This is a genomic window from Sinomonas mesophila (genome assembly GCF_001999765.1).
In the GTDB taxonomy this organism is placed as follows: domain Bacteria; phylum Actinomycetota; class Actinomycetes; order Actinomycetales; family Micrococcaceae; genus Sinomonas; species Sinomonas mesophila.
On the sequence record NZ_MTIC01000003.1, the window covers coordinates 171,662 to 286,379 of the forward strand.

Consider the following 114,718-nt stretch of genomic DNA (forward strand, 5'->3'; position numbering starts at 1 on the left):
GGCCCCGAGGCGCACCCGGTCGGCGTCGGCGATGCGCACGCCCCCGGGGACGACGTAGTCGACCATGCGGGGGAACTTGTCGACGCCGTACACCGTGACGGCGCCGCGGCGGCGGAGCCGGGCCCGGGTCATCTCGAAGCCCGCGGGCAGGCACGGGCCGAAGTTCGTCCAGACGACGTTGGCGAGCTTGCCGAAGATGCCGTCGAGGTTGATCGAGTTGGGCGTGACGAGCCGGTGCGAGAGGAGGTGCAGGCGCAGGTAGGCGTCGGCCGTGTCGGCCGGGGGCTGGTCGAGGTCGATCTGGACGAAGACGACCTTCGTCTGCGTGCCGCGCTCGGCGTCGTCGCCGTTCTCCGCGGCGGCGACGAGCTCGGCCGGGGCGGCGTCGACGACGGCGTCGTCCGAGAGGTGCTCGGCGGCGGTGCCGAGCGCCGGGGCCGGGAACCACACGTCGAGGACGGTCGCCTCGCCGGAGGAGCCGTCCGTGGCCGGGGCCACGTGGATCGTGGCGAGGCCGAAGCCGTGGGCAGAGCGGGGTGCGGCAGGGGTCTCAGTCATGGTTCCCAGTCTATCGGCGGGGCTCGGGCCCACCGAACTAAGCTGGTGGACGTGACTGCCCCCACCACGCCCGCACCGATCCTGCTGGACCTCACTCAGGACGTCGCCCTGCTCACCGCCGCGATCCTCGACATTCCGAGCGTCTCGGGTGGCGAGAGGGCGCTCGCCGACGCCGTCGAGCACGCGCTGCGCACGCAGACCACCCTCGCGGTCACCCGCGACGGCGACGCCGTCGTCGCCCGCTCCACGCTCGGCCGCGCCGAGCGCGTCATCCTCGCCGGGCACCTCGACACCGTGCCCCTCCCGACCACCGTGGGCGCGCGCGGCACCGTCCCGTCGTCGTGGGACGGCGTGCCGGGGGAGGGCGTCCTGTGGGGCCGCGGGGCGACGGACATGAAGAGCGGCGTCGCCGTCCAGCTCGCGCTCGCCGCGCGGCTCTTCCCCACCCGGCCTGTGGCCCTCGCGGCCGCGGCGGTGGGCGCGGTGACGGACGACGGCGGCGCCCCGCCGTCGGCGACCGCGGCCGCGGCGGCGACCGCGGCCGCGGCGGCGCCCGCCCCCTCGCCGGCGTGGGACGTTACCTTCGTCTTCTACGACCACGAGGAGGTCGAGGCCGCCAAGAGCGGGCTCGGGCGGCTCGCGCGCAACCATCCCGGCCTGCTCGCTGGCGACTTCGCGATCCTGCTCGAGCCCACGGACGGCACGGTCGAGGGCGGGTGCAACGGCACGCTGCGGGTCGAGGCGCGGACCCTGGGGGAGGCGGCCCACTCGGCGCGGGCGTGGATGGGGTCCAACGCGATCCACGCCGCGGCGCCCATCCTCGCTCGCCTGGCCGCGTACGAGCCCGCGACCGTGACCGTCGACGGGCTCGACTACCGCGAGGGCCTCAACGCCGTGAAGATCTTCGGCGGGACCGCGGGCAACGTCATCCCCGACCGGTGCGTCGTCGAGATCAACTACCGCTTCGCCCCCGACAAGACGATCGACCAGGCCGAGCAGCACGTGCGCGACGTGCTCGAGGGCTTCGACGTCGTGCGCACCGACGGGGCGTCCGGGGCCCGGCCGGGCCTCACCCACCCCGCGGCCGCGGCCTTCGTCGCCGCCGTCGGGCAGGAGCCCAAGCCCAAGTACGGCTGGACGGACGTCGCGCGGTTCTCGGAGCTCGGCGTCCCGGCCGTCAACTTCGGCCCGGGCGATGCGCTCCTGGCCCACAAGGACGACGAGCGCGTCTCCGCCGCAGCGGTCCACGCCTGCCTCGCGGCGCTCGAGGCGTGGCTCGTCCCGTAGCGACGATGCCCCCTCGACGCCGAAGGTCACCTCCCGGGGGAGGTGACCTTCGGCGTCGAGGGGGCCGGTGCCAGGGCTTCGGCTAAGCGCCCTTCTCCTCGCCAGTCTCGGCCGGGACACCCGCGGCGGGGACGTGCACCACGCCGCCTGCGGCCTTCTTGGACCCGCGTCGCTCGATCCAGATCGCGAGGCGCGAGACGCTGACGTTGATCGCGATGTAGATCGCCGCGGCCACGAAGAACACCGGGAAGAGGAAGTCAGGGCCGAGGAAGTCGGCCATGATCTGCACCTTCCGCAGCAGCTCCTCGTAGGCCACGATGTAGCCGAGCGAGGTGTCCTTGAGCAGCACCACGAGCTGGGCCACGAGCGAGGGCAGCATGCGCCGGATCGCCTGCGGCAGCTCGATGGCCATGCGCGACTGGAAGCTCGTCAGGCCGATCGCGAGGCCCGCCTCCCGCTGGCCCTTGGGCAGCGACTGGATGCCGGCGCGGATGATCTCGGCGAAGATCGCCGAGTTGTAGAGCACGAGGCCGACGACGACGGCGGTGAAGGTGTTCGTGGCGAAGACGAGCAGCACGAACAGCATCATCAGGACCACGGGCATGCCGCGCAGGAACTCGAGCACCACCTGGGTGGGGATCCGGATCGCCGGGACCGCGGAGATGCGCAGGAGCGACAAGGCGAGGCCGAGGGGGAACGCGATGGCGGCCGCGACGGCGGCGGCGCTCAGCGTGGCCCCCAGACCCTGGGCGAGGAGGCTCCAGACGTCGGGGATCGCGAAGACCTCCCACCGCTCGCCCTCGAAGATGCCTTGCTGGGCGAGGGTCCACACGGCCCACCCGAGCACCGCGGCGATGAGGACGATCCCGATGGCGGACCCGGTGAGCGAGACGCGGCGGGCCTTCGGGCCGGGGACGTCGTAGAGGACGCTGGTCATCGGGCGATCGCCACCTTCTTCTCGACGCGGTGGGCCAGGATGCCCAGGGGGACAGTCATGAGCAGGTAGAACACGGCCGTTCCTGCGAGGACCTGCATGACGGCGTCGCCGTGGTCGTTGGCGAGCTGCCGCGCGTGGCCGAAGAGCTCGAGCACGAAGAACGCACCGGCGACCGAGGAGTTCTTCACGAGCGCGATGAGGATGTTGATCAGCGGCGGGACGACGGTGCGCAGCGCCTGGGGCAGGACGACGAGGTTCAGGACCTGCCCGAAGGTCAGGCCGATGCTCCGGGCGGCCTCGGCCTGGCCCACGGGGACGCTGTTCACGCCCGAGCGCACGGCCTCGGCGACGAACGCCGACGTGTAGCCGGAGAGCGCGATGATCGCCGCGACCTCGAACTGGTCGAAGCGGACGCCGAGGCGGGGCAGCACGATCGCGCAGAAGAAGAAGACGATGGTCAGCGGCGTGTTCCTGGCGATCTCGACGAACGCCATGCTGAAGCCGCGCAGAGCCTTGACGGGGGAGACGCGCATCGCGGCCAGGATGGTGCCGGTCACGAGGGCGATGATGCCCGAGACGGCGGCGAGGAAGAGGGTGCGGAGGAAGCCGTCCCAGTAGATCGGGAGGCTCTCGATGATCACGTCCATGGGCTTCCTTGGTCGGGTCGTAGAACCGCAACGCCCGCCGCTGCCGGTCGGGACCGGCGCGCAGCGGGCGTCGGGTTCAGGCGGATGGACGCTGAATCAGTAGCGGTCGATCTTGGGGAGCTCCGGGACGGTCTTGATGACCTTGCCCGCGGTGCCCTCCCACGCCTTCTTGTACGTGCCGTCCAGCTCGAAGGCCTCGAGCTGGTCGTTGATCCAGTTGCGGAAGGTCGTGTCGCCCTTCTTGAGGCCGATGCCGTACGGCTCCTTCGTGAAGGTCTCCTCGCTCGCGAGCTTGAAGGCGTCCGGCTCCTTGTCCACGAAGCCGGCGAGGATGACGTTGTCCGTCGTGATGGCCTCGACCTGCTTGTTGCGGAGCGGCTCGAGGCATGCGGAGTAGGTCGCCGCCGGGACGAGCTCGGCGCCGTACTGCTCCACGATGGTCTTCGCCGGGGTCGAGCCCGTGACGGAGCAGACCTTCTTGCCCGTGACGTCCTCGGGCTTGGTGATCGTCGTGTTGTCCTTGTTCACCATGAGGGCCTGGCCGGCCTCGTAGTACGGGCCCGCGAAGTCGACCTTCTGCTTGCGCGCGTCGTTGATCGTGTAGGTTGCGACGACGATGTCGACCCGGCTCTGCTCGATGAACGCCTCGCGGTTCGCCGAAACGGTCTCGACCCACTCGATCTTGTCGGCGGAGATGCCGAGCTTGGCGGCGATGGCCTTGCCGATCTCGACGTCGAAGCCGACGGGCTTGCCGTCGAGGCCCTTCTGGCCGAACAGCGGCTGGTCGAACTTCGTGCCGATCTTGATGGTGCCCGCCTTGGCCAGCGTGTCCATGGTGCTGCCGGCCGCGAAGGTCGGACTCGCCACGGGGGAGGCGGTCCCGCCGCCTCCCCCGCCGCAGGCGGACAGGGCGAGGGCGAGCGCCGCGGTGGCGGCGGCCAGCACAGCCTTCTTGGTGCCGAAGAGTGCCATTTCCAGCATTCCTTTCTTCTCGGGCCGGTCGGCCCAGGTGCGAGCGAGGTGATGCAGTCCGAGGGTCAGTGGGTGAGCAGCTTGGACAGGAAGTCCTTCGCGCGGTGGCTCTGGGGGTTCGTGAAGAACTGCTCCGGCGTGGCCTGCTCGACGATCTGCCCGTCGGCCATGAAGACGACGCGGTCCGCGGCCTTGCGCGCGAAGCCCATCTCGTGGGTCACGACGATCATCGTCATGCCCTCCTTGGCGAGCTGGACCATGACGTCGAGGACCTCGTTGATCATCTCGGGGTCGAGCGCCGAGGTCGGCTCGTCGAAGAGCATGACCTTGGGCTTCATCGCGAGCGCGCGGGCGATCGCGACGCGCTGCTGCTGTCCGCCCGAGAGCTGGGCGGGGAGCTTGGGCGCCTGCTGGGCGACGCCGACGCGTTCGAGCAGCGCCATGGCCTCCTTCTCGGCGGTGGCCTTGGAAACGCCCTTGACCTTGATCGGTCCGAGCGTGATGTTCTCGAGGATCGTCTTGTGGGCGAACAGGTTGAACGACTGGAACACCATGCCGACGTCGGCGCGGAGGTGCGCGAGCTCCTTGCCCTCCTCAGGAAGCTTCTTGCCGTCGATGTAGATTGCCCCGCCCTCGATGGTCTCGAGGCGGTTGATCGCGCGGCAGAGGGTGGACTTCCCGGACCCGGAGGGACCGATGACCACCACCACCTCGCCCTTGGAGACCTCCATATTGATGTCCTTGAGGACGTGGAGCTGGCCGTAGTGTTTGTTCACGTCCTTGACAGAGACGAGCGCGGCGGAGTTGGCGGCGGTAGTCATAGGGCAAATGTAACGGACATAGTCCCGGGCGGCCCCGAACGGGACACACCGAACAGCAATCGTGATTGAAGCGAGACTAGCCTTGGGTTTTATGAGCACCGATTCCGCGCCAGACAACGCACCGGACCCCCAGCGGGCGCATGTGCCCTCGCGCCGCAAGGGCCCGCTCGAGCTGCGCCGCCGCCAGACCCAGCAGGGCACCGCAGACCAGCACCTCCTGGACACCCATGGCGCGGGGCGGTTCGTCCACACCGATCCGTGGCGGGTCATGCGCATCCAGAGCGAGTTCGTCGAGGGCTTCGGGGCGCTCGCCGAGCTCGGGCCCGCCGTGAGCGTCTTCGGCTCGGCGCGGACGGCGCCTGGGAGCGGCTACTACGAGACGGCCGTGGAGATCGGCAGGCTCCTCGCGCAGTCCGGCGTCGCCGTCATCACGGGCGGCGGTCCCGGCTCGATGGAGGCCGCCAACCGCGGCGCCGTTGAGGGCTCCGGAACGTCGGTCGGCCTGGGCATCGAGCTCCCGTTCGAGACGGGACTGAATCCGTGGGTCGACCTCGGCATCAACTTCCGCTACTTCTTCGCGCGCAAGACCATGTTCGTCAAGTACGCGCACGGCTTCGTCGTCCTGCCCGGCGGCCTCGGGACCCTCGACGAGCTCTTCGAGGCCATGGTGCTCGTCCAGACCGGCAAGGTGACGTCCTTCCCGATCGTCCTCGTGGGCAGCGAGTTCTGGGGCCCGCTGCTGGACTGGCTGCGCGGCACCCTCGTGGCCAACGGCATGATCTCACCCTCGGACATGGACCTCATCCAGGTCGCGGACACCCCCGACGAGGCCGTCCGTCTCGTCCTGGCCGGGTTCGGCGACGACGAGCGCCGTGGCGGCATGTTCGGCAGCGCCGAGGAGGAAGAGTGGGTCGAGGCCGCGCCGGATCCCGAGGAAGCGGAGGAGGCGTGAGCTTCTTCCTCGTCTTCCTCGCCATGGTGCTCGCCGCAGGGCTCGTGTGGTTCGCGGCCGGCGTCGTGCGCGGGCGCCGCGCGCTCGACGGTGAGCCCGCCGACGGCTTCGACGAGCCGCCGGCGCAGCTGCCGCCCGTGCTGCTGCCCGAGCATCCGACGCCGGACGACGTGGACCGCGTGCGCTTCTCCCTCGCCTTCCGCGGCTACCGCATGGACCAGGTGGACCAGGTCCTCGAGACGCTGCGCGACAGGATCGGCGTCCAGGCCGCGCTCATCGAGGCGCTCACCGCGCAGATGCGGGAGCGCCGGGCCGAGGACGCCGCCGACAGCCCGACGGACGCGTGAGCGCGGGCAGGGCTCCCGCGCCGTATGCCGTCCATGCGGCCCTCGGGGCGTCCGCGCGCCGGATCGGCGAGTGGGTCGCCGCACGGCCGTGGTGGCTCCAGGCCGCGCTCGTGTACGCGGCGTCCCGCGCCGTGGGCCTCGCGGTCTTCGCCGCGGCCGCCTACCACCAGGGGGTCAACCCCTGGTACAGCCCCCAGCCTGACTACGCCCGCTTCGTGCAGATCTGGGACGCCGAATGGTACGGCCGGATCATCCGGGACGGCTATCCCGCCCAGCTCCCGCGCTCCGCGGACGGCACCGTCCAGGAGAACGCGTGGGCGTTCTACCCGGTCTTCCCGCTGCTCGTGAAGGGGCTCGCGGCGGCGAGCGGCCTGCCGTGGCAGGCCGTCGCCCAGGCGGTGGCGCTGCTCGCCGGCCTCGGCGCGTGCCTCGTCGCCTATCGGCTGTTCCGGACGGCGGCCGGGCATGAGACGGCTCTGTGGGGCGTCGCCTTCGTTGCGTTCTTCCCCGTCTCCGCCATCCTGCAGGTCCCGTACGCCGAGTCGCTCGGGCTGCTCCTGCTCGCGTGGGCCCTGCTCTGGACCGTCGAGCGCCGGTACGTCGCGGCGATGCCCGTCGTCGTCGTCATGAGCCTCACCCGGCCCATCGGCATCCCCATGGCGCTGGCGCTCGCGGCCCTCCTCGCGGTGCGCTGGTGGCGCCGCCGGGAGGCGGGCACGACGGCGGGCGAACTCGTGCGCCTGGCCGCGCTCGCCGTCGTGAGCGGCGCCTCCGCCCTCGCGTGGCCGGCCATCGCGTGGGCCGGGACCGGGGAGATGACCGCGTACACCCAGACCGAGACGGTCTGGCGCGGGGGCCCGCTCGAGCTGTTCGTCCCGTGGATCGACATGGGGAGGTTCCTCTTCGGCCCCGTGGCCGGCGGCCTCGCGCCGGTCGCCCTCGTGACCGTCGCGGCGCTCGCCCTCACGAGCACGGCCGTGCGCCGGACTGGCCTCGAGCTGCAGCTCTGGTGCGCGGCGTACGTCTTCTACCTGCTCGCCGTCCTGCACCCCCAGACGAGCACGTTCCGGATGATGCTCCCGCTCTTCCCGCTCGCGCTCGCCGCCGCGGGGGTCTCGCGCTCGCGCGCGTTCCGGTGGTCGGCGCTCGGCTTCTTCGTCCTGCTTGAGATCGTGTGGGTCCACTGGCTGTGGGTGTGGACGCCGCTCCCCGGGGGCGGCGACTGGCCCCCGTGACCGGCACGCGCGTACCGGTCCTTGCCTACCGCAAGGTATGCCGGCTGGTAATGTTGTCAGCAGCACACAGTGCCTGCGACCGACTGGAGGGGAAGAGCACATGGCAGCCATGAAACCGCGAACCGGTGATGGGCCGATGGAGGTCACCAAGGAGGGCCGCAGCCTGATCATGCGCGTGCCGCTCGAGGGAGGCGGCCGCCTGGTCGTCGAGCTCAACGCCGAGGAGGCCGCCGAGCTCAAGGAATGCCTCGTCGGGGTCACCGAGTAGCCGCCGCAGGCCTCGCCAGAGAGGGCCGATCCCGGAAGGGACCGGCCCTCTCTTGCGTCTGGCAGGGGCGAGCTGGGCCTGCGCTCAGCGGCGCACGGCCAGCAGCAGCCCGTCGCCCGTGGGCAGGATCGAGACGGAGACCCGCTCGTCGGCGCGCAGGGACCGGTGGAGGTTCCGCAGGCCCGCCGTCGTCGGCTCGCGGTAGGCCGGATTCGAGACCCGGTCACGGTCGAGGGCGTCGTTGAGCACGAGCAGCCCGCCCGGGCGCAGGAGGCGCACGGCCTGCTCGGCGTAGGCGGCGGCGTTGGCCTTGTCCGCGTCCACGAGCACGAGATCGTAGGCCCGGTCGGTCAGTCGCGGGAGCACCTCGGCGGCGCGGCCCGTGATGGCCCGGATCCGGCTCGAGGGCACGCCCGCCTCGGCGAAGGCCGTCCGCGCGGCCTTGAGGTGCTCGACGTCCCGGTCGATCGTCGTCAGGACCGCGTTCGGCGCGAGGCCGCGCAGGAGGCACACCCCCGAGACGCCGGTGCCGGTGCCGATCTCGACGGCCGTGTGAGCCTTCGCGGCGGCGGCCAGGACCGTCAGCGCCGCCCCCACGCCGGGGCTCACGGGCGTCACCCCGAGCTCGAAGGAACGCTCGCGCGCACGGGCCAGCACGTCGTCCTCCGCGGCGAATCCCTCGGCGTAGGACCAGCTGCTGGACTTCTCGGAGGTCATGGGTGCGCTTTCGTCGTGGGGTGGGCTGATCAAGCCTATCGCCTCGCGCCCCGCGGCCTGGGGTACGCCTTCGGCGGAACAGACAGGCAAATCCCAGACAAGACTGGCAGACTGGGGCTTCTAGTGGCCCGCTGTCACCGGCGGGCCCCACCGAGCGAGCGAAGGCAGGTGTGTGGACGTGATGGCTGGATCTGCTGCGGCCACCGAGGCACCCTACGAGACCACCGAGGCGTGGGTTCCGCCGACGTGGGAAGAAGTCGTGGCACAGCACTCCGCGAAGGTCTACCGCCTCGCCTACCGCCTCACGGGCAACCAGCACGACGCCGAGGACCTCACCCAGGAGGTGTTCGTGCGCGTCTTCCGCTCCCTCGAGAACTTCAAGCCCGGCACGCTCGACGGCTGGCTGCACCGCATCACGACAAACCTCTTCCTCGATCAGGCCCGCCGCCGGAGCCGCATCCGCTTCGACGCGCTCGCCGACGACGCCGAGGCCCGCCTCGCCGGCCGGGAGCCGGGCCCCGAGCGCAGCTACGAGATGAACAACCTGGACCTCGACGTCCAGGCCGCCCTCGAGGAGCTCCCGCCGGACTTCCGCGCCGCCGTCGTCCTGTGCGACCTCGAGGGGCTCTCCTACGACGAGGTCGCCGACGCCCTCGGCGTCAAGCTCGGGACAGTGCGCAGCCGCATCCACCGCGGCCGCACGCTCCTGCGGGAGAAGCTGGCCCACCGGGACCCCCGCCGCGGGTCCGCGAAGAAGCGCCTCGCGCTTCCGCGCGTCGCCCGCGGGCTACGCTAGGAGGGGCCTTGGGTGCGTCCCGCTGGCCCGGCCTACGCCGGGAGAGCCACCCCGCCACGCCCGAGCACGTGCACTCCTGCCCCGAATGCCGGGGCAGGCTGGAGGCGCGCCGCCGCTATCTCGCCGCCCTGCGCGAGGCCGACATCCCGCGGGCGAGCAGCTGCCTTCAGGAACGTCTCCTGCGCCAGACCCAGCACTTGGCCGCCCAGGCCGAGCTCGCCGAGGCCTCGGTGCAGCGCCGGAGCACGGGCGCCCTGCGCGCGGGCCTGTCGGTGCTCGCCGGGACCGCGGCCGCCGTCGCGGCCCTGGCCGTGACCGCCTACGGCGTCGCGGGGGACCCGCCCGCGCGGGGGTCGCTGAAGGGTACCGAGGCGTCCTTCGTCGTGGCCTCGTCCTCGCTCGCGCGCGTCGGCGTCGCCGACGGCGGGGCGGGCGCCCAGGCCGCGGGGGGACCGGCCGCCTCCGCCGGGGCCGGAGCGCCGCTCCTCGAGGACCCGGTCGAGCGCATCGGGCGGGGCCTGCGGATCGTCTTCGGGGCCTCGTGCCGCCCGTGATGACGGCGGTCCCGGGGGAATCGCCCGCGCGCGCGGGCAGGCGGTAGTGTTGCACGCGTGTTCGGAATCAACGGCCCCGAGTTCATCCTCTTGCTGGTCATCGGCATCCTCGTGATCGGCCCCCAGCGGCTGCCCGAATACACCCAGAAGCTCACCAACATCGTCAAGGAGCTGCGCCGCATGGCGACCGGGGCGAGGGAGCAGCTCAAGGAGGAGACCGGCGTCGACCTCAACGAGGTGGACTGGCGCAAGTACGACCCCCGGCAGTACGACCCGCGGAAGATCATCCGCGAGGCGCTCCTCGAGGAGTCGCCCGCGCCGGCCACGGTCGCGGCGGGCGCCGCAGCCACGTCCTCCGCGGCGGCAGCCCAGACTCCGCCGCCGGCCCCCGAACGCCGGATCGAGCGGCTCGAGGCGGGGGAGCGCGCCCCCTTCGACACCGAGGCGACCTGAGCGTCCCCTTCCCGGGACGCGGGGCTACGCGACCGGGGTGACCCCCAGGCTCCGGCCGGCGAGGCCGCGCGGCTGTGCCGCGAGCCGGTCCGCGATGGCACGGAGCGCGGCGGCCGACGGAGAGTCCGGGCGCGAGAGCACGATCGGGACCCCGGCATCGCCGCCCTCGCGGAGAGCGACGTCGAGCGGCACCTGGCCGAGGAGCTCGACAGGCGCACCGAGCGAGGCCGAGAGCCGCTCCGCGACCCTTGCCCCGCCGCCCGAGCCGAACACCTCCATGACCGTTCCGTCCGGCAGGATCAGGCCGGACATGTTCTCGATGACTCCCGCCACCCGCTGGCCGGTCTGCGCTGAGACCGAGCCGGCGCGCTCCGCGACGTCGGCCGCGGCGGCCTGCGGGGTCGTGACGACGAGCAGCTGCGCGTTCGGCAGGAGCTGCGAGACGGAGATTGCGACGTCGCCCGTGCCCGGCGGGAGGTCGAGGAAGAGGACGTCCAGGTCCCCGAAGTACACGTCACCGAGGAACTGCTCGAGCGCCCGGTGCAGCATGGGGCCGCGCCACGCGACCGGCTGGTTCCCCTGCACGAACATGCCGATCGAGATGACCTTCACGTCGTGGGCCACGGGCGGCAGGATCATGTCGTCCACGCGCGTGGGCGAGCCCGTGACGCCGAGGAGCGCCGGGACGGAGAAGCCGTGCACGTCCGCGTCGACGATGCCGACGCGCAGCCCGCGCGAGGCGAGCTCGGACGCAAGGTTGACCGTGACCGAGGACTTGCCCACGCCGCCCTTGCCGCTCGCCACGGCGTAGACCTTCGTGAGCGAGTCTGGCCGGCTGAACGGGATGCCGCGCTCGGGCCGCAGGCGGTCCTTGAGCTCCTGTCGCTGCTCGGGGGTCATGACGTCGAGCACGACGGCGGTCTCCTCCACCCCGGGCACGCGTCCCAGGGCTGCGCGCACGTCCGCGTCGATGGTCCCGCGCAGGGGGCAGCCGGCGATGGTGAGCAAGACGCGGACGGTGACCGTGCCGCCGTCGGCCGTGACGTCCTCGAGCATGCCGAGCTCGTCGATCGGGCGGCGCAGCTCCGGGTCGTTGACGGTGTGCAGGGCGGCGCGGACGGCCGCGAGGTCGACCGGGCTCACGCCTCGCCCTCCGTGGCCGGGGCGGCAGGCTCGGGGGCGTCCGCCGCCTTGACCTTGGGGATCTGCTGCGTGCGCGGGGGCCGGCTCTTCTTGTCCTTGCGCCGCTTGGGCGGGGCCTCGCCCACGGTCTCCTCCTGCTCGGTGAGCTCCTCGAGCATCGAGCGCAGCTCGGCGCGGACGAAGTCGCGGGTCGCGACCTCGCGCAGGGACAGGCGCAGGGACGCGAGCTCGCGCGTGAGGTATTCGGTGTCGGCAAGGCTGCGCTCGTTGCGCGTACGGTCCTGCTCGATCGTGACGCGGTCGCGGTCGTCCTGCCGGTTCTGGGCGAGCAGGATGAGCGGGGCTGCGTAGGAGGCCTGGAGCGAGAGCAGCAGGGTCAGGAGCGTGTAGTTCAGCGCCCTCGGGTCGAACTGGAGGTTCTCGGGGCCCCACGTGTTCCAGGCGAGCCACGCGATGCAGAAGAGCGTCATGTAGAAGAGGAACTGCGGGGTGCCCATGTAGCGGGCGAAGCGCTCTGCGAAGCGGCCGAAGGCGTCCGGGTCCGGGTTGAACCGCGGCATGAACCTCCCGCGCTGCTCGAGAGGGGTGTCCAGACCGGGCAGCTTGCGGGGTTCAGCCAAAGCGTCCTCCGAACTTCTTCAGCGGTTCGCCGTCCTCGTGCACACGCCAGTCGTCCGGCAGGAGGTGGTCGAGGAGGTCGTCAACAGTCACCGCCCCCACGAGGCGGCCATCGGGGTTGACGACGGCGACGGCGTTCAGGTTGTACTGGGCCATGGTCCGGGCGACCTCGCTGATCGAGTCGAGGTCCCGCATCGGCTCGAGGGCCTTGTCCACGATCGTACCGAGCTGCTCTGGGGGCGCGGCGCGCAGGAGCTGCTGGATGTGGACGGTCCCGAGGTAGCGGCCGGTCGGCGTCTCGAGCGGGGGGCGGCAGATGAAGATGGCCGAGGCGAGGGCGGGGCTCAGCTCCTCGCGGCGGACGTGGGCGAGGGCCTCGGCGACGGTCGCCTCCGGCGGGAGGATCACGGGCACAGGCGTCATGACCGAGCCAGCGGTGCCCTCGTCGTACTGCAGGAGGCGGCGCACGTCCTCCGCCTCTTCGGGCTCCATGAGCTGGAGGAGCTCCTCGGCCTTCTCGGCGGGGAGGTCGGCGAGGAGGTCGGCGGCGTCGTCCGGGTCCATCTCCTCGAGGACGTCGGCGGCCCGCTCGAGGTCGAGGGAGGAGAGGATCTCGACCTGGTCGTCCTCGGGGAGCTCCTGGAGGACATCGGCGAGCCGCTCGTCCTGGAGCTCGGAGACCACCTCGAGGCGCCGCGCGTCGCTCATCTCCTGCATCGCGTCGGCGAAGTCGGCGGGCTTGAGGTCGTCGTGGGTCGCGAGGAACTGGGCCGCGCCGCGCACCTGGCCGATCCCGTAGCGCGTGTCCTCCCAGTCGACGAGCTGCGCGGGGCCGCGGCGCAGGCCGCGGAAGCTGCGCCCCTCAGGCGCCCGCCGCACGAAGAGCTTGCTCACGAGCCAGTCGCCGTTGCGCTGCTGGTCCATCGCGAGGTCCTCGATGATGGCCTCGCCGCCATCCCCGGCGCCGTCCGCTGTGCCGTCCTCTACGAGGGTGACCCGCCGGTCGAAGATGTCCCCGAGCACGAGCTGCTCGGCGCCGCGCTGCTCGAAGCGGCGGAGGTTGATGAGGCCCGTCGTAATGATCTGGGACTGGTCCATGCTCGTCACGCGGGTCATCGGGACGAAGACTCGGCGCTTGCCGGGGACCTCGACGACGATGCCGACGGCCTGGGGCGGCCGCTGGCCGCGGGAGATGACGACGACGTCGCGAAGCCGCCCCACACGGTCGCCCACCGGGTCGAACACGTCGAGGCCGAGCAGCCTGGCGACGAAGACGCGCGCGGGGTTCGAACTCACGCTGTCTAGGCTACTCCAGCGCCGGAGTTCTGCTCACTCTGAGCTGAAACCGGCGCCGCACACAGGCTCGCGGGTAAGAATAGTGGCATGTCCAACATGTTCGGTTCTTCGAAGCCTCTCGATGAGGCCCGGTCCCTCCCGCAAGGGGAGACGGTCGGGTCCTACATCTCATACCTCGATGCGCAGAAGGCCGTGGACTACCTGGCTGACCAGCAATTCCCGGTCGAGCTCGTCGCGATCGTCGGGAACGACCTCAAGCTCGTCGAGCGGGTCACGGGACGGCTGAGCTATCCGCGCGTGGCCCTCAACGGTGCTCTGAGCGGCATGTGGTTCGGCCTGTTCGTGGGCGTGCTGCTCTCCTTCTTCACGCCGAACGGCAGCTACTTCTCGATCATCACCTCCGTGCTCATGGGCGCGGCGTTCTTCATGCTCTTCGGCATCGTCACGTACGCCATGCAGCGAGGCAAGCGCGACTTCACCTCGACGAGCCAGGTCGTGGCCAGCAGCTACGACGTCGTCGTGGGCCACGAGGTCGCGCACGACGCGCGGCGCCTCCTGTCCCAGCTGCCGATCGGCCAGGGCAGCGCGGGGCAGGGCTGGGGCCACAGCCCGTCGGGATATGGCCAGTCCGGCTACGGCCAGTCCGGCTACGGCCAGGGCTGGGGCCAGTCGGGCTACGGCCAGCCCGGGCAGGGCACCGCAGACCAGGGGCATGGCCAGGCCGAGCCGTGGCATCCGCAGGAGCCCGAGCCCAAGCGCCCCGCGGGGTGGTCCGACCCGTACGGGGTCACCGCGGGCGAGGAGCACGTGCCCGGACAGCCTGAGGGCGCGCCGCCGGCGCCGCCCGCACACGCTTCGGGCAGCCGCTACCCGGACCTGCCCGACGGACGCCCGCAGTACGGGGTGCGCGTCGAGCCCGCCCAGCAGGCTCGCGCCCGCGAGCAGGAGCACGCGCCGCACGAGGAGGCGACACACGCGCCCGAGCAGGGCCCGGGGCAGGCGGCGGAGCACAAGCACGACGACGACACGCACCGGGGCGCCTGACCCCGCCGACCACACCAAACGCCGCATCGCAACACGCTGGAATCCGGAGATCTTTTCGGCATGTTGCGATGCGGCGTTTGAGGATGGGGCCGGGGCCGTTAGCGCAGGGACGCCATCCAGGCCTCGACGTCCTCAGGCGTGCGGGGCAGGGCAGCGCTGAGGTTGACCGGGCCGTCCTCCGTCATGAGGACGTCGTCCTCGATGCGCACGCCGATGCCCCGATACTCCTCGGGGATCGCGAGATCCTCGGCCTTGAAGTACAGCCCGGGCTCGATCGTGAACACCATGCCGGGGGCGAGCTCGCCGTCGAGGTAGAGCTCGCGGCGGGCCTGCGCACAGTCGTGCACGTCGAGGCCGAGGTGGTGGCTCGTGCCATGGGGCATCCACCGGCGATGCTGCTGGCCCTCTTCCGAGAGCGCCTCGGACGCGGGGACCGGGAGCAGACCCCACTCCTCGAGCCGCGCCGCGAGGACCTCCATCGCGGCAGCGTGGACCTGTCGGAACTTAGCTCCCGGGCGCGCGGCGGCGAAGGCCGCGTCGGCGGCGTCGAGCACGGCCCGGTAGATCCGCCGCTGGACCTCCGAGAAGGTCCCGCTCACCGGGAGCGTGCGCGTGACGTCCGCGGTGTAGAGGGACTCGGCCTCGACGCCCGCGTCGACGAGGAGGAGCTCCCCCTCGTGGACCGCGCCGCTGTTGCGGATCCAGTGCAGCACCGTGGCGTTGTTCCCGGACGCGGCGATCGTGTCGTACCCGAGGTCGTTGCCCTCCTCGCGGGCCTTGGCGAAGAACGCCGCCTCGACCACGCGCTCGCCCCGGCGGTGTGCGACGGCGCGGGGGAGGGCACGGACGATCTCCTCGAAGCCCTTGGCCGTCGCCGCGACGGCGGTGCGCAGCTGCTCGACCTCCCACTCGTCCTTGACGAGGCGCAGCTCGGACAGGGCCTCGGCGAGTTGGTCGTCGAGCGCGTCGTAGACGCTCAGGTCGAGTGACTCCGGATCCTGCGCCGTGTTGTACCGGGCCGTGTCCACGAGCGCGTCGAGGTTCTCGTCGACCTTGCGCACGAGCCGGACCGAGATCCCGCCGATCTCGGTCGCGCCCACGCCCTTCGTCACGGCGACCTCGAGCCCGTCGATGTGCGCCGTCGGCAGGCCGAGGCGGGCCTCGAGCTCGGCTAGCGTCGGGCGGGCGCCGACCCAGAACTCGCCCGAGCGGGGATCGGCGTAGAACTGCGCGGAGTCGCGGCCGGCGAGCGGGCGGAAGTAGAGCGTCGCGGTGTGCTGCCCGCCGTCGTCGCCCGTGCCGGCGTCGGCAGGCTCGAGGACGAGCACGGCGTCGGGCTCATGGTCGAGGCCAAGGCCCGTGAGGTGCGCGAAGGCCGAGTGTGGGCGGAAGCGGTAGTCCGTGTCGTTCGAGCGGACCTTGAGCGGACCGGCGGGGACGATGAGCCGCTCGCCGGGGAAGCGCTCGGAGATGGCACGGCGGCGCCGGGCGGCGTGGTCCGCGACGGCGTCGCGCGGCGGGAGCGTCGTGTCCGCGGGCGCCCAGTGCGAGGCCATGAACGCCTTGAACGCATCCGACGACGGCCGCTGCGACCGGTTCGTGGCGCGCTCCTCGAGCGGCTGGGACCCAGGGGTGGCTTCCGTGAACTCCTCGGCGGGATCTGAAACAGTCACCGTGCCATTGTTCCACCGGCTCCGACGATGTCCAGCCCGGCGCTATCGTGGGGGCGTGAGGATCGATCTGCATGCCCATACGCGCGTCTCCGACGGGACGGAGACGCCCGCGGAGCTTCTGGCCGCCGCGGCCGAGGCGGGCCTGGACGTCCTCGCGATCACGGACCACGACTCGACTGCGGGCTGGGACGAGGCGTCCGAGTCGGCGCGCAGGCACGGAATCACGCTCGTGCCGGGCATGGAGGTCTCGTGCCGCACGCCCGAGGGGATCAGCGTCCACGTCCTCAGCTACCTCCACGACCCCCGGCACCCCGGGCTGCTCGAGGAGATCACGAAGGCCAAGGACGCCCGTCTGTCCCGCGCCGAGCACATGGTCTCGCTCCTCTCCGAGGACTACCCGCTCTCGTGGGACGACGTCACGCAGCACGTCGCGCCCGGAGCCACGGTGGGGCGGCCGCACATCGCCGACGCCCTCGTCGCCGCGGGCCTCGTCGGAGACCGTACCGAGGCCTTCGCGACGATCCTGTCCTCGCGCTCGCGCTACTTCGTGCAGCACTATGCCCCCGAGCCGGCCCTCGCCGTCGCGCTCATCCGCGAGGCCGGCGGCGTCCCCGTCTTCGCCCACCCCGTCGCCTCCTCCCGGGGCCGGACGGTCGGCGAGGACGTGTACCTCGAGATGATCGACGCCGGGCTCGCGGGCCTCGAGGTCTACCACCGGGACAACCCCGCGGACCGCCGCCCCTTCCTGCTCGGCCTCGCGCGCGAGCACGGGCTCCTCGTGACGGGTTCCTCGGACTACCACGGGGCGGGCAAGCCCAACCGGCTCGGCGAGAACCTCACGACGCCCGACGTCTTCGGCGAGATCGAGCGCCAGGGGCGCGGCGCCGCCGTCGTGCGCGGCTGAGCCGCGAGAGAACGGCTCCGCGCCGCCGGTACGGCATTCTTTGCACGGATGCTTGACCCGCCCCGAGAACCGCCGCGTACTCTGGCGGTACTGGGGACGGCGCCCCGCGCCACAGCAGAATCGGTCTCAACGCCATACAGAGACGGAGCCCCCAATGTTCAGGAAGACTTTGGCGACCCTCGGCGTCGTCGCGGCCCTGACGCTCATCCCGACGACCGCGCACGCGCTCGACTGTACTAACGCGAGCCGCCCGGACTATACGGGCACCGAGTGGGTGTTCATCCCGGACATCCAGTCCAATGTCCACTTCGACGGCAACTGGGGCTTCGTCGAGCAGTGGGGGATCTGGGTCTTCCTGCCGCCCGGCACCGTGCCCGGCCTGCCGGGCAGCGGGGGCAACTTCAGCAACAACGCGGCGGAAGATCCGCTCGGCCCCGACTATGCGTACGCGCTCCACGTCCAGGGTTTCTGCCAGTCCTCGGGCACGGACGCCCGCCAGACCACCAAGGGGATCCAGCTCGGCCACGGCTGTCCGTGATCAGCCCCTGACCACGCGCGCGGACGGGAGCCTGCCGGCCATGACCTCGACAGCCTGCGGGTTCTCGTCCACGCACACGAACCGGCGCCCGAGCCGCTGGGCCACCGCGCCCAGCGTGCCGGAGCCGGCGAAGAAGTCCAGCACCCAGTCGCCCGGGCGGCTCGACGCGGCCACCATGCGCCGCACGAGCCCCTCGGGCTTCTGCGTGGGATAGCCCGTCTTCTCCCGCCCGGTGGGCGAGACGATCGTGTGCCACCAGACGTCGGTGGGCAGCTTGCCGCGCTCGCGCTTCTCGGCCGTGACGAGGCCGGGGGCCATGTAGGGCTCGCGGTCCACCTCGTCGCTGTCGAAGTGGTACCGCTCGGGGTCCTTGACGTAGACGAGGATGTTGTCGTGCTTGGTGGGCCAGCGGCGGCGCGCCCTGGCCCCGTAGTCATACGCCCAGACGATCTCGTTGAGGAAGCAGTCGCGGCCGAAGATCGCATCGAGCATGACCTTGGCGTAGTGCACCTCGCGGTAGTCGAGGTGCAGGTACAGCGTCCCGTCCTCGGCGAGGAGACGCCACGCCTCGATGAGCCGCGGCTCGAGGAACGCCCAGTAGTCGCTGAACGCGTCGTCGTAGCGGTGCAGGGCACCCTTGATCGTCTCGTAGCGCTGGCCCGAGAACCCGATCCTGTCGCCCTCGGCGCTGCGCACGGTCGTGATCTCCTGCCGACGCTGGGCGCGGCCGGTGTTGAACGGCGGATCGATGTAGACCATCGTGAACGCGCGGTCAGGGAGGGTCGGCAGGAATTCGGCGTTGTCCGCGTGCACCACGAGGTCCGGCCCCGCCGGGGACCACAGCCCAGGGGCCCGGCCGGCGCTCGGTGCGCTCGTCCGGGCCCCCTCGAGAGGCTGGCTGGCCACGCCCGGAGCTACTCGGCCTCGACGCGGCTGACCACCTCGCCGTTGACACGGCGGGTCCGTGAACGACGACGGCGCGCGGCGGCGACGCCGCGGTCCACCGGAGTGCCGTCCCCCACGGCCGAGAGCTGCACGGCCGCGGCGGGGGAGGTCCGGCGGGCCGGGCCGGCCTGCGACCCGGAGGCCGACGCGCCGTCCTCAGCGGCCCGGCCGCCCGAGGCCCGGCTGCCGGTGCCCTCGCCGCCCTGCTCGGTGCCCCCGGCGGAGGACCCGCCGCGGCGGCGACGGCGGCGGCCCTCGCCGCTCGTCTCGCTGTGGGCCTGGCGGTCGGCGCGGCCGTGGCCGTGGCCGGACTTGCCCGCGCCCTCGGCGGGCTCGGCCGCGGGGCTGGCGGCAGCAGCGGCGTCGGACGTGCTCTCGGCCCGCCCGCCGCGGCGGCGGCGGCCCTCACGGCCCTCGCCGGCCTTCTCCTCGCGCGGCTTCTCGCCGCGGCCCTCGCCTCGCCTGGAGCGGCCGCCCTTCTTGCGGCCCGGCTCGCCGAGATCCTCGAGCACCTCGGCGTCAACGCCCTCGAGGACCCTCTTGTCGCGGGGGAGGCGGCCCTTCGTGCCGGCGGGGATGCTGAGGTCGGTGTAGAGGTGCGGGGACGAGGAGTACGTCTCGACCGGCTCGGAGACGTCGAGGCCGAGGGCCTTGTTGATGAGGCCCCAGCGGGGGACGTCCTCCCAGTCGACGAACGTCACGGCCGTGCCCTTGTTGCCCGCGCGGCCCGTGCGGCCTACGCGGTGCAGGTAGGCCTTCTCGTCCTCGGGGCACTGGAAGTTGATGACGTGGGTGACGTCCTCGACGTCGATGCCGCGGGCGGCGACGTCCGTCGCGACGAGCACGTCGACCTTGTTGTTGCGGAACGCGCGCAGCGCCTGCTCGCGCGCGCCCTGGCCGAGGTCCCCGTGGAGGGCCGCGGCGGCGAAGCCGCGGTCGACGAGCTCCTCGGAGAGCTTCGCGGCCGTGCGCTTGGTCTTCGTGAAGATGATCGTGCGGCCCCGGCCCTCGGACTGGAGGATGCGGGCCACGACCTCGTCCTTGTCGAGCTGGTGCGCACGGTAGATGACCTGGCGGATGTCCTTCTTGGTCACCGCGTCGTCGTTCGGGTCCGCGGCGCGGATGTGCGTCGGCTGCGACATGTACCGGCGGGCCATCGCGACGACGGGGCCCGGCATGGTCGCGGAGAACAGGAGCGTCTGGCGCACCGCCGGGATCGCCCCCATGAGCGTCTCGACGTCCGGGAGGAAGCCGAGGTCGAGCATCTCGTCGGCCTCGTCGAGGACGATGATGCGCACGTTCTTCAGGTTCAGGTGGCGCTGTCGGTGGAGGTCGATGAGGCGCCCCGGCGTGCCCACGACGACGTCGACGCCGGTCTTCAGGGCCTCGATCTGCGGCTCGTAGGCGCGGCCGCCGTAGATGACCTCGACGCGCAGGCTCGTGCGGCGGCTCGCCGTCCCGAGGTCCTTGCTCACCTGGATCGCGAGTTCGCGCGTCGGGACGACGACGAGCGCCTGGGGGGCGCCCGGGACGGGCAGCTTCGCGTAGTCCGGGTGGTCCGCGGGGATCGTGCGCTGGAGCGCGGGGATGCCGAAGCCGAGGGTCTTGCCGGTGCCGGTCTTGGCCTGGCCGATGATGTCGTGCCCGCCGAGCGCGACGCCGAGCGTCATCGACTGGATCGGGAAGGGGTGGAGGATCCCCGCGTCCGCGAGGGACTGGGCGATCTCGGGGACGACGCCGTAGTCGGAGAACGTCTTCTGGCTCTCCTGGCGCACGGGCGCGTCATTGGTGATGGTCTCTTCGGTCTCGAGGGTCTCCGTCCCGGTGTCGTCGGTCAGGAGCTCGTGGGTGTGCACTTCGTTCAAGGAGTAGGGTCCTTCTCCATCTGGGCCCGAGCGGGTTCATGCGTCGACGGACGCCGCCGGCCTCTGGGGCCGGTCAGGGCGTCCGGAGCAGGTGCGCGCGCCGGCCGTCCAGTGGAAGCCGATCGCGGGCTTGTCGAGCGCCGGCCGTCAGGGCCGGCAGGGAGAAAGCAGATCGCGGCAGTACGACCGGGCATCCAGTAACCCTTCAAGGATACCGCGAGGGCCGCACAACGCTGGAATCGTGGCGCACGACACGATCCCACTGCGGCCTGGGCGCAGGGTCAGGCCCGCTCGAAGAGGATCCTTCGCGCCATGACGTCCGCCTCGACGAGCCGGACCCTGACCGTGGTCCCAGACACCATGTCGCCGTCGCAGCGCGCGGTGACCGGCGGCTCGGCCAGCTGGATCGTCCCGAACGGGCGCGGGCGTGCCCCGGAGGGCTTCTCGGCTGTCCCTTCTGAGCCCGCCCCGTTCTGCGAGCTCGCGATCCGGTCGAGGGGCGACTCCTGCTGCGGCCGCCGGGCGCCGCGCGTGCCGGTCACCGGTTCGCCGTCCGGCGCGCCGTCGCGCCCGCCGCCGTCCTCCTCCTCGTCGGCAGGTATCGAGCCGGAGACAACGACGGCGTCGAACTCCTGGCCCACGCGGTTGACCAGCAGCGCCGCCTCGACGAGGTCCAGCGATGCGCGCTCGACCCGTCCCGCGAGCTGGTCCGAGGCCGCCATGATGGCCGGCAGCTCCGGCAGGGCCGCGCGAGCCCAGCCCGGAACCTCGTGCCCGTTCGCGTGCGCGTGGCAGATGACGAGGACGAACCGGTCCACGAGGCGGCGCAGGGGAGCGGTCGTGTGCGCATAGGGGGCGCCGATCGCGGCCTGGGCGGTCGCGGCGGGCGGCAAGCCGTCGAACGGCGTGTAGCCGGCGCCCCGGAAGAGCGCCCCCGCCGCGTGCAGGATGGCGAGCTGGCGGGGGTCCGAGGCGTCGAGCGTGCGCAGGTATTGGCCGTAGGGCACGTCGTCGTCCCACGGCTTCCCGAGGGCGCTCGTCTGGCGGCGGAAGTGCCGCAGGGAGCGCTCGTCGGGCTCCGGCATCGTGCGCAGGATCCCGGTGCCGCCCGCGAGCATGAGTTGGGCCGCCGCCATGCCGGTCATGAGCGAGATCTGCGCGTTCCAGTCCTCGACGGGCCGGGACGGGGACGCCTCGATCCCGTAGCCGCCATCCGCAGTGATGATCTCCTGGTCGGGCAGGTTCAGGCTCGCCCCGCCGCGGGCCGCCTCGAGCCGGATGCGCAGGAGGCCGACCTCCCTCAGGAGCACGAGGGTCTCGACGGCGGTGCCCGCGTCGATCTGCTCCTGCGCCCGCGCGTAGGAGAGCTTCGCCCGGCTCCGCACCCGGGCGCGCTCGAGGCCGACGCCGGCCACCTCGCCGTCGGGGGCAAGGCGGAAGTCCCACACAAACGCGCTGCGCACCTGGTCGGCGAGGAGGCTCCCCGCGGAGTCGCTGATCTGGGCCGGATGCAGCGGGACCTTGCCGTCCGCGGCGTAGATGGTCTGGCCGCGGCGGCGGGTCTCGGCGTCGAGTGCCGTGCCGGGCTCGACGAACGCGGGGACGTCGGCGATGGCGTACCGCACGCGGTAGCCCCCGCCGTCGCGCTCGATGTGCAGGGCCTGGTCGAGGTCCGTCGACGTCGGCGGGTCGATGGTGACGAACCCGATGCCGGTCAGGTCGGCCTTCGGGAGCTCGAGAGCGGCGATGGCCCGCTCTGCGTCGGCGACGGCGGCCTCCGGATAGCCGTCCTCGAGCCCGAACTCGGCACGCATCGCCGCGAAGGCCGCCTCGAGGAGGGCCCGGGGACCCTCAGGGGCGGCCTCGGACACCTTCGGCGTCACGTGATGGTGCGGCACGGCGCCAGCCTAGCCCCGTCGGCTCAGCCCTGCACCCCGAAGCGGCGGGGATGCGCCGGGAAGACGCCGAGGATGCGGACCTCCGTCGAGAAGAACGCGAGCTCCTCGAGGGCGCGGGCGAGCGGCGGCTCGTCCGGGTGGCCCTCGACGTCGACCATGAACATCGTGGCCGCGAACTTCCCCTCGACCATGTAGCTCTCGAGCCGGGTCATGTTGACCCCGTTCGTGGCGAAGCCGCCGAGGGCCTTGTACAGCGCCGCCGGGAGGTTCCGCACCCGGAACACGAAGCTCGTCACGAAGGACTCGGTGCCCGCCTGCGGGTACTCGCGCGGTGGGGCGAGGACCACGAACCGGGTCGTGTTGTGCTTCTGGTCCTCGATGTCCGAGGCCAGGACTGTGAGCCCGTACCGCTCGGCGGCGAGCGGCGGGGCGATCGAGAGCCGCGTCGGGTCGCCCCACTCGGCCACCTCGCGGGCCGAGCCGGCCGTGTCCCCCGCGACGACGGGCGTGAGCCCGTGGGCGCGGATGAACCCGCGGCACTGGGCCAGCGCGTGGACGTGGCTGTGCACCTCGCGCGCGCCCTCGAGGGTCGCGCCGGGGACGCCCATGACGCTGAAGCGGATCCGCAGGAAGTGCTCGCCGATGATCTGCAGGCTCGTGTCCGGCAGGAGGAGGTGGATGTCCGCGACGCGGCCCGCGACCGTGTTGTCGATCGGGATCATGGCCAGCTGCGCCTGACCCGAGGTGACGGCCGCGAAGGCGTCCTCGAAGGTCGCGCACGCGAGCGTCTCGGCGCCCGGGAACGCCTCGAGCGCGGCCATGTGGGAGTTCGCGCCGGGCTCGCCCTGGTAGGCGACGACGGTCATGCGCGCGCGGGGAGCACAGGAGGCACGGGGAGACCAGGCAGCTGCGCGCGCAGGCGGGCGGCGGCGTCGGCCGGATCGTCGGCATCGGTGATGGCCCGCACGACGACGACTCGGCTCGCCCCGGCGTCGACCACCTCGGCGACGTTGCCGTGGTCGATGCCGCCGATAGCGAACCACGGCAGGGGCGCCTGCCCAGCGTCGAGCGCCTCGCGCGTGCGCCGGGCCGCGTGCTCGACGAGGCCGAGACCCACAGCGGCGCGGCCGGGCTTGGTCGGCGTGGCCCACAGCGGGCCGGTGCAGAAATAGTCGAGGGAGCCGTTGTCGGCGGCGGCGCCCGCTGTGCCCCTCGTGCTTCCTGCGTCGATCGCGGCGTCGACCTGGTCCGCGGTGTGCGTCGAGAGCCCCACCGCCACAGGGCCGACCACGATGCGCCGCACGGCAGGGAGCGGGAGGTCCTTCTGGCCGATGTGGAACACGGGGGCACCCGAGAGCGCCGCGACGTCGGCGCGGTCGTTCACCGCCCACAGCTTCCCGTGCCGCTCGGCCACGGCGCGGAGCACCTCGAGGAGCTCGAGCTCCCGTGCCGCCTCGAGGCCCTTGTCGCGCAGCTGGATGATGTCCACGCCGCCCGAGAAGGCGGCGTCGAGGAAGTCCTCGAAGTCGCCGCGGTCGGTCCGGGCGTCGGTGCACACGTAAAGCTGGGCGTCGGTCAGGAGCATGGGACCTAGACTAGTGCCCAGTACTGCGGGAGCCCGCGAGTGTGACCAGAGGTCACCGTGCGGCGGGCTGAGAGGGCAAGCGCCGACCGCCACACCTGATCCGGGTCATGCCGGCGGAGGGAAGGAACTATGGACAGCACCGACGTCCTCGTCGTCGGCGCGGGCGTGATCGGCCTCGGCATCGCGTGGGAGGCCGCCCGGACGGGGCGGCGCGTCGCCGTCGTCGATCCCGCGCCCGGCAGCGGGGCGAGCTTTGCCGCGGCCGGCATGCTCGCTGCCGTGAGCGAGTACCACTATCAGGAGGAGGAGCTCCTCGGGCTCATGCTCGCCTCGGCGTCCGCGTGGCCCGAGTTCGCCGCGGGCGTCGGCGGCGACTGTGGCTACCTGCGGACCCCCACCCTGTGTGTCGCGGGCGACGCCGCCGACCGGCAGGCCTTCGCGGACCTGCGGGCCGTCCAGGGGGAGCACGGGCTCGCCGTCGAGCCGCTCTCGGTGCGGGAGGCCCGTCGGCGCGAGCCACTCCTGGCCCCGGCGCTCGCGGGCGCCTTCGAGATCGCGGCGGACCACCAGGTCGACCCGCGCCGGCTCGTCGCAGCCCTGTGCGGCCGCCTCGGCGAGGGCGCGTTCGTGCGCTCCCGTGCCGCGTCGCTCGTGTGGGACGGCCCCGCCGTCGTCGGTGTGCGGCTCGAGGACGGGCGCGAGCTGCGTGCGGCGGAGACCGTCGTCGCCAACGGCCTCGGCGCGCGGGAGCTCCGCGGCCTCCCTGTCGAGCTGCCGCTGCGTCCCGTGTACGGCGACATCCTCCGGCTGCGCGTGCCCGGACCCCTGCGCCCCCTCGTGAGCGCGACCGTCCGCGGCCTCGTCCGCGGGCGCCCCGTGTACATCGTTCCCCGCGCCGACGGGACGGTCGTGATCGGTGCGACGCAGCGGGAGGACGGCTCGGAAGGCGTCTCGGCCGGCGGCGTCTACGAGCTGCTGCGCGACGCCCAGGCGCTCGTGCCCGCCGTCGCCGAGCTTGAGCTGTGCGAGACGACGGCGCGCGCCCGCCCCGGGACGCCGGACAATGCGCCGCTCCTGGGGCGGGTCCGCGCCGCGGGGGACAGGGAGCACGACGGCGAAGCGCACGTGCCGGGCCTCATCATCGCCACGGGCTTCTTCCGGCACGGCGTGCTGCTCACCCCCGGCGCGGCGCACGTGTGCGCGGGGCTGCTCGAGGGGCGCACCGACCCGCGCTGGGACGTGTTCAGTCCGAGCCGGTTCGGGCACAGAGGCATCCCCGCGCTCGCGGGGGCCACGGCCGAGAGGCCACCGGCCGCCGAGGCGGCGGCCGCGAACGTAAGGCAAGCGACATGACGAGAGCGATCACAGTGAACGGCCAGCCACGGGAACTCCCGCAGCCGGCGACCGTCCTCGCCCTCGTGGCGGAGACCACGGGACGGGCCATCGGCAGCGACGGCAGGCCCGCCGACGGCGGGCGGCTTGGCGTCGCCGTCGCCCTCAACGCCGACGTCGTGCCCCGCGGCAGCTGGGCGGCGACGCCGCTCGCGGCGGGCGACGCCATCGAACTTGTCACAGCGATGCAGGGAGGCTGACATGACCCAGGACACGACCCACGCGCCCGCCCTCGGGCTCGCCGAAGCCGGCGAGGACCCGTTCACCGTCGACGGCGTCACGCTCGGCTCGCGGCTCATCATGGGCACGGGCGGGGCGCCGAGCCTCGACGGGCTCGGGCTGGCCCTCGAGGCGTCCGGGACCGAGCTCACGACCGTCGCGATGCGCCGCTATTCGCCGGCAGAGCAGGGCTCGCTCTTCCAGCTCCTCGTGGACCGGGGCATCCGCGTCCTTCCGAACACGGCCGGGTGCTTCACCGCGCGCGATGCCGTGCTCACGGCCGAGCTCGCGCGCGAGGCCCTCGAGACGGACTGGGTCAAGCTCGAGGTCATCGCCGACGAGACGACGCTCCTGCCGGACCCGATCGAGCTCGCCGACGCGACCGAGCAGCTCGTGGGCCGTGGGTTCAAGGTCTTCGCCTACACGAACGACGACCCCGTCCTGGCCCGCCGGCTCGAGCAGCTCGGCGCCGTCGCCGTCATGCCGCTCGGCGCGCCCATCGGGACGGGCCTCGGGATCCTCAACCCGCACAACATCGAGCTCATCGTCGCCCGGGCGGGCGTCCCCGTCGTGCTCGACGCCGGCATCGGCACCGCCTCGGACGCGGCCCTCGCGATGGAGCTCGGCTGCGACGCCGTGCTCCTGGCCACCGCGGTCACGCGCGCGCAGGACCCGGTGCGCATGGCCTCGGCCTTCCGGTACGCGGTCCAGGCGGGGCGCCTCGCGTCCCGCGCCGGGCGGATCCCGCGGCGCGACCACGCGCTCGCCTCGAGTCCCATGGAGGGCCGGGCGGAGTTCCTCTGACGCAGACCCACGCTGAGTTCCGCGCGGCCCCGTGACGCCGCGGCGCCCGCGGCCTACCCTCGTCAGCATGGAAGTGCTCAGCGACGAGCAGGTCGAGAGGGAACTCGGGCAGCTGCCCGGTTGGCTCCACGCTGGCGGCGGCATCGCCACGGTCTACAGGCTGCCGAGCTCGGCGGCCGCCCTGACGTTCATCGCCGCGGTCGGGGAGGTCGCCGAGGAGCTCGGCCACCACCCCGACCTGGACTGGCGGTACAACCGGGTGATCCTGCGCTTCAGCACGCACGACGCGGGCGGGCGGATCACGGCGAAGGATATCGAGGCCGCCCACCGCTGCATGCTCCGCGCCGCCGCGCTCGACGCCGTCGCCCAGCCGGAGAAGCTGCCCGAGGTCTAGGCCTACCGCTTGAGGATCTCCGTGAGCCGGTCCGTGTCGGCCTTCGTGCGGCGACGGACGAGGACGGCTGCCACGGCGACAGGCGCGGCGATCGACACCAGCATGGGCAGGACCCACGGCATCCACGTCAGGCCTGTCGTGTAGCCGGTCCCGAGACCCACAAGCACGATCCAGACAACACACGCCGCTGTGACGGCGACCGCGACCGGGAGCATGATTCCGTACTTGCCGTGGCGGCGGTCCGAGGCCCAGACCGCGAAGCCGGCGGCCGCCGCGACGATCACGTCGATGACGAGGGACCAGACGGTCTCCACAGTCCGCCTCGCCTCAGAGAGCGCCGAAGCCCACGCGCCGCGGCTCTTGGGCGCCGAGCTCGACGTAGGCGAGGACACTGGCCGGGACGATCACCTGACGGCCCTTCTCGTCGTCGAGGCGGAGCTCCTTGCCGCTGCCGATCGCCTCCGCGACCAGCTTGGCGACCTCGTCCGCGTCGCGGGCGGACTCGAGGACGATCTCGCGGCCGACGTTCTGGATGCCGATCTTGATTTCCACAGGCAGACTCCTTGCTTCGATGACGCGCGGGCCCTCACGCGGGCCGACTCCCTTTGTACCTTATGCCTCTTTGGGGAAGCGCGAGATGCCGCGCCACGCGAGCCGCGAGACGAGGTCCGCGGCAACGTCGATGTCCAGCGAGGTCGACGTCTCGAGCCAGTGGCGCGCGCTCACCTGCGCCATGCCCGCGAGGCCACGGCCGAGGAGCTGGGCCTCGACCATGGGCAGCTTCGTGTCGGAGGCGATGACCTCGGCGATCGCCTCCGAGAAGCCGCGGTTGAAGGTCTCGAGGCGCGAGGCGACGTCGGTGTCGTTGAGGAGGTCCGACTGGAAGACGAGCCGGTGGGCCTGGTCGTCGGCGGCGATGAACTCGTAGTAGGCCCGGATCACGGCCCGCACGCGCTCGCGGTTGTCCGTCGTGGAGCCGAGGGCCTTCTTCATGAGGTCCGACAGCGACGCGAGATGGCTGTCGAGGAGGGCGAGGTACAGGTCCCGCTTGGACGGGAAGTGCTGGTACAGCACGGGCTTGCTCACGTGCGCCGCCTCGGCGATCTCGTCCATGGCCGCACCGTGGTAGCCGTTGGAGGCGAAGACCTCGAGCGCTGCGGAGAGCAGCTGGGCCCTCCGCTCGTCCCGGGGGAGCCGTGGGGAGCGTGCGGTAGCCGCTTGGGGTTCGGTGCTCACTGCTGATACCTCTCTGGCGGTTCGGGCATGTGGAACCTTGCTCGAACGGTAGTCCTACTCTACCCGGCGGTCACGTGGCGGCAGCCCGTGTCGCGGCCTCCTCCCCGGGAGGCCTAGATTGGATCTATGGCCATTCAGGTTCGCTCTGCCCTGCCGCCGCTCGTCGAGCCCGCGGACTCCCTCACGCCCGAGGAGCTCCAGCGCTACTCGCGGCACGTGATCATCCCCGAGATCGGCAACGAGGGGCAGCGACGGCTCAAGAACGCCAAGGTCCTCGTCGTCGGCGCGGGCGGCCTCGGCTCGCCCGCCCTCCTCTACCTCGCCGCCGCGGGCGTGGGCACCATCGGGATCGTCGAGGACGACGCCGTCGAGCTCAGCAACCTCCAGCGGCAGGTGATCCACGGCGTCGCCGACGTCGGCCGACCCAAGGCCGAGTCCGCCCGCGACGCGATCCTCGGGCTCAACCCGCTCGTCGAGGTCAGGCTCCACGAGGTCTACCTCGACTCCGGCAACGCCCTGCAGATCTTCGCCGACTACGACCTGATCCTCGACGGAACGGACAACTTCGCCACCCGCTACCTGGTCAACGACGCCGCGGCCATCCTCGGCAAGCCCTACGTCTGGGGCTCCATTTTCCGCTTCGACGGCCAGGTGAGCGTCTTCTGGGCCGAGCACGGACCTACCTACCGCGACCTGTACCCCGAGGCGCCGCCGGCGGGATCCGTGCCCTCGTGCGGCGAGGGCGGGGTGTACGGCATGCTGTGCGCTGCGATCGGCGCCTCCATGGTCACCGAGGCGGTCAAGCTCATCACGGGCGTGGGCCGGACCCTGCTCGGCCGCGTCCAGCTCTACGACGCCCTCACCGCGACGTGGCGCGAGCTGACGGTCGCGAAGGACCCGGACGCCGAGCCGATCACCGAACTCGTGGACTATGAGGCGTTCTGCGGCATCGCCCCGGCCGGGACCCCCGGGACCGACCGGACCGTGAGCGCGGCCCAGCTGGCCACGATGCTCGCCGCGCGCGAGGCGGGCCTGCGGGACTTCGAGCTCATCGACGTGCGCGAGCCGGGCGAGGCCTCGATCGTCGGGATCCCGGGCGCGCGGCTCATCCCGCAGGGCCGGCTGCTCTCCGGGGATGCGTGGTCCGAGGTGCCGCGGGACCGCGAGGTCGTGTTCCACTGCAAGAGCGGCGCCCGCTCGGCCGCGGTCCTCCGTGCGGCCCTCGAGGCCGGCTACACCGATGTGCGGCATCTCGACGGCGGGGTCCTCGCCTGGGTGCGGGACGTCGAGCCGGCCAAGCCGGTGTACTGAGCGAAGCCCGAGGGCAGAGACGTGCTCCGGGCGGGGAAAACGGCTCGGCGCGGCGGGGGCGACGGCGGGCACGCGCCGTCGAACGTCAGCCCGCGTCGAACGTCAGCCCGCGCGCGTGTGCGTGACGGGGCAGTCTGCGTCCGTGGGGGACGGCGGGGGAGCGCCGGGGCCGGGCGTCGGCGGGAGCATGCGGGGCACCTCGACCGAGATGCCGTAGAGCGCGTCGAGCGCGGCGAGGTACTCGTCCTCGCGGCCCTCGGACGCGAGCTGGCGAGCGCGCACCGTGGGCGTGTGGAGGAGCTGCTTGACCATGCGGCGCATGGCGAACTCCACCTCCTCGGCTGCCGCGGTGCAGCCGTGGCGGGCGCGGACCTTCTCGATCTCGGCGTCGAGAACCGCCATCGTGTGCTTCCGCAGGGCGACGATCGCGGCGTCGGCCTGGCGCGCCTGGCGCTGCGACTCGAAGTCCTCGGCTGCCGCGGTCACGATCGCGCTGGCCTGGGCGAGGGCCTCGGCCTGCTCCTGGGGCGCCGCGAGACGCACCGACTCGAGGGTGATGAGCTCGACGCCGTCGAGCGTGCCGACCGCCGGGTCGAAGTCGTGGGTGAGTGCGAGGTCGATCACGATGAGCTGCTGGGCGGAGTCCTCCCGGATCGCTGCGAGCTCGACGGCTTCCATCGCCGCGTCGGAGCCGCTGCAGCCGATCAGGACGTCCGCCTCGGCAATCGCTCCCGGCAGCTCCTCGTCCGCGATGGCCCGCGCGCCGCGCGCCGCGGCGAACTCCTCCGCACGGCCCGAGGACGAGAACACGCCGACGTCATGGCAGCCGCGTTCGCGGAGGAGGGCCATCGTGGCCCCCGCGTAGGCGCCGGTGCCGAACAGGACGGCCTTCTTGTCCGCCCAGGCGCGCACCTCGGCGAGGTCCTCCGCGAGGTCGAGGGCGACGGAGACGATCGAGAGGCCGCGGCTGCCCAGGGCGGTCTGCGCGCCGACGTCCTTGGCGGTCTTCGAGGCGGTCTGGAACAGCCGCACGAGGGAGGGGCTCGCGGTGCCCTCCTGCTGGGCCGAGATGAGGGCGCGGCGCACCTGGCCGGCGATCTCGCGCTCGCCCACGACGGCGGAATCGAGCCCCGAGCTCACCGCGAACAGGTGGCGCGCGACGTCGCGGCCCCCGTTGACGGCGAAGGCGCCGGAGACGGTCTGCTCGGGCAGCCCGCTGCGTGCGCTGATCTCGCCCACGATGGCGGAGCGCGCGGCGTCGACGTCCTCGGCGCTGGGCACCTCGGCGTAGATCTCGTATCGGTTGCACGTGGCGAGGACGACCGCGCCGCTCAAGGCGGGGGAGGACGTGGCTGCGCCGGCCACGCCCGAAGCACCGTTGCTCAGCGTCGCAACGGTCTCGAGATCGATGTCGGCGTGTGTCGCCACCAGAGAGAAAACAACCACAGCGCCACCATCATAGCTTTTCGCCCGGGTGTAGAAAACGAGCCACGAGACAGCCTGTCGCCATGAGGGTCGGTGCCCTCTGAGACAATCGCCCTATGAACCTGAGCGCAGACCACCCCCTGAAGGACGGACGGACGGCGCAGTCGCCGCTCATTACGGCATATCGCGGCGGGAGGCCCAGCAGGAAGCCGGTGTGGTTCATGCGCCAGGCTGGCCGCTCGCTCCCGGAGTACCGCAAGGCCCGCGAGGGCGTCGGCATGCTCGACTCGTGCCTCCGACCCGAGCTCGCCGCAGAGATCACGCTCCAGCCCGTGCGCCGCCACGACGTCGACGCAGGCATCTTCTTCTCCGACATCGTCATCCCGCTCAAGCTCGCCGGCGTCGGCGTCGAGATCGTCCCCGGCGTCGGCCCCGTCCTCGAGCGGCCGATTCGCTCGGCCGAGGACGTCGCTGCCCTCCCGCGCTTCGAGGACTCCGCCCTCGAGCCCATCCGCGAGGCCGTGCGCCTCACCGTCTCCGAGCTCGGCACGACGCCGCTCATCGGCTTCGCGGGGGCGCCGTTCACCGTCGCGGCGTACATGGTCGAGGGCAAGCCCTCCCGCGACCACCTCGGCCCGCGCACGATGATGCACGGCGACCCGGGCACGTGGGCCGCGCTCATGGAATGGACCGCCGAGGCCTCGGGCCGCTTCCTCCGCGCCCAGATCGAGGCCGGCGCATCCGCGGGCCAGCTCTTCGACTCGTGGGCCGGCTCCCTCGGCCTCGAGGACTACCGCCGCTTCGCCGCCCCCTTCTCCTCGAAGGCCCTCGACTACGTCCGCGACCTCGGGGCGCCGCTCGTGCACTTCGGCACGGGAACGTCCGAGCTGCTCGGCCAGATGTACGAGGTCGGCGTCGACGTGGTCGGCGTCGACTACCGCCTCCCGCTGCACGAGGCCAACCGCCGCCTCGGCGGGCGTGTGGTCCTCCAGGGCAACATCGACCCGGCCTTCCTCGCCGCCCCGTGGAACGTGCTCGAGGCGCACGTGCGCGAGGTCGTGCGGGCGGGCGCGTCCGCCCCTGGCCACGTCATCAACCTCGGCCACGGGGTCCCCCCGGAGACTGATCCGGAGATCCTGACCCGCGTGGTGGAGCTCGTCCACTCGATCACCCACTGATGTCCCCCCAGGCTGCACCCATCGCCGGAGATCCGGCCGCCATGCCGGCGGCGGTGCCGGACGGCGGAGGTGCGGCGCGCGCCGTCGTCGTCGGGGGAGGCGTCTCCGGCCTCGTCGCGGCCCTCGAGCTGCGGCGCGCCGGCCTCGCCGTGACCGTCCTCGAGGCGGGCCTGCGCTGGGGCGGGTGCATCGGCGAGCACGAGGTCGGGGGCCTCACCCTCGACAGCGGCGCTGAGTCCTTCGCGACCCGCACCGACGCCGTCGGCGCGCTCCTGGCCGAGCTGGGCCTCGCCGACCAGATCGTCGCGCCGCACCCGTCGGGCGCCTGGGTCCTGCTGCCCACGGGGCCGGAGGAACTGCCCAAGACAGGCGTCCTCGGCATTCCCGCCAACCCGTGGAACCGCGAGGTGCGCTCCGCCCTCGGCTTCTGGGGCTCGCTGCGCGCCTCGGCCGACGCGCTGCTCCCCGTCGGGCAGCCCCGGGGGCAGCGGAGCGTCGCCCAGCTCGTGCGTGTGCGGATGGGCCGGCGCGTCCTCGAGCGGCTCGTCGCGCCCGTGGTCGGAGGTGTGCATTCTGCGGACCCGGAACTGCTCGACGTCGACATGGTCGCCCCCGGCCTGCGCCGGCTCATGGCGGAGCGGGGCTCCCTCGCCGCGGCGGTCGCTGCCCAGCGCCGCGCCGGCGCCGGTGCGAAGGCCGGCTCCGCCGTTGCGGGCCTGCGCGGCGGCATGAACCGGATGGTCTCGGCCCTGCTGGCGCGGCTCGAGGACGACGGCGCGCGGCTGCTCGCGGGGCACCGCGCCGAGCGCCTCGACCGGCTCACGGCGGAGGACGGCACCGTCAGGTGGCACGTGGGCGCGGCCCTCGAGCCCGCACCGGGCGAGCCGGAGGGTGCCCCACCACGGACAGCCGACTACGAGGCCGAACTCGTCGTCGTGGCCCTCGGCGGTCCGGCCGCCGTCGAGCTCCTCTCGGACGCCGTGCCCGCGCTCGCGGGCCACGAGCCCGTTCCGGGGCCGGAGGTCAAGCTCGTGACTCTCGTCCTCGACTGCCCCGCGCTCGACGCCCGCCCGCGCGGAACGGGCATCCTCGTCGCCCCCCAGGTCGCGGGCGTGAAGGCCAAGGCGCTCACGCACGCGACCTCGAAGTGGCAGTGGCTCGCGGACGAGGCGGGGCCCGGGACCCACGTCGTGCGGCTCTCCTACGGACGCGCGGGCGTCGCCGGGCTGCCCGCTGGCGAGCCCGAGTCCGACGACGAGCTCTTCGCCGCGGGCCTGCGGGACGCATCAGTCCTCCTCGGCGTCCCCCTCCTGCCCGAGCAGGTCCTCGGCTGGGACGTCGTGCGCTGGGAGGGCGCCCTGCCGTTCGCCGCCGTGGGGCACCGGGAGCGGGTTGCGGCCGTCCGCCGGCTCGTCGCCGAGCAGCCGGGACTCGCCGTCGTGGGCGGGTGGGCCTCGGGGAACGGGCTCGCCGCCGTCGTCCCGGACGCCCGCGCCCAGGCCCTTGCCCTCGCGGGCTCCCTGTCCGGGGAACCGCCCGCGTGACCTTGATCACTTCTACGTCATGTAGAACTCTGTGGATTCGATTTGCCGATGCGTTAGGAGCACACTGGAAACCATGAGCCACACTTCCGTCGAATCTGTCACCAAAGCCACGGGCGAGGAGGCTGCAGAGACGCAGCAGTTCTTCACCCTCTGGACTGTGTTTAAGCGGGTCCCTGGCGCCCCCGCGCCGACTGACGGCGCGGTGACGGAGTTCGAGGCCCTCGTCGCGCGGCTCGCCGAGGGCGGCGTGACCCTGCGCGGCGCCTACGACGTCTCGGCGATGCGCGCCGATGCGGACGTCATGGTCTGGCTCCACGGCGCCGAGCCCGAGGCCCTGCAGCAGGCCGTGCGCGACATCCGCCGCAGCGACCTCTTCGCCGGCGCCGAGATCGCGTGGTCTGCGATGGGCGTGCACCGCGAGGCCGAGTTCGCCAAGAACCACACGCCCGCCTTCTCGCGCGGGGTCGAGCCCAGCACGTGGCTCACGGTCTACCCGTTCGTGCGCTCCTACGAGTGGTACCTGCTCCCCACCGACGAGCGCTCGCGCATGCTCCGCGAGCACGGCATGCTGGGCCGGGACTTCCCGCAGGTCATCTCGAACACCGTCTCCTCGTTCGCGCTCGGCGACTGGGAGTGGCTCCTCGCGCTCGAGGCCCCCGAGCTGACCGACCTCGTGGACATGATGCGCCACCTCCGCTACTCCGACGCGCGCAACCACGTGCGCGAGGAGGTCCCCTTCTACACGGGCCGCCGCATCTCCGTCTCCGAGGTCGCCGAGGTGCTCGCGTGAGCATCGCCGGCATCGAGGTGCCCGGGGCGGTCGCGCCCCTGGCCGTGAGCACGTCCCCGAATCCCGTCACCGAGGCGGGCCGGCTCGCCCCCGTCGAGTACGACGCCGTGCTGCTCGCCTCCTTCGGGGGCCCCGAGGGCCAGGACGACGTGATCCCGTTCCTGCGCAACGTCACGCGCGGCCGCGGCATCCCGGACGAGCGCCTCGAGGAGGTCAGCCACCACTACCGTGCCTTCGGCGGCGTGAGCCCCATCAACGCCCAGAACCGCGCCCTCAAGGCGGCGCTCGAGGCCGAGCTCGCCGCCCGCGGGATCGGGCTGCCCGTCTACTGGGGCAACCGCAACTGGGCGCCCTACATGCCGGCGGTGCTCGAGGAGATGTACGGCGCCGGCCACCGCCGCGTCCTCATGCTCTCCACGAGTGCCTACACGTGCTACTCGAGCTGCCGCCAGTACCGCGAGGACATCGGCCTCGGCCTGTCCGAGACCGGGCTCGACGGGAAGCTGCAGGTGGACAAGGTCCGCCAGTACTTCGACCACCCGGGCTTCGTGGAGCCCTTCGTCGAGGGCACCGCGGCCGGCCTCGCCCGCGTCCGCGAGGCGCTGGGCGCCGCCGACGGCTCCCGCGACGCCGAGATCCTGGTGCTGTTCGCGACGCACTCCATCCCGACCCGCGACGCCGAGGCCGCAGGCCGTGCCGACGGCGAGCCGCGCGAGTTCGAGGACGGGTCCGCCTACGTGGCCCAGCACCTCGCCGTCGCCCGCGCCGTCATGGCGGCCGTCGCCGGCGACTCCGACCGCATCGCCTGGGACCTCGTCTACCAGTCCCGCTCCGGCGCCCCGCATGTGCCCTGGCTCGAGCCCGACATCAACGACCACCTCGAGGCGGCCGCCGGCGAGGGCGTCAAGGGTGCGGTGATCGTGCCCCTCGGCTTCGTCAGCGACCACATGGAGGTGGCCTGGGACCTCGACACCGAGGCCCTCGAGACCTGCCGGGGGCTTGGCATCGAGGCCGTCCGTGTGCCGACACCGGGCACCCATCCTGCCTTCGTCGCAGGCCTCGTGGACCTGCTCTGCGAGCGGCTCCCGGACGGCTGGCGCGGCGCCCAGCACATCGCCGGGCGTCCGCACGTGACCGCCCTCGGCCCATGGTACGACGTCGTCCCCGCCGGGGACTGCGAGAACTTCCGCGGCGCCAAGCCCGTCATCGCGGAGGCGGGCTCCGCCGTCGGCACCGCCCACTCCCCCTACCCGGAGGTCTGACCATGGCCGTGCGCATCGGCACTCGCGGCAGCGCCCTCGCGCTGACGCAGACGCAGCAGACGGCGGACGCGCTCGCCGCCGTCGGCGGCTTCGCGACGGAACTCGTGCGGATCAAGACCGAGGGCGACGTCAGGACCGGATCCCTCGCGTCGCTCGGCGGGACCGGTGTGTTCGTGACGGCCCTGCGGGAGGCACTCCTTGCCGACCGCTGCGACGTGGCGGTGCACTCGCTCAAGGACCTCCCGACGGCGGGCGAGCCCGGCCTCACGATCGGGGCCATCCCGCCGCGCGCCGACGCCCGGGACGTGCTGTGCGCGCGCGACGGGCTCAAACTCGCCGACCTGCCGTCGGGTGCCCGCGTCGGCACGGGGTCGCCGCGCCGCGCCGCCCAGCTGCGCGCGGCGCGCCCGGACCTCGAGGTCCTCGACATCCGCGGGAACGTCGACACGCGCCTCGGCCGCGTCCCCGGCCTGCCCGGGAACGCGCCGGACGCGCCCGGCGACCTCGACGCCGTCGTCCTCGCCGCCGCGGGCCTGACCCGGCTCGGCCGCACGGACGTCGTGACCGAGTACTTCGAGCCCGACGTCATGCTCCCCGCACCCGGGCAGGGAGCCCTCGCCGTCGAGTGCCGGACCGAGGACGCGCCGGTGCGCGAGCCCGGCGCCACCGCCCCCGCCTCGGGCGAGGGCGTCCTCGCCCAGGCGCTCGCCGCGATCGACGACGCCGACACGCGCCTGGCCGTGACGGCAGAGCGCGCGCTCCTCGCGCGGCTCGAGGCCGGCTGCGCCGCGCCCGTCGGGGCGCTCGCGCGGCGCAAGGGCTCGATGCTGCACCTCGACGCGGTCGTGTGCTCCGTCGACGGCACCCGCTCGCTGCGGCTGACAAAGGCCACGGACGGGCTCACGGAGGTGGGGGCGACCCTGCTCGGGATCGAGCTCGCGGAGGACCTCCTCGCCGAGGGCGCCGCGGACCTCGCGGACCTGGGCGCCTGATGCCCGCTGCAGCCGCGCCCGGCGGCGGGTACCTCTCCGGTCGTCGGGTGCTGCTCACGCGCAGCCCCGACCGGGCCGGGGCCATGGCCGTCGCCCTCGCTGAGGCGGGGGCCGAGCCTCTGCTCCTGCCGCTCATCGACTTCGAGCGGACACCCGACCAGGCGTCGCTTGCCCAAGCCCTCTCCCGCCTCGCCGGCGGCGGCTACGACTGGCTCGTCGTCTCGAGCATCACGACCGTCCGCGCGCTCAAGGAGCTCGCGGCCGCCCAGGGCATGCACCTGGCCTCGCTCGTGCCCGAGGGCGTCCGCGTCGCGACGATCGGGCCCAGCTCGCGCCGCGTCCTCGAGGCCGAGGGGATCCGCGTGGACCTCGCCCCCGGGGGGAAGCAGTCCGCCGAGGGCCTCGTCGAGCTCTGGGGGGCCGGCCCGGCGGACGACGCCGTCGGGACCGGGAGCGGGGGAGCGGCACCGCGCGTGCTCCTGCCGCAGAGCGACCTCGCCGCTCCCACCCTGGCCGATGGCCTGCGCGCCCACGGCTGCGCCGTCGAGACCGTCGTCGCGTACCGCACCGTCGACTATCCGGCCGCCGAGGCCCTGCGCCTGACGGCGGAGCTCGCCGCGGGCGAGCCTGCCGGGCAGGCCGCGCCCGCCGTCGTGCTCGGCCCGGACGAGGCGAACGGCGAGCTCGCCGCGGGACGGCTCGACGCCGTCGTCGCCGCCTCGCCGAGCGCGGCCCAGCGCATCCACGCCGTCCTGCGCCCCCTCGGCGCGACCGCGCTCATCGCGATCGGCGAGCCGACCGCCGCCGAGCTGCGCGCGCTCGGGCTCACCGCCGCAGCCACCGCCTCGACGCCGACCCCGCGGGGCATCGTCGACGCCGTGGCACGCGCCCTCGATTCGACTCGTTCCGACTCGCCCGCACCCTGAGGACACCCCCTATGAGCTTCCCCCGCCACCGTCCCCGCCGGCTCCGCCAGACCCCCGTGATGCGGCGGCTCGTCGCCGAGACCCGGCTTCACCCGGCCGAACTCATCCTGCCCGCGTTCATCCGGGAGGGCCTCGCCGACCCCGCGCCGCTGCAGTCCATGCCCGGCGTCGTGCAGCACACGACCGACACGCTCAAGCGGGCCGCGGCCGAGGCGGCGGAGCTCGGCCTCGGCGGCATCATGCTCTTCGGCGTGCCCGAGGAGCGCGACGCCGAGGGCTCGGCCTCGCTCGACCCGGACGGCGTGCTCAACGCCGCGATCCGGGCCGTGCGCGACGAGGTCGGGGACTCGCTCGTCGTCATGAGCGACGTGTGCCTCGACGAGTTCACCGACCACGGGCACTGCGGCGTGCTCGACGCCCAGGGCCGGGTGGACAACGACGCGACGCTCGAGGTCTACGGCCAGATGGCCGTCGCGCAGGCCGAGGCAGGCGCGCACGTGCTCGGGCCAAGCGGCATGATGGACGGCCAGGTCGCCGTCATCCGCGACGCGCTGGATGCCGCGGGGCACCAAGACGTCGCCGTGCTGGCGTATGCCGCGAAGTACGCCTCCGCGTTCTACGGGCCCTTCCGCGAGGCCGTCGACTCGCAGCTGACCGGCGACCGCCGGACCTACCAGATGGACCCCGCCAACCGGCGCGAGGCGATCCTCGAGGTCGAGCTGGACCTCGAGGAGGGTGCGGACATGGTCATGGTCAAGCCGGCCATGAGCTACCTCGACATCCTCGCTGACGTCGCCGCGATGAGCCCCGTGCCCGTGGCCGCCTACCAGATTTCGGGGGAGTACGCGATGATCGAGGCCGCCGCAGCCAATGGCTGGATCGACCGGAAGGCCTCGATCCTCGAGTCCGTGCTCGGCATCCGCCGCGCCGGGGCCAACTCGGTGCTGACCTATTGGGCGCCCGAGATCGCCCGCTGGCTCCACGAGGCCTGAACCCTTCGCAACGCCGCATCACAACACGCTGTCATGGTGCAGTCATCACGGCGTGTTTCGATGCGGCGTTGGGGAGGGAATGATCCGGGCCGGCCGCGGGTTTGAATGCATATGCATCGAGAAGCCGGCGCCGCGTCCGCGCCCCCCGTCCTGCTCGGCCTCAACACCTTCGGCGACGTCGGCCTCGACGCCCGCGGCGAGCCCAAACCGCATGCCCAGGTGATCCGCGACCTCGTGGACGAGGCGGTCCTCGCCGACCAGGTCGGCCTGCACGCGTTCGGCGTGGGCGAGCACCATCGCAAGGACTTCGCCGTCTCGGCCCCCGAGGTCGTCCTCGCCGCGATCGCGTCGCGGACCGAGGGCATCAGGCTTGCCTCCGCCGTCACCGTCCTCTCCTCGGACGACCCCGTCCGCGTCTTCCAGCGCTTCTCGACCCTCGACGCCGTCTCCGCCGGCCGTGCCGAGGTCATCCTGGGCCGTGGCTCGTTCATCGAGTCCTTCCCGCTCTTCGGCCTCGACCTTGACGACTACGAGCTCCTCTTCGAGGACAAGCTCGAGCTCTTCGACCGCGTCCGCTCGCAGAAGCCCGTGCACTGGGAGGGCCGCACGCGCGGCCCGATCCACGGGCTCACGGCCTACCCGCATCTTGAGGACGGGCTCCTCGACACGTGGATCGGCGTGGGCGGCACGCCGCAGTCGGTCGTCCGGGCCGCGAACTACGGCTATCCGGTCGCCTTCGCGATCATCGGCGGCGAGCCGGCGCGCTTCGCGCCGTTCGTCGAGCTCTACAAGCGCTCCCTCGAGAAGTCCGGCAAGCCCTACACGATGCTCGCGACCCACTCGCCCGGCCACATCGCCGAGACCGATGAGCAGGCCCGCGAGGAGCTCTTCCCGCACTGGCTCGCGATGCGCAACCGCATCGGCGCCGAGCGCGGCTGGGGACCCGGCAGCCGCACGGAGTTCAACGCCCAGGCCTCGCGCACGGGCGCGCTGTACGTCGGCTCGCCCGAGACGGTCGCGCGCAAGATCGCGGACACGCACCGCGCCCTCGGCACCGAGCGCTTCGACCTCAAGTACTCCAGCGGCACGCTCCCGCACGACGCCATGATGAAGAGCATCGAGCTCTTCGGCACGAGGGTCGCCCCGCTCGTGGCGGACATGCTCGCCTGAGGCGAGTGCCCGCCGTCGTCCGTGTTCCCGTGCCGGGCGCACCTCGCGCCGGATGGAAGAATGGGGGCATGACCACCTCCGAGGACCTCTTCGCCCGTGCCCGCTCGCTCATGCCGGGAGGGGTGAACTCGCCCGTGCGCGCCTTCGGCTCGGTGGGCGGCACGCCCCGCTTCCTCGTCTCCGCCAAGGGCGCGTACGTCACGGACGCCGACGGCCGCGATTACGTGGACCTCGTGTGCTCGTGGGGCCCGGCGCTCCTGGGGCACGCCGTCCCCGAGGTCCTCGACGCCGTCCACGCCGCGGTGGACCGGGGCCTGTCCTTCGGCGCGTCGACCCCGGACGAGGCGGCCCTGGCCGAGCTCGTGATCGGGCGCGTCCCCGCCGTCGAGCGCCTTCGCATGGTGTCCACGGGCACCGAGGCGACGATGACGGCGATCCGCCTCGCTCGCGGGTTCACCGGCCGCGACCTCGTCGTGAAGTTCGCGGGCTGCTACCACGGGCACGTCGACGGGCTCCTCGCCTCCGCCGGCTCGGGCGTCGCGACCCTCGCCCTGCCCGGCTCCGCGGGCGTCACCGCCGCGACGGCCGCCGAGACGCTCGTCCTGCCCTACAACGACCTCGGCGCCGTCGAGAAGGCGTTCGCCGAGCACGGGTCCCGCATCGCGGCCGTCATCACCGAGGCGGCGCCAGCCAACATGGGCGTCGTGACCCCGGGCGAGGGCTTCAACGAGGGGCTCCGCCGCATTACCGCGGAGCACGGCGCGCTGTTCATCATGGACGAGGTCCTCACGGGCTTCCGCACGGGCCCTGCCGGCTACTGGGGCCTCACGGGCCAGCGCGAGGGCTGGGCGCCGGACCTGTTCACGTTCGGGAAGGTCATCGGCGGCGGGATGCCCGTCGCGGCGCTCGGCGGCCGCGCCGAGGTAATGGACCACCTCGCCCCGCTCGGCCCCGTGTACCAGGCCGGGACGCTCTCGGGGAACCCCGTGGCCATGGCCGCGGGCGTCGCGACGCTCACGCTCGCGACCGACGACGTGTACGCGCACATCGACGCGCGCTCGCTCGAGCTCTCCGGCGCCCTCGCCGCCGCTCTCGACGCCGAGGGCGTCGACCACACCATCCAGCGCGCGGGGAACCTGTTCTCAGTCGCCTTCGGCACCTCGGCGCGCGGCGTGAACGACTACGCCGACGCCCAGGCCCAGGAGGCGTTCCGCTACGGGCCGTTCTTCCACTCGATGCTCGAGAGCGGCGTGTACCTGCCGCCGAGCGTCTTCGAGGCCTGGTTCCTCTCCGCCGCGCACGACGACGCCGCGATCGGCCGCATCGTCGACGCCCTGCCGGCGGCGGCCAAGGCCGCGGCGTCGGCCCTCCCGGGGGCCTGAGCGGCGCCTGCCGTGCGGACGGGTGACCCCTCATCGTTGAGAGGTGACCCCGCATCGTTGAGAGGTGACCCCGCATCGGGAATCGTTGCGGGGTCACCTTCCTGCGATGCGGGGTCACCTTCCTGCGATGCGGGGTCACTTTCCTATGCGGTGAGCCCTCCGAGGAGCCCCGCCGCCTGCTCCGCGAGCAGGACGGCCCCGATCCCGATCATGATCACGCCGCTCGCGAGCGTGACGACGCGCGCCGCGCGCGGCCGTGCCCGGAGGATGCGCCGCGCGGCGACGGCCACGAGGCTGTAGACCACCACCGTGAGCAGGATGTGCGTGGCCCCCATCGCGGCCGTCTGGGCTGCGACCGGGACCTCCGACCCCTGGACGATGAACTGCGGCATGACCGCCACGAAGAGCAGGAGCGCCTTGGGATTGATCCCGCTCGTCGCGACGCCGCGCAGGTAGTCGCGCACGGCCCCGCCCTGACGCCCGACGGCGCTGCTCAGCGCCCCGCCAGACGGCAGGGCCGCGTCCTCGCGTGCGGCGGCGCCTGCGAACCCGGCGGCCCGCCAGCCGCGCGCCGTCGTGCACCCGAGCCAGAGGAGGTAGAGCGCCCCGGCGAGCGAGAGCCACGCGACGACGTCGGGCCGGCCCGCGAGCATGACACCGAGCCCGGCTGCGACGAGCGCCGTATGGAGGATATAGCCCGAGCAGAGCCCCGCCACCGATGGCACAGTGGACCCCGGCCGCAGCCCCGCGGCGATCGTGTAGGCCCAGTCGGCGCCGGGCGTGAGGGTGAGGGCGAGGGCGACGGCGGCGAAGCCCAGCAGTGCCGAGAGTTCCATGGCGCAAGACTAGGGATTTCGTCGAGAAATGTGCTCGCCGCTTCTGGCCCACGGGGAGCACCTTCGGGATAGTTTCTTATCGTGATCGACCGAATCGACAGAAGTATTTTGCGCGCCCTCCAGTCGGATGGGCGGATGACGGCGACGGCCCTCGCCGCCGAGGTGGGCCTCACGGTCGCCCCGTGCCATCGCCGGCTCAAGGACCTCGAGTCGAGCGGAGTCATCCGCGGCTACCGCGCGGAGGTGGACCCGGCCCAAGTCGGCCTCGGCTTCGGGGCGATGGTCTTCACGACCCTCCGCGAGACGTCTCAGGAGACGATCCGGGCCTTCGAGGACGCGGTCGTGGCCCAGCCGCAGATCGTCGAGGCCTACCGGCTGTTCGGCGACCCCGACTACCTCCTGCGCTGCGTCGCCGCCGACCTGCCCGCGTACCAGCGCCTCTACGACGAGCACCTTGCGGCGCTGCCCGGGGTCGCCAAGCTCACCTCGACCATCGTCATGCGCGACCTCAAGGGCAGCGGCGGGCTCCCGGTCTAGCGGCGGTGCGGAGACGACGACGGCGGGGTCCCCACCCGGGTGGGGACCCCGCCGTCGTGCGTCCGGGGATCCTAGAGCACGTCGCTGAGGAAGCGCTGCAGCCGGTCGGTCTGCGGCGCGTCGAAGATCTGCCCCGGCGGGCCGGACTCGACCACGACGCCGGCGTCCATGAACGTGACGGTGTCCGAGACGTTCCTGGAGAAGCCCATCTCGTGGGTCACGACGACCATCGTCATGCCGCCCTGGGCCAAGTCCGTCATGAGGGCCAGGACGCCCTTGACGAGCTCGGGGTCGAGCGCCGAGGTCGCCTCGTCGAAGAACATGACCTCGGGCTTCATGGCCAGCGCCCGGGCGATCGCGACGCGCTGCTGCTGCCCGCCCGAGAGGGTCGAGGGGCGCACGTCGGCCTTGTGCCTGAGCCCGACGAGGTCGAGCTGCTCCAGGGCCTCCGCGCGCGCCTGGTCCTTCGGGAGCTTGCGCAGCTTGCGGAGGGCAAAGGCGATATTCTCGCCGACACTCTTGTGCGGGAAGAGGTTGAACTGCTGGAAGACCATCCCGATCCGGCGGCGGAGGATGTCCGGGTTCTCCTTGAGGACGGACGTGCCGTCGAGGAGGATGTCGCCGGCGTCGGGCTCGATGAGCCGGTTCATGACGCGCAGGAGCGTCGACTTGCCGGAACCCGAGGGGCCGATGACCGATGCCGTAGTGCCAGCGGGGACGTTCAGGTCGATGCCGCGCAGGACGCGGTTGCTGCCGAAGGCGAGGTGGATCCCCTTCGCTTCGAGTGATCCCGAGGAGAACTGGCTCATCCGTGGGCTCCCTTCCCGACGACGGCCGCGGCCTCGTCCGGTTCGATCTTCTCGGCCCGGTCCTGGGCGCGGCCGGTGCGCAGGCGAGCGTCGATCCAGTTCACGAGGTGCGTGAGCGGGATGGTCAGCGCGAGGTAGAAGATGGCGGCCGCGACGTAGGGGGAGAGGTTGCCCGTGTTGGCCGCCGTGTCCTGCCCGATCTGGAACAGCTCGCGCTCACGGGAGGTGACGCCGATCGTGAACACGAGCGATGAGTCCTTGATGAGCGCAATGAACTGGTTCATGAGCGCGGGCAGGACGCGCCGGACGCCCTGCGGCACGACGACCATGCGCATGGAGGGGCCGTAGCCGAAGCCGAGCGCGCGTGCGGCCTCGAGCTGGCCCTTGTCGACACTCTGGATGCCGGAACGGAAGATCTCGCCGATGTAGGCGGACGAGATGAGCGAGAGCGCGGCCACGCCCATGGGGTAGGGGCTCGTGATGCCAGTGAACTCGCGCAGGACAGGGCCGAACCCCAGGCTGATCGCGAGGATGGTGAGGATCGCCGGGAGCCCACGGAAGATGTCCGTGTACCCCCGGGCGATCCACCGCGCCACTGGATTCCTCGAGATGCCCATGAGGGCGAGCAGCATGCCGAGCATCGTGCCGATGATCCCGGAGGAGATCGCGAGCACCAGCGTGTTCGGCAGGCCGACGGCGAACATGCTCGGGAGGACGTCGCCGATGATCTTCCAGTCGAAGAACGTCTCGCCGAGGTTGGTCAGGTAATCCATGTGGCGCCTTCCGTTGGGCTACTTGGCCTCGGCGACGCTGACGGCCTTGCTGCCCGGCTTCCACCCCTCGGGTGTCTGCTCCTTGAGGGTCGGGCGGTCCGGGTACCACTGCGCCGTGAGCTGGGCCCACGTGCCGTCGGCGATCACGGCGTCGAGGGCGGAGTTGAGCGCGTCCGTGAGGGGCAGGTTCTCCTTGGCGACGGCCCACGCCGTGAAGTTCTGCGTGTTGACCTTCTTCTGCGCGATGGTCGTGCCATCGCCGGCCTTGACCTGGCCCTCGGCCTGCTGCGACGGGGCGACCCAGACGTCGACCTGGCCGCTCTTCACGTTGGCGTAGACGGTGTTGTAGTCCGGGAAGCGGACCGGCTCGAGCTTCAGCGTGTTCGTGACGAAGTCGTCCTGGACCGTGCCCTGGACCACGCCGATGCGGACGCCGTCCGTGAGGTCGTCGAAGGACTTCACCTTCGCGTCCTCCTTGGTCACGATGGCCATGTAGCCGAAGTCGTAGCCGTTCGTGAAGGCGACCGTCTCGCGGCGGGCGTCGGTGGTCGAGATCGACGAGGAGCCCATGTCGAACTGCTTGGTCTTGACCTGGGCCAGGAGGCCCTGGAACTTCGTGGACACGAACTCGACCTTGAGCCCCAGCTTGGCCGCCATGGCTTTGAGGAGCTCATTGTCGTAGCCGGTGAAGTTGCCGCTGTTGTCGATGAAGATGTTCGGCGGCGCGTCGGAGAGCGTGCCGACCTTAATGGTGCCGGGCGTGAGAAGGCCGAGCTTGGACGTGTCGACCTCGCCGATGGGCGTGACGCCCTCGGTCGTGTACTTGTCCAGCGTCTGCTGGTCGCTGCCCTTGAGGGCGTCCGTCGGGGTCGAGGAGGGCGCGCCAGCGCCGCCGCATGCGGCCAGCGAGATCGCCAGGACGGCGGCCGCCGGGACGGTGCTGAGCCACTTGAGGGCCTTGAGCTTCATCGAGGTCTCTTTCCTTACGTTCCGCGCGCGGGTCTCGCGCTCGTCGTGCGGGGTGTGGGCGCACGACAGCGCGTCACACTCTGCACACGGGGGATGAACTCCATTATGGTGGGGCGGGCAGTCGAGGGCCTTCCTGCGAACGGATTCCGCCACACGTGGGGTTTCATCGAAGGATCTTCGATTTTTGGGGGCATGCCACCCCGCATGAACCGTCCGCCGCGGAACCGGTCGAAGGCTCTGTGCAGATTCCTTCGGCGTGCGGCGCCATGTCGAGCTGTGAGTTCCATCTCAGATTCGCGAGCCGCCGTCAGATTCGTGACCCGCAGTAGGGGCAGCGCAGCATCGTCCCGCCCGTGCCCCTCCCCTCAGAACCCGCCGCGGCTCGCTTCCTGCGGCGCGAGAACGGGCCAGTCGCCCTCGACGACGGCTGCGGGCTTGGTCTTTCGCAGGTAGGCCTGGAAGTCCGCGGCCTGCGCGGACGACCAGTCCACCTGGCTGCGGTGCAGGTGCGCGGCCGGCTTGTGCAGTTCGGGGAAGCTCGAGGCCATCGCATCGAGCAGCTGCGCCGCGGCGAGCGCGTCCGCGGCCGAGCTGTGGGCTTCGGTGAGGATCACGCCGTACTGCTCGCACAGGGCGCCGAGGGTCCGCTTGCCGCGCCGGTACTTCTCGACCTGCTTGTTGATCACGTACGGGTCCAGCACCGGGAACCTCGTGAGCTGAGGGAGCCCATGACGCGCGCATTCTGCCGCCATGACCGTGAAGTCATAGGCGGCGTTGAACGCCACGACGGGCGTCCCGGCGTCGAACAGGCCCTGGAGCGTCGCCGCGACCTCGGCCACGACCTCGCGCGCCGGCCGGCCCTCGGTCCTGGCCTTCTCGGTCGTGATGCCGTGCACCTCTGCAGCCTCGGCCGGGATCTCGACGCCGGGATCGGCCAGCCACTCGTGCTCGGAGTCCACCGTCCCGTCCGCGCCGAGCACGACGATGCTCGCCGTCACGATCCGCGCCGCGCGGGAGTTGCGTCCGGTGGTCTCGAGGTCGAAGGCCGCCCGGGCCTGCGTGTGCCAGCTCATGGCCTTCACGCTATCGGGGCGGACCGACACTTCCGGCGCGGCCACGCCCGCCGCGACCGGATTCCGCCGACCCACGCCGTAGGCTGGGGGGATGCGGGAGGAGTACGTCGAGGCGGTCCTGGCCGTCGTCGACCTCGTGCCCGCCGGCAGCGTGCTCGCCTACGGCGACGTCGCAGAGCTCCTCGGCGCCGGCGGCCCGCGCCAGGTCGGGGCCGTCATGTCGCGCCATGGGGGCCAGACGGCCTGGTGGCGGATCCTCAAGGCCTCGGGGGGCGCGCCCGAGGGGCACGAGGCGCCCGCCCTCGGGCACTACGTCGACGAGGGGACGCCGCTGCGCCGCGACCAGCACGGCGGGTGGCGCGTCGACATGCCGCAGGCGCGCTGGACGCCGAGTGACGAGGAGCTCGAGGCCGTCGAGGCGATCACCGAGGCTCTGGACCGCAGACTGCACGGCCCCGAGGGGCCCGGACGAGAACTGTCGGAGCCCGGCAGTGGAATGGACCCATGACCGCGACAGCCACAGCCCCGACTCCACAGCTGCGCCTCCTCGCCCCCGAACCTCGGTCCGCCGGCAGGTCCTGGACGCCGTCCCTCGACCAGGCCAGGGTCCTGGCCCTCCCACGCGGCTCGGGCCCCGTCCTCGTCTGGGGCGGCCCGGGCACGGGGAAGAGCAGCGTGCTCGTCGAGGCGGCGGCGGCGCGGGTGGAGCGCGACGGCGTCGACCCGGCTGGGGTGCTCCTGCTCGCGCCCGCCCGCGCCGCCTCGGCGCGGCTGCGCGACGCGTTCACGGCCCGGCTCGACCGCAGCCTCAGCGCGCCGCCGGCCCGCACATGGTCCTCCTACGCGTTCGACCTCATCCGGCGCGCCCGCACCGAGGGCCGCCTCGACTGGCTCCCGCGCTCCCCGCGCCTGCTTTCTGGCGCGGAGCAGGACCTCATCGTCAAGGAACTCCTCGAGGGCCACCGCGCGGCCGGGACCGGCCCGGGCTGGCCCGACGGTTTCGAGGCAGCGCTCCCGACGCGGGGGTTCCGCCACGAGGTGCGCGTGCTCTTCGACCGCATCACCGAGTACGGCACGACGGCAGACGAGCTCGCCGAGCTCGGGCACCGCGCCGGCCGGCCGGAGTGGGCCGCGGCGGCCCAGCTCTACGCCGAGTACCGCGACGTCCTCGAGCTGCGCATGCCCGAGGCCTTCGACCCGGCGGGGATCATCACGGCCGCGCGCCAGATCCTCCTCGAGGACCCAGACCTCCTGGCCGCGGAGCGCTCCCGCCTCGCACTCGTGTGCGTCGACGACGTCCAGGAGTCCAGCCCGTCCGTCCTCGAGCTGCTCGCGGTGCTGTGCGAGGGGCGCGATGTGATCGCGACCGCCGCACCGGACGTCGTCGTGCAGGGCTTCCGCGGCGCGCGGCCCGAGCTCGTCCCGCGCCTGCGCGAACTGCTGGGGGGCCTGACCGAGCTCTCCCTCACGACGTCCCATCGGCTTCCGGCCGGCATCGCGGAGGCGTGGGAGGGCGTGGCCCAGCGCATCTCGGCGGTGCCCGGCGGCCAGGCTGCGCGCCGCCTCGAGGTGCCCGACGGCGCCGGGCCGGAACCGGAGCCATCGGTCGAGGCGCACGTGCTCCACTCGTCGCTCCACGAGCTGCGCTACCTCGCCCACCGCATCCAGGACGCGCGGCTGCTCGGGGGCGTGGAGTACGGCGAGATGGCGGTGATCGTGCGATCGGGCGCCAAGCTCGCGCAGATCCAGCGGTACCTCGCGGGCCGCGACATCCCGGTCAAGGTCCCCGTCGCGGAGACAGCCGTCCGGGACGAGGCGGCCGTCCGCCCGCTCCTCACCGCGTACCGGGTCGCGCTCGAGCCCGCCGAGCTCACGGCGGAGACGGCCGTCGAACTGCTGTCCTCGCGGATCGGCGGCGCCTCGGCGCTCGAGCTGCGCCGGCTGCGCCAGTCGCTGAGGCAGCTCGAGCTGTCCTCGGGCGGCGGCCGCTCGAGCGACGCCCTGCTCGTCGAGGCCCTCGAGGTTCCCGGCACGCTCGACGCTCTCGGCACCGAGGCCCAGGCGGCGCGGCGCATCGCCCGGATGCTCGTGCGCGGCCGCAGGGCCTCCGCCGAGCCGGGCGCGACCGCCGAGACCGTGCTCTGGGCGCTCTGGGAGGCCGCGGGCCTCTCGCGCCGCTGGTACGAGCTTGCCCTCGCGGGGGGTCCGCTGGGCCTGCGTGCCGACCGGGACCTCGATGCGCTCATGGCGCTCTTCCACACCGCCGAGCGGTACGTGGACCGGCTGCCGGGCGCCTCCCCGGCCCAGTTCCTCGACTACCTCACGGAGCAGGAGCTGCCCATGGACACGCTCGCGCCGCGCGCCCAGGCGGAGGACGCCGTCGATCTCCTCACTCCGGCCAGCGCCGCCGGCCGCTCGTGGCGCCTGGTGTTCGTGGCGGGCCTCCAGGACGGGGTGTGGCCGAACACCCGGCTGCGCGGCGAGCTGCTCGGCAGCACCCTGTTCACGGACTGCCTCGAGCTCGGCGTGGTCTCGGCCCTTCTCGTGAGCACGCGCTCGCGCCTGCGGGACATCCGCTATGACGAGCTGCGCAGCTTCTCCGCGGCCATCTCGCGTGCGTCGGAGCGCCTCGTGTGCACGGGCGCGTCCAACGAGGACGAGGTGCCCTCCCCCTTCCTGGACTACGTGGCCCCGCCGCCCGAGGGCGAGCCCGCGCGCGGGTACACGGACGTCCCGCGCACGCTCGGCCTCCGGCCCCTCGTCGCGGAGCTCCGGCAGGCCGTCGAGGCAGGCGCCGCCCGGGCGGGCGGGGGCGATACCGACGCGCCCGTCGCCGGCGGGGGCGATACCGGCGCGCCCGTCGCCGACGCGTCCGTCGCCGCGGCGCTCCTCGCCCGGCTCGCCGAAGCTGGCGCCCCCGGGGCGCACCCCGGCCAGTGGTACGGGCTCGCGCCCCTGAGCAGCGACGGGCCCGTCGTGCCGGAGGACGGCACGGTGTACGTCTCGCCGTCCAAGGTCGAGACGGCCACGAAGAATCCCCTCGACTGGTTCGTCTCGGCCGCCGGGGGAGAGGCCGCGACCGACTTCGCCCGCAGCCTCGGGACGCTCGTGCACTCGATCGCCCAGGATCTCCCGTCCGGGACCGCCGCCGAGTATCTCGCGGAGCTGCGTCGGCGCTGGCCGAGCCTCGGCCTGCCAGACACGTGGGAGGGCGAGCTCGACTTCGAGCGGGCCACCTCGATGGTGGACAAGCTCGCCGAGTACGTCCGCACCAACGGCCGCGAGCTGCTCGGCGTCGAGGTCGACTTCGAGGCGCCCCTCGGCGCCGTCGGGACGGCGGAGATCGCCGCGCGGACGGTCCTGCGGGGCCAGGTCGACAGGCTCGAGCTCGACGGCGAGAGGCGGCTCGTCGTCGTCGACCTCAAGACGGGGCGGAGCAAGCCCAAGGCGGCGGACATCGACCAGCACGCCCAGCTGGCCTCCTACCAGGTGGCGGTCGCCGCGGGCGCCTTCGCCGAGGGCGAGGATGTCGCGCCGGAGGGGGCGGCGCCGGGCACGCCGGAGTCGCCGTCCGGCGCGCCCCCGGGCGGCGCAGAGCTCGTCCAGCTCGGCGAGCGGACCAAGAAGCTCACGGTGCAGCAGCAGGCGGCCCTCGAGGACGCGGCGTGGGCCGTCGCCCTCGTCGAGCGGGCCGCCGAGGCCATGTCCGGAGCGGCGTTCGAGGCACGGCACGAGCCCGGAGCCGGCTTCGCCGGGGGCTGCCGGCTTCCCGAGCTGTGCCCGCTGTGCGCCCGGGGCCGGCAGGTGACCGAATGAGCACGTCGACGGCGGCCGGGCTCGGCGACGGGCTGCGCGGGGGGTCCGAGGGGCTGCCGGAGCCGCGCTTCACCCCCGAGGAGCTCGCCGACCTGCTCGGGCAGCACCGGCCCACGCCGCAGCAGTCCGAGATCATCAGCTCCCCCCTCGAGCCGCGCCTCGTCGTCGCGGGGGCCGGCTCGGGCAAGACCGCCACGATGGCGGACCGCGTCGTCTGGCTCGTCGCCAACGGCCGGGTGCGCCCGGACGAGATTCTCGGCGTCACGTTCACCCGCAAGGCCGCGGGCGAGCTGTCCGCCCGCATACGGGCCCAGCTGGCACGCCTCGCGCGGCTCGCGCGGCGCGGGGCCGAGGGCATCGCCCCCGCCGCGGCGGATCCGGAGTGCCTCGACCCGACGGTCTCGACCTACCACGCCTTCGCCAACACGGTCGTGCAGGACCACGGCCTGCGGCTCGGGGTCGAGCGCGACGCCGTGCTGCTCGGCGCGGCCCAGTCGTTCCAGCTCGCCGCCCGCGTGGTCGAGGCGTACGACGGCGGGACGTGGGCCGGGTTCCCCGCCAAGAGCACGCTCATCGCCGCCGTCCTGCAGTTCGCGGGAGAATGCGCCGAGCACCTCCGGGAGCCCGAGGAGGTCCGGGCCTGGCTCGAGACCGAGGCCGAGCGCTTCGAGGCCCTGCCCCTCTCCGCGGGCAAGCGGGGCCCGGCCACGGCGGCCGCGCAGCTGCTGTCCACGCTGCGCGGGCGCGCGCTCGTCGCGGGCCTCGCGGCCCGCTACGCCGAGGCCAAGCGGGCGCGGGGAGCCCTCGACTACGGCGACCTCGTGGCCCTCGCCGCCCGCGTGGCCACGACCGTCCCCGAGGCCGGGGAGCTCCTCCGCGGCCAGTTCCGCACCGTGCTCCTCGACGAGTTCCAGGACACGTCGCACGCCCAGCTCGTCCTCTTCTCGACGCTCTTCGGCGGCGGGCACGCCGTCACGGCAGTGGGCGATCCGAACCAGTCGATCTACGGCTTCCGGGGCGCCTCGGCCGGGCAGCTCGAGAGCTTCCCCGCGACGTTCCCCCGCCGGGACGGTGAGGGGTGGGCTCCGGCGTGGACGAGCCACCTGACGACGGCGTGGCGCAACGGCGTCACGATCCTGGCCACGGCGAACGCCGTCGCCGGGCCGCTCGCGATCCCTCCGGCGTACGCCTCGGGCAGCGCCGGGGTCGAGGTCCGCCGGCTCGAGCCGCGCCCCGGGGCGGGGGAGGGGCGCGTCGTGCTCGGGCGGTTCTGCGATGAGCGTGCCGAGGCGGCCGCCGTCGCGGACCAGCTTCAGGCGTTCGACGCCGCGTGGCCGCGGCTCGACGGCCGCCTGGCCCGCGACGGGGCCGCGGAGGGGCCGACGATGGCGGTGCTCTGCCGCAAGCGCTCCCAGTTCGCCGCGATCCGGAGGGAATTCGAGCGCCGCGGGATGCCGTTCGAGGTCGTCGGCCTCGGCGGCCTCCTGGACACCCCGGAGATCGTCGACGTCGTCTCGGCCCTGCGCGTGATCGCCGACCCTGGGCGCTCGGACGCGCTCATGCGCCTCATGGCCGGGGCCCGGTGGCGGATCGGGCCGGCGGACCTCATGGCGCTTGCGGACTGGTCCCGCCACCTCGCGGCCCGCCGCGCCGCGGCCGCTCGCCCCGGGGAGCAGGACCTCGACGCTGCGGGCACCGTCGACGAGGCGCTCATCGAGGGCGACCTCGCCGAGGCTGCGAGCCTCGTGGAGGCGGTCGACCGGCTGCCCCGGGCAGGGTGGACCTCGGGGGCTGGGCGTTCCCTGACCCCCGAGGGGCTTGCACGGCTCACGCGGCTGCGGGACGAGCTGCGCGACCTGCGCGCCGTCGCGGGCGACGACCTCGGGACCGTCATCTCCCACGTCGAGCGCGCGCTCCTGCTCGACATCGAGCTCGCGGCCAGGCCGGGCACGTCGGTGCACGAGGCTCGGCGCAACCTCGACGCGTTCCAGGAGGCCGCCGCGTCCTTCCTGGCCCAGTCCGAGTCCTCGGACCTGCTGGCGTTCCTCGCGTGGCTCGAGGCCGCCGCCGAGGAGGAGTCGGGCCTGGACATGGCGCCCTCCGAGCCCACCCCCGGGGCGATCCAGCTGCTCACCGTGCACGCGTCGAAGGGCCTCGAGTGGGACGCCGTGGCCGTGGCCGGCCTCAACCGGGGGATGTTCCCGGGCGGCGGCAATGACCGCTGGACGAGCGGCCAGGCGGCGCTGCCCTGGCCCCTGCGCGGCGACGCACGAGACCTCCCGCAGTGGGACACGGACCACCCCGACCAGAAGGGCTGGGTCGAGGCCGAGAAGCTCTTCGCCGAGGATGCGAGCGAGCATTCCGAGCGCGAGGACCGCCGGCTCGCGTACGTCGCCTTCACCCGCGCCCGGTCGCTCCTCGTGGCCACCGGCTTCGGGTGGAGCAGCACGCGCAGCAGGCCGATGGAGGCCTCGCCGTTCCTGCTCGAGCTCCACGAGGCGGCCGCCGAGCACGGCTTCGGTGTCCTCGAGTGGTGCGAGGACACGGACCTGCCCGAGGAGAACCCGCTGCGGGCCGAGGCGGAGCGCTCTGTGTGGCCGTACGACCCCCTCGAGGGGCCGTCGGACGCCGCCACCGGCCAGCGGCGCAGCCTCGCCCCGGGCAGACGGGACGCTGTCGAGGCCGCCGCGGCCCGCGTGCTCGCCACCCTGCACGGTCCCGGCGACGCCGAGGAGGGGACGGGCCCGGAGGCGTCGGCGGGACCCGATGCCCCCGCGGATGGGGAGGTCGAGGCGCGGAGCGCCCGGGCCGAGGCTTGGCTGCACGAGGCCCGGCTCCTCCTCGCCGAGCGCACCAGGACCGAGGACTCCTCGCACGTGCGGCTCCCCGAGCACGTCTCGGCCTCGACGCTCGTGGCGCTCGGGGAGGACGCCGGAGCGGTCGTACGGCAGCTGCGCCGGCCCGTCCCCCGCCGCCCGGGCATGGCCGCCAGACGGGGGACGGCCTTCCACGCGTGGGTCGAGGAGCACTTCGGCACGAGCGCGATGCTCGACCTCGACGGGCTCGACAGCTCCGACGAACACGTCGACGAGGCCTACGACCTCTCGAGCCTCGTGGCCGCGTTCAAGCGTTCCGAGTGGGCGCACCGCCGGCCCGCCTTCGTCGAGGTGCCGATCGAGACGCGCGTCGGGCCGGTCGTGGTCCGCGGCCGCATCGACGCCGTGTTCCAGGACGCCGACGGCGGCTGGGAGCTCGTGGACTGGAAGACCGGCCGCGCGCCCTCGGGGCGGGACGCCCGCGCCCGCTCCGTCCAGCTCGCCGTGTACCGGATCGCCTGGTCGAGGCTGCACAACGTCCCGGTGGAGAAGATCAGGGCCGCGTTCTGCTACCTCGCGGACGGCACGGTCGTGCGGCCGGACGCCCTCGCACGTGAGGCCGAGCTCGAGGCGATCGTCGCTGCGGCCATCGGCTGAGTGAGCGCGCCGCTATGTCGAATGGCGGGGCACGAGCGGGATCGCGTCCGTCGCGTCGTCTGGGCCACAGGCTGCCACCGGGGCATCCGCCGGCTCCGGGCTGTGGCCCTCCCCGGAGTCGGAGTCGGTGTCGGGGCCGGCCTCCGGCCTGTCGGAGGCCCCGGCGGGCTCCGCGCCGTGCCCGCCGTCGCCACCCGGAGCACCCCCCTCCTCGGTGCCGTCCCCCGCGGAGTCGCGCTCGGCGTCGTGCGCCTCGATGTCCTCGGCCAGCTGGGCGAGCATCTCCTCGCCGTCCTTGGCCGACTCGGCGTCCCCGAGGGCGAGGGCCTTGACGAGGTACTGGGCCAGGGCGAATTCCGCGGCGAGGGCCGCGCGTCGCGCGAGCTGCGGGTCGACCGGCTCCGTGCGCGCCTCGTGGTACGCGGCCAGGACGGCGTCGACGAAGGCTGGCTCGTTCGAGGCGACGAGCCACGCGATGTCGTCCGCGGGGTCGCCGATCCGCAGGTCGGTCCACCCCGTCACGGCCGTGACCCGGTCGTCGTCGACCAGGAGGTTGTCCTCGTGCAGGTCTCCGTGGACCACGGTCGGGTGGAAGCGCCACATCGTGACGTCTTCCATGGCCTGCTCCCACCGGCGCAGGAGGACGGGCGGGATCTTGCCGGTCGTCGCGGCCTGGTCGAGCTCGTTGAGCCGGCGCTGGCGGAACTCGTTCGCCGTGTAGACCGGCAGGTCCGCGCGGTCCACGAGGCCCTGAGGGAGGGCGTGGATCGCGGCGAGTGCCCGCCCGATGTCCTGCGCGAGCCTGGGCGACCCGGCCGCGAGCTCGTCGAGGCCCCGCACCGTCCCGGCCAGGTTCGTGTACACGCACGTCGTGAGCCCGGCGAGCCGGACCGTGCCCGCGACGGCGGGCATCTGGAACGGCAGCTCCGTGCGCACCGACGGCTCGAAGGCGCGCAGGACGAGCATCTCGGTCTCGAGCCGGGCGCTCGCCTCCGTCCCGCGCGGGGCGCGGATCCGCCAGCGGCGGCCATCCGCGGTCTCGAGCAGCGCGGCGTCGAAGTCCGTCGCGTCGTCGGGGGAGGGGGCGACGGCGGTGGGCTGCAGTCCGGGGACGGCGGCGGTTGCGATGGCGGCCAGCTCGAACGGTGTGCGTCTCACCTTCTCCACGGTAGCCCGCGCCGTCCCGCCGATCACGGCCCGCGCGCGGCGAGTCGCCGTGGCCCAGACCACTGTCCCGCCCAGACCACCTCCCGCCCAGACCACTGTCCACAGGGGCGCCTCGTGTTGTGCGGGTGTCGGAGGGGGTCAGTACCTTAGAGGGTATGACTTCCGGCCCCCTCCCCGTCAGCGCCCCGCGCGCCCCCGACAGCGCGCACTCCGACAGCGCGCACCCCGACGCGGCGGGCCGGCTGGCTGGGACACTCCTGCCCGTGGCCTCGGCGGCCATCGACCGGCGGTCGGCCGAGCGCGCCGACCCGTCCTTTCTGACCGGCGTCCTCCGCGGGCCGGGCACCATGGCCCTCTTGGTGTCCCAGCGCCGGGCGGCCTTCGACGGCGAGCGGCTGGCCCTGCTCCCCGCCGGCCTCCTGCCGGCCGCATGGCTCGAGGGCCTGGTCGTCTACCTCGGCCGCCTGCCCGCGGACCCCGCCGAGGCTCTGGCGGCGGAGGGCACGGAGCCGGGGACTGACGTCGTGCTCGTGGCCCTGCCGGAGCCCGTCGAGCCTGTGGAGGGCGTCTTGCCGGAGCCCGCGGTCCCGGGTGCCGAGCTCCTGCCCGACGGCGCCCGCTGGGCCGGCTTCCGCGAGGCCGGCGCTGTGCTCGACGCCGTCGAGGCGTCCCTCCTCATCGAGGCAACCGCGATCGCCAACTGGCACGAGGGCCACGTGCGCTGCCCGCGCTGCGGCGCCCCTACCGAGGTCGTGCACAGCGGCTGGGTCCGACGCTGCCCGCAGGACGGCTCCGAGCACTTCCCGCGCACGGACCCCGCCATCATCGTGACGGTCGTCGGCCCCGACGGCCGCCTCCTGCTCGGCACGGGCGCCCAGATGCGCTCGACCATGTACTCGACCCTCGCCGGCTTCGTCGAGCCCGGTGAGTCCCTCGAGCAGGCCGTGGTCCGGGAGATCGCCGAGGAAGTGGGCGTGCGCGTCACCGACTGCCAGTACCTCGGTTCCCAGCCGTGGCCCTTCCCGGCCTCCCTCATGCTCGGCTTCACCGCCCGCACCGAGGACGTCGCGGCGGAGCCGGACGGCGCAGAGGTCGTCCGCGCCCGCTGGTTCGAGCGCGAGGAGCTCCAGGCCGCCGTCCTCTCGGGCGAGATCACGCTCCCGAGCAGCATCTCGATCGCCCGGGCGCTCATCGAGCACTGGTTCGGCGGACGCATCGCCGAGCCCGCGGGGACCGGACGATGAACTCGGAAGAGGCCGCGGAGGCCGCTCACCTCTCCGAGGCCAGTTCCTTCCCCGAGGCCGGCCGCTTCCCCGAGGGCAGCCTCGAGGCGCGGCTCCTCGGCGGGCTGGACGAGGAGCAGCGCGAGGTCGCGACGACGCTGCACGGTCCCGTGTGCGTGCTCGCCGGCGCGGGCACGGGCAAGACGCGCGCCATCACGCACCGCATCGCCTACGGCGTGCACACGGGCGTCTACGCGCCGCAGCGGCTCCTCGCCGTGACGTTCACCGCCCGCGCCGCCGCCGAGATGCGCAGCCGCCTGCGAGACCTCGGCGTCGGCGGGGTCCAGGCCCGCACATTCCATGCCGCCGCGCTGCGCCAGCTGCAGTACTTCTGGCCCCAGGCCGTCGGCGGAACCGTGCCGGGGCTGCTCGAGCACAAGGCGCAGACCATCGCCGAGGCAGCCCGCCGGCTCCGCCTCACCGTGGACCGCGCCGCGATCCGGGACCTCGCCTCGGAGATCGAATGGGCCAAAGTGTCCATGCTCACCCCCTCGACATACCTGCAGGGGGCGACGGCCCGCGGCGAGCCCGGCGGTCTGCAGCCCCAGACCGTCGCGCGCCTCTTCCAGGCCTTCGAGGACGTCAAGGTCGACAGGAACCTCATTGACTTCGAGGACGTGCTGCTCATCACGGTGGGCATCCTGCAGGAGGACCCCAAGGTCGCCGCCACCGTCCGCGAGCAGTACCGGCACTTCGTGGTCGACGAGTACCAGGACGTCTCCCCGCTCCAGCAGCGTCTCCTCGAGCTGTGGCTCGGCGGGCGCGAGGAGCTGTGTGTCGTCGGCGACGCGAGCCAGACGATCTACTCCTTCACGGGCGCGACGTCCGCGCACCTGCTCGAGTTCGGCAAGCGCCACCCGAGCGCCGCCATCGTCCGCCTCGTCCGCGACTACCGCTCGACCCCGCAGGTCGTCCGGCTGGCCAACGAACTCCTTGCCGGGCGGCGCAGCGGCGGTCCCGCGGCGGACGCCCGCTGGGCCGAGCCCCTGCGCCTGCTCGCCCAGCGGCCCTCCGGGCCTGAGCCCGAGTTCGCCGAGTGCACCGACGACGAGGCCGAGGCCGCCGCCGTCGCCCGCCGCATCGGCGCCCTCATCGCCGCGGGCACCGAGCCCAAGGACATCGCCGTGCTCTTCCGCACGAACGGCCAGTCAGAGGCCTTCGAGCAGGCCCTCAGCGCGGCCGGCATCGGCTACCAGCTCCGCGGCGGGGAGCGCTTCTTCAACCGCCGCGAGGTCCGCGACGGCCTCCTGCAGCTGCGCGGCGCAGCGCGCGCGGACGCGGACGACGGCGTGCCGCTGGCCCAGCGGGTGCGCGACGTCCTCTCCTCGCTGGGCTACTCCGAGCAGGCGCCGACCGGTGGCGGCGCGACGCGCGAGCGCTGGGAGTCCCTCGCCGCCCTCGTGGCGCTCGCGGACGAGCTCTCGGCGGCCCGGGGCGAGGGCTTCGGCCTGCCCGACTTCGTCGCCGAACTGCAGGAGCGCTCGGCCGCCCAGCACGCGCCCGCCGTCCAGGGCGTGACGCTTGCGTCGCTGCATGCGGCCAAGGGCCTCGAATGGGACGCGGTCTTCCTCGTGGGGCTGAGCGAGGGGCTCGTGCCGATCTCCTTCGCGGACACGCCCGTGGCGGTCGACGAGGAGCGGCGCCTCCTGTACGTCGGCATCACGCGTGCCCGCGAGTTCCTGCACCTGTCGTGGTCGCTCTCCCGGACCCCAGGCGGGCGGGCCCACCGCCGGCCCTCCCGCTTCCTGGACGGGCTGCGCCCGGTGGGATCGACGGCGTCGCACGCCCAGGGCGGCGCGCGCCGCGCGCGCCGTGAGCTCAAGGGCCCCACGGCCTGCCGCGTCTGCGGCACGATCCTCGCCACGGGCGCCGAGCGGAAGGTGGGCCGGTGCTCGAACTGCCCGCCGACCTATGAGGAGGCGACGTTCGAGGCCCTGCGCGCGTGGCGGCTCGAGCAGGCGCGCGAGGCTGACGTCCCGGCGTTCGTCGTCTTCACGGACGCGACCCTGACGGCGATCGCAGAGGCGAGGCCCTCGAGCCTCGGGGAGCTCTCGCAGGTCGCTGGGGTCGGCAAGGCCAAGCTGGACCGCTACGGCGAGGCCGTCCTGGAGCTGCTCCATGGCTCCTGACACGGCGGCTGAGGGGAAGCCCAGGGTCGAGGTGCGGCGCTCGGCGCGGCGGAGGAAGACCGTGTCCGCCTTCTGGGAGGGCGGGACGGCCGTCGTCGCCATCCCCGCGTCCTTCACGCGGGCCCAGGAGGCGCACTGGGTCGAGCGCATGGTCGCCCGCCTCAGGGAGGACACCGCACGGCGCAGCGGGCCCCGCGGGGACGCGGCGCTGCTCTCCCGCGGGCTCGAGCTCTCCTCCGCCTACCTCGGCGGGCGCGCCCGCCCGGCCTCCATCCGGTGGGTCACGAACCAGCGCCGGCGCTGGGGCTCCTGCACGCCGTCGCAGCGCACCATCCGGCTCTCGCACGAGCTCCAGGGCATGCCGGCCTGGGTTGTCGACTACGTGATCCTGCACGAGCTCGCGCACCTGCTCGTCTCGGGTCACGGGCCCGTGTTCTGGCGCCTGCTCGACGCGTACCCGCGGCTCGCCGAGGCCAAGGCCTTCCTCGCTGGCGTGGCGTTCGCCGGGACCCGGCCCGGGGATCTGCCCGACGGGGGCGCGGTCGGGGACGCGGATGCGGGCGCGGACGACGGCGGCTGGGGCCTTATCGGCGACGAGGAGCAGGTCTAGAATCTCGCCCATGAGCGAGCTCCCAGCCAGCTACCGGAAGTACCTCGAGGGCCGCGACCCGATCTTCGTGGACACCGTGCGCCCCGTCCTGCTTCAGTCGGCGGCCGACCAGACGGCGGGCGTCCGCATCGTCGTCGAACCCCACCTCCTGCAGGCCCACATCGACGAGCACATCCCGTACGGGCAGATCGTCGAGGACCTGGACTAGAGGGTCCCCCGCCACGCCGGAGCCCTCAGCGGCCCAGGCGCCGCAAGCTTAGGCGCCCTTGCCGGGGGACCGGCCCTCGTCGTCGTCCGACGGCTGCGCGCCGCCCCCGGAGTGCCCGCTGTCCTTCTGATCTGGGTCGTTCCGGCCTGGGTCCTTCTGGCCTGCGTCGGCCGGCATGTCGAAGCCGCCCGCGAACAGCTTCTCGAGCGCCTCGTCAACCTCGGAGTCCTTGGCCTCGGCGAGGGAGCGGCGGCCGGAGAAGCCCTTCGGGTCGTCAAGGTCCTCTGCCGTGGGCAGGAGGTCGGGGTGCTTCCAGATGGCGTCGCGGCCGGTGATCCCGCGTTCCTCGGCGAGGGTGTGCCACAGGACGGCGGCGTCGCGCAGCCGGCGGGGCCGCAGCTCGAGGCCCACGAGGGAGGCGAAGGCGTGCTCGGCCGGCCCGCCCGTCGCACGACGGCGGCGCACCGCCTCGCGCAGGGCCAGCGCCGAGGGCAGCACCCCTTCGGTGGCGGCGGCGGTCAGCTCGTCGACCCAGCCCTCGACGAGCGCGAGGGCTGTCTCGAGCTTGACCAGGGCCGCGTCCTGCTGCGGAGTGCGCTGCGGCATGAACACGCCGCCCTGGAGGGCCTCCTGCATCGACTCGGGGTTGCTCGGATCGATGTCCCGCGCCATCTCCTCGATGCGGGAGACGTCGATGTGGATGCCGCGCGCGTAGTCCTCGATCGTGCCGAGCAGGTGGCCGCGCAGCCACGGGACGTGCATGAACAGGCGTGCGTGCGCCGCCTCGCGCACGGCCAGGTAGAGCCGGACGTCCCCCTCCGGCAGGCCGAGGCCCTCGCCGAACTTTGCGACGTTGGCCGGCAGGAGCGCCATCTCGAGGTCGACGAGCGGCACGCCGATGTCCGAGGAGCTCACGACCTCGCCCGAAAGCGCCCCGATCGCCGCGCCGAGCTGCATGCCGAAGATCGCCCCGCCCATGTTGGTCAGCATGCTCGAGGCACCGCCGAGCAGGCCCTTCATCTCCTCGGGCATCTGCTCCGAGAGGGCCGTCGAGAGCGCCGTCGCGATGCTGTTGGCGACGGGCTCCGTGAGTCGCCGCCATGTCCCCATCGTCGCCTCGATCCATTCCGCGCGCGACCAGCCGCGGCCGATCAGGCCCGTGGAGGGGAAGTCGGTGGCCTTGTCGAGCCAGAGCTCGGCGAGGCGAAGGGCCTCGTCCACGTCGCGGTTCTGGGTGCCGGAGACCGAGGGGTCCTTGGCCGCGGCCGCCGTGCGGCGGGCGTGGTCGTGGGCGAGCTGCCAGTTCACGGGTCCCTCGCCCGCGGGGGCGGCCATCATGGACTGGACCTGCTCGAACATCTGGCGCAGGACGGCCGGGTCGCTGGGCAGGCCCGCGGCCTTCGCGATCTCCGTCGGATCGATGCCGCCCTGGCCCCCCATGAGCTTGCCGAAGAGCTCGGACAGCGGGTCCTGAGGCTCGTCGTCGTGGCCCGAAGGCTTGTCTGGAGTGGTCATGGTGCCGCCGATCACTGCGTCTGGACTGGGAGGGACACCCTCACGGTACCGCGGGCCAGCACACGTGTCTGCGGCGGGCGGGTCCCTTTCGCTGTCGGCACACAGGCCGCACGCGGCGGGCTCAGGCAGATGGCCTAGGCTGTCCTGAGCCGCGGGGCGAGGAAGCGGCCGGAGGCAGGGAACGGGCAGTCGAGGGGAACGGACGAGTGGGCAGCAGGGGATTCGCAGCGGCGGTCAGCGGGGCGGCGGCGCTCGTGCTGGGACTGACGGTCGCGAACGCGCCGGTACCGTATGTCGTCGAGATCCCCGGGCCCACCTACAACACCCTCGGGGAGACGGGCGGGAAAGAGGTCATCACCGTCTCGGGGCGCGACTCGTACGACGCCGGGGGGAGCCTCGACATCACGACCGTCTACGTGCACGGCGGGCCCACCACGGACGTGGGCCTGCTCGAGCTCGCGCGCTCGTGGTTCGACCCCACTGTGGCGATCCTCCCGGTGGAGGTCGTTTACCCGCCGGACGTCACGCGCGAGGAGGTCGCGGAGCAGAACGCTGCGCTCATGCAGGACTCCGAAGGCACGGCCGTGGCCGCCGCGCTGGGCGAGCTCGACATCCCGTACGCCCAGTTCCTCGACGTCGCCGCGATCCTCCGGGACTCGCCCTCCGCCGGGCGGCTCCGGGAGGGCGACAGGCTCGTGAGCGTCGACGGACGGGCCGTGGGCTCCCTCGCCGACGTCCAGGACGTGCTCGCTGCCGGCGACGGCGCGCCGGCCGCCGTCGTCGTCGAGCGCGACGGCGCCGAGGCCACCGAGACCATCACGCCAGCGCGCCGCGACGACCGCTGGGTCCTGGGCGTCGGGATCAGGTACAGCTTCGAGTTCCCGATCGACGTCCAGTTCGAGCTCGGCAGCGTGGGAGGGCCCAGCGCGGGCATGATGTTCGCGCTCGGGGTCCTCGACAAGCTCACGCCGGGCGACCTGACCGGTGGCCGCCACGTGGCGGGGACGGGGTCCATTGGGCCCGACGGCGAGGTCGGCTCGATCGGGAGCATCGCGCAGAAGATGCATGGGGCCCGGAGCGGGGGAGCTGCGCTGTTCCTCGCGCCGGAGGCCAACTGCGACCAGGTCGTGGGGCACATCCCGGAGGGCCTCGCCGTCGTGAGCGTTCGCACGCTCGCGGACGCCCGGGCCGCCGTCGAGGGCTATGCCCGGGGCGAGGACCCCGCAGGCATGCCCCAGTGCAGCGCGGGATGACGTCGGGGCGACCGTGGCCCGGGCCGACGCCGAATCGTTACCGAGGCGGCCGCCCGGTGCGGGAACTGCGGCATCGTTCCGGGCGTGCTTGACTTAGACCGGCACGCGCTGCGCGCCGCATGACCGCACCCTCCGACACCGCCGTGAACCCGAAACAGCACCCGACACCGCACCCACAACGAGGTACACCGTGACATCGCGTCCCGCAGGCAGCTACAGCCCTACCCGCCGCAGGAGGGGGGCGCTGGTCCCGACTCTCGTGATCGCGGGCGTCCTCGTGGTCGGATTCGTGTTCATGGCCCAGCTGTGGACCGACGTCCTGTGGTACGACCAGCTCGGCTTCCTCGAGGTGTTCATCCGGCAGAACATCGCGCGCGGAGCCGTGTTCCTCGTCGCGGCGCTCGTCATGGCAGGCGCGATCTACGCGGCCATGCGCTCGGCGTACAGGTCCCGCGCCGTCTACGCCCCGGACGGCGGCCAGCAGGACCCGCTGAGCCGCTATCAGGAACAGCTCGAGCCCGTCCGGCGCATCGTCATGGCCGCCGTGCCGATCGTCTTCGGCCTCTTCGCCGGCGCCGCCGCCGGGAGCCAGTGGCAGAAGATCGCGCTGTTCTTCAACCAGGAGCCCTTCGGGGTCACGGACCCCCAGTTCGGGCTCGACTTCAGCTTCTACCTCATGACCCTGCCTTTCCTCGGCACCCTCGTCGGGTACCTGCTCGGCGTCGTGGTGATCGCCGGGATCGCCGGACTGCTCACGCACTACCTCTACGGCTCGATCCGGATCAGCGAGAGCGGCGTCTACACCGCGCGGCCTGCCCAGCTGCATCTCGCGATCTCGGGCGCCGTCCTGCTCGCGCTCATCGCCGCGAACTTCTGGCTCGACCGCTACAGCTCGCTGTACAGCTCCGCCGGTCGCGTCTCCGGCGCGCTCTACACCGACGTCAACGCCGTCATCCCGACCAAGGCGATCCTCGCCGTCGCGGCCGCCATCGTCGCCATCCTGTTCGTCGTGGCCGCCGTCGTGGGCCGGTGGCGGCTCCCGCTCATCGGCACGGCCATGCTCGTCATCACGGGCATCCTCGCGGGCGGCGTGTACCCGTGGGTCATCCAGCAGGTCCAGGTCCGCCCGTCCGAGCAGAACGTCGAGCGGCCCTACCTCGAACGCAACATCGGCCTGACCCGCGCTGCCTACGGGCTCGACCAGGTCCAGGTCAAGGACTACCAGGCCACGACCGATGCGACGCCCGGGGCGCTCCGCGAGGACGCGCAGACGACGGCGAACATCCGCCTCCTCGACCCGACCCTCGTCTCCTCGACCTTCCAGCAGCTCGAGCAGTTCCGCCCGTACTACCAGTTCGCCCCCTCGCTCAACGTGGACCGCTACACGATCGACGGCAAGATCCAGGACACCGTGATCGCCGTCCGCGAGCTCAACCCGCAGGGCCTCTCGCCGAACCAGCAGTCCTGGTACAACAACCACATCGTGTACACGCACGGCTACGGCGTCGTCGCCGCCTACGGCAACAAGTCGTCGGTCGAGGGCAAGCCGGTCTTCATGCAGTCCGGCATCCCGTCCACGGGCGTGCTCGGCACGGACGAGAGCTACCAGCCGCGCATCTACTTCGGCGAGTACTCGCCCGAGTATTCGATCGTCGGCGCGCCCGAGGGCGCCCCGGCCCGCGAGCAGGACCGCCCCCAGGGCGGTACCGGCGAGGCGCAGTACTCCTTCGAGGGCGACGCCGGCCCCAACGTCGGGAACCTCCTCAACAAGCTCCTCTACGCTGTGAAGTTCCAGAGCACGGACATGCTCTTCTCCGACGGCGTCAACGCCGAGTCGCAGATCCTCTACGACCGCAACCCGCGCGACCGCGTCGAGAAGGTCGCGCCGTACCTCACGATCGACGGCAACGTGTACCCCGCGGTGGTCGACGGGCGGGTCAAGTGGATCGTCGACGGCTACACGACGAGCCAGTACTTCCCGTACTCCCAGCAGCAGCAGCTCCAGCAGGCCACGGCCGACTCGCAGACCGCCGCCGGGCGCTCGAGCCAGCTGCCGGCGTCGACCATCAACTACATCCGCAACTCGGTCAAGGCCACAGTCGACGCCTACGACGGCTCGGTGACCCTGTACGCGTGGGACGACCAGGATCCGCTGCTCAAGTCGTGGCAGAAGATCTTCCCGAGCACCGTCAAGCCGATCTCGGAGATGTCGGGCGGCCTCATGAGCCACGTGCGCTACCCGGAGGACCTCTTCAAGGTCCAGCGGGAGCTCCTCGGCCGGTACCACGTGACTGATCCGGACAGCTTCTACAAGAACGACGACGTCTGGAGCGTCCCGAACGACCCGACCGTCCAGTCGACGGGCGTCAAGCAGCCGCCGTTCTACATGAGCCTGCAGATGCCCGACCAGGAGGCCCCGGCCTTCCAGCTCACCTCGAGCTTCATCCCGCAGATCGTCGAGGGCGGGACCTCGCGTGAGGTCATGTACGGCTTCCTTGCCGCCGACTCGGACGCGGGCAGCCAAGCGGGCGTCAAGGGCCCGGAATACGGGAAGCTCAGGCTCCTGCAGCTGCCCACCGAGACGCTCGTCCCCGGCCCGGGGCAGGTGCAGAACAAGTTCAACTCGGACCCGAGGGTCTCGCAGGCGCTCAACCTCCTGCGCCAGGGCGCCTCGGACGTGCTCAATGGCAACCTCCTGACGCTGCCGGTGGGCGGGGGCCTGCTGTATGTGCAGCCGGTCTACGTCAAGTCGACGGGTACGACCTCGTATCCAACGCTCCAGCGCGTGCTCGTGGCGTTCGGCGACAAGATCGGCTTCGCCGCATCCCTCGACGCCGCACTCGACGAGCTCTTCGGCGGCGACTCCGGCGCCGCGGCCGGCGACTCGGACAAGAACGGCCAAGCCCCTGCACAGCCGCAGCCGCCCGCGGGCGACGGCACCGCGGATGCCCAGGCCGAGCTGAAGGCGGCCCTCACCGATGCGAGCCAGGCCATCCGCGACGGGCAGACGGCCCTGGCTGCGGGCGATTTCGCCGCCTACGGCGAGGCGCAGAAGAGGCTCTCGGCGGCGCTCCAGCGGGCGCTCGACGCCGAGGCAAGGGTCTCGGCGGGCGCTGAGGCCCCGGCGGCGCCGGCCCCGGCGCAGTCGCCTGCCCCCGCCCAGTAAAGCCCCGGCGGGCCCGCTTCGGCGGGCCCGCCGAAGCGGGCCGAGCGTCCGCCGCCCGTGTGCCAGAAGGAGGGGGCGGATTTGGTCCGGCGTTCGCCTGTTGGTAATGTTGTCTGTGCGCCGCGGGGTGGAGCAGTTCGGTAGCTCGCTGGGCTCATAACCCAGAGGTCGCAGGTTCAAATCCTGTCCCCGCAACTCATGCGAAGGCCCCGGTCCGGAATCGGACCGGGGCCTTTGCCATGCCCGGTGGCATGCGCTCTGCCGGGAGGCCTAGAGCTTGTCGAAGTCCGCCTCGTCCACGGCCGTGGAGGCCGTTGGGGCACTCTCCCCGCGGCCGATCGCGGCCGGGGAGGAGCCCTGCTTGAGGGCCGCGAGCCGTGCCTCGATCTCCGTCTTCTCGCCGAGGTCCTCGAGCTCGTTGAACTGCGCGTCGAGGCTGCTCGCGGCGAGCTCCTGCTGGCCCCGGACCTTGGCCTCCTCGCGGCGGATCTTCTCCTCGAAACGGCTCACTTCGCTCGTGGGATCCAAGATGTCGATGCTGCGCAGGGCGTCGTGCACCTGCGCCTGCGCCGCGGCGGTCTTGCTGCGCGCGATCAGCTCGTTGCGCTTGGCGGTGAGCTGGTTGAGCTTGATCTTCATCTGGTCCAGGCCGCTCTTGAGCCGGTCGACGACCTCGGTCTGGCTCGAGATGCTCGGCTCGGCGGCGCGGGCCTCGTTCTCGGAGGAGATCTGGCGCTGGAGGGCGACCTTGGCGAGGTTGTCGAACTTCACGGCGTCCGCGTCGTTGCCGGCGGTCCGGAACTCGTCGGCCTTGCGGGACGCGGCGAGGGCCTTGTTACCCCAGTCCTGCGCGGCCCTGACGTCCTCGGCGTGGTCCTCCTGGAGCATCCGCAGGTTGCCGATCGTCTGGGCGATCGCGGATTCGGCCTCGGCGATGTTGTTCGTGTAGTCGCGGACCATCTGGTCCAGCATCTTCTGCGGGTCCTCCGCCTGGTCCAGCAGGGCGTTGATGTTCGCCTTCGCGAGCTGTGCGATGCGGCCGAAGATGGACTGCTTTGACATGGTGCTCCCTTTCGTTGATCGAACGTTCGAGTCGTGGCCTAGAAGCTGCCGCCATCGCCGCCGAAGTCTCCTCCGCCGCCGAAATCTCCGCCGAAGCCGCCGCCGTCGCCGCCCCAGCCGCCGCTGAAGCCCCCGCCGTCGCCCCAGCCGCCACCGCCGTGATGGTGCCCCCCGCCGGAGAGGATCGAGTTGATGATGATGCCGCCGAGGACTGCGCCGGCGATCCCACCGCCGTCGCGCCGGCCGCCGAACATGCCGCCGACCCCGGGCCCGCCGCCCCACCCCGCGAAGCTGTCCACGTCCTGCTGCGCGATCTGCGCGGCCTGGGCGGCGAGCGCGTTCGCCTGCTGCGCATAGGCGAGGGCGGTCGCCGGGTCGCTGTGGGAGATGGAGAGGGCGTAGTCGAGGTTGCGCTGCGCTTCGGCGAGCCGGGTCCTGGCCTCGGAGCCGACGCCGCCGCGTCGGGCCGCGATGTAGTCGCTCGTCGCGGTGATCTGCGCCTGGGCACTCATGATCGCCTGCTGGAGCGAGGCCTCGGCGCGCTGCTGTTGCTGCTGCCGGTCCCGGACGACGGCGAGCGCCTCGTCGAGCTGCTGATGAGCCTTCTCGGTCCGCTCGAGGAGGGCCAGGGGATCAGTCTTCCCGCCGTCGAGCTCCCGGCGCACCTCGCCGAGAGCGGCCTCGACGCCGGCGACCGTCGCCGCGAGACCCTCGTACTGCCCGGAGGCGGCCATCGCCGTGGCCTGTGCGACGTCTGACTGCGTGTCGGCGAGGGCCGCCTCGAGCCCGTGGCGGGCCGTGTCGAGGGACGACGCCGCCTTGTCGATCGCGTCCAGGAGGACGCGGGCCTGCTGGAGCGCCTGCTCGCCCGCCCGGACGGCGACGGCGGCCTGGCCGGTCTCGCCGGCGTCGAGCAGCTCGCGGGCCCGGGCCGAGGCGTTGTCGACGAAGGCCAGGCGCTCGGCGGCCTGGGCGACGTTGTCGGCCACCTGGTTCACTGAACGCCCCGCATAGCGCTCCCGCAGGGTCGCGAGGACAGCCTCCGCCGTGACGAGCCGGGCGTCGGCCTCGGTTGCCCCCGAATCGACGGTCTCGAGGGCCGCCGGCGCGTTCCGTTCGAGCTCGCGGAGGCCGTCGAAGCCCGCCTTCTGCTCCGCGAGGGACCCGATGGCCGCCTCGGAGCGGCGGATGATGTCCCCGAGCCACGTGCGCTGCTGCTCTTCCGTGTCCGGGATGTGGTCGTCGAGCTGCTGCTGGAGCTTGAACGATTCGCTCAGGTGCGCCCGCGCCTCGGCGAGGGCCGCGGTGAAGGCCGTGACGGCGTCGGCCCCGTAGGATGCCTCGGCGAAGGCGAGCTCCTGCTCGCTCGAGCGGACCGCGTCGTCGGCCCTCACGAGCAGGCCGTTGGCCTTCGTGCGGAGTTCGGGGACACTCATCGCCGCGAGCGGGTCGAGCTCATCCTTGCCGGGCGCGAGGGTCCCCTGCGCGCCCTTCGCCGCCGCGGCCCTGCGCCGGCGCGCGAGGACGTAGACCCCCGCGGCACCCACGGCGAGGAGCCCTCCGCCGATGAGCCACGGCGCCGCGCCCGCTCCGGAGGAGACCTCGCCGCTTCCGCCGCCCGCGGCGTCGCCCACGGCCTTCGCCGTGTCCACTGCAGCCTGCGCGACGTCGGGCTCCCCGCCCGTGAGGTTCGGCACGATCGCGTTCTCGATGATCGCCTGGCGCTTCGAGGACAGCTCGGTGTTCCGGCTGTTGGTGGTGAGCTGGTATTGGCCGCTCATGGCAACCGCGAAGAGGACGTCCTGTGCGCCCATGCCCTTGGCCTTCGCGACCTCCTCGGCCCACGCGGCGCGGTCGCTCGGATTCGTGAAGGCGTCCACGACGACGACGTAGAGGTTCACTCCCTGGTCCGCCCGTAGCTCGTCGATCGCGCGATCGACCTCGTCCGTCCGCCCACCGAGGGATCCCGTGCGGTCCACGATGTTGGTCCCCGAGGGGATCGTGACCGGGTCCGTCGCCCACCCGGGGGCGGCGGGCAGGAGCACGAGCAGGACCGCCGCGAGGGCCGTCAGGAGAGTCTTCGGCGTCGAACGCATGGCGCAACCCTTCGCTCCGCCCGGGGGCGTCGGCCCCGGGTCCGCGCCGCCCCCTCGCGCGTGGCAGAGCGGGGCCGTGGCACGTCACCTCGATTCTAGGGGGCGCCCGTCCCGCCGGGCCGGGGCCCCTGTCCGCCGGAAGCGAAACCGCCCGAGGGTCACCATCGGCACTGTCGGGAGCCTTCCAGCGAACTTCCAGAGAACGGCAGTGTCAGGCACAGCTTCAGGGGCCATAGTGGTAGCAGTTCAGGAAAGGACGCCAGTGATGAACGAGACCGATGCACCCCGTGGAGACGACCCCCGCACCCTGACCGGCAGCCAGGGGGCGGCCGGCGAGGGCGGGGAGCGCCCGACGGCGGCCGGCTCGACCGAGCGGATGCCGGCGCAGCCGGCACAGGTGCAGCAGGGCGCGGCGCCGCGGGGCGGATACCAGCAGGGTGGAGACCAGCAGGCAGCGGGACAGGCCATGCCCGAGCGGCCGGCAGCCCCGCCGTCGGCGCAGCCCGGCCAGCCGGCGCGGACCGAGCAGTTCGCCTGGCCGCAGCAGCCCTCCCAGCCCCCGCAGGGCTATGGCCAACCGCAGGGTCAGCCCGCCCAGTTTGGCCCGCAGCCGCAGAACTACGGCCAGACCCAGCAGGGACAGCAGCCCCAGGGCACGTCCTTCTACCGGCCGGCGCAGGGCAGCACCCCGCAGCAGGGGCGGCGCTGGGGCACTGGCGTCCTCGTCGGCGGCATGCTCGTCGCGGGTCTGCTCGGCGGTGGCGTGGCGGCCGGGAGCGCGGGCCTCCTCGCGCCCCAGTCGACCGGCAAGGCGGCGACCGTGCAGAGTGCGCCGCTCATCGTGAACAACCAGGACAGCGTCAACGCCGTCACGGCAGCGGCCGCCAAGGCCGCGCCGAGCGTCGTGACGATCGGCGTCACCTCCGGCAACTCGTCGGGCACGGGCTCGGGTGTCGTGGTCGACGGCGAGGGCCACATCCTCACGAACACGCACGTCGTGACCCTCGACGGCCAGGCAGCCAACCCTTCGATCGAGGTCCGCGCGAGCGACGGCTCGGTGTACAAGGCGAAGCTCGTGGGCACGGACCCGCTCTCCGACCTCGCGGTGGTCAAGGTCGACGGCGCGCAGCTGCCCGCAGTCACCTTCGGCGACTCGTCGAGGCTCAACGTGGGGGACATCGCCGTGGCCATCGGCGCGCCCCTCGGCCTCGACAACACGGTCACGGACGGCATTATCTCGACGCTCAACCGGACCATCTCGGTGGCCTCCTCGGCGGTACCCGAGGGGGGAGACAACTCGCAGAACAACGGGCAGGACTTCCAGTTCGCGCCCCCGGGCCAGGGCCAGCAGCCGAGCAACGCGCGGAGCAGCGTGAGCATCAACGTCATCCAGACGGACGCGGCCATCAACCCCGGCAACTCGGGCGGCGCGCTCGTCGACAGCAAGGGCCAGCTCATCGGCATCAACGTCGCGATCGCCTCCGCCGGCTCTGGCGACGCAACCGGCACGGCGGGCAACATCGGCGTCGGCTTCAGCGTCCCGGCGAACTACGCGCACCGCATCGCGGAGGAGATCATTGCCAACGGCAAGGCCACGCACGGGCAGCTCGGGGTGTCGGTGCGACCGCACGCGGCGAACGGCACGAGCTCGTCGTTCTCCTCGGGCGCCCAGGTCGAGGAGGTCACGGGCGGAGGGGCGGCCGACAAGGCGGGCATCCGCACGGGCGACGTCATCACGGACTTCGCCGGCCGGCACATCGGCGACGCGAGCGAGCTCACCGCTGCCGTCCGGGAGCAGGCTGCCGGGGCCACGGTCAAGGTGACCCTCGAGCGCAACGGCCAGTCGATGGAGCTCGACGTGACCCTCGGCTCCGCCTCGTAGCGGCCGGCCGAGGGGCGTCCGCCGACACAGGACGTCAAAAAGAGGGCGCGCGGGGCCGGGGCGTGTGGTTAGCTAGGGCGTGCCCGGCTGCCGCATTGCCGCGGGCCCGCTTCGGCGCGCCCCGCCCGGCGGGCGGGTCGCATGTGTGCCGCGGTCGGATCCCCTCCGCGGCCGAAGCGGCGAGTATGGAAGGCCATGGACCGTGGGAGACTCCCTCAAGATCGTCGTGCTGGTCAAGCACGTCCCCGATGCGCAATTCGACCGTCACATCGGCGCTGAGCGCACCCTCGACCGCTCCGAGAGCATCCTCTCCGAGCTCGACGAATACCCCCTCGAGGCGGCGCTGCAGCTGAGCGAGGCCCGGGGCGGCGAGAAGGCCGGCAACGAGGTCATCGCGCTCACGATGGGTGGGCCCGACGCCGCCAACGCCCTCAAGAAGGCGCTGCAGATCGGCGCGGGCTCCGGCGTGCACCTCACCGATGAGGCGCTCGCGGGCTCCGACGCCGCCGCGACGTCGCTCGCGCTCGCCGCCGCCATCCGGCACCTCGGCGACGTGGACCTCGTGATCGCCGGCATGGCCTCGACCGACGGCGAGACGTCGCTCGTGCCTGCGCAGCTCGCCGAGCGCCTCGGCCTGCCGCAACTGACCTTCGCCTCCTCGCTCGAGGTCGACGGGCGCACCGCGCGGATCCAGCGCGACGGCGACGGGCACTCCGAGACCGTCGAGGCCGCGCTGCCCGCCGTCGTGTCGGTGACGGACCAGATCAACGAGCCCCGGTACCCGAACTTCAAGGGCATCCTCGCGGCCAAGAAGAAGAAGATCCGCACGCTGTCGCTCGCCGAGATCGGCGTCGACGCCGGGCAGGTCGGCGCGGCAGGGTCGCTCACGTGGGTCGCGTCGGCCGAGCCCCGGCCGGCGCGCACGGCGGGCACCGTCATCACGGACGAGGGCGACGCGGGCGTCAAGCTCGTGGACTTCCTGGCCGCCCAGAAGCTCATCTGAGGACGAGAAGAGAAGAGAAGACACATGACTGCTGAAACCGTCCTCGTCGTCCTCGACGCGCCCGCGGAGACCTTCCGCAAGGGCCAGCTCGAGCTCCTCGCCGCCGGCCGCATCCTCGGCTCCGTCTCCGCCGCCGTCACGGGACCCGTCTCCGAGGCCGCACGCGCACAGCTCGCCGAGCACGGCGCCGCCGCCGTCTACACGCCCGACGGCGCCGACCTGGGCGAGTACCTCGTCGGCCCGACGGCCGCGTGGCTCGCCGACGTCGTCGCCACGGCCGGCGGCGTGCGCGCCGTCGTGCTCGAGAACTCCCCAGCCGGCAAGGAGGCCGCCGCGCGCCTTGCGGTGCGCCTCGGCGCGGGCGTCATCACCGACGTCGTGGCCATCGAGGCCGACGGCACCGCGCACAAGTCGGTGCTCGCCGGCTCCTATGAGGTCCGCGCCCGCGCCACCACCGGCGTCGCGGTCCTGACGGTCAAGCCGAACAGCGTCGAGGCCACGCCCGCGAACGCCCCTGGCGCCGCCGAGGCCACCCCTGTGCGCGTCCCCGAGGGCGCCTTCGCGACCGCCGCGCGCGTGACGGGCCGCACCGAGAAGCCCGTCTCCGGGCGCCCCGAGCTGACCGAGGCGCGCGTCGTCGTCGCCGGCGGCCGCGGCACCGACGGCGACTTCGGCCCGATCGAGGAGCTCGCCGACGCCCTCGGGGGCGCCGTGGGCGCATCGCGCGCCGCCGCCGATGCCGGCTGGGTGAGCCACGACCTCCAGATCGGGCAGACGGGCAAGACCGTCTCGCCGCAGCTGTACATCTCCGCGGGCATCTCCGGCGCGATCCAGCAGAAGGCGGGCATGCAGACGGCGAAGGTCATCGTCGCGGTCAACTCCGACCCGGAGTCGCCCGTGTTCGAGATCGCCGACTTCGGGATCGTGGGCGACCTCTTCGACGTCCTCCCGCAGGCCACGGCCGAGATCAAGCGGCGCCGCGCCTGATGCCCGCGGCACCCGTCGCGGCGCAAAGCCCTTTTGACCCGGAGCGTCACGCAGTGCGCCGAGTCGTCGCCTTCGGCGCCCACCCGGACGACCTCGACTTCGGCGTCTCCGGGACCGTCGCGGCCTGGACGGCGGCCGGGGTCGAGGTGCACTACTGCATCATGACCGATGGCGACGCCGGCGGCTTCGACCCCGCGCACCGGGCCAGCATTGTCGCGATGCGCCACGAGGAACAGCGCGGTGCCGCGGCGCTCGTCGGGGTGTCGGACGTGCACTTCCTCGGCTACCGCGACGGTTACCTCGAGCCCACGCACGAGGTGATGCGCGACGTCGTCGAGCTCATCCGGCGCGTGCGGCCCGACGTCGTCGTCGCGATGCACCCCGAGCGGAACTGGGACCGCATCCAGAAGTCGCATCCGGACCACCTCGCCTGCGGGGAGGCCGTCACGCGGGCGGTCTACCCCGCGGTCGAGAACCCGTTCGCGTACCCCGAGCTCGCCGAGGCGGGCCTCGACGCGTACCGCGTGCCGTGGCTGTGGCTCTTCGCTGGCCCGGCCGAGCGGACCAACCACCGCGTGGACGTGAGCAAGTTCGTGGACACGAAGATCACCGCGCTCCAGGTGCACATCAGCCAGCACCCGGACGTCGCCTCGATGGAGGAGTCCGTGCGCTCGCGCATGCGCGCCGCGGCGGAGGCTGACGGCCTCCCCGAGGGGTCCTCGGCCGAGGAGTTCCACGTCGTCTCGGTCAACAACCCGGACACGATCGCCGGCTTCTGAGGCCCGGCGTGCCCCCTAGCGCGGGCGCGCCGGGCCTCAGGCCTGGGCGCCCGCGAAGCCGTTCTGCCGCCAGGCCTCGTACACGGCGATCGACGCTGCATTGGCCAGGTTGAGGGACCGGCGGGACGGCTGCATCGGCAGCCGGAGCCGCGCGGTGACCCTCGGATCGGACAGGACGTGCTCGGGCAGGCCCACGGACTCGGGGCCGAAGAGCAGGACGTCGCCGGGCTCGTACGCGACCTCCGCGAACTGCGTCTCGCCGTGGGAGGTGAACGCGAAGACGCGCGCGGGCGCCAGCGCCGCGAGCGCGTCGTCGAGGGTCTTGTGCACGGTCACGACCGCGAGGTCGTGGTAGTCGAGGCCGGCCCGGCGCAGCTTCGCATCCTCGAAGTCGAAGCCGAGCGGCTCGACGAGATGCAGCTCGCAGCCCGTCACGGCCGCGAGGCGGATGGCGTTGCCCGTGTTGCCGGGGATCTCGGGCGTGTAGAAGAGGATGCGGAACACGCCCTCCATCCTAGGCCGGGCAGGGGACCGCCCCGCTCAGTGCAGCCCCGTCAGGAGCCGCGCGAGCGCCGGGACGAAGACGGTGTTCGGCTGCGGCCCGGACGCGAGGAAGAACTTCAGCTCGCGCGTGAACTTGGCCGGATTGAGCGGCTCGATGATGCCTTCCGCGCCGCGGCGGACGTCGATCACGGGCTCGTGCGGGTTCTCGCCCTGGGTCTGCACGAGCACGAAGCCCTGCACGTTGAGCTCGGGGAACAGGTTCTGGAAGTGCCGCACCTGCTCGGCGAGCCGCGGGGGCGCCACGACCCGGGAGCCATGGAGCAGGTGCGCGCCGTCCCACGCGTAGTTGCCGCGCGGGACGAGCATCGAGTCCACGAGCGCGAGCCGGTAGCCGGCCAGGACGGCGTGCGCGACGTGCGAGGAGTCGATGGGGGAGCGCAGCCCGTTGAGCAGCCGTGCCGACGGGATCTCGGTGAGCACGTGGCGACGGATGAGTGCGGCCGTGCGCGTCTCGCGCTGGATCCTGGCCTCGGCGCCGAAGAGCCCGCGGCGGCGCGGCTGGCCGTGCTCCGCCCGGGCCGCGACCTCCGCCGGGACGAGGGGGACGGCCCCGGGCGCGAACGGGGGCTCGTACACGGCGGGCTCGCCCGCGAGATTGCGCTGGCCGGACGGTCGGCCGCGGGCCTGGGCCCGGAACCCGCCCGGGGGCCCGGAGCCGGCGGACGACGGCGTGGTCCCCGCACCTGCGGGCCGCGGCGCCTCGCGCTGGGCGGAGGCCGAGAAGTAGCTGCGGTCGTAGGCGGCGCGCCGTGTGGGGTCGGAGAGGACCTCGAACGCGAGGGCGATGCGGTGGAACTCCGCGGCGTCGCCGCCGTGGTCCGGGTGGTGGGTCCTGGCGGCACGGCGGTAGGCGCGCTTTACGTCGGCGGGCGATGCGGTGACGGGGACGCCGAGCACCTCGTAGTGGGAGGGTACGTGCGCCGTCATGCGTCCATCGTAGGTGGCGGGCCCGGGGGCATCCTGTGAGCTGGCTGGGCCCGGGTGCATCCTGTGAGCGGGCTGGGCCCGGGCGCATCCTGTCAGCGGGCCTACAGTGGAGGTGTGCCTGTCTACCTCGACCATGCGGCCACGACGCCCGTGATGCCGGCCGCGCTCGCGGCGTACACGGAGCAGATCGCGCGCGGGGGCAACCCCTCCTCGCTGCACGCCGCGGGGCAGGCAGCCCGGCGGGTCCTCGAGGACGCCCGCGAGTCCCTCGCCGCATCGCTCGGCGCGCACCCGACCGAGATCGTCTTCACCTCGGGCGGCACGGAGGCGGACAATCTGGCCGTCAAGGGGCTCTACTGGTCCCGCACCGCGGAGGACCCCTGCCGGCGGCGGATCCTGTGCTCGGGCGTCGAACACCACGCCGTCGCGGACACGGTGGAGTGGCTCGTGGCCCACGAGGGCGCCGAGGCCGTGTGGCTGCCGTGCGACTCCGCCGGCGCCACGAGCCTCGAGGCGCTGCGCGCCGAGCTCGCCCGCGAGCCCGAATCGGTCGCGCTCGTGGCGCTCATGTGGGCCAACAACGAGGTCGGGACCGTCCAGCCCGTCCTCGAGGCCGCCGCGCTCGCCGGCGAGCACGGCGTGCCCCTGCACTCCGACGCCGTCCAGGCCTTCGGCCACCTCCCCGTCGACGTCGCCTCGTCGTCCCTCGCGACCGTCGCCGTGAGCGGGCACAAGGTGGGCGCCCCGGTGGGGACGGGCGCGCTCGTGGTGCGGCGCGACGTCGTCCTCACCCCCGTCCAGCACGGCGGCGGCCAGCAGCGCGGGCTGCGCTCGGGCACGCTCGACGCCGCGGGGGCGGCGGCGTTCGCGGTCGCGGCGCGCGAGGCCGTGGCGCGGCTGCCCGAGGAGGCGGCCCGGCTCGGCCGGCTGCGGGACGCGCTCGTCGACGCCGTCCTGCGGGCCGTGCCGGACGCCGCCCTGAGCGGCCCGGGCCCAGACGCGGTGGAGGGCGCGCGGCTGCCGGGGATCGCGCACTTCACGTTCCCGGGCTGCGAGGGCGATTCGCTCCTGTTCCTGCTCGACATGGCCGGCATCGCGACGTCGACCGGCTCGGCCTGCACGGCCGGCGTCCCGCGCCCGTCGCACGTGCTGCTCGCGATGGGCCGCACCGAGGAGCAGGCGCGCGGGTCGCAGCGCTTCAGCCTCGGATGGAACTCGACCCAGGACGACGTCGACCGCCTCGCCGCCGCGATCGGGCCCGCCGTCGCGCAGGCCAGGACCGCGGGGATGGCGGGTCGGGAGAGCGCGATCGCCACGGCAAGCACGCGCGGACGTCCGCGGGGCTAGCACGGCATTTCGGGTACGCATCTGGACGCGGAAACCGGGTTTCGGGTGCACGGACGGCACCCGTCGCTGTACCCGGAATCCGCATTTGGCGACGAGATCCGTACCTGAAACGGGGTGGACCGTCACCCCACCGAAGCCGCTACGCCTGCTGGACCCCAGCGAGCTCCGGCAGCGGCACCGAGGTGTCCGCGAGCCGTGCCTCGCCCACGGGCGCCTTCGAGGCGATGAGCGCCTTGATGGCCTTCTGCTGCTTCGGCGTGTTGACGTTCATGCCCGCGACGACCGCACCGTCGCGCAGCCAGAGCGCGACGAAGCCCGCCCGGGCGTCCTCGACGGAGTCGATCCGCCCCCGCAGCACGAGTTTGGCCCCCCGGGCGAGCTGCGTGTAGCCGGAGTACTCCATGCTGAGCCCCGCCTGGTCCGTGTAGAAGTACGGTGGGTTGTCCAGGCGCGCGTCCTGGCCGAGCATCGCCCTGGCAGCGATCTTGCCGCCGGTGAGGGCGTTGTGCCAGTGCTCGCTGCGCACATGGTCTCCTGTGGCCGGCTGGAGCGAGCTCGCGACGTCGCCCGCCGCGAAGACGTCGGGCGCGCTCGTGCGCATCGACGCGTCGGTCTGGATGCCGTCGCCCATCCGCAGCCCGGCCTCCTCCGCGAGGGCAGTCTCGGGCTCGACGCCCACGGCGACGACGACGAGGTCCGCGCCGAGGCGCTCGCCGGTGTCGAGGACGGCCGCGGCGACGCATTCGCCGTCGGCCCCGGGGAGGAGCTCAACGGGGTGTGCGGGGAGCCTGAACCCGACCCCGAGGTCCTCCTGCGCGCGCTGGAAGACGTCGCCGAGCGGCGGCTCGAGCTGCCGCAGCACCGAAGAGTGCCGGCCGAGCACCGTGACCTCGTTGCCGTACTCGCGCGCCGCGAAGGCGACCTCGAGCCCGATCCACCCCGAGCCGACGAGGAGCACGCGCCGGCCGCCGCGGGAGAGCTCGTCCTTGAGCGCGATCGAGTCCTCGACGCGCCGGAGCGTGTGCACGCCCTCGAGCTGGGCGCCGGGTATGGCGAGCCCGCGCGGGCTGGCCCCGGTCGCGATGAGCAGGCGGGAGTAGGGCAGGAGCGCGTCGGTGTCGAGGCGCAGGATGTGCGCGTCATGGACGAGCTGGACGGCGTGCCTGCCGGTGAGGAGCTCGACGTCGTTCTCCTCGTACCACCGCGGCGGGTTCACCGCCAGCGCGGACTCGTCCTCCTTGCCCCGCAGGAACTCCTTCGACAGCGGCGGGCGGATATACGGCTCCCGGCGCTCGGCCGCGATGATCTGGATCGGCCCGCTGAAGCCCTCCTGCCGGAGCGTCTTCGCCGCGTTTCCGCCGGCGAGGCCCCCGCCGACGATGAGAATGGGGTGCTGCACGGTTCCTCCCTCCCGAAGGGTCGGTGCCGCGGGGCCGGTGCCCTGCAGCGACCGTCGTGGCCCGGCGGCGGCCGGGCACCCTCCGGCTAGAATAGACCGGTGCGAGTTCTGGCAGCCATGAGCGGTGGAGTGGATTCCGCGGTCGCCGCCGCCCGCGCCGTCGAGGCCGGGCACGACGTCGTCGGCGTCCACCTCGCGCTCAACCGCATGCCCGGGACACTGCGGACGGGAAGCCGCGGCTGCTGCACGATCGAGGACTCGAACGACGCCTGGCGCGCGTGCGACAGGCTCGGGATCCCCTTCTACGTCTGGGACTTCTCGGAGCGGTTCAAGGCCGACGTCGTGGACGACTTCGTGTCCGAGTACGCCTCCGGCCGCACACCGAACCCCTGCATGCGCTGCAACGAGCGGATCAAGTTCGCCGCGCTGCTCGAGAAGGCGCTCGCGCTCGGGTTCGACGCCGTGTGCACCGGGCACTACGCGAAGGTCGTCCGGGACGCGGACGGCAACCCCGAGCTGCACCGCGCCTCCGACTGGGCGAAGGACCAGTCCTACGTGCTCGGCGTCCTGACCCGCGAGCAGCTCGAGCACTGCCTCTTCCCGCTCGCCGATGCCGCGTCGAAGGCAGAGGTCCGCGCCGAGGCGGAGCTCCGGGGCCTGTCCGTGGCGAAGAAGCCGGACAGCCACGACATCTGCTTCATCTCCGACGGCGACACGCGGGGGTGGCTCGAGGAGCGGATCGAGATGGCACCCGGGGACATCGTGGACGAGACCGGGGCGAAGGTCGGCGAGCACGCGGGCGCGAACGCCTTCACCGTGGGCCAGCGCCGGGGCCTGCGCCTCGGCCGCCCCGCACCGGACGGCAAGCCGCGCTTCGTGCTCGAGGTCCGGCCGAAGGACAACACAGTCGTCGTGGGCCCCGAGCGGCTCCTCGCGGTCGCCGAGATCCGCGGGATCAGGGTCTCGTGGGCTGGCCTGCCCCCGGCGGAGGCCACGGCCGCGGCGTGGGGCACCGAGTTCGCGTGCGAGGCGCAGGTCCGCGCGCACGGCGACCCGGTTCCCGCGCGTGCCCGGCTCGAGCGCGTGGAGCCCGGCGAGGGATCCGGGGAGGTCCCCCGGGAGGACGACGCCGTGCTCGTCGTGACGCTCGAGACGCCCCTGCGCGGAGTCGCACCCGGGCAGACGGTGGTCCTGTACCAGGGCACGAGGGTCCTCGGCCAGGCCACGATCGACACCGCCCGTGCCCGGGAGCGTTCCGGGGATGGCCAGTTACTCCAATCGATGCAATAATTGGGGGAAAGACGGCCTGCGGGGGGCTGTCCCTCTGCTCGGGCGGTGTGTCATGGCAGGTGAAGGATTCCAGCCGGGGGTCGGCTACGGCGCCGAGCTCATCGATCTCTCGGTGCTCGCCGAGGGGCCCTTCACGGGCACCCCCGCGGCCCTCGCCTCGGTGCGCGTCCCGCATGAGCGCGTGCACTCGGGCCCCGCGGGAGCCCGGCTCGACGTCCGCGTCCGCCGCCCCGGCCGGGACGAGGCCGAGCCCATCGCGCTCGCGCTCGACGGCACCGCGTGGGGGATCGACGACGTCCGCCCGCCCGAGGACCTCGAGGAGCTCCTCGGCGACAGCCGCTTCCTTGCCCAGCACGTCTACGCGGTGGCCTCCGACACGCTCCAGGCCTTTGAGCGCACGATGGGCAGGCGGCTCGGCTGGGCCGCCGGGCACCGGCTGCGCATCGAGGCGTACGACTCCGCGGACTTCCGGGCCACGGGCTACGACCCGCAGGCGCAGCTCATCCGCTTCGGCCACCGGGCGGACGGACGGGCGCAGCGCCACGTCCCGATGGCCCTCTACCGCGACCTCGTGGCCCACGAGGTGACGCACGCCGTGCTCGACGGCTACCGGCCGCGCTGGGCCGACGCGAACGCCCTCCTCGACGGGTTCGCCCTCCACGAGGCCGTCGCCGACCTCGTGGCCATGCTCTCGGTGTTCTCCTCGCCCGATCTCGTCGAGCGGCTCCTCGAGACCGAGGCGCGGGCGCGCCGGGCGCGCGGGCCGCACGACGGTGTGGCGCACGACGGTGTGGCGCACGACGGCGGGGCGCAGGACGATGGCGCGTCCTCTGGGGCGGCGGCCGGGCGCGGCGGCCCGGGGGAGCGCGGCGACGAGGAGATCCTCCGCTCGGGCCTGTTCGGCCTCGCGGACGGCCTCTTCTCGCGCGGCGCCGTGCGCCGCCCGCTCGACCGGCGCGTCCCCTACGACTGGCAGCTCGATCCCGAGCCGCATGCGCGCGGCGAGATCGTCGTGCAGGCGGTGCTCAACGCCGTCGTCAACCTCTGGCGGCAGCGGCTCGACTGCCCGGGCGGGCGCGCGAGCCGCTACCAGATCGCCCAGTCGGGGGCCAAGGTCGGGCAGCAGGTCATGGGCATGGTCGTGCGGGCGCTCGCGTACCTTCCCCCGGTGGATCCGACGTGGACTGACCTCCTGCGTGCGATCCTGGCCTCGGACCTCGTCATGATGCCCGCCGACGCCCCGCCGTGCCCGGGCTCGCGCCGCCCCGGAGCCCCGCGCCCCAAGGGCTACCGCGAAGTGATCCGGGACCGGTTCTGGGACATCAACGTCTCGACGGACCCCGATACCCGGCTCGACGGGCTCGACGACCTCGAGGGCCTGCGGTATCCGGTGCGGCTCTCGGCGCTCTCCTCGGACCCGGAGGAGGTCAACCGCTTCATCTGGGCCAACCCGCGGCTCATGCGGGCCATGGACCTCGACGAGGACACCGGGCTGCGCGTGGACAGGGTGCGCCCGACCGTCCGCGTGGGGCCGGATGGCTTCATCGTCTCCGAGATCTGCGCCTCGTTCGTGCAGGAGGTCCTGCTCACGCGGCGCGAGGCGAGGGACCGGCTCGGCCTCCGCATCCTGGGCGACTACGCGGTCGTGCGCGGGGGCGGGACGCTGCGCTTCGACGAGGGCGGCCGCCTGTGCTTCGCCGCGCTCAAGCCCGTCATGGACGCCCAGCGCCAGCAGGCCCGGGCGGCCACCGCCCGGGCCGAGCGCGAACAGCCGGCGCGCCCGGTCATCGGCTACCACGCCGTCGACGAGCGCGACGGCGTCCCCGCCTAGAGCCGCCGGCGGTCCACGCAGAAGACTGTCAGTGCCCCACAGGAGACTGTCAGTGCCACCACAGTGTCAGTGCCACCACGTGGCCGCGCGCTGGCCCGGCGTCCCCTCGAGCTGGGCGCGCTGGGAGAAGCGGGCGGCCCGCAGCGCCGCCGAGACGGCCCGGTGGGTGTCGCTGCGCGTCGCGTCGGGCCGCTCGGCCAGCGCGGCGAGCCAGAAGTGCGTGAACGCTCCGGCGTAGCGCTGGCCGAAGAGCGCATCGGAGGCCGTCTGGTCCGACCGGCAGGCGGCGAAGAGCACGGGGCCCGGGCCCGCCGCGACGAGGTCGCGCAGCCCCCGCCGGTCGGCCCGCTCGGCGGCGTCGAGGCCCAAGGGGGTCGGGGGCGGGATGAAGCGCGGCATCCGCCCCGGCAGGAGGTCGAAGGAGCGCAGGCCCGTGCCGCTGTGGCACGTGTCGAGCACGACGTCGGCCGGGACCTCCGCGGGCACGCGGCGCAGGAGCGCGTGGAGCTCGTCGTCGGCGATGACGCTCGCGCGGTCCCAGTGGTCGCCGGCCGTGGCAAGGTCGTATGCCGCGAGCGCCTCGTCCATCTGGTCCGGCTCGTCGCCGTCGTCGTCCGGGATCTGCGTCCCGTGGCTCGCGTAGGTGAAGACGAGCTGGTCGAGGCGGCCCTCCGCCGCGCGCTGGGCCAGGTCCGCGAGGCGGTCCACGATCGCGTCCTTCGTGGCCTGCGCGTCGGTCAGGACCGTCACCTCGCCGTCGGCGAAGCCGTAGCGCGAGCGCAGCACCTCGGCGATGTCCTCGGCGTCGTTGACGCAGCCGCGGAGCCAGTGTGAGTCGGGCAGGCGCGCGAAGCGGTTGATCCCGACGCACAGCGCTGCCCTCGGCATGGCGGACTCCTCCTCGTACGCTCCGATCAGGGTAGGCCTGCATTCGTTCGCCGTACACCTGCCGGACGCTCCGAGTCCGATCCGGGCGCCTAGCCTTCGCTGGTGCGTCCAACCGGGGCGCGCACCGCCCCCGCACTCTCGTCAGGAGCACCGATGCCTGTACCCCGTCCCGCCCGAAGCCTCCGCGCCCTCGCCGGAGCCGGCGCCGTCGCCCTCGCCGCCGCGGCGTTCAGTACCGCCCCGGCATTTGCCGGCGAGGCGCCCGGCCCCCGTGGCTCCGAGGAGTCCCTGAGCTTCGCCGTGATCGGCGACGTCCCCTACGGCGCCCCGGACGTCGAGACCTTCCCCGCCAAGGTCGCGGACATCAACGCCGACGCGAGCCTCGGCTTCGCCGTCCACGTCGGCGACATCAAGAACGGCTCGAGCGAGTGCACCGACGCCTACTTCGCCCGGATCCGCGCCGACTTCGACGCGTTCGCGATGCCGCTCGTCTACACCCCTGGTGACAACGAGTGGACCGACTGCCACCGCGTGAACAACGGCGCCTACAACCCGCTCGAGCGGCTCGGCGCGCTCCGCGAGGTCTTCTTCGACGAGCCCGGCAAGACTCTCGGCGCGACGATGCCCGTGCGCTCGCAGGCCGAGCGCGGGCTGCCGGAGAACGTCTCCTTCGGGACCCAGCGCGTCGCCTTCGCGGCCGTGCACATCGTGGGCAGCAACAACTCGACCCTGCCCTGGACCGGCCTCGGCGAGACCGAACCGACCGCCCAGCAGTTCGCCGAGGTCGCCGACCGCACCGAGGCCGGACTCGCGCTCCTGAGGGAGACGTTCGCGGCGGCGAAGCAGCGCCAGGACCGCGCCGTCGTCGTCTTCACGCAGGCGGACATGTTCGATCCGGGCTATCAGGACGGGTGGCCGATTGACGCGTTCACGCCCTTCGTCCAGGCCCTCGTCGATGAGGCGACGGCCTTCGGCGGCCCGGTCTACCTCGTCGACGGCGACAGCCACGTCTACCACGAGGACTCCCCGCTCGCGCCCGGCTCCGAGTGGCTCGCTCGCTACGGCGTGACCGGCTCGGCGGCCAACCTGCACCGGGTCACGGTCGAGGGCGCCGCCGGCGTGGACTCGTGGCTGCGCTTCTCCGTCGCGCCGAACGCGGGCCGGGACGAGGACGTCGTGACCTGGAGCCACGTGGCCTACACCGGCTGATCCGCAGGGCCGCGGCGAGCGGGGCGCACCCAGAGCGCACGGGCGGACGACGGCGCGCGGCGAGTGCCGCCGTCGTCCGCCGTCCCGGGGACGCGGGGTCAGGACTGCGGGTCTGTCCCGACGATCCGGATGTTGAACTGCGCCGTCCCCAGCAGGCCCGTGAGCCGGATCCAGAGGGGGAGGTACATCTCGAGGCCGCGGGCGGCGTCGATCCCTCCAAGGTCGCGGATCCGCTCGGGGCGCCAGCCGAACGACGCGAGCAGCTCGCCGGCCTGCGCCTTCGCGCCGGCGTCCTCGCCCGCCAGGAACACGTCGTGGACCCCGGCGCCGATCCCAGCCGGGTCCACCATGACCGCGGCCGTGACCGTGTTGAGCGCCTTCACGACGCGCAGACGCGGGAACGCGCGCTGGATCTGCTCCCCGAGGCTGTCCCGGTTCGCAACTGTGAGCGTCGGCGGGTAGCCCCCCGAGAAGTCCAGCGGATTGGCGACGTCGAGGAGGACCTTGTTCCCCAGGGCCGGCTCGCCGGCCGCCCGGAGCGCGTCGAGGGACGCGCTGCCCGCCGTGGCGTTGACCAGCAGCGAGCCCGCAGCGGCCGCCCCCGCGAAGTCCGTCGAGAGGGCCCCGTGCGCGGCGGCCCACGCGCGCGCCTCGGGCTTCGCTGCGTCCCGCGAGCCGAGGGCCACCCGATGGCCCAGCTGCCGCAGCCGTGCCCCGAGCGTCCGGCCGACCGTCCCGCTGCCCAGGATTCCGATGTCCATGCGCCTCCTCCCACTCCGCCCGGCTCTGTGCCCGGCGCCGGCCCTAGGCCTACCGCGGGCGGTCCCGGCCGGTCAATGCCCCGGCGGCCCATAGACTGGGCTGCATGACCGAGCAGCACAGCAGCGACCGCGCCATGCCCGAAGCCACCACGGACTACGACCCCACGGCGAGCTCGCTCGGGGCCAGCGTGGCGCCGGCCGTGATGGAGGAGCTGCTCTCGATCCGCTCGAGCATCGACAACATCGACGCGACCCTCGTCTACCTCCTCGCTGAGCGCTTCAAGGCGACACAGAGGGTCGGCTTCCTCAAGGCACGCCACCAGCTCCCGCCGGCGGACCCCGCCCGCGAGGCAGCCCAGATCGCCCGCCTCCGCCGCCTCGCCGAGGAGGCCCACCTCGACCCAGCGTTCGCCGAGAAGTTCCTGAACTTCATCATCAGCGAGGTCATCCGGCACCACCAGGCCATCTCCGAGGACCACGAGTCGCGCCGGGCCAACGGGGCAGCCGGCGCGGACGCCTGACCATGGCGGGGCAGGTCACCGCAACCGCCCTCGGGGACTGGCCGGGGACGGACCCGCTCGAGGCGGCCAAGGCCATCCGCGGGGAACTCGGCAGCCCGCACCTGCCGTTCCTCGCCGAGCTCCCCGCGCGGGGGGTCGGCTCGGACCCCGTGGGCCGCGCGGCGTCCCTCCTCGTCGACCTGCACGCGGACGTCCAGCCGCACGGCTGGCGCCTTGTGGACCGGCCCGGACAGGATGCGCAGCGCGCCGCCTCGGCCCTCGCGACCGATCTCAACGTGCTCGCCGACGTCGCCGGGGCGGAGGAGCGCCCGGCCGAGGGCCTCGCGGTCCGCGTCCTGGGGCCTGTGAGCCTCATGGCCGGGCTGTACGTGCATTCGGGGGAGCGCACGCTCGTCGACGCCGGCGCGCGCCGGGACATCGCGCAGTCCCTCGCCGCCGGTCTGCCCGCGTTCCTCGAACGCGTCCGCCGCGCCGTCCCCGGCGCCGCGCTCACCGTCCAGCTCGACGAGCCGGACGCCGCGCGCGTCCTCGCCGGGCTCGTGCCCACCATGAGCGGCTACCGGACGCTGCGCGCCCTCCCGCGCTCGGAGGCGCGCTCCGTCTGGACCGAGGCCGTCGAGGCCATCCAGGGCGCGGGTGCCGAGGCCATCGTGGCGCTGCCCGCGTGGGAGGCGCCGCTCGCGGACGCCCTCGCCTCGGGCGCCGACGGCGTCGCGCTGCCGCTCACTGACCTCAGCATTCCCCAGTGGGAGGAGCTCGCCGGAGCCGTCGAGGCCGGGCGCCGGCTCTGGCTCGGGGCCCTCCCGGCCGACGGCGCGCCGTCCACCCGCACGGGGGAGCTCGCCGAGCGCCTCGTGCGGCCGTGGCGGCAGCTGGGCCTGCCGTTCGAGGCGCTCGACGCCGTACGCCTGACCCCGGCCGGCAGCCTCGCCGCCTGCACGCCGCAGGAGGCGACGGCGCGGCTCGCCCGAGTGGTCAAGCTTGCCGACGCGGTCAACCAGATTGCGCTCGGCTGAGGCGCGCAGGGCCGAGCCTAGAATGAATCAGGCATGCGCAGCGCGCCAACAGCGTCCCTGCGCCCGATGTGGGGGAGAGTGGAAGGCATGAAGGCACGCATTCTGGTTGTCGACGACGACGAGGCTCTGGCCGAGATGATCGGCATCGTCCTGCGCAACGACGGCTTCGAGCCGGTCTTCTGCGCCGACGGCGCCCAGGCCCCTGACGTGTTCCGGGCGCAGAAGCCTGACCTGGTCCTCCTGGACCTCATGCTGCCGGGCCTCGACGGGATCGAGGTCTGCCGGCAGATCCGCGCCGAGTCGGACGTGCCCATCGTCATGCTCACCGCGAAGTCGGACACGTCCGACGTCGTCCGCGGCCTCGAGTCCGGCGCCGACGACTACGTGCCCAAGCCGTTCAAGCCGGCCGAGCTCGTGGCGCGCGTCCGCGCGCGGCTGCGCCCGGGGGAGACCAAGGCGCCCGAGACCCTGCGGATCGGCGAGGTCACGATCGACGTCGCCGGCCACACCGTCAAGCGCGGCGACGAGTTCATCTCGCTGACCCCCCTCGAGTTCGACCTCCTCGTCGCGCTCGCCCGCAAGCCGTGGCAGGTCTTCACCCGCGAGCTCCTCCTCGAGCAGGTCTGGGGGTACCGGCACGCGGCCGACACGCGGCTCGTCAACGTCCACGTCCAGCGGCTCCGCTCCAAGATCGAGCGTGATCCCGAGGCACCCGAGGTGGTCCTAACCGTCCGGGGCGTCGGCTACAAGGCCGGGACCTGACCGAGAGGACCCCTGAAGCGGACGTGGACAGCGAGGAGCAGCGCTCGGCACCGGCGCAGCCGGAACCCCCGCACGACGACGGCGCGCTCGAGCGCGCCCGGGCGTTCGCCGCGCTGACCCGCCGCGCCCGCGCCGTCAGGGAGCAGGCCGTTCCGGCGATCCGGCGGGCCCGGGCCTGGGCCGTCGCCGACTGGAATTCAGCGAGGCTCCCGGCCCGGCTGCGCCTTGCGCGGCTCCTCGTGCGCCGCTGGTCGCGCCGCGACCGCCCCCGGCACCCGGCCAGGCTCCTGGCCACGCGTGTGCGGTCGCTCGCCGTGAGGGCCGCCCGGGCCGTCGTGTCCTGGGCCGCCGGGATCATTCCCGGGATCGCCTCGGCGCGGGGCGGGTTCGTGCGCCGCTGGCGCCGCTCGCTCCAGTTCCGAACGGTGCTCGTCACGCTCATGCTGACGTTCGTCTCGTTCCTCGCCGTCGGTGCCTACCTGTCCAACCAGATCGCCAACAATCTCTTCCAGGAGCGGCTCACCCAGGCGGAGCTGCAGACCCGCCAGGCCGTCGAGCAGGTGCAGGAGACGTTCGACGGCGCCCAGGTCACCGACCAGCAGGGGGTGCTCAAGCTGGTCAACGACACGCTCGACCAGCTCGAGGCACGCGAGTCCGTGTCCCCGCGCCAGTACGTGTTCCTCGCCGTGCCGAACCAGGACCAGCCGCGCAACCGCTGGGTCGACAGCCGCGCGTCGTACCTGCGCACCGAGAACGACATCCCGGCCTCCTTGCGCGAATCCGTGCAGAACTCCCAGCAGGAGCAGTTCTGGCAGTCGATCCCGCTCACGACGGCGACCAACGAAGAGCACCCGGCCATCGCCGTCGGCAACAAGGTCAGCTTCGGCGGGACCGTCTACGAGCTGTACCTCCTGTACGACATCCAGACGGCGCAGCAGACGCTCGACGACATGCAGAACGTGCTGTGGTTCGGCGGGATCTTCCTGCTCCTGCTCATCGGCGCGATCGTGTGGATCGTCACGCGCAGCGTCGTCTCGCCCGTGAGCCATGCGGCGGCGGTGTCCGAGAAGCTCGCCTCGGGCCAGCTCGAGGAGCGCATGGCGGTCGAGGGCGAGGACGAGGTCGCGCGCCTCGGCGCCGCCTTCAACCACATGGCTGCGAACCTCCAGGACCAGATCACGGCCCTCGCGACGCTGTCCCACATGCAGCAGCGCTTCGTCTCGGACGTGAGCCACGAGCTCCGCACCCCGCTCACGACGGTCCGGATGGCGGCCGAGGTCCTCTACGACGCACGCGACGAGTTCAACCCGGTCACGAAGCGCTCGGCCGAGCTGCTGTACAACCAGGTCGAGCGCTTCCAGGCCCTCCTGAACGACCTCCTCGAGATCTCGCGCTTCGACGCCGGGGCCGCGATGCTCGACTCCGAGGCCCAGGACATCGTCGCGATCGTGGGCAACGTCATCGAGTCCGCCGCGCCCGTCGCCGCCGACTGCGGCTCCGAGGTGCGCTTCTTCACGCGCTCCCCGAGCATCATCGTCGAGATGGACGCCCGCCGGATCGAGCGCGTCCTGCGGAACCTGCTGCTCAACGCCCTCGAGCACGGCGAGGGGCGCCCCGTGGACGTCTTCGCCGCGGCGAACGCCGACGCCGTCGGCATCGCCGTGCGCGACCACGGCATCGGCATGACGCCGGCCGAGGCCGCCCGGGTCTTCGACCGCTTCTGGCGCGCCGACCCTGCCCGCGCCCGCAAGACCGGCGGCTCTGGCCTCGGCCTCTCGATCGCGACCGAGGACGTCAAGCTCCACAACGGCTGGCTCCAGGCGTGGGGCAGGCCGGGCGAGGGCTCGTGCTTCCGGCTCACCCTCCCGCTGCGCCGAGACGCCCAGATCACCGACTCGCCCGTGGCCCTCGAGATGCCCGCCGCCGATGTCGCCCTCCTGGAGGGGCAGGGGACGCGCGGCGTCGTCGTCGGCACGCACGCGCTCCCGCCCAGCGCTGGAGACCCAGGGGAGGAGCCGTGACCCGCAGGCCGCTCGCCGTCGTCGTCTGCCTGGCTGTGCTCCTCGCCGTCCTCGCGGGCTGCGCCCGCATGCCCACCACGGGGCCCGTCGGCAGGAGCGAGGACAGCGCGCTCACGGGCGGCAACGCGCCGCAGTACATCCCGCCCGGGCCGCGCGACGGCGCGAGCCCGCAGTCCATCATCGAGGGGTTCTTCAACGCCGGCAGCGGCTACCAGAACGACTTCACGGTCGCGCGTCAGTTCCTCGCGCCCGCGAACGCTGTCTCGTGGAAGCCGAGCCAGCGCACGCTCGTCTACCGTGGCAGCGCGACGGTCGTCCCCACGGGGCGCGAGAACGAGTACCGCTACGAGTTGGACCTGGCCTACTCGGTGGACGTCGACGGGGTCGCGACGCCGTTCCCGCCCGGCACGCGGGAGTCGATCGACGTGAGCCTGTCGTCCGTCGACGGCCAGTGGCGCGTGTCGAAGCTCCCCGACGGGACGGCGATCCCGGAGGAGACCTTCAAGGTCCTCTACAAGGCCTTCCCCGTGTACTTCTTCGACCCGTCCTTCGCCACGCTCGTCCCGGACGTTCGCTGGTTCATCGACAACTCGGGCGTCGCGAAGTCGCTCGTGAGCGCCCTTCTGGCGGGGCCCGCGCCGTACCTGCGCTCCGCCGTCGCGAGCGCGTTCCCGCCCGGCACGCGGCTTGAGCGGGAGTCGGTGCCGATCGTCGACAGCATGGCCCAGGTCGATCTCACGAGCGAGGTCCGCGACGCGTCCTTCACGGACCGGCAGCGGATGCACGGCCAGCTCGTGCGCAGCTTCAGCGGGATCAGCTCTGTTGTGGGCGTGTCCCTGCGGTCCAACCAGAGCGAGGTCGCGCTCGTCGATCCGTCCACGGGCGGCCAGGCGCCCGCGCCGACCGTCGACCCCAGGGTGCCCGCGTGGCAGGTGGCCGTGGCAGGGGGCGAGCTCGTCCTCTACGCGGACCGGCAGGCGAGCCGCGTCGATGCCCTGCGCTCGGTCGCGTCCTTCGGTCCCGAGCATCCCGCCGCGGCCCCGTCCCAGGGCGTGTTCGCGTTCATCGGCTCCGGCCCGGGCCTCTACTCGATCGTGCCCAACCAGCCCGCCCGGCTGCTCGACGCGCGGACCCGGCTGAGCCCGCCCTCGGTCGGCCCTGATGGCTGGGTCTGGAGCGCCGGGCCCGGTGGGGACGGCGGGACGGAGGTCATCGCGTTCCGGCCCCAGGGCGTGGCGGAGGGGGCAGACGTGCCGAAGGCCGTCCTTGAGCCCGCGTGGCTCGCGGGCCGCGTCATCGAGCATGTCCGCGTCTCCCGCGATGGGACGCGGGCCCTCGTGCTCTCCACGTCCGGCGGCCAGACGGTGCTCCAGCTGGCCGGGATCCTGCGCGGGCCCGACGGCGCCCCGCGCGAGCTCACGGCGCCGATCACCCTGAGCGTCGGGCAGGAGCAGTATCGGCGGGTCGTGTGGGTGGACGACATGACGGTCTTGGCCTCCGGCCTGTCCTCGTCGGATCCGGTCACGCCGGCGCTCATCTCCCTCCGTGGCGGCGAGCCCCGCCAGCTGCCCCCGCTCAACGGCATCCATTCGGTCAGCGCGGGCAACGGCGACCAGGAGGTCTACGCCCAGACCGGCGCCGGCGTCTTCCAGCTCGTGCGCAACTCGTGGGTCGAGCTCGGCAAGGGGGTCGAGGCCCCGTCCTTCGCGGGCTAGACCCGGGTTTGTCCACAGCCTCGCCGGAGGCGCTCGCGCCCTGCGGCGCGCTGCGGGAGGCTGGGGGCGTGGACGACGGCGGGATCCCCGGGGGCGACGGGACGGCGCGCCACGCGGCGGGCCCCCGCACGCGGGCAGCCCGGGTTCTCGCCGCGCTGCGGGCCGCCGCGGGCGACCTGCTCGGCCTTCTCGTCCCTGCCGACTGCGTCTCGTGCGGTGCGCCCGAGACGCTCCTCTGCGCCGCGTGCGCCCGGCGCCTTCGGGCGCTGACATCGGTGCCGCGCCGGGTCGAGGAGCACGCCCCGGCCCTCGTCGAGGAGGACGGCGGCGTTCTCCTCGCCGCCGTCGCCGCCGGCCCGTATCGGGACGAGCTCTCCCTCGCGATCCTTGCGTTCAAGCGGCATGGGAGCGCCGAGCTCGCCAGCGAGCTCGCTTCCGGCCTCGCCCGGGCGCTGCGCGCTGCGGCGGGGAGCGAGGAGGTCTGGCTCGTTCCCGTTCCCACGACCACCTCGGCCTACGTCCGGCGGGGGTTCGACCCCCTCGGGATCCTGCTCGGCAGGCTGCGCCGCGAGGGCCGGCTGCCCGCGGGCGCCGTGTGGGCCGAGGCCCTCCGGCCGCGCAGGCTCCGCCCCTCCGAGCGTGCGGCAGCGTGGGCGCGCGCCGTCCTCCGGGCCGGATCCGGGACGCAGAAGGGGCTCGGCCGCGGCGCGCGGCGCTCGCGCGCGTCCGGCTCGCTCGCGGCCCGGAGGCGCGTCGTCCTGCGTCCCGCGGGATCCCGGCGCGTGTGGGCCTGGCGGCAGGGTGCCGGGCGCCCAGGGCAGGTCGGGGCCTTGCGCGGCCGGCGCTGCATCGTCGTCGACGATGTGCTCACGACCGGGGCGACGGCGCGGGAGGCGGCCCGTGCGCTCGAGGCGGCGGGCGCCGTCGTCGTCGGGCTCGTGGCGCTCGCCCATGTTCCGCAGCCCGACACACCGGCACTAGCGATGCGCCGCTTCCGCTCCGAGCGGACAGTTCCGAAATGAGGGCAACAAGGGGTGAATAAACCGTGTCCATCCACTAACGTCGGTAATAGGTTCCATAGCGAAAGGGACCTGTCGATAGCGGCTCAGGAAAGGGGCTCGACTGTCACGGTGAGCCCCTGATTCTGAAGCCCTGTCGGGCTGAACTCAGAAGTTTTCTGGAGGGCACCATGGAGTTCAAGATCAGCGGACGCAATGTGACTGTGTCGGATCGCTTCCGCGAGTACGCGAGTGAGAAGCTCGAGAAGATCGGAATGCTCGCGGACAAGGTCCAGCGTGTCGATGCCAAGTGCTCCAAGCTGAACGGCGCCCGCTCGGGCGGGGACCAGCTCACCGTCGAGCTCACGGTCACCGGTCGCGGCCCCGTGATCCGCGCCGAAGCCACGGCACCGGACAAGTTCGCCGCTTTCGATCTGGCGTACGGCAAGCTCCTCGAACGCCTGCGGCGGGCCAAGGACAAGCGGAAGGTCCACCATGGCCAGCATGCCCCGGTGGGAGTCAGTATGGCCACCGCCTCGCTGCCGGTCGTGAGCGGGAGCACCCCCATCTACGCGGAGCACGCCCTCGACGTGCCATCCGGCAAGCTCGACACCCACGAGCGCTCGCCGTACGAGATCGAAAACGACATCCCCGCCGGCGACTCGCCCGTCCTCATCCGGCGCAAGGTCTTCCCCGCTGCCACGCTGACCCTCGACGACGCCGTGGACAACATGGAGCTCGTGGGCCACGACTTCTACCTCTTCATCGACGCCGACACGAACACACCCTCCGTCGTGTACCGGCGCCGGGGGTGGACCTACGGCGTGATCAGCCTCGACCAGGCCTGCGAGCCCGGCCAGACCGTCGTCGAGGAGCGCATCCTGGCCTACCGCTCGGACGATGAGAGTGCCGTCGTCTCCTGACCCGAGGGCCGGGGCGGGGGACGCGTGACAGCGACCCTGACCCTGGCCCAGGCCCGGCGCATCGCTCTCGCGGCGCAGGGACTGCACCGCCCCCGGCCCACCGGCCCCGCCACGGCGAGGTCGGTGGGCCGGACCTTGGCCCGGATCCAGTTGGCGCAGATTGACTCCGTCAACGTCCTCGTCCGCAGCCACTACCTTCCCTTCTTCTCCCGGCTGGGCCCCTACGACCAGGCCATCGTCGACCGGCTCGCGTCCCGGAACCCCCGGCGCATGATGGAGTACTGGGCGCATGAGGCCAGCTTCATCCGGCCCGAGCACTTCCATGCGCTGCGGGCGTGGCAGAAGCGCGCATGGGTCGGCGCCGCGGGCCTCGACCCCGCGGTGCGCGAGCGCCTCGAGGCGCTCATCCTCGAGGCACTCGCGCATGGCCGCCCGCTCACCGCGGCGCAGCTCACGCGGCGCCTCGAGCACGATTCCCCCAGGGGCGAGGCCTGGGGCTGGAACTGGAACCCCGTCAAACGGGTGCTCGAGGGCCTGTTTGAGGCGGGCACCGTGAGCAGCGCCGCCCGGACGCCGCAGTTCGAGAGGCGCTACGCGCTCACCTCGGCCGTGCTGCCGCCGGGCATCCCCGACGGCGACGCGGCGGACCCGGACGAGGCGATTCTGACCCTCACCGAGGCCGCCGCCCAGGCCCACGGGATCGGGACGGTGCGCTGCTTCGCCGACTACTTCCGACTGCCCCTGCGCGCGACGGCGGCCGCCGTCAGCCGGCTCGTGGCCGAGGGCTCGCTCGAGGAGGCGGGCGTCGACGGCTGGCCGGACCGGCTTTACCTCCACGCCGCCGCGGCGCTGCCGCGCACCGCCACCGGGCGGGCCCTCCTGAGCCCCTTCGATTCGCTCGTCTTCGAGCGGCGGCGGCTCGAGCGGCTCTTCGGCTTCCGCTACCGGATCGAGATCTACACCCCCGCGCCGCGCCGCGAGTACGGCTACTACGTCCTGCCCTTCCTCCTGCGGGACCGGATGGCAGCGCGGGTCGACCTCAAGGCGGACCGTCTCTCTGGGACGCTCCTCGTGCAGGCGGCGCATGCGGAGCCCGGGGCGCCGGGGGACACCGCTGCCGAGCTCGCCGCCGAGCTGCAGCTCCTGGCCGGGTGGCTCGGGCTCGACGGCGTCAGGGTCGCCGACCGCGGAGGGCTCGCACCCGCCGTCGCCCGCGCCGTGGGGAACCGGAACCTGAGCGCCGCCTCGTACGTGTCTCCCGTAGACTGAGATCCGCCCGCCCACGGGGCGCGCCAGCTGCACGCACAGAACCGCCATTGACAAGGGAGCACAGCCACCGTGGCAAACCTTCTCGAGAAACTCCTGCGCACCGGCGACCGCCGGACGCTCAAGCAGCTGCGCGTCTATGCCGACGCGATCAACGCCCTCGAGGACGAGTTCCGCGGCTTCACCGACGCCGAGCTGCGCGGCGAGACGGACCGGCTCAGGGCGCGCTACGGGGACGGCGAAAGCCTCGACGACCTGCTGCCCGAGGCCTTCGCGGCCGTGCGCGAGGCGGCGGGACGCACCCTCGGGATGCGGCACTTCGACGTCCAGCTCATGGGCGGGGCGGCCCTGCACCTGGGAAACATTGCCGAGATGAAGACCGGCGAGGGCAAGACCCTCGTGGCCACGGCGCCCGCCTACCTCAACGCCCTCACGGGCGATGGTGTCCACGTCGTGACGGTCAACGACTACCTCGCCGAGTATCAGTCCGAGCTCATGGGCCGCGTCTACCGCTTCCTCGGCGTCTCGAGCGGCTGCATCCTCGCGAGCATGGACCCGGCGGAGCGCAAGAAGCAGTACGAGGCCGGGATCACCTACGGCACGAACAACGAGTTCGGCTTCGACTACCTCCGCGACAACATGGCCTGGGACCGCAACGAACTCGTGCAGCGCGGGCACCACTTCGCCATCGTGGACGAGGTCGACTCGATCCTCATCGACGAGGCCCGCACGCCGCTCATCATCTCCGGCCCGGCCCAGGGCGATGCGAACCGCTGGTACTCCGAGTTCGCCAAGCTGGCCCTGCGCCTCGGCGACGGCGACTACGAGGTGGACGAGAAGAAGCGGACCGTCGGCGTGCTCGAGCCCGGCATCGAGAAGGTCGAGGACTACCTCGGCATCCACAACCTCTATGAGTCCGCCAACACCCCCCTGATCGGCTTCCTCAACAACGCCATCAAGGCCAAGGAGCTCTTCAAGCGCGACAAGGACTATGTCGTCCTCGACGGCGAGGTGCTCATCGTCGACGAGCACACCGGCCGTATCCTCCCGGGCCGCCGGTACAACGAGGGCATGCACCAGGCCATCGAGGCCAAGGAGGGTGTCGAGATCAAGGCGGAGAACCAGACCCTCGCCACGATCACGCTGCAGAACTACTTCCGCCTCTACTCCAAGCTCTCCGGCATGACGGGCACCGCCGAGACCGAGGCCGCCGAGTTCATGAGCACGTACAAGCTCGGCGTCGTCCCCATCCCGACGAACAAGCCCATGGCGCGCCTCGACCAGTCGGACCTCGTGTACAAGAACGAGGTGGTCAAGTTCGAGGCGGTCGTCAAGGACATCTCCGGCCGCCACGCGACGGGTCAGCCCGTGCTCGTGGGCACGACGAGCGTCGAGAAGAGCGAGTACCTCTCCAAGGCCCTGGCGAAGGCGGGGGTCCGCCACGAGGTGCTCAACGCGAAGAACCACGCGCGCGAGGCCGCGATCGTCGCACAGGCCGGCCGCAAGGGTGCCGTCACGGTCGCGACGAACATGGCGGGCCGCGGCACCGACATCATGCTCGGCGGCAACGCCGAGTTCATGGCCGTGGCCGACCTCGCGGCCCGGGGGCTCGATCCCGAGGAGAACTCGGCCGAGTACGAGGCCGCGTGGCCCCAGGCCCTCGAGGCCGCGCAGCAGGCCGTCAAGGCAGAGCACGACGAGGTCCTCGGGCTCGGTGGCCTCTACGTCCTCGGCACGGAGCGGCACGAGTCCCGGCGCATCGACAATCAGCTGCGCGGCCGCTCCGGCCGCCAGGGTGACCCGGGCGAGTCCCGCTTCTACCTCTCGCTCACGGACGACCTCATGCGACTCTTCGGCACGGGCGGCGCGGAGCGCCTCATGGCCTCGAGCCTCCCAGACGACACGGCGCTCGAGTCGAAGATGGTCTCCCGGGCCATCCAGTCCGCCCAGGGGCAGGTCGAGGGGCGCAACGCCGAGCAGCGCAAGAACGTCCTGAAGTACGACGACGTCCTCAACCGCCAGCGCGAGGCCATCTACGGCGACCGCCGCCGCATCCTCGAGGGCGACGACCTGCATGAGAAGGTCCAGTTCTTCCTCGAGGACACCCTCGTCGCGATGATCGAGGCCGCGACGGCCGAGGGCAACGGCGACGACTGGGACTTCCACGCCCTCTGGACCAACCTCCGCACGGTCTACCCCGTCACGCTCACGCCGCAGGACATCATCGACGAGGCCGGCGGCAAGCCCAGGGTCACGGTCGAGATGCTCAAGGAGGAGATCCTCTCGGATGCCAAGCTCGTCTACGCCCAGCGCGAGGAGACCCTCGGCTCCGAGCTGATGCGCGACCTTGAGCGCCGCGTCGTGCTGTCCGTGATCGGGCGCAAGTGGCAGGAGCACCTCTACGAGATGGACTACCTCAAGGAGGGAATCGGCCTGCGCGCGATGGCCCAGCGCGATCCCCTCGTCGAGTACCAGCGCGAGGGCTACGCGATGTTCCAGGCCATGATGGAGGCCATCCGCGAGGAGTCAGTGGGCTTCCTGTTCAACCTCGAGGTCAAGCCCGCCGAGGTGCAGGAGGGCGCCGCGGCTCCCGGGCTCGAGGCCCCGGCGCGGCCAGTGCAGCTCCAGTACACGGCGCCCAGGGAAGACGGCTCGACGGAGACGCACGTCGAGCAGGCACGCTCGGTCAAGGCCGCCCAGAACGGCGGCGGGGCCAAGGCGGCGCAGCCCAAGGCCGCGCAGTCGGGCGGCTCCGGGGCCAAGGGCGGTCCCGGGCGCCGCACGCGGCGCCGCTGACGCCTGACGGCGCCGCCTACCCGATCTCGAGGGCCGTGACCTTCCAGCCGCCACGGTCCGATGCCTCGAGGCGCAGGGCGACGGCGCGGCAGCGCGCGGCATCGATTACGACGACGGCGGCCTCGTAGACGCCCGGCCCGACGAGGGAGGCGCGGGCGGCCTTCACGACGGCAGCACGGTGGACGAGCGCCAGACGGCGTCCCGCGGCGCCGGCAGCTTCCTGACGGGCGGCCGTGCTGGCCCGGCTGAGCTCGGCGCGCAGCTGCACCGGGACCAGAAGATCGCGGTGGAGCCAGATGGCGAGCTGCTGGACGGGCCGTGTGCCGGCGAGCACCTCCATGGCCGCGAGCGTGATCGTGGCGGCGAGCCTGCGGACCTCCTCGCTCTCGTCGGGAGTCTGGACGGCGCGCAGGCGACGGACGGGCGGCTCGGGCCGGAGGTCCTCCCGGGTCGGGGCGAGGGCCGCGCTGCCCGCCGTCCGCGCCCGTCCCCGCTGGTCCCGGGCGGGCGCGGGCTCGGCGGGCCGCGGACAGTGGAAGCGGAGGACGTCCGCGGTCTGGGGCCCCTCGGCCCTGCGGCGGGCCGCCGGGCCGGCAATGTCGGTGGGTGCGGTCATGGCGTGCTTCCTTCTCTCGGGGCCGCGGGGCGCGCGGCGGCTCGGTGGGTGCCGGGGCAGGCAGTGGCTGTGGCGGTGAGTTGGCTGTCGGGGCCGGGCCGGGTCCGGGGCCGGGGGGGCGATCCGGCTGGCGTCCTAGGGAGGCGGGACGAGCAGCTGCCCGGGCCTGACCAGGTCGGGATCCGTTCCGATGACGCTCGCATTCGCTGCGTACCAGCGGGGCCAGGCCTCGGCGATGTCCAGATCGGTGGCGCCCGGGCCGAGCTGCCGGGCGACGATGGACCACAGGGAGTCGCCGGGGCGGACCTCGACAGCCCCCGGGACGGCAGCCGCACGCATCGGCTGGCGCACGAGCGGGCCCGTGGCCGGAGGCGGGGCCTCGGGGATCCAGGCGGCCTCCGGGACGACGGGCTCCGGGACGGCGGGCTCGACAGCGGTGGGCTCGGGCACTGCCGGCTCCACGGCCAGCCGCGACACCGGGGCGGGCTGCCACGTCGGGTCCGGTAGGGCCGTCGCAGCATGCACCGCCGGCGCGGTGACGAGGCTCAGGCCGAGCGTCGTGAGGGCGAGCCGCCGCATGAAGGCCGGAGCGAAGGCTCCGGCCCAGCGTGAGGCACCCGGGGCGCCCGCCGCGTGCAGCAGGGCGGAGGCCACCGCGAGGGCCATCGCGAGGAGCCACCACGCGACCACGACGAGCCCCACGACGCTGGCAGCCACCCCTAGGAGGACGGTGACGGTCCGGGGCGACGCGTCCTCGAGAATGAGGGGCGCCATGCGAAGCCAATCGCCCCGGCCGCCCGGAGCGGCGTCACCGGCGAGGATCCTCCCGGCGGCGACCAGCGTTGCGCCGAGCGCGAGCACGGCGGCCGTCACGAGCCCGTCCGCGGCGAGCTGCTGCCTGCGAGTGTTCTCCATCGTTCCCCCCCGAAGACGTAGGTGGCGGCTTCCGCCCGCTGAGCTTTGATCGCATTTGATCCTGTTTGATGAGATGTGCCCTAGTTTGAGCATGACAAGTGCCGGTTGTCTAGTAAATGGGAGATTTGGGGTGAATTGACCGCCCGAACCTTGCTTCATAGGGTGGGGCGCATGCGCTGGGACAGCCTGTTCGACGATTTCGAAGCACAGCTCGCCTCCGCCACGTTGCTTGAGCATGAGGCCCACGTGGCCGAGCTCGTGCGCGCGGAGCAGGCGGGGCTCGGGCTCGTCGACAGGCTGCGGGGCCATGGGGGCGCCCCCGCCGAGCTGCTCCTGCGCGCGGGCGTCCGCCTGCGCGGGCGCATCACCCAGCTCGCGGACGCCTGGTTCGTGGTCGATGCGGCCCCGCACAGTGCTCTGGTGCCCGTCGGTGCGGTCGTGTCCGTGTCGGGGCTGGGGCGAGTGGCGCGGTCGGAGGCGTCGGCGGTCCGCCGCACGCTCTCCCTTGCCTCGGGACTGCGGGCCCTTGCCCGCGACAGGGCCCTCGTGTCGTGCTTCGCCGACGGGGGTGCGGGCGAGCCCCACGTCATCGTCGGCACGATCGACACGGTCGGGCGGGACTACATCGAGCTGGCCGTGCGCCGGGACGACGCCTGGTCTGCGGCCTCGGCGTCGACGGCGCTCGTGCCGTTCGGGTCGCTCATCGCCGTGCGGTCAGGCGGCTGAGGACCGGGATGAGGGCGCACAGGGCAGGGGGATCCAGCGGAGCACACCGGCAGGGGTGCGGGCACGCGCGAGGCGGCGCGGCCGCCGTCGCCCGCGCGGAACTGGACGGCCGTCAGCCGGCCGTGTGTGAGCGGCGCCCCTCGGCGAGCAGCTTCTCCGCCTTGGCGTAGCTGGCCTGGATGTACTCCTCGAGCTTGACGTCCTCGACGCGCCACTGTCCTCGGCCGCCCACCTGGATGGCCTTGAGCTCGCCGCTGCGGACGAGGGCATATGCCTGGGCCGAGCTGATCTGGAGCTGCTCGCACACATCCGCGAGCGTCAGGAAACGAGGCATGGAAACATTGTGCCAGCTTTCGGACCCGGTTGACCCGGTTATCCACAGTTTGATGCCGTTTGATGCCGTGTGACTTGGGATCGACTCCGGGCGTGAAGAAGAATGTCCCCGGGGGGCCGGCCTTGCGGCCCGTGAGTGAGGGGGGCCAATGCCCGCTGCCGAGAATCCGCCGGGCTCCCGGCTGTCCAAGCCGTCGTGGAAAGACCCGCGGCTCCTCGTGGGGCTCCTTCTCGTGCTGGCCTCCATCGCGGGGGTCGTTGCCCTCGTCGAGGCAGCCGACCGCACGGTCGAGGCCTACGCGGCGAAGGAGGACATCGCCGTCGGGCAGACGGTCGACGCCGACAGGCTTGTCCGGATCGACGTCCGACTCGGCGACGCCGAGAGCCGCTACCTGACACCTGGGTCGCTGCCCGAGGGCAGGATCGCGCTCCAGCGCGTCGCCAAGGGGGACCTCGTCGCAGCCTCCGTCCTCGGAGAGCCCCAGGCGCTGGGCCGCAAGCCCGTCGCGATCAGCGCCCAGGAGACGCTGCCGGCCGAGGCTGTCCCGGGGACGCGCGTGGACGTGTGGGTCGCGCCTCCGGACGGCCGCAACGGCTTCGCCGAGCCGAAGCTCCTCATGCCCGGGGCGGAGATCGCCCACGTCGAGACATCGTCGTCGACCCTCGGCGGAAGTCGAGAGACGCAGGTGCTTGTGCTCGTCGAGGACGCAAAGCTCGCCCAGCTGCTCGGGGCACAGGCCAACAGCGCCAAGGTCTCGCTGGTCTGGAACCCCGCGGGGGGCAGCCGATGAGCATCCCGGTCGTCACGATCGGCGCCGGCCAGGCCGAGCTCGTCGGCTCACTCGAGCGCCTGCACGGCCCGGTCACGGTCGTGCGGCGCTGTTCCGAGCTGGCCGAGCTCGTCGCCGCGTGCCAGACCGGCCTCGCGCGCGCCGCCGTCGTCGCGGGCGGGACGGGGGAGATCACCGCGACGCTCGTCGACAGCCTGGCCAGGGTCGGCGTCGCGCTCGTGGGGCTTGCGGACGACGACGCCGAGCGGCTCCGGCTCGACGGCCTGGGCGTGCTCGCCGCCCCTGAGGCGGTGCCGGCGGCCGAGCTCGCGAACCTCATCGCCGAGGCGGTGGACCGCGCCACCGCCTTTGCCGCGGCGCCGACGTCGTCCTCCTCGTCGTTCGCCCTCGCCGGGGCCCGGCCGATCGCCGAGGCCGCGGCCGAGGACGGCCCCGACGAGCCGGCGGGGGAGGGGGAGATCATCGCCTTCTGGGGCCCGATCGGCTCTCCCGGGCGCACGACCCTCGCGGTCAACTGCGCCGCGGAGCTCGTGGCCGACGGCCGCAGCGCCGTGGTCGTCGACGCGGACCCCTACGGCGCGTCGGTGGCGGGAGCGCTCGGCCTGCTCGACGACTCCGCGGGCCTTGCGCAGGCGTGCCGCCTCGCCGACCAGGGCGTCCTCGACCGCCGCGCCCTCGAGCGCGTGGCCGTGCCCGTCATGACCGGCGCCGGGACCCTCCGCGTCCTCACGGGCCTCACGCGGGCGGACCGCTGGCCGGAGCTGCGCGCCGCGGCCCTCACGACGGTCCTCGAGCGCTGCCGCGAGATCGCCGACGTGGTGGTCGTCGACGCGGGGTTCTGCCTCGAGGCGGACGAGGAGCTGAGCTTCGACACCATGGCACCGCGCCGCAATGCCGCCACGCTGCGGAGCCTCGAGCTTGCTGATCGGCTGTTCGCCGTAGGCTCGGCGGACACGATCGGGATGCCCCGGCTCGTGCGGGCGCTCGCGGAGCTCGAGCGCGCCGTTCCGTCGGCAACCCCCACCGTCGTCTTCAACAAGGTGCGGGCCTCGTCGATCGGCCGCTTCCCTGAGCGGGCGCTGCGCGAGGCCTGGGAACGGTTTGGGCCGGGGATCCCCATCAGCGCGATGATCCCGCACGACGCGGCAGTGGCCGACGCCGCGCTGCTCGGCGGGTCCGTCCTGCTCGAGGCGGCCCCCGAGTCCGCGATCCGGACCAGCATCGCCGGACTGGTGTGTTCACCTGCACAACGAAATCGCAGATTCGCCATACGAGGTGCCAAAGCAGGGCTCCGGGCAGCGCGTTAGGCTCGTCGTAAGAGCTGCGCCGTAGCAGCACCGTCCAGTGGAGGCGAGCCCGAGTGTCGACCGGTACTGCCCAGCAGACCCCGTTCCCATCCGCAGACCAGGAATCCCGATTCCTCGCGGACTACTACGAGCACCTCGCCGAGGAGGATTCCCAGTCCTACCCGGCGGACCAGCTCGCGGGGAGGGCGCGGGAGCACTGGCGAATCGGCGACGAGCGCCTCCCCGGGACCGCCAACATCTCCGTCGTGGACGATGGCGGCCGCAGCATCGTCTACATCGTCACGGACGACATGCCGTTCCTCGTCGACTCGGTGAGCGCCGAGCTCGTGCGCCAGCAGATGGCCATCCACCTCGTGGTGCACCCGATGTTCGTCGTGACGCGCCGCCGCAGCGACCACTCCCTCGTCGCCGTCGAGCGCGTCCCCGCCCAGTGGGGCATGACGAGCGGTGACACGGCCACGATGCCTCGGCTGAGCGCGCTCGCTGCCGAGTCGGACAACATCACCTCGATGGAGTCCTGGATCGCCATCGAGACCGACCGCGCCGGCGCCGCGCAGCGCGCCGAGATCGTCGACGGGATCCGCCGCGTCCTCGGCGACGTGCGTGCCGCCGTCGAGGACTGGCACCCGATGCGCACGAAGGCCCTCCAGATCGCCGACAGCCTCGGGTCGGTCGTCGGGGCCGAGGACATCCCCGACCTCGTGCCGACCCAGGAGCTCCTGCGCTGGCTCGACGCAGGCAACTTCACCTTCCTCGGCTACCGCGAGTACGACCTCAAGACGGTCGACGGCGAGGACGTCCTCGAGCTCGTCGAGGGCAGCGGACTCGGCCTCCTGCGGGGGGACGGCGCCCACGCCCTGCAGCACCTCACGACGCAGGGACAGGAGCACGCCCGGGAACGGCGCGCCCTCGTCATCACGAAGGCCAACTCGCGCAGCACCGTGCACCGCCGCGCGTACCTCGACTACATCGGGATCAAGCGCTTCGACGCGAACGGCAGGGTCGACGGCGAGCGCCGCTTCATTGGACTGTTCGCCTCGAGCGCGTACACGCAGTCCGCGCGCGCCGTGCCGATCGTCAAGGACAGGATCGCCGAGGTCCTGCGCCGCTCGGGCTTCCCGGCAGACTCGCACTCGGGCAAGGACCTCATGGCCATCCTCGAGACGTACCCCCGTGACGAGCTCTTCCAGATCGACGCCGGGACCCTCCTCGACACGGTCACGCGCGTCCAGCGGCTCCAGGAGCGCCGGCGGACCCGGCTCTTCCTCCGCCCGGACATCTACGGGCGCTTCATGAACGCCGTCGTCTACCTGCCCAAGGACCGCTACAACACGGCGGTGCGCCGCCGCATCGAGCAGGAGCTCGAGCGGGAGTTCCACTCCTCCTCGATCGACTACGACTCGCACATGAGCGACTCCGCCCTGGCCCGCCTCTACTTCCGCATCCGCCTCCCCAAGGGCGCCGACGCCAAGGCGGTCGACCTGCGCAGCGTCGACACCGCGGCGCTCGAGCAGCGCCTTGTCACTGCGACCCGCTCGTGGAGCGAGGGCATCATGCAGGTCCTGCACGAGAACCGGGCCTTCGCCGAGGCCGAGCACCTCTCCGCCCTGTGGGGCGAGGCCTTCCCGGCGTCGTACCGCGTGGACTACAACATCGAGGACGCCCTCGAGGACCTCACGCGCTTCGAGGCCTACGCCGCCGAGCGCGCGGCGGCCGAGAAGGGCCCCGAGGAGGAGGCCCCCGAACGGCCGGCCGTGCACGTCTACCTCCCGCACGAGGCCGGCGAGGCGCTCGAGGAGGACGCGCGCGTCAAGCTCTACCTCCTCGAGCCCAAGAGCCTGACCCAGATCCTGCCCTTCTTCCACAACCTCGGCCTCGAGGTGCTCGACGAGCGCCCCTTCGAGATCGAGACCGGCGACGCCCGGGAGTTCTTCCTCTACGACCTGGGGCTCAAGTACCCGCCCGGCGTGGACCCGCTCTCGACGGGCCGGCTGCTCGCGGACGCCTTCGGCCAGGCCGTCTCGGGCGAGACGGAGTCGGACAGCCTTGACCGCCTCGTCCTGCGCGAGGGCCTGCGCTCCCGTCAGGTCACGATGCTGCGCAGCTACGCGAAGTACATGCGCCAGATGGGCAACACGAACTCGTTCGGCTTCATGGCGGACACGCTCCTGGCCAATCCCGAGGTGACCCGGCGGCTCGTGCAGTACTTCGAGGCTCGCTTCGACCCCGCCCTCGGCGAGGCCCAGCGTGCCGACACCGCCGCGCTCCTGCGAGGCGAGCTCACCGAGGCCCTCGACCAGGTCCCGACGCTCGACGCCGACCGCCTCCTGCGCACGTTCATCAACCTCATCGACTCGACGCTGCGCACCAACTTCTACCTCGACCGCTCGTACCTGAGCTTCAAGTTCCTGCCGTCACAGATCGAGAGCCTGCCATCGCCGAAGCCGGCGTACGAGATCTGGGTCTACTCGCCGCGCGTCGAGGGCGTGCACCTGCGCTTCGGCAAGGTGGCCCGCGGCGGTCTGCGCTGGTCAGACCGGCGCGAGGACTTCCGCACCGAGATCCTCGGGCTCGTCAAGGCCCAGGTCGTGAAGAACGCCGTCATCGTCCCGACCGGGGCCAAGGGCGGGTTCTTCGCCAAGCGGCTCCCGGACCCCGCGCTCGACCGCGCCGCCTGGGTCGCCGAAGGCGTGGAGAGCTACAAGACGTTCATCCGCGGTCTCCTCGACATCACCGACAACCGCGTCACGACCCTTGCTGAGGACGGCACGAGCACGGCGCAGGTCGTGCCGCCGCGCGGCGTCGTGCGCCACGACGAGGACGACAGCTACCTCGTCGTCGCCGCCGACAAGGGCACCGCGACGTTCTCGGACATCGCGAACGGCTTGGCCGCGGAGTACAGCTTCTGGCTCGGCGACGCCTTCGCCTCGGGCGGCTCGGTCGGCTACGACCACAAGGCCATGGGCATCACGGCCCGGGGCGCGTGGGAGTCGGTCAAGCGGCACTTCAGCGAGCTCGACCTCGACACGCAGTCCGAGGAGTTCACGGTCGTGGGCGTCGGGGACATGTCCGGCGACGTCTTCGGCAACGGCATGCTCCTGTCGGAGCACATCCGGCTCGTCGCCGCGTTCGACCACCGGCACATCTTCCTCGACCCGAATCCCGACGCCGCGACCTCCTTCGCGGAGCGGCGGCGCCTCTTCGAGCTCCCGCGCTCCTCGTGGGACGACTACGACCGCTCGCTCATCAGCCCGGGCGGCGGCGTCTACCCCCGCTCGGCCAAGTGGATTCCCATCTCCGAGGAGGTCCGCGCCGCGCTCGGCCTGCCGGAGGGCACGGCGCAGCTGAGCGTGAACGAGGTGCTCAAGGCGGTGCTCCTCGCGCCCGTGGACATGCTCTACAACGGCGGGATCGGGACCTACGTCAAGGCCAGCACGCAGACCAATGCCGAGGTCGGGGACAAGGCCAACGACGCCATCCGCGTCGACGGCCGGGACCTGCGCGTCAAGGTCGTGGGCGAGGGCGGCAACCTCGGCTTCACCCAGCGCGGGCGCATCGAGGCCGCGCTGCAGGGCGTCATTCTCAACACGGACGCGATCGACAACTCCGCCGGCGTGGACTGCTCCGACCACGAGGTCAACATCAAGATCTTCATCGACCGGATGGCTGCCGCCGGGAAGCTGGATCCCGCCGAGCGCACGGCGTTCCTCGCATCCATGACGGACGACGTGGCGCGGCTCGTGCTCGAGGACAACATCGACCAGAACATCCTGCTCGTCAACGACCGCGCGAAGATCGTCGAGTGGAGCCCGAGCTTCGAGCGGCTCATGGACTGGCTCGAGGACAAGGCCGACCTCAAGCGCGAGCTCGAGGCGCTCCCGACGACGGAGGAGCTGCACCGGCGGCTCGAGCAGGGCCAGGGCCTCACGTCGCCCGAGCTGTCGGTCCTCGCCGCCTACGCGAAGATCGAGCTCACGGAGGCCCTGCGCGCCTCTGACCTCGCGGACGACCCGTGGTTCCGGGACACGCTGCGCCGGTACTTCCCGGGCCAGGTCGTCGAGCGTTTCGACGCCGACCTCGACAGCCACCCGCTGCGCCGGGAGATCATCGCGACCGTCGTCGCGAACGACATGATCAACGTCGGCGGCATCACGTTCGCCTTCCGCACGATCGAGGAGACGAGTGCGACGCCGGCGGCGATCGCCAAGGCGTTCGTGGCTCTGCGTGAGATCTACCGCGTCGAGGAGATGACGGACGCGCTCAACGCGCTCCCGGCGTCGTTCCCGACCGAACACTGGACGGCGATCCATCTCGACATCCGCCGGCTCCTCGACCGGGCGGTCCGCTGGCTCCTGCATGAGGGCACGGGTGGGCGAAGCATCGCCGAGGTGGTGGCCCAGTACGAGCCCACCATGACGTCGCTGCGGACCCGCCTCCTCGAGTTCCTCCACGGCCAGGACGCCGAGAGGGTCTCGGGCCTGCTGGAGAAGGCGCGGGACTGGAACCTGCCCGAGGAGCTCGCGCACCGCTGGGCCGAGCTGTTCGAGAGCTACGCGCTCCTCGACGTGGCCCGGATCGCCCAGACGAGCGGGGCCCCAGTCGAGCGGGTCGCGAGCCTCTACTACACGGTGTTCGACCGCTTCCGCGTGGACACGCTGCTCGAGCGCATCACGGCGCTCCCGCGGCGGGACCGCTGGCAGTCGCTTGCCCGTGCGGCGCTGCGCGACGACCTCTACGGCACGGTGGCGGACATCACCCGCTCGGTCATGGAGGCCTCGTCCGGGGACCTCGCCCCTGAGGAGGGCCTGTCCGCGTGGGAGGCCCAGAACGAGGAGCAGCTCGAGCGGGCCGCGACGATGTTCGCCGAGGTCAACGCGCTCGAGAGCGACGACATGGCGTCCCTCTCGGTAGCATTGAGGCTGCTCCGGTCGATCGTGCGCCACTAGCAGGCGCGGGCTGGGCCCGAGACCTCGAGACGACAAGGCGGTGCAGTGGCCATCTTCACGGACCCCATCAGGGAGCATGCTGATTTCGGTCCAGGGGATGCCGAATGGCTGCACCTCCTTGTCGGCGACTGGCAGCTCGTGGCGGACCTCGCGTTCGCGGACCTCGCCCTCTGGTTCCCGCACCCCCAGGACGGGTATGTTGCCCTTGCCCATGTGCGGCCCTCCACGACCCATACGGTGTTCCACAGCGACTTCGTCGGGGAGAAGATCCGCCCCGACCTGCGCGGGATCGTGGACCGGGCGTGGGCGAGCCAGTCGATCGAGCGCAGCCACGAGACGAGCTTCAACGCCGAGATGGCCATGCGCGTCGAGGCGGTGCCGTTCGTGCGCAACGGCCGCACACTCGCCGTCGTGACCTCGCACATGGACCTCTCGAGCTCCCGCATGCCCAGCCGGCTCGAGCTGACCTATCGGCAGTGCGCGTACGACCTCCTGCGCATGGGGACGCTCGGGCTGTGGCCCGACTTCGCCTCGCCGACCGGATCGCGGCGTGGCGCCCCGCGCGTCGGAGACGGCCTCATCCGCCTCGACGCAGAAGGGATCGTCCAGTACGCGAGCCCCAACGGCGTCTCGGCCTTCCGCCGCCTCGGCGGGATCGAGTCCCTCGAGGGCCGCTCCCTCGCCGAGGTCGCGGCCGGCCTGCTCAAGGACCGGCGCATGGTCGACGAGACGCTGCCGCTCGTCGTCACAGGCCGCATGCCGTGGCGCAGCGAGATCGAGTCGCGCGGCGTGAGCCTGTCCCTGCGCGCGATCCCGCTGCGCGACGAGCACGAGCGCTTCGGCGCCCTCGTGCTGTGCCGCGACGTTTCCGAGCTACGCCGCCGCGAGATGGAGCTCGTGTCCAAGGACGCGACGATCCGGGAGATCCACCACCGGGTCAAGAACAACCTCCAGACCGTGGCGGCGCTCCTGCGGATGCAGTCGCGGCGCATGAAGAGCGACGAGGCCCGGCAGGGGCTCGAGCAAGCGATGCGCCGCGTCGCGACGATCGCGCTCGTGCACGAGACCCTCTCCCAGGGCTTGACCCAGACCGTCGACTTCGACGAGCTCATCGGGCGCCAGTTCCGCCTCTCGGTCGAGGTCGCGACCGAGGGCCAGCACGTCGCGACCGAGCGTCGGGGCGAGTTCGGCGAGCTCGCGAGCGACTTCGTCACGCCACTTGCGCTCGTCATCAACGAGCTCGTGACCAACGCCGTCGAGCACGGGCTCGCCGACCGCTCCGGCACGGTCTGGCTCACGGCCGACCGCCGCCTCGACTCCTCGGGCAGCGAGGTCCTCGAGGTCACCGTCGAGGACGACGGCGTGGGGCTGCCGGAGGCGACGTCGCGCCACGAGGGCCTCGGGCTGCAGATCGTGCGCACGCTCGTCACGAGCGAGCTCGGCGGGACGATCGAGTGGGGGCGGCGCGACGGCGGCGGCACGAGTGTGCGGATCGTCCTCAGGCCCCGGCACGGCTGAGGCCGTCGGGGCCGGGCGCAGAGCATCCGCTTCCTCAGCCATCGAGGAACAGACAGAAGAAGGGACCGCCCGGGACAGCGTCACTGTCCCGGGCGGTCCCGTCGCTTGAGGGGGCCTGGGCCGGCCGACTCCTAGGAGGCCCGGCGGGCTCGGGCGGCGCGACGCTTGAGGGCGCGGCGCTCGTCCTCGCTCATGCCGCCCCAAACGCCGGCGTCCTGGCCGGACTCGAGAGCCCACTGGAGGCACGTGTCGACGACCTGGCAGCGGCGGCAGACACTCTTCGCCTCTTCGATCTGGAGGAGGGCCGGCCCCGTGTTCCCGACGGGGAAGAACAGCTCGGGATCCTTGTCGAGGCAGGCCGCGCGGTCACGCCAATCCATAGGTTTGTGCAACTTTCGTTCTCGGGGTCTGGCTGGCTTGTGAAAAGATTCACGAAGCCGCCCAAAGCAAAGGGGCCTTGTGGGGGCCCCGCGGTCAACTGCCTTAAAGGTTGTCACGTTAACTGTTTGTAAACAAGGGTCCTGAGCAAGGATTCCGGCCTCCGGCGGGAGGTATGCGTCACACGTGTGGTCCGGGTCTCACGTACCACGCGGACGGCGGCGGGGACGCTCGGGTAGGGTGCCCGTGTGCCCACCGATGCAGTCTCCCGCCCGCCGCGGCCCTGGACCCTGACCGCGCTCGTCGCGATCGTCCTCGCCGAGGCGCTCGTTCTCCTCGGTTTCGCCGTGTTCTACGCAGTCGGCCTCCTCGGCGGCCAGGCGAGGGTCTCCCCGGGCGGGGCGCTCTTCACGCTGGTCCTTCTCGCCGCGTTCGGCGCGTGGCTCGCCGCGGTCGCCGTCTTCCTGTGGCGCGGTCGTCGCTGGACCCGGGCCGCGGCCCTCATCGCGCAGCTGTTCGCCCTGGTCATCGGCGTTCCGACGCTCTCCTCAGGGTTCGTCGTCTACGGCCTGCTCATCCTCGTCCCGGCCATCGCCGCGTGCTTCCTCCTCTTCGAGCGCAGGGTCCTGCTCTTCACGCAGCCGCCGTCGGGAGGACATCGCGGCTGAGCTGCTCCGCCCCGCCCTACGGCGGCGCCTCCGTCGCTGCCCGGTGGCCGAGCTGGACGTCGACGCCGTGGCCGTCTACGACCGCCACCGCCCTGCCGGGCGGCACGCGGCCCGGAACGGCGATCCGCACGCCGAACACGTCGCCGTCGCCCGGCGCACGGGGCGCGAGCAGGATTCCTGTCCCGCTCGAGCGCGCCGTGAGGGCGAGCGGGCAGCGGGCGTAGAGGTTCGCGCTGTAGCCGGAGGTCGCGACGACGGCGCATCCCGCCTCGAGGAGCCTGGCTGCGAGCCGCTGCTCGTCCGGGGCCAGCCCGTCGGCGTCGTCGACGAGGACCACCGGGCGTGGATCTCCGGGCGGCGCCGTTTCGGCGGCCTCGAGGATCCGCTCCCACAGGCGCAGCCTCCCGTCCCGCCCGGCGGACGCAAAGGCGAGCTGCGGGTTCATGGCCGGGAGCGCGTCGAGGAACGAAGTCTTGCCCGAGCCGGGGCCACCGAGGGCGAGGAGCACGTCGCCCGGCCCGAGGGCGAGGCCGAGTGGAGTGCCCTCGTCCCCGGCCACGCCCACGAGCAGCCGCAGCCGGCCGCCCGCCCCGCCGCCCGCGACTGACGCTCTCGACCCGGCCGCGGCGACGTCGTGGGCCCATGCGAGGTGGGGGAGAGGATCGACGCGGAAGGGGCGGGGTTCGCCGCCGCCATCGTCCTCGCCCTGAACGGGCACGGGGCCCTCGAGCGCGCAGCACTGCACGGCGTACGCCCCGGAGCCGAAGAGGGAGCCCGGACCGAATGCGGTGCCCGCGCCGGCCATCGACACGGCGCCGGCCATCGACACCGCGCCGGCCACGCTGCCCGCCTCCACGATCGTGCCCCATGCCGCGGCCCGCCCCGCCACCGAGGGCATCGCCGGGAGCCCGGGCCAGGAAAGGCGTGCCTCGTCCGCCGCGCCATGCGGGAAGTACAGGCGCGACGGCATGCCGGTGAACGCCCGGGAGGCCACGAGCTCGCGCTCCCCGGCCGCCACGAGCACGAGCCCCGCCGCCGGGCCGTCCCGCACGAGATCGTTGAGGGTCTCCTCGGCCCACGCGGAGGGGCTCCGGCGCAGGGCGGAGATCCAGCTGCCCCAGCCTGAGACAGCGAGGATCAGCGGCGTCCCGCCGCGGTCGTCGAGCCGCGCCGAGCACTCCTCCGCGAGCCGGGCGATGACCCGGGCAGCCCGGCGTACGTCGGCCACGCCGACGTGCGCACCGATCCTCGCATGGCCTCGCAGGCCCGACAGCGCCCCGTCGGCGTCGAGCACGTAGAGGTGCCGGACCGCCGCCGAGGAGGCCAACTGGCCCGTCACTGCCGCGAGGGCGGCGGAGGTGCCCGCTGTCGGCGGGCCGACCAGCGCGAGATGGCCGTGTTCGGAGGGGCTCCACGTGAGAGGGGCCGTGCGCTGCTCGTGGGGGAGGTCGACGGCGCCCAGCAGCACCGCCCGGCCCCGAGCCGACCACGGCTGATCGCCTCCGACCGCGGCGGGCAGGCCGGGGAACCCGTCGGCGGTCGCCCGGACCTCGCCTCCGGGACCCGTGGCGTCGAGCCGGAGTGCGATCCGCTCGGGCAGAGGGGGAGCCACGGGCCGCCGGATGGATCCCGCGCCGAGCCGCTCCCACGCTGCCCGTGCGGCCTCCACGAGGGGACGCGCCGCCTCGGCGGGGGAGGTCTCCGGCTGGGCGGCGCCTCGGCCTCTGCCGCCCGCGAGCCAGGCTTCGGCCTCGAACACCCGGATGGACCGGTCGCGCGTGCGTGCTCCTCCGAGGCCGAGGCACGCTGCCTGGAACTCGAGGGCCTCGCCGCCCCCGACGCTGAGGTAGGCGCGTCCGGGGAGCCTGACGGGGATCCGGCCGGCAGCCGGGCTGCCGATGACATCGGATGACTCGGCCTCGCTCTGGAGGCGCAGGGCCAGGCACGTCGTGACGTTGGCACGGATGTCCGCCGAGATCGCGCCCTGGGGGCGCTGGGTTGCCATGACCAGGTGCATGCCGAGGGACCGGCCGACCGTGGCCACGCGCATCAGCTCTCCGAGCGCGGCAGGCGCCTCCTCGACGAGCATGCGGAACTCGTCCACGACAAGCACCAGACGCGGGAGCCCAGTGCCGCCCCGCCGTACGTAGTCGGCGATGTCCACTGCCCGGGAGGCGGCCAGGAGCCGCTCGCGCCGCTTGAGCTCGGCCCGCAGCGACGCGAGCGTCCGCTCCATTCCGCCGGTAGCGAGGTCGGTCACGAGCCCCACGCAGTGCGGCAGCCCGGCGAGGGGATCGAGGCCCGATCCGCCCTTGAAGTCCACGAAGAGGAAGGTGAGCCGCTCGGGGGAGGCCAGCGCAGCGGCTCCGGCCACGAGGCTGCGGAGCAGCTCGGACTTGCCCGAGCCCGTGGTCCCGGCGACGAGGAGGTGGGGTCCGTCCGCGACGAGGTCCAGAACGACGGGCCCCGCGGCCGAAAGGCCCAGCGGCACGCGGAGGGCGTCCGCCGGGGCGGGAGCGGCCCACGCGGCGGTGAGCGCCTCGGCCCCGAGGCTGGCGACCTCGTCGAGGCCGCAGTGCTCGGGCACGCGCCCGGCACGGCGGACGCCTCCGCGCATGCCCGTGCGGCGCGCCGCGGCGTCGAAGACCGGCGCCGGCAGGAGGTCCGGCACGAACTCCTGCGGCACGCCGCCCGCGACGAGGTGCGCCCGGCCGGTGCCGAGCCAGACCTCGGCGTCCGGGGCGGGGCCGACGAGCGTCTCGGGCCCGACCACCGCCCATCCTCGCCCGCCCGCGGCGGCGCAGGCTGCGAGGGCTCCCGGAGGGGACCCTGGCAGGACCACGACGACGACGCGGTCTGAGGCGGGCCTCGCGGCATCGAGGGCCCCCGGGTCAGGGGCCTCGGCGTCCGAGAGGATCCGCGTGCGCGGCAGGAAGCGCGCCGCGAGCCGCGTGCTCGGCGTGCCGCCCGCCACGAGGGCCACCACGCCGTCGGCCGCGGGGAGGGCGGCCAGCTGCAGGAGGATCCAGCGCAGGAAGGCCTCGACCGGGGCGTCGCCGCCGTGCACGGCGAGCCGGCCGCGCACGGGCAGGGTCAGCGGCGCGGCCTCGAGCGCGGGGGGCTCGACGCCAGCGTCGGCGGGCTCGACAGTGATGTTCGCCGGCTGGCGCGCCGTCCCGAGGCGGACGTGCACGGGTCCCTCGGGGTTCGCGCCCCCCGTGCCGCCCGGGAGGGCGGCCACCGCCCCGTCCGTTCTGCACAGCACCCCTGCGTCGGGCGCGGCGCGGCGGCGGCGCGCGTCGTCGTCGTGCGCCGCCGCAGCCAGACGACGCTCGAACTCCCGGCGGGCGGATCGGCCCTCCGCGAGCGGGATGAGCAGCGAGACGGCCGAGACGGCCGTGAACGCGAGGAACATCCACATGCCTGTCGCGGCGGCCATGCCCACGCCGAGCAGGACCGGCAGGATCGCCATCGTGATGATCGCCGCCCTGCGCTGCGGAGGGTCGCTCCGGACGACGCGCAGGGGCTCTGGTGCAGGCGCGCCCGCCAGCGGGTCGAGCGGCGGGGGCTCGGCCGTGAAGGCTAGGGTGCAGGCCGTCGCCCCCATCTGGATCCGCTGCCCGGCGGCAACGCGTACGCTCCCGCGCACGCGGCGCCCGTCCAGCCAGGTGCCGTTCGTGCTCCCGGCGTCGCGGAGCACGACGCCGGTGTCCCCCACCTCGATCGCAGCGTGCTCGCGCGAGAGCTCGGGGTCCGCGAGGACCGCCTGGGCACCTGGTCCGGGGGAGCCGCCGCGCCCGAGCCGCACCGTCCCCCGGGGCAGCGGCACGACGGTCCCTGCCGCTGGACCCGCGTGAACGACGAGGGCGAGAGGAGCGGCGGCCCGCTGCTCCTTAGGCGGGTCCGTGGGTGCGCCCGCCACGAGCACGGCCCCGCTGCGCAGCGGGGCCAGGCCCGCGGCGAGGCGCTCGAGCGGGATCCCCTCGACCGAGATGTGCGAAGCCCCATGGGTGCGGAGGAGCTGCGCCGCGATCTGGGCCCCCGACGCTTCGTCGGGCATCTCGAGGACGAGCTCGTGGCGGATGCCCCCGCCGAGCGCGCCGCTGACGGTGGGCGTGACGAGCGTGCAGTGCAGTTCCATGGGTCCCCCTCGCCTCGCTCCAAGGCTAGGTACGCAGGACAGCGTCCCGGGACAGGATTCCGGGTTCTGTGGATAACGCAACGGTGGTCCCGGGCAGGGGCACGGGGAGCGGTCCGGTAGTCTTGGACCGCAGGAAGGCCCCTGCCATCGCAGAGGCATGCCCCGAAACAGGAGAGTTTGTGGACGCTGATCTCGTCGTCGTCGGATCCGGATTCTTCGGCCTCACCGTGGCCGAACGCGCTGCCAAGGAGCTGGGCCTCAAGGTCGCGGTGATCGACCGCCGCCACCACATCGGCGGCAACGCCTACAGCGAGACCGATGCCGCAACGGGCATCGAGGTCCACCGTTACGGCGCGCACCTCTTCCACACCTCGAACGAGAAGGTCTGGGAGTACGTCAACCGCTTCACGACCTTCACCAACTACGTGCACCGCGTCTACGGCGTGCACAAGGGCGAGGTCTTCCCCCTGCCGATCAACCTCGGCACGATCAACCAGTTCTTCCGCGCCAACTACAGCCCCGCCGAGGCCAAGGCCCTCATCGAGGAGCAGGCGGGCGAGCTTGCCGGGACCGACCCGCAGAACCTCAACGACAAGGGCATCCAGCTCATCGGCCGCCCGCTCTACGAGGCGTTCATCAAGCACTACACGGGCAAGCAGTGGCAGACCGATCCGAAGGACCTGCCCGCCGGGATCATCTCCCGCCTCCCCGTGCGCTACACCTACGACAACCGCTACTTCAACGACACCTACGAGGGCCTCCCGACCGACGGGTACACCGCGTGGATCGAGCGCATGGCGGACCACCCGAACATCACGGTGAAGCTGTCCACTGACTTCTTCGACTCGTCCCAGCCGCTGAGCAAGGCCAACGTCGTCGGGAACGTACCGGTCGTCTACACCGGCGCCGTCGACCGCTACTTCGACTACACCGAGGGCGACCTCTCGTGGCGCACGATCGACTTCGAGGAGGAGATCCTCCCCGTCGGCGACTTCCAGGGCACCTCGGTCGTGAACTACAACGACGCCGACGTCCCCTACACGCGCATCATCGAGCCGCGCCACTTCCACCCCGAGCGCAACTACCAGACGGAGAAGACGCTCATCATGCGCGAGTTCTCCCGCTTCGCGGAGAAGGGCGACGAGCCGTACTACCCCGTCAACACCGAGGCGGACCGCGCCAAGCTCCTGGCCTACCGCGACCTCGCCAACGCCGAGAAGGACGTCCTGTTCGGCGGCCGTCTGGGCACGTACAAGTATCTCGACATGCACATGGCCATCGGTTCGGCCCTGAGCATGTACGAGAACAAGATCAAGCCGCACTTCCAGGGCGGCCAGTCCCTCGAGAGCGGGGGAGTGGACGCGTGACGGCCATCGACGAGGCCGCCGTCGACGAGCTGCGCGAGGCGGGCTACCTGACCCTCCAGCGGGTCGTGCTCCCGGAAGCTACCCAGGTCGACACTGCCCAGCTCTACGTGGACTCGACCATCGCAACGTCGGCGCCGCTGAGCACGATGAACGGCTCCCCGCAGAAGCGGCGGGAGAGGCAGCAGCTCGTCGCCACATCCGTCGCGGCATCCATCGCCCATGTCGAGGACTTCCTGTCCAGGACGTCGATGCGGGTCCGCCCAGGGGCAAGGCTCTCCTTCGGCACCTATTTCAATGCCTTCCCGGCCAGCTACTGGCGCCGCTGGACCCACGTGGATGCCGTCCGGCTCAGCATCAAGACCACCGGAACGGGCTCGGTGCTGGTCTACAAGTCCAACGCGCGCGGATCCCTCCAGCGTGTGGCGTCGTCGCGGGTCCACGGAACGCACATCTCCACGTTCGAGCTGACCCTCGATCCCTTCGGCGACGGCGGCTGGTACTGGTTCGACCTCGTGGCCGGCTCCGAGGGCCTCGTGCTGGAGGCCGCAGAGTGGCAGACGAAGACGGACACGACGATCTCCACCTCTGTCACCCTCGAGATCACCACGCTCAACAAGACGGACTTCTGCGTCCAGAACCTCAGGACCCTCGCCAGCGCGCCTGAGACCCTGGCGCACGTCCGCGAGGTGGTGATCGTCGACCAGGGCACCTCGAAGGTGGCCGATGCCGAGGGCTTCGCCGAGGCCGAGGCCGCCCTGGGCGGCAAGCTGCGGATCATCAACCAGGACAACCTCGGAGGCTCGGGCGGCTTCGCCCGAGGCATGTTCGAGGCCGTGGAGAACGGCAGCGACTACGCGCTCCTGCTGGATGACGACGTCATGATCGAGCCCGAGAGCATCAACCGCGTCGTGACGTTCGCCGAGCTGTGCAAGAAGCCGACGATCGTCGGCGGGCACATGTTCGACCTCTACAACCGGACCGTCCTCCACACCTTCGGCGAGGTGGTGAACCCGTACCGGATCCAGCCCGCCCTCCCGAACGACGACGCCATCCTCGGGCATGACTTCGCGCTCTCCAACCTCCGGCAGACGCCTTGGCTCCACCGGCGCACGGACGTGGACTACAACGGCTGGTGGATGTGCCTCATCCCGACGGCCGTGATCCGGGAAATCGGCCTGTCCCTGCCGGTGTTCATCAAGTGGGACGACGCCGAGTACGGGCTCAGGGCCCGTGACCACGGCTTCCCCACCGTGTCGATGCCCGGTGCCGCGGTCTGGCACGTCTCGTGGATCGACAAGGACGACCTGGTCGGATGGCAGGCATACTTCCACACCCGCAATCGCCTGATCACCGCGCTGCTTCACAGTCCCTACGAGCTCGGCGGGCGAGTGGTCCGCGAGTCGTTCCAGCTGGACGTCAAGCACCTGATCTCGATGCAGTACTACACGGCCCGGGGACGCGTTATGGCCCTGCACGACCTCCTGCAGGGACCCGCCCACCTCCATGACCTCCTGCCGGCCAAGCTTCCGGAGATCCGGTCGATGGCCAAGGACTTCTCCGACTCCACGTTCAAGCCGGAGCCGGAGGACTTCCCGAGCCCCAAGATGGACAAGCCCCCTCGGAAGGGTCAGGGCTTCCAGTCTCCCGGCTATGTCCGGCTGCTGCCCTGGACGGCCAAGACCGTGGCCCGACAGCTCCTCAAGCCGGTCAAGCCTGTCAGCAAGGAACGTCCCCAGGCGCTGATTCCGCACCAGGACAACCGCTGGTGGCGGATGTCGCAGTACGACAGTGCCCTGGTCTCCAACGCTGAGGGCACTGGCGTCAGCTGGTACCAGCGTGACCCGCAGACCCTCCGCGAGACACTCGCAGAAGCGGGAAGGCTGCACGGGCAGATCCTGCGCCACTGGAACCGCCTCCGGGCCGAGTACCGGGAGGCGCTCCCCGAGATCACCTCGATCGAGGCCTGGCGGAAGACCTTCGAGCAGCACTCGGACCTGGGGAAGACGTCGTCTTGACCGTCGGAGCGCTGGTCCAGCCGGGGAAGGGCCGGGGCCTTCGCGACGTGATGGCCTCCCGGTTCCTGCTCAAGCTGCTGGTCGACAAGGAGATCAAGGTCCGGTACCGGGGGTCGGTGCTCGGCCTCGTCTGGTCATACTTCAAGCCCGGTCTGCAGTTCGTGGTCTTCTACATCGCACTCGGCGTGTTCCTCGGGCTGGAGAAGGGGCCCCGCAACCCGTCGGGCCTGTCGAACTATGCGATCTATCTGTTCTCCGGGATCGTGC

Annotated in this window: 99 protein-coding genes and 1 tRNA gene (2 of these 100 cut by a window edge); 62 read left to right on the forward strand and 38 right to left on the reverse strand. The window is 72.6% G+C overall.

Going from position 1 to position 114,718, the window contains the following annotated elements:
• A protein-coding gene (dapD, locus tag BV907_RS12145; RefSeq protein WP_077489987.1) for a 2,3,4,5-tetrahydropyridine-2,6-dicarboxylate N-succinyltransferase crosses the window boundary here: on the reverse strand, positions 1–558 show its 5' portion. It extends 465 nt beyond the left edge of the window; 558 of the gene's 1,023 nt are visible here — the first part of the coding sequence; its start codon is at positions 556–558; the stop codon falls past the left edge of the window.
• Between the two features lie 51 nt (positions 559–609).
• Between dapD and dapE the strand changes: the two genes are divergently transcribed.
• Entirely contained in the window at positions 610–1,845 is a 1,236-nt protein-coding gene (gene dapE, locus BV907_RS12150) for a succinyl-diaminopimelate desuccinylase (RefSeq protein WP_077490220.1), read from the forward strand.
• A gap of 82 nt (positions 1,846–1,927) precedes the next feature.
• Here the strand turns inward: dapE and BV907_RS12155 are convergent, their stop codons facing one another.
• The 4 genes from BV907_RS12155 to BV907_RS12170 form a co-directional block, all read right to left on the reverse strand.
• Positions 1,928–2,782, reverse strand: a complete 855-nt coding sequence (locus BV907_RS12155; RefSeq protein ID WP_077489988.1) for an amino acid ABC transporter permease — start codon at positions 2,780–2,782, stop codon at positions 1,928–1,930.
• Entirely contained in the window at positions 2,779–3,429 is a 651-nt protein-coding gene (locus BV907_RS12160; protein WP_077489989.1) for an amino acid ABC transporter permease, read from the reverse strand. The genes BV907_RS12155 and BV907_RS12160 overlap by 4 nt, the downstream gene beginning before the upstream one ends.
• 96 nt (positions 3,430–3,525) lie before the next feature.
• Entirely contained in the window at positions 3,526–4,401 is an 876-nt protein-coding gene (locus BV907_RS12165; protein ID WP_077489990.1) for a glutamate ABC transporter substrate-binding protein, read from the reverse strand.
• 65 nt (positions 4,402–4,466) lie between these two features.
• Positions 4,467–5,222, reverse strand: a complete 756-nt coding sequence (locus BV907_RS12170; RefSeq protein WP_077489991.1) for an amino acid ABC transporter ATP-binding protein — start codon at positions 5,220–5,222, stop codon at positions 4,467–4,469.
• Between the two features lie 91 nt (positions 5,223–5,313).
• Between BV907_RS12170 and BV907_RS12175 the strand changes: the two genes are divergently transcribed.
• From BV907_RS12175 to BV907_RS12190, 4 genes are all read left to right on the forward strand, one after another.
• Complete coding sequence (locus BV907_RS12175) at positions 5,314–6,174, forward strand: LOG family protein (protein WP_077489992.1); 861 nt, start codon at positions 5,314–5,316, stop codon at positions 6,172–6,174.
• Positions 6,171–6,521, forward strand: coding sequence for a DivIVA domain-containing protein (locus tag BV907_RS12180; RefSeq protein WP_245827943.1), 351 nt, complete (start codon positions 6,171–6,173; stop codon positions 6,519–6,521). Before BV907_RS12175 ends, BV907_RS12180 begins: the two co-directional genes overlap by 4 nt.
• The gene (locus BV907_RS12185) at positions 6,518–7,756 is read left to right on the forward strand and encodes a hypothetical protein (protein ID WP_245827944.1); all 1,239 of its coding nucleotides are present in this window, start codon (positions 6,518–6,520) and stop codon (positions 7,754–7,756) included. The genes BV907_RS12180 and BV907_RS12185 overlap by 4 nt, the downstream gene beginning before the upstream one ends.
• A gap of 100 nt (positions 7,757–7,856) precedes the next feature.
• Positions 7,857–8,024 (forward strand): DUF3117 domain-containing protein, encoded by a 168-nt coding sequence (locus BV907_RS12190; protein WP_077489993.1) that lies wholly within the window; start codon positions 7,857–7,859, stop codon positions 8,022–8,024.
• 84 nt (positions 8,025–8,108) lie between these two features.
• Here the strand turns inward: BV907_RS12190 and BV907_RS12195 are convergent, their stop codons facing one another.
• Positions 8,109–8,741, reverse strand: coding sequence for an O-methyltransferase (locus BV907_RS12195; RefSeq protein WP_077489994.1), 633 nt, complete (start codon positions 8,739–8,741; stop codon positions 8,109–8,111).
• Between the two features lie 181 nt (positions 8,742–8,922).
• On the opposite strand from BV907_RS12195, the gene sigE reads away from it, so the two are divergent.
• From sigE to BV907_RS12210, 3 genes are read left to right on the forward strand one after another with little or no spacing between them, the layout of a single operon-like run.
• On the forward strand, positions 8,923–9,537 hold the full coding sequence (gene sigE, locus BV907_RS12200; RefSeq protein ID WP_077490223.1) for an RNA polymerase sigma factor SigE: 615 nt from the start codon (positions 8,923–8,925) through the stop codon (positions 9,535–9,537).
• A gap of 8 nt (positions 9,538–9,545) precedes the next feature.
• The gene (locus BV907_RS12205) at positions 9,546–10,091 is read left to right on the forward strand and encodes a hypothetical protein (protein WP_139346751.1); all 546 of its coding nucleotides are present in this window, start codon (positions 9,546–9,548) and stop codon (positions 10,089–10,091) included.
• Between the two features lie 57 nt (positions 10,092–10,148).
• Positions 10,149–10,544, forward strand: coding sequence for a twin-arginine translocase TatA/TatE family subunit (locus tag BV907_RS12210; RefSeq protein ID WP_077489996.1), 396 nt, complete (start codon positions 10,149–10,151; stop codon positions 10,542–10,544).
• Positions 10,545–10,568: 24 nt separating this feature from the next.
• On the opposite strand, the gene BV907_RS12215 is transcribed toward BV907_RS12210, so the two are convergent.
• From BV907_RS12215 to BV907_RS12225, 3 genes are read right to left on the reverse strand one after another with little or no spacing between them, the layout of a single operon-like run.
• Positions 10,569–11,687 carry an Mrp/NBP35 family ATP-binding protein gene (locus BV907_RS12215; protein ID WP_077489997.1) on the reverse strand — a complete coding sequence of 373 codons (1,119 nt, stop codon included), beginning with the start codon at positions 11,685–11,687 and terminating at the stop codon, positions 10,569–10,571.
• Entirely contained in the window at positions 11,684–12,247 is a 564-nt protein-coding gene (locus BV907_RS12220; RefSeq protein ID WP_077489998.1) for a DUF1003 domain-containing protein, read from the reverse strand. The genes BV907_RS12215 and BV907_RS12220 overlap by 4 nt, the downstream gene beginning before the upstream one ends.
• Positions 12,248–12,299: 52 nt before the next feature.
• Complete coding sequence (locus BV907_RS12225; protein WP_077489999.1) at positions 12,300–13,601, reverse strand: magnesium transporter MgtE N-terminal domain-containing protein; 1,302 nt, start codon at positions 13,599–13,601, stop codon at positions 12,300–12,302.
• Between the two features lie 87 nt (positions 13,602–13,688).
• Here BV907_RS12225 and BV907_RS12230 point away from each other — a divergent pair, with 87 nt between their 5' ends.
• Positions 13,689–14,645, forward strand: coding sequence for a YflT domain-containing protein (locus tag BV907_RS12230; RefSeq protein WP_077490000.1), 957 nt, complete (start codon positions 13,689–13,691; stop codon positions 14,643–14,645).
• Between the two features lie 98 nt (positions 14,646–14,743).
• Here the strand turns inward: BV907_RS12230 and BV907_RS12235 are convergent, their stop codons facing one another.
• Positions 14,744–16,318 (reverse strand): aminopeptidase P family protein, encoded by a 1,575-nt coding sequence (locus BV907_RS12235; protein WP_139346752.1) that lies wholly within the window; start codon positions 16,316–16,318, stop codon positions 14,744–14,746.
• A gap of 55 nt (positions 16,319–16,373) precedes the next feature.
• On the opposite strand from BV907_RS12235, the gene BV907_RS12240 reads away from it, so the two are divergent.
• Positions 16,374–17,222, forward strand: coding sequence for a PHP domain-containing protein (locus BV907_RS12240; RefSeq protein ID WP_077490001.1), 849 nt, complete (start codon positions 16,374–16,376; stop codon positions 17,220–17,222).
• A gap of 154 nt (positions 17,223–17,376) precedes the next feature.
• Positions 17,377–17,760 carry a hypothetical protein gene (locus BV907_RS12245; RefSeq protein WP_139346753.1) on the forward strand — a complete coding sequence of 128 codons (384 nt, stop codon included), beginning with the start codon at positions 17,377–17,379 and terminating at the stop codon, positions 17,758–17,760.
• Here the strand turns inward: BV907_RS12245 and BV907_RS12250 are convergent, their stop codons facing one another.
• From BV907_RS12250 to thiE, 5 genes are all read right to left on the reverse strand, one after another.
• Positions 17,761–18,603 carry a DNA-methyltransferase gene (locus BV907_RS12250; protein WP_077490225.1) on the reverse strand — a complete coding sequence of 281 codons (843 nt, stop codon included), beginning with the start codon at positions 18,601–18,603 and terminating at the stop codon, positions 17,761–17,763.
• Positions 18,604–18,674: 71 nt separating this feature from the next.
• On the reverse strand, positions 18,675–20,570 hold the full coding sequence (locus BV907_RS12255) for a DEAD/DEAH box helicase (protein ID WP_077490003.1): 1,896 nt from the start codon (positions 20,568–20,570) through the stop codon (positions 18,675–18,677).
• A 281-nt stretch (positions 20,571–20,851) separates the two neighbouring features.
• On the reverse strand, positions 20,852–22,468 hold the full coding sequence (locus BV907_RS12260; RefSeq protein WP_425441634.1) for an RNB domain-containing ribonuclease: 1,617 nt from the start codon (positions 22,466–22,468) through the stop codon (positions 20,852–20,854).
• A gap of 23 nt (positions 22,469–22,491) precedes the next feature.
• Complete coding sequence (locus BV907_RS12265) at positions 22,492–23,334, reverse strand: prephenate dehydratase (protein ID WP_077490004.1); 843 nt, start codon at positions 23,332–23,334, stop codon at positions 22,492–22,494.
• On the reverse strand, positions 23,331–24,053 hold the full coding sequence (gene thiE, locus BV907_RS12270; RefSeq protein WP_077490005.1) for a thiamine phosphate synthase: 723 nt from the start codon (positions 24,051–24,053) through the stop codon (positions 23,331–23,333). Before thiE ends, BV907_RS12265 begins: the two co-directional genes overlap by 4 nt.
• Positions 24,054–24,182: 129 nt before the next feature.
• Between thiE and thiO the strand changes: the two genes are divergently transcribed.
• The 4 genes from thiO (at position 24,183) to BV907_RS12290 (ending at position 26,862) form a co-directional block, all read left to right on the forward strand.
• Positions 24,183–25,406: a glycine oxidase ThiO gene (thiO, locus tag BV907_RS12275; protein WP_077490006.1), complete on the forward strand. Its 1,224-nt coding sequence runs from the start codon at positions 24,183–24,185 to the stop codon at positions 25,404–25,406.
• The gene (thiS, locus tag BV907_RS12280; protein ID WP_077490007.1) at positions 25,403–25,645 is read left to right on the forward strand and encodes a sulfur carrier protein ThiS; all 243 of its coding nucleotides are present in this window, start codon (positions 25,403–25,405) and stop codon (positions 25,643–25,645) included. Before thiO ends, thiS begins: the two co-directional genes overlap by 4 nt.
• A gap of 1 nt (position 25,646) precedes the next feature.
• Entirely contained in the window at positions 25,647–26,468 is an 822-nt protein-coding gene (locus BV907_RS12285) for a thiazole synthase (RefSeq protein WP_077490008.1), read from the forward strand.
• Between the two features lie 67 nt (positions 26,469–26,535).
• Entirely contained in the window at positions 26,536–26,862 is a 327-nt protein-coding gene (locus tag BV907_RS12290; protein WP_077490009.1) for a 4a-hydroxytetrahydrobiopterin dehydratase, read from the forward strand.
• 2 nt (positions 26,863–26,864) lie between these two features.
• Here BV907_RS12290 and BV907_RS12295 read toward each other — a convergent pair whose 3' ends face one another.
• Genes BV907_RS12295 through BV907_RS12305 form a run of 3 tightly spaced genes read right to left on the reverse strand, consistent with a single transcriptional unit; the run spans position 26,865 to position 28,098 of the window.
• Complete coding sequence (locus BV907_RS12295) at positions 26,865–27,176, reverse strand: hypothetical protein (protein ID WP_077490010.1); 312 nt, start codon at positions 27,174–27,176, stop codon at positions 26,865–26,867.
• A 13-nt stretch (positions 27,177–27,189) separates the two neighbouring features.
• Positions 27,190–27,414 carry a DUF3107 domain-containing protein gene (locus BV907_RS12300; protein ID WP_077490011.1) on the reverse strand — a complete coding sequence of 75 codons (225 nt, stop codon included), beginning with the start codon at positions 27,412–27,414 and terminating at the stop codon, positions 27,190–27,192.
• A 60-nt stretch (positions 27,415–27,474) separates the two neighbouring features.
• The gene (locus tag BV907_RS12305) at positions 27,475–28,098 is read right to left on the reverse strand and encodes a TetR/AcrR family transcriptional regulator (RefSeq protein WP_077490012.1); all 624 of its coding nucleotides are present in this window, start codon (positions 28,096–28,098) and stop codon (positions 27,475–27,477) included.
• Between the two features lie 126 nt (positions 28,099–28,224).
• Here BV907_RS12305 and moeB point away from each other — a divergent pair, with 126 nt between their 5' ends.
• Positions 28,225–29,409 carry a molybdopterin-synthase adenylyltransferase MoeB gene (moeB, locus tag BV907_RS12310; protein WP_077490013.1) on the forward strand — a complete coding sequence of 395 codons (1,185 nt, stop codon included), beginning with the start codon at positions 28,225–28,227 and terminating at the stop codon, positions 29,407–29,409.
• 102 nt (positions 29,410–29,511) lie between these two features.
• On the opposite strand, the gene BV907_RS12315 is transcribed toward moeB, so the two are convergent.
• Positions 29,512–30,855, reverse strand: coding sequence for a glutamyl-tRNA reductase (locus BV907_RS12315; RefSeq protein WP_077490014.1), 1,344 nt, complete (start codon positions 30,853–30,855; stop codon positions 29,512–29,514).
• Positions 30,856–30,950: 95 nt separating this feature from the next.
• Between BV907_RS12315 and hemE the strand changes: the two genes are divergently transcribed.
• The 9 genes from hemE (at position 30,951) to hemL (ending at position 41,070) form a co-directional block, all read left to right on the forward strand.
• On the forward strand, positions 30,951–32,012 hold the full coding sequence (hemE, locus tag BV907_RS12320; RefSeq protein WP_077490015.1) for a uroporphyrinogen decarboxylase: 1,062 nt from the start codon (positions 30,951–30,953) through the stop codon (positions 32,010–32,012).
• Positions 32,013–32,053: 41 nt separating this feature from the next.
• On the forward strand, positions 32,054–33,556 hold the full coding sequence (hemG, locus tag BV907_RS12325; RefSeq protein WP_077490227.1) for a protoporphyrinogen oxidase: 1,503 nt from the start codon (positions 32,054–32,056) through the stop codon (positions 33,554–33,556).
• A gap of 73 nt (positions 33,557–33,629) precedes the next feature.
• Positions 33,630–34,346 carry a hydrogen peroxide-dependent heme synthase gene (gene hemQ / locus BV907_RS12330; protein ID WP_077490016.1) on the forward strand — a complete coding sequence of 239 codons (717 nt, stop codon included), beginning with the start codon at positions 33,630–33,632 and terminating at the stop codon, positions 34,344–34,346.
• 2 nt (positions 34,347–34,348) lie between these two features.
• Positions 34,349–35,608, forward strand: coding sequence for a ferrochelatase (locus tag BV907_RS12335; RefSeq protein ID WP_425441640.1), 1,260 nt, complete (start codon positions 34,349–34,351; stop codon positions 35,606–35,608).
• 2 nt (positions 35,609–35,610) lie between these two features.
• Positions 35,611–36,600, forward strand: coding sequence for a hydroxymethylbilane synthase (gene hemC, locus BV907_RS12340; RefSeq protein ID WP_077490017.1), 990 nt, complete (start codon positions 35,611–35,613; stop codon positions 36,598–36,600).
• Positions 36,600–37,526: a uroporphyrinogen-III synthase gene (locus BV907_RS12345; RefSeq protein WP_077490018.1), complete on the forward strand. Its 927-nt coding sequence runs from the start codon at positions 36,600–36,602 to the stop codon at positions 37,524–37,526. Before hemC ends, BV907_RS12345 begins: the two co-directional genes overlap by 1 nt.
• A gap of 11 nt (positions 37,527–37,537) precedes the next feature.
• Entirely contained in the window at positions 37,538–38,518 is a 981-nt protein-coding gene (hemB, locus tag BV907_RS12350; RefSeq protein ID WP_077490019.1) for a porphobilinogen synthase, read from the forward strand.
• Positions 38,519–38,629: 111 nt separating this feature from the next.
• Positions 38,630–39,688: an LLM class flavin-dependent oxidoreductase gene (locus BV907_RS12355; RefSeq protein WP_077490020.1), complete on the forward strand. Its 1,059-nt coding sequence runs from the start codon at positions 38,630–38,632 to the stop codon at positions 39,686–39,688.
• A 68-nt stretch (positions 39,689–39,756) separates the two neighbouring features.
• Complete coding sequence (gene hemL, locus BV907_RS12360; RefSeq protein ID WP_077490021.1) at positions 39,757–41,070, forward strand: glutamate-1-semialdehyde 2,1-aminomutase; 1,314 nt, start codon at positions 39,757–39,759, stop codon at positions 41,068–41,070.
• Between the two features lie 143 nt (positions 41,071–41,213).
• Here the strand turns inward: hemL and BV907_RS12365 are convergent, their stop codons facing one another.
• Positions 41,214–41,906, reverse strand: a complete 693-nt coding sequence (locus BV907_RS12365; protein ID WP_077490022.1) for a LysE family translocator — start codon at positions 41,904–41,906, stop codon at positions 41,214–41,216.
• 81 nt (positions 41,907–41,987) lie between these two features.
• Between BV907_RS12365 and BV907_RS12370 the strand changes: the two genes are divergently transcribed.
• Positions 41,988–42,443: an Lrp/AsnC family transcriptional regulator gene (locus tag BV907_RS12370; RefSeq protein ID WP_077490023.1), complete on the forward strand. Its 456-nt coding sequence runs from the start codon at positions 41,988–41,990 to the stop codon at positions 42,441–42,443.
• Positions 42,444–42,514: 71 nt separating this feature from the next.
• Here the strand turns inward: BV907_RS12370 and BV907_RS12375 are convergent, their stop codons facing one another.
• The 4 genes from BV907_RS12375 to BV907_RS12390 all read right to left on the reverse strand — a co-directional run bounded on the left by BV907_RS12375 (position 42,515) and on the right by BV907_RS12390 (position 46,067).
• Entirely contained in the window at positions 42,515–43,252 is a 738-nt protein-coding gene (locus BV907_RS12375; protein WP_077490024.1) for an amino acid ABC transporter ATP-binding protein, read from the reverse strand.
• Positions 43,249–44,025: an amino acid ABC transporter permease gene (locus tag BV907_RS19130; protein WP_077490025.1), complete on the reverse strand. Its 777-nt coding sequence runs from the start codon at positions 44,023–44,025 to the stop codon at positions 43,249–43,251. The genes BV907_RS12375 and BV907_RS19130 overlap by 4 nt, the downstream gene beginning before the upstream one ends.
• Before the next feature lie 18 nt (positions 44,026–44,043).
• Positions 44,044–44,994, reverse strand: a complete 951-nt coding sequence (locus tag BV907_RS19135) for an ABC transporter substrate-binding protein (RefSeq protein WP_077490026.1) — start codon at positions 44,992–44,994, stop codon at positions 44,044–44,046.
• A 365-nt stretch (positions 44,995–45,359) separates the two neighbouring features.
• Positions 45,360–46,067 (reverse strand): 3'-5' exonuclease, encoded by a 708-nt coding sequence (locus BV907_RS12390; protein WP_077490027.1) that lies wholly within the window; start codon positions 46,065–46,067, stop codon positions 45,360–45,362.
• A 91-nt stretch (positions 46,068–46,158) separates the two neighbouring features.
• Between BV907_RS12390 and BV907_RS12395 the strand changes: the two genes are divergently transcribed.
• The 3 genes from BV907_RS12395 to BV907_RS12405 are packed head-to-tail and all read left to right on the forward strand — an operon-like array spanning position 46,159 to position 53,356.
• The gene (locus BV907_RS12395; protein WP_077490028.1) at positions 46,159–46,575 is read left to right on the forward strand and encodes an MGMT family protein; all 417 of its coding nucleotides are present in this window, start codon (positions 46,159–46,161) and stop codon (positions 46,573–46,575) included.
• Positions 46,572–49,883 (forward strand): ATP-dependent helicase, encoded by a 3,312-nt coding sequence (locus tag BV907_RS12400; protein ID WP_077490029.1) that lies wholly within the window; start codon positions 46,572–46,574, stop codon positions 49,881–49,883. Before BV907_RS12395 ends, BV907_RS12400 begins: the two co-directional genes overlap by 4 nt.
• Positions 49,880–53,356: an ATP-dependent helicase gene (locus BV907_RS12405; RefSeq protein WP_077490030.1), complete on the forward strand. Its 3,477-nt coding sequence runs from the start codon at positions 49,880–49,882 to the stop codon at positions 53,354–53,356. The genes BV907_RS12400 and BV907_RS12405 overlap by 4 nt, the downstream gene beginning before the upstream one ends.
• A 12-nt stretch (positions 53,357–53,368) precedes the next feature.
• Here the strand turns inward: BV907_RS12405 and BV907_RS12410 are convergent, their stop codons facing one another.
• On the reverse strand, positions 53,369–54,514 hold the full coding sequence (locus BV907_RS12410) for a macrolide 2'-phosphotransferase (protein WP_077490229.1): 1,146 nt from the start codon (positions 54,512–54,514) through the stop codon (positions 53,369–53,371).
• 164 nt (positions 54,515–54,678) lie between these two features.
• Between BV907_RS12410 and nudC the strand changes: the two genes are divergently transcribed.
• The 4 genes from nudC to BV907_RS12430 are packed head-to-tail and all read left to right on the forward strand — an operon-like array spanning position 54,679 to position 58,753.
• Positions 54,679–55,767 (forward strand): NAD(+) diphosphatase, encoded by a 1,089-nt coding sequence (nudC, locus tag BV907_RS12415; RefSeq protein WP_077490031.1) that lies wholly within the window; start codon positions 54,679–54,681, stop codon positions 55,765–55,767.
• On the forward strand, positions 55,764–57,935 hold the full coding sequence (locus BV907_RS12420; protein WP_077490032.1) for an ATP-dependent DNA helicase UvrD2: 2,172 nt from the start codon (positions 55,764–55,766) through the stop codon (positions 57,933–57,935). The genes nudC and BV907_RS12420 overlap by 4 nt, the downstream gene beginning before the upstream one ends.
• On the forward strand, positions 57,925–58,545 hold the full coding sequence (locus BV907_RS12425) for a M48 metallopeptidase family protein (protein ID WP_077490033.1): 621 nt from the start codon (positions 57,925–57,927) through the stop codon (positions 58,543–58,545). The genes BV907_RS12420 and BV907_RS12425 overlap by 11 nt, the downstream gene beginning before the upstream one ends.
• 10 nt (positions 58,546–58,555) lie before the next feature.
• Positions 58,556–58,753: a hypothetical protein gene (locus BV907_RS12430; RefSeq protein ID WP_077490034.1), complete on the forward strand. Its 198-nt coding sequence runs from the start codon at positions 58,556–58,558 to the stop codon at positions 58,751–58,753.
• Positions 58,754–58,801: 48 nt separating this feature from the next.
• Here the strand turns inward: BV907_RS12430 and BV907_RS12435 are convergent, their stop codons facing one another.
• On the reverse strand, positions 58,802–60,268 hold the full coding sequence (locus tag BV907_RS12435) for a zinc-dependent metalloprotease (protein ID WP_077490230.1): 1,467 nt from the start codon (positions 60,266–60,268) through the stop codon (positions 58,802–58,804).
• 206 nt (positions 60,269–60,474) lie between these two features.
• On the opposite strand from BV907_RS12435, the gene BV907_RS12440 reads away from it, so the two are divergent.
• From BV907_RS12440 to BV907_RS12450, 3 genes are all read left to right on the forward strand, one after another.
• A complete protein-coding gene (locus BV907_RS12440) occupies positions 60,475–61,521 on the forward strand; it encodes a YlbL family protein (protein ID WP_077490035.1) in 1,047 nt (348 codons plus the stop codon).
• Between the two features lie 295 nt (positions 61,522–61,816).
• Positions 61,817–64,687, forward strand: a complete 2,871-nt coding sequence (locus BV907_RS12445) for a UPF0182 family membrane protein (RefSeq protein WP_245827965.1) — start codon at positions 61,817–61,819, stop codon at positions 64,685–64,687.
• Between the two features lie 121 nt (positions 64,688–64,808).
• Positions 64,809–64,882 (forward strand) — tRNA-Met (locus BV907_RS12450).
• Between the two features lie 75 nt (positions 64,883–64,957).
• Here the strand turns inward: BV907_RS12450 and BV907_RS12455 are convergent.
• Positions 64,958–65,749, reverse strand: a complete 792-nt coding sequence (locus BV907_RS12455) for a PspA/IM30 family protein (RefSeq protein ID WP_077490036.1) — start codon at positions 65,747–65,749, stop codon at positions 64,958–64,960.
• A gap of 38 nt (positions 65,750–65,787) precedes the next feature.
• On the reverse strand, positions 65,788–67,845 hold the full coding sequence (locus BV907_RS12460) for a TPM domain-containing protein (protein WP_077490037.1): 2,058 nt from the start codon (positions 67,843–67,845) through the stop codon (positions 65,788–65,790).
• A 265-nt stretch (positions 67,846–68,110) separates the two neighbouring features.
• Between BV907_RS12460 and BV907_RS12465 the strand changes: the two genes are divergently transcribed.
• The 4 genes from BV907_RS12465 to BV907_RS12480 all read left to right on the forward strand — a co-directional run bounded on the left by BV907_RS12465 (position 68,111) and on the right by BV907_RS12480 (position 72,496).
• Positions 68,111–69,727, forward strand: coding sequence for a S1C family serine protease (locus BV907_RS12465; protein ID WP_245827945.1), 1,617 nt, complete (start codon positions 68,111–68,113; stop codon positions 69,725–69,727).
• Positions 69,728–69,929: 202 nt separating this feature from the next.
• Positions 69,930–70,730 (forward strand): electron transfer flavoprotein subunit beta/FixA family protein, encoded by an 801-nt coding sequence (locus BV907_RS12470; RefSeq protein WP_077490038.1) that lies wholly within the window; start codon positions 69,930–69,932, stop codon positions 70,728–70,730.
• Positions 70,731–70,754: 24 nt separating this feature from the next.
• Positions 70,755–71,717: an electron transfer flavoprotein subunit alpha/FixB family protein gene (locus BV907_RS12475; protein ID WP_077490039.1), complete on the forward strand. Its 963-nt coding sequence runs from the start codon at positions 70,755–70,757 to the stop codon at positions 71,715–71,717.
• Positions 71,717–72,496 carry a PIG-L deacetylase family protein gene (locus tag BV907_RS12480; RefSeq protein WP_077490040.1) on the forward strand — a complete coding sequence of 260 codons (780 nt, stop codon included), beginning with the start codon at positions 71,717–71,719 and terminating at the stop codon, positions 72,494–72,496. The genes BV907_RS12475 and BV907_RS12480 overlap by 1 nt, the downstream gene beginning before the upstream one ends.
• A 36-nt stretch (positions 72,497–72,532) precedes the next feature.
• Here the strand turns inward: BV907_RS12480 and BV907_RS12485 are convergent, their stop codons facing one another.
• Together BV907_RS12485 and BV907_RS12490 are read right to left on the reverse strand one after the other, a co-directional pair.
• Complete coding sequence (locus BV907_RS12485; RefSeq protein ID WP_077490041.1) at positions 72,533–73,000, reverse strand: tRNA (cytidine(34)-2'-O)-methyltransferase; 468 nt, start codon at positions 72,998–73,000, stop codon at positions 72,533–72,535.
• 36 nt (positions 73,001–73,036) lie between these two features.
• On the reverse strand, positions 73,037–73,987 hold the full coding sequence (locus BV907_RS12490; RefSeq protein WP_077490042.1) for a J domain-containing protein: 951 nt from the start codon (positions 73,985–73,987) through the stop codon (positions 73,037–73,039).
• A 114-nt stretch (positions 73,988–74,101) separates the two neighbouring features.
• Between BV907_RS12490 and BV907_RS12495 the strand changes: the two genes are divergently transcribed.
• On the forward strand, positions 74,102–75,334 hold the full coding sequence (locus BV907_RS12495) for a cysteine desulfurase family protein (RefSeq protein ID WP_077490043.1): 1,233 nt from the start codon (positions 74,102–74,104) through the stop codon (positions 75,332–75,334).
• A 139-nt stretch (positions 75,335–75,473) separates the two neighbouring features.
• On the opposite strand, the gene BV907_RS12500 is transcribed toward BV907_RS12495, so the two are convergent.
• On the reverse strand, positions 75,474–76,733 hold the full coding sequence (locus tag BV907_RS12500; protein WP_077490044.1) for an NAD(P)/FAD-dependent oxidoreductase: 1,260 nt from the start codon (positions 76,731–76,733) through the stop codon (positions 75,474–75,476).
• Between the two features lie 99 nt (positions 76,734–76,832).
• Here BV907_RS12500 and mnmA point away from each other — a divergent pair, with 99 nt between their 5' ends.
• Together mnmA and BV907_RS12510 are read left to right on the forward strand one after the other, a co-directional pair.
• Positions 76,833–78,023, forward strand: a complete 1,191-nt coding sequence (gene mnmA / locus BV907_RS12505) for a tRNA 2-thiouridine(34) synthase MnmA (RefSeq protein ID WP_077490045.1) — start codon at positions 76,833–76,835, stop codon at positions 78,021–78,023.
• Positions 78,024–78,075: 52 nt separating this feature from the next.
• The gene (locus BV907_RS12510; RefSeq protein ID WP_077490046.1) at positions 78,076–79,854 is read left to right on the forward strand and encodes a gluzincin family metallopeptidase; all 1,779 of its coding nucleotides are present in this window, start codon (positions 78,076–78,078) and stop codon (positions 79,852–79,854) included.
• Positions 79,855–79,920: 66 nt separating this feature from the next.
• On the opposite strand, the gene BV907_RS12515 is transcribed toward BV907_RS12510, so the two are convergent.
• Complete coding sequence (locus BV907_RS12515) at positions 79,921–80,742, reverse strand: caspase family protein (RefSeq protein WP_077490047.1); 822 nt, start codon at positions 80,740–80,742, stop codon at positions 79,921–79,923.
• Between the two features lie 153 nt (positions 80,743–80,895).
• On the opposite strand from BV907_RS12515, the gene BV907_RS12520 reads away from it, so the two are divergent.
• On the forward strand, positions 80,896–81,951 hold the full coding sequence (locus BV907_RS12520; RefSeq protein ID WP_077490048.1) for a hypothetical protein: 1,056 nt from the start codon (positions 80,896–80,898) through the stop codon (positions 81,949–81,951).
• Between the two features lie 98 nt (positions 81,952–82,049).
• Here BV907_RS12520 and BV907_RS12525 read toward each other — a convergent pair whose 3' ends face one another.
• Entirely contained in the window at positions 82,050–82,712 is a 663-nt protein-coding gene (locus BV907_RS12525; RefSeq protein ID WP_077490049.1) for an NADPH-dependent F420 reductase, read from the reverse strand.
• A gap of 104 nt (positions 82,713–82,816) precedes the next feature.
• Between BV907_RS12525 and BV907_RS12530 the strand changes: the two genes are divergently transcribed.
• From BV907_RS12530 to secA, 9 genes are all read left to right on the forward strand, one after another.
• Positions 82,817–83,233 carry a chorismate mutase gene (locus tag BV907_RS12530; RefSeq protein WP_077490050.1) on the forward strand — a complete coding sequence of 139 codons (417 nt, stop codon included), beginning with the start codon at positions 82,817–82,819 and terminating at the stop codon, positions 83,231–83,233.
• Between the two features lie 2 nt (positions 83,234–83,235).
• Entirely contained in the window at positions 83,236–84,249 is a 1,014-nt protein-coding gene (locus BV907_RS12535) for a uroporphyrinogen decarboxylase/cobalamine-independent methonine synthase family protein (RefSeq protein ID WP_077490051.1), read from the forward strand.
• An 87-nt stretch (positions 84,250–84,336) separates the two neighbouring features.
• Positions 84,337–85,011 (forward strand): MtrAB system response regulator MtrA, encoded by a 675-nt coding sequence (gene mtrA, locus BV907_RS12540; protein ID WP_077490052.1) that lies wholly within the window; start codon positions 84,337–84,339, stop codon positions 85,009–85,011.
• A 23-nt stretch (positions 85,012–85,034) separates the two neighbouring features.
• Positions 85,035–87,032, forward strand: a complete 1,998-nt coding sequence (gene mtrB / locus BV907_RS12545; RefSeq protein WP_245827946.1) for an MtrAB system histidine kinase MtrB — start codon at positions 85,035–85,037, stop codon at positions 87,030–87,032.
• On the forward strand, positions 87,029–88,747 hold the full coding sequence (locus tag BV907_RS12550; RefSeq protein ID WP_245827947.1) for an LpqB family beta-propeller domain-containing protein: 1,719 nt from the start codon (positions 87,029–87,031) through the stop codon (positions 88,745–88,747). The genes mtrB and BV907_RS12550 overlap by 4 nt, the downstream gene beginning before the upstream one ends.
• A gap of 68 nt (positions 88,748–88,815) precedes the next feature.
• On the forward strand, positions 88,816–89,769 hold the full coding sequence (locus tag BV907_RS19140) for a ComF family protein (RefSeq protein WP_217697930.1): 954 nt from the start codon (positions 88,816–88,818) through the stop codon (positions 89,767–89,769).
• A 167-nt stretch (positions 89,770–89,936) separates the two neighbouring features.
• The gene (gene hpf / locus BV907_RS12560) at positions 89,937–90,668 is read left to right on the forward strand and encodes a ribosome hibernation-promoting factor, HPF/YfiA family (RefSeq protein WP_077490054.1); all 732 of its coding nucleotides are present in this window, start codon (positions 89,937–89,939) and stop codon (positions 90,666–90,668) included.
• Between the two features lie 24 nt (positions 90,669–90,692).
• The gene (locus BV907_RS12565; protein WP_077490055.1) at positions 90,693–91,937 is read left to right on the forward strand and encodes a winged helix-turn-helix domain-containing protein; all 1,245 of its coding nucleotides are present in this window, start codon (positions 90,693–90,695) and stop codon (positions 91,935–91,937) included.
• Positions 91,938–92,006: 69 nt separating this feature from the next.
• The gene (gene secA, locus BV907_RS12570) at positions 92,007–94,730 is read left to right on the forward strand and encodes a preprotein translocase subunit SecA (RefSeq protein WP_077490056.1); all 2,724 of its coding nucleotides are present in this window, start codon (positions 92,007–92,009) and stop codon (positions 94,728–94,730) included.
• Positions 94,731–94,746: 16 nt separating this feature from the next.
• Here secA and BV907_RS12575 read toward each other — a convergent pair whose 3' ends face one another.
• The gene (locus tag BV907_RS12575; protein ID WP_077490057.1) at positions 94,747–95,346 is read right to left on the reverse strand and encodes an Rv3235 family protein; all 600 of its coding nucleotides are present in this window, start codon (positions 95,344–95,346) and stop codon (positions 94,747–94,749) included.
• A 135-nt stretch (positions 95,347–95,481) separates the two neighbouring features.
• Positions 95,482–96,261: a LysM peptidoglycan-binding domain-containing protein gene (locus BV907_RS12580; RefSeq protein ID WP_077490058.1), complete on the reverse strand. Its 780-nt coding sequence runs from the start codon at positions 96,259–96,261 to the stop codon at positions 95,482–95,484.
• A 171-nt stretch (positions 96,262–96,432) separates the two neighbouring features.
• Here BV907_RS12580 and BV907_RS12585 point away from each other — a divergent pair, with 171 nt between their 5' ends.
• A complete protein-coding gene (locus BV907_RS12585; RefSeq protein ID WP_077490059.1) occupies positions 96,433–96,987 on the forward strand; it encodes a hypothetical protein in 555 nt (184 codons plus the stop codon).
• Between the two features lie 112 nt (positions 96,988–97,099).
• Here BV907_RS12585 and BV907_RS12590 read toward each other — a convergent pair whose 3' ends face one another.
• A complete protein-coding gene (locus tag BV907_RS12590) occupies positions 97,100–97,321 on the reverse strand; it encodes a helix-turn-helix transcriptional regulator (RefSeq protein WP_077490060.1) in 222 nt (73 codons plus the stop codon).
• Positions 97,322–97,469: 148 nt separating this feature from the next.
• Here BV907_RS12590 and BV907_RS12595 point away from each other — a divergent pair, with 148 nt between their 5' ends.
• Genes BV907_RS12595 through BV907_RS12610 form a run of 4 tightly spaced genes read left to right on the forward strand, consistent with a single transcriptional unit; the run spans position 97,470 to position 105,882 of the window.
• On the forward strand, positions 97,470–98,111 hold the full coding sequence (locus tag BV907_RS12595; protein WP_077490061.1) for a CpaB family protein: 642 nt from the start codon (positions 97,470–97,472) through the stop codon (positions 98,109–98,111).
• Positions 98,108–99,418, forward strand: coding sequence for a CpaE/TadZ family protein (locus BV907_RS12600; RefSeq protein WP_077490062.1), 1,311 nt, complete (start codon positions 98,108–98,110; stop codon positions 99,416–99,418). The genes BV907_RS12595 and BV907_RS12600 overlap by 4 nt, the downstream gene beginning before the upstream one ends.
• A gap of 53 nt (positions 99,419–99,471) precedes the next feature.
• Positions 99,472–104,364, forward strand: a complete 4,893-nt coding sequence (locus BV907_RS12605; protein ID WP_077490063.1) for an NAD-glutamate dehydrogenase — start codon at positions 99,472–99,474, stop codon at positions 104,362–104,364.
• Positions 104,365–104,409: 45 nt separating this feature from the next.
• A complete protein-coding gene (locus BV907_RS12610) occupies positions 104,410–105,882 on the forward strand; it encodes a sensor histidine kinase (protein ID WP_077490064.1) in 1,473 nt (490 codons plus the stop codon).
• Between the two features lie 131 nt (positions 105,883–106,013).
• Here the strand turns inward: BV907_RS12610 and BV907_RS12615 are convergent, their stop codons facing one another.
• Positions 106,014–106,262, reverse strand: a complete 249-nt coding sequence (locus BV907_RS12615) for a WhiB family transcriptional regulator (RefSeq protein ID WP_077490065.1) — start codon at positions 106,260–106,262, stop codon at positions 106,014–106,016.
• A 246-nt stretch (positions 106,263–106,508) separates the two neighbouring features.
• Here BV907_RS12615 and BV907_RS12620 point away from each other — a divergent pair, with 246 nt between their 5' ends.
• Positions 106,509–106,928, forward strand: a complete 420-nt coding sequence (locus tag BV907_RS12620; protein ID WP_245827948.1) for a hypothetical protein — start codon at positions 106,509–106,511, stop codon at positions 106,926–106,928.
• A 16-nt stretch (positions 106,929–106,944) separates the two neighbouring features.
• Here BV907_RS12620 and BV907_RS12625 read toward each other — a convergent pair whose 3' ends face one another.
• Positions 106,945–111,069, reverse strand: a complete 4,125-nt coding sequence (locus BV907_RS12625) for an FtsK/SpoIIIE domain-containing protein (RefSeq protein ID WP_175637453.1) — start codon at positions 111,067–111,069, stop codon at positions 106,945–106,947.
• A 146-nt stretch (positions 111,070–111,215) separates the two neighbouring features.
• On the opposite strand from BV907_RS12625, the gene glf reads away from it, so the two are divergent.
• The 3 genes in view from glf to BV907_RS12640 are tightly spaced (at most 50 nt apart) and all read left to right on the forward strand, a layout consistent with a single transcriptional unit that may run on beyond the window.
• Positions 111,216–112,436: a UDP-galactopyranose mutase gene (gene glf / locus BV907_RS12630; protein WP_281250871.1), complete on the forward strand. Its 1,221-nt coding sequence runs from the start codon at positions 111,216–111,218 to the stop codon at positions 112,434–112,436.
• Positions 112,433–114,451, forward strand: a complete 2,019-nt coding sequence (locus BV907_RS12635) for a glycosyltransferase (protein WP_077490068.1) — start codon at positions 112,433–112,435, stop codon at positions 114,449–114,451. Before glf ends, BV907_RS12635 begins: the two co-directional genes overlap by 4 nt.
• A 50-nt stretch (positions 114,452–114,501) precedes the next feature.
• On the forward strand, positions 114,502–114,718 hold the 5' end (the start) of the coding sequence (locus tag BV907_RS12640) for an ABC transporter permease (RefSeq protein WP_077490236.1). It continues 602 nt past the right edge of the window; 217 of the gene's 819 nt are visible here — the first part of the coding sequence; it begins with the start codon at positions 114,502–114,504; the stop codon falls past the right edge of the window.

Excerpts from the sequence above, each read along its gene's own strand:
- BV907_RS12160 (WP_077489989.1), bottom strand. The coding sequence starts at position 3,429 with ATGGACGTGATCATCGAGAGCCTCCCGATCTACTGGGACGGCTTCCTC.
- BV907_RS12510 (WP_077490046.1), top strand. The coding sequence starts at position 78,076 with ATGGCAGGTGAAGGATTCCAGCCGGGGGTCGGCTACGGCGCCGAGCTC.
- BV907_RS12585 (WP_077490059.1), top strand. The coding sequence starts at position 96,433 with ATGCGCTGGGACAGCCTGTTCGACGATTTCGAAGCACAGCTCGCCTCC.
- BV907_RS12525 (WP_077490049.1), bottom strand. The coding sequence starts at position 82,712 with ATGGACATCGGAATCCTGGGCAGCGGGACGGTCGGCCGGACGCTCGGG.
- BV907_RS19130 (WP_077490025.1), bottom strand. The coding sequence starts at position 44,025 with ATGGATTACCTGACCAACCTCGGCGAGACGTTCTTCGACTGGAAGATC.
- BV907_RS12490 (WP_077490042.1), bottom strand. The coding sequence starts at position 73,987 with ATGACGGCGCACGTACCCTCCCACTACGAGGTGCTCGGCGTCCCCGTC.
- BV907_RS12285 (WP_077490008.1), top strand. The coding sequence starts at position 25,647 with ATGACCCAGGACACGACCCACGCGCCCGCCCTCGGGCTCGCCGAAGCC.
- BV907_RS12625 (WP_175637453.1), bottom strand. The coding sequence starts at position 111,069 with ATGGAACTGCACTGCACGCTCGTCACGCCCACCGTCAGCGGCGCGCTC.
- hemE (WP_077490015.1), top strand. The coding sequence starts at position 30,951 with ATGAACCTGAGCGCAGACCACCCCCTGAAGGACGGACGGACGGCGCAG.
- BV907_RS12170 (WP_077489991.1), bottom strand. The coding sequence starts at position 5,222 with ATGACTACCGCCGCCAACTCCGCCGCGCTCGTCTCTGTCAAGGACGTG.
- BV907_RS12455 (WP_077490036.1), bottom strand. The coding sequence starts at position 65,749 with ATGTCAAAGCAGTCCATCTTCGGCCGCATCGCACAGCTCGCGAAGGCG.
- sigE (WP_077490223.1), top strand. The coding sequence starts at position 8,923 with ATGGCTGGATCTGCTGCGGCCACCGAGGCACCCTACGAGACCACCGAG.
- BV907_RS19135 (WP_077490026.1), bottom strand. The coding sequence starts at position 44,994 with ATGAAGCTCAAGGCCCTCAAGTGGCTCAGCACCGTCCCGGCGGCCGCC.
- hemG (WP_077490227.1), top strand. The coding sequence starts at position 32,054 with ATGCCGGCGGCGGTGCCGGACGGCGGAGGTGCGGCGCGCGCCGTCGTC.
- BV907_RS12175 (WP_077489992.1), top strand. The coding sequence starts at position 5,314 with ATGAGCACCGATTCCGCGCCAGACAACGCACCGGACCCCCAGCGGGCG.
- BV907_RS12575 (WP_077490057.1), bottom strand. The coding sequence starts at position 95,346 with ATGACCGCACCCACCGACATTGCCGGCCCGGCGGCCCGCCGCAGGGCC.
- BV907_RS12535 (WP_077490051.1), top strand. The coding sequence starts at position 83,236 with ATGGCGGGGCAGGTCACCGCAACCGCCCTCGGGGACTGGCCGGGGACG.
- BV907_RS12245 (WP_139346753.1), top strand. The coding sequence starts at position 17,377 with ATGTTCAGGAAGACTTTGGCGACCCTCGGCGTCGTCGCGGCCCTGACG.
- hemL (WP_077490021.1), top strand. The coding sequence starts at position 39,757 with ATGACCACCTCCGAGGACCTCTTCGCCCGTGCCCGCTCGCTCATGCCG.
- BV907_RS12465 (WP_245827945.1), top strand. The coding sequence starts at position 68,111 with ATGAACGAGACCGATGCACCCCGTGGAGACGACCCCCGCACCCTGACC.
- BV907_RS12365 (WP_077490022.1), bottom strand. The coding sequence starts at position 41,906 with ATGGAACTCTCGGCACTGCTGGGCTTCGCCGCCGTCGCCCTCGCCCTC.
- BV907_RS12345 (WP_077490018.1), top strand. The coding sequence starts at position 36,600 with ATGCCCGCTGCAGCCGCGCCCGGCGGCGGGTACCTCTCCGGTCGTCGG.
- thiO (WP_077490006.1), top strand. The coding sequence starts at position 24,183 with ATGGACAGCACCGACGTCCTCGTCGTCGGCGCGGGCGTGATCGGCCTC.
- BV907_RS12520 (WP_077490048.1), top strand. The coding sequence starts at position 80,896 with ATGCCTGTACCCCGTCCCGCCCGAAGCCTCCGCGCCCTCGCCGGAGCC.
- BV907_RS12220 (WP_077489998.1), bottom strand. The coding sequence starts at position 12,247 with ATGCCGCGGTTCAACCCGGACCCGGACGCCTTCGGCCGCTTCGCAGAG.
- BV907_RS12475 (WP_077490039.1), top strand. The coding sequence starts at position 70,755 with ATGACTGCTGAAACCGTCCTCGTCGTCCTCGACGCGCCCGCGGAGACC.
- BV907_RS12515 (WP_077490047.1), bottom strand. The coding sequence starts at position 80,742 with ATGCCGAGGGCAGCGCTGTGCGTCGGGATCAACCGCTTCGCGCGCCTG.
- BV907_RS12430 (WP_077490034.1), top strand. The coding sequence starts at position 58,556 with ATGAGCGAGCTCCCAGCCAGCTACCGGAAGTACCTCGAGGGCCGCGAC.
- BV907_RS12230 (WP_077490000.1), top strand. The coding sequence starts at position 13,689 with ATGTCCAACATGTTCGGTTCTTCGAAGCCTCTCGATGAGGCCCGGTCC.
- BV907_RS12195 (WP_077489994.1), bottom strand. The coding sequence starts at position 8,741 with ATGACCTCCGAGAAGTCCAGCAGCTGGTCCTACGCCGAGGGATTCGCC.
- BV907_RS12165 (WP_077489990.1), bottom strand. The coding sequence starts at position 4,401 with ATGGCACTCTTCGGCACCAAGAAGGCTGTGCTGGCCGCCGCCACCGCG.
- BV907_RS12435 (WP_077490230.1), bottom strand. The coding sequence starts at position 60,268 with ATGACCACTCCAGACAAGCCTTCGGGCCACGACGACGAGCCTCAGGAC.
- BV907_RS12290 (WP_077490009.1), top strand. The coding sequence starts at position 26,536 with ATGGAAGTGCTCAGCGACGAGCAGGTCGAGAGGGAACTCGGGCAGCTG.
- BV907_RS12355 (WP_077490020.1), top strand. The coding sequence starts at position 38,630 with ATGCATCGAGAAGCCGGCGCCGCGTCCGCGCCCCCCGTCCTGCTCGGC.
- BV907_RS12420 (WP_077490032.1), top strand. The coding sequence starts at position 55,764 with ATGAACTCGGAAGAGGCCGCGGAGGCCGCTCACCTCTCCGAGGCCAGT.
- BV907_RS12595 (WP_077490061.1), top strand. The coding sequence starts at position 97,470 with ATGCCCGCTGCCGAGAATCCGCCGGGCTCCCGGCTGTCCAAGCCGTCG.
- moeB (WP_077490013.1), top strand. The coding sequence starts at position 28,225 with ATGGCCATTCAGGTTCGCTCTGCCCTGCCGCCGCTCGTCGAGCCCGCG.
- hemB (WP_077490019.1), top strand. The coding sequence starts at position 37,538 with ATGAGCTTCCCCCGCCACCGTCCCCGCCGGCTCCGCCAGACCCCCGTG.
- hemQ (WP_077490016.1), top strand. The coding sequence starts at position 33,630 with ATGAGCCACACTTCCGTCGAATCTGTCACCAAAGCCACGGGCGAGGAG.
- BV907_RS12190 (WP_077489993.1), top strand. The coding sequence starts at position 7,857 with ATGGCAGCCATGAAACCGCGAACCGGTGATGGGCCGATGGAGGTCACC.
- BV907_RS12600 (WP_077490062.1), top strand. The coding sequence starts at position 98,108 with ATGAGCATCCCGGTCGTCACGATCGGCGCCGGCCAGGCCGAGCTCGTC.
- BV907_RS12445 (WP_245827965.1), top strand. The coding sequence starts at position 61,817 with ATGGCCCAGCTGTGGACCGACGTCCTGTGGTACGACCAGCTCGGCTTC.
- BV907_RS12460 (WP_077490037.1), bottom strand. The coding sequence starts at position 67,845 with ATGCGTTCGACGCCGAAGACTCTCCTGACGGCCCTCGCGGCGGTCCTG.
- BV907_RS12580 (WP_077490058.1), bottom strand. The coding sequence starts at position 96,261 with ATGGAGAACACTCGCAGGCAGCAGCTCGCCGCGGACGGGCTCGTGACG.
- thiE (WP_077490005.1), bottom strand. The coding sequence starts at position 24,053 with ATGCTCCTGACCGACGCCCAGCTTTACGTGTGCACCGACGCCCGGACC.
- nudC (WP_077490031.1), top strand. The coding sequence starts at position 54,679 with ATGACTTCCGGCCCCCTCCCCGTCAGCGCCCCGCGCGCCCCCGACAGC.
- BV907_RS12530 (WP_077490050.1), top strand. The coding sequence starts at position 82,817 with ATGACCGAGCAGCACAGCAGCGACCGCGCCATGCCCGAAGCCACCACG.
- hpf (WP_077490054.1), top strand. The coding sequence starts at position 89,937 with ATGGAGTTCAAGATCAGCGGACGCAATGTGACTGTGTCGGATCGCTTC.
- BV907_RS12425 (WP_077490033.1), top strand. The coding sequence starts at position 57,925 with ATGGCTCCTGACACGGCGGCTGAGGGGAAGCCCAGGGTCGAGGTGCGG.
- BV907_RS12400 (WP_077490029.1), top strand. The coding sequence starts at position 46,572 with ATGACCGCGACAGCCACAGCCCCGACTCCACAGCTGCGCCTCCTCGCC.
- BV907_RS12405 (WP_077490030.1), top strand. The coding sequence starts at position 49,880 with ATGAGCACGTCGACGGCGGCCGGGCTCGGCGACGGGCTGCGCGGGGGG.
- BV907_RS12480 (WP_077490040.1), top strand. The coding sequence starts at position 71,717 with ATGCCCGCGGCACCCGTCGCGGCGCAAAGCCCTTTTGACCCGGAGCGT.
- BV907_RS12265 (WP_077490004.1), bottom strand. The coding sequence starts at position 23,334 with ATGACCGTCGTCGCCTACCAGGGCGAGCCCGGCGCGAACTCCCACATG.
- hemC (WP_077490017.1), top strand. The coding sequence starts at position 35,611 with ATGGCCGTGCGCATCGGCACTCGCGGCAGCGCCCTCGCGCTGACGCAG.
- BV907_RS12590 (WP_077490060.1), bottom strand. The coding sequence starts at position 97,321 with ATGCCTCGTTTCCTGACGCTCGCGGATGTGTGCGAGCAGCTCCAGATC.
- BV907_RS12155 (WP_077489988.1), bottom strand. The coding sequence starts at position 2,782 with ATGACCAGCGTCCTCTACGACGTCCCCGGCCCGAAGGCCCGCCGCGTC.
- BV907_RS12615 (WP_077490065.1), bottom strand. The coding sequence starts at position 106,262 with ATGGATTGGCGTGACCGCGCGGCCTGCCTCGACAAGGATCCCGAGCTG.
- thiS (WP_077490007.1), top strand. The coding sequence starts at position 25,403 with ATGACGAGAGCGATCACAGTGAACGGCCAGCCACGGGAACTCCCGCAG.
- BV907_RS12390 (WP_077490027.1), bottom strand. The coding sequence starts at position 46,067 with ATGAGCTGGCACACGCAGGCCCGGGCGGCCTTCGACCTCGAGACCACC.
- mtrA (WP_077490052.1), top strand. The coding sequence starts at position 84,337 with ATGAAGGCACGCATTCTGGTTGTCGACGACGACGAGGCTCTGGCCGAG.
- BV907_RS12375 (WP_077490024.1), bottom strand. The coding sequence starts at position 43,252 with ATGAGCCAGTTCTCCTCGGGATCACTCGAAGCGAAGGGGATCCACCTC.
- BV907_RS12395 (WP_077490028.1), top strand. The coding sequence starts at position 46,159 with ATGCGGGAGGAGTACGTCGAGGCGGTCCTGGCCGTCGTCGACCTCGTG.